Annotated in this window: 92 protein-coding genes, 3 rRNA genes and 7 pseudogenes (1 of these 102 running past the window's edge); 62 read left to right on the top strand and 40 right to left on the bottom strand. The window is 65.6% G+C overall.

The window, feature by feature from the left end; genetic code table 11:
• Positions 1-281, bottom strand: partial view of a VIT1/CCC1 transporter family protein gene (locus ACX5I6_RS00510; protein WP_461839092.1) — the 5' end (the start) only. It extends 862 nt beyond the left edge of the window; the window shows 281 of its 1,143 coding nt (coding positions 1-281); it begins with the start codon at positions 279-281; its stop codon lies off the left edge, out of view.
• A gap of 266 nt (positions 282-547) precedes the next feature.
• Between ACX5I6_RS00510 and ACX5I6_RS00505 the strand changes: the two genes are divergently transcribed.
• Complete coding sequence (locus ACX5I6_RS00505) at positions 548-775, top strand: hypothetical protein (protein ID WP_285249128.1); 228 nt, start codon at positions 548-550, stop codon at positions 773-775.
• Between the two features lie 77 nt (positions 776-852).
• Here ACX5I6_RS00505 and ACX5I6_RS00500 read toward each other — a convergent pair whose 3' ends face one another.
• The gene (locus tag ACX5I6_RS00500; protein WP_461839091.1) at positions 853-2,373 is read right to left on the bottom strand and encodes a sodium:solute symporter family protein; all 1,521 of its coding nucleotides are present in this window, start codon (positions 2,371-2,373) and stop codon (positions 853-855) included.
• Between the two features lie 275 nt (positions 2,374-2,648).
• Here ACX5I6_RS00500 and ACX5I6_RS00495 point away from each other — a divergent pair, with 275 nt between their 5' ends.
• The 11 genes from ACX5I6_RS00495 to ACX5I6_RS00445 all read left to right on the top strand — a co-directional run bounded on the left by ACX5I6_RS00495 (position 2,649) and on the right by ACX5I6_RS00445 (position 17,272).
• Positions 2,649-3,224, top strand: coding sequence for a helix-turn-helix domain-containing protein (locus ACX5I6_RS00495; RefSeq protein ID WP_461839090.1), 576 nt, complete (start codon positions 2,649-2,651; stop codon positions 3,222-3,224).
• Positions 3,225-3,336: 112 nt separating this feature from the next.
• Entirely contained in the window at positions 3,337-4,401 is a 1,065-nt protein-coding gene (gene speB, locus ACX5I6_RS00490) for an agmatinase (RefSeq protein ID WP_461841637.1), read from the top strand.
• 4 nt (positions 4,402-4,405) lie between these two features.
• Positions 4,406-6,109, top strand: coding sequence for a thiamine pyrophosphate-binding protein (locus ACX5I6_RS00485; protein WP_461839089.1), 1,704 nt, complete (start codon positions 4,406-4,408; stop codon positions 6,107-6,109).
• Between the two features lie 156 nt (positions 6,110-6,265).
• Complete coding sequence (locus ACX5I6_RS00480; protein WP_461839088.1) at positions 6,266-6,748, top strand: MarR family winged helix-turn-helix transcriptional regulator; 483 nt, start codon at positions 6,266-6,268, stop codon at positions 6,746-6,748.
• Positions 6,748-8,955, top strand: a complete 2,208-nt coding sequence (locus ACX5I6_RS00475; RefSeq protein WP_461839087.1) for an MDR family MFS transporter — start codon at positions 6,748-6,750, stop codon at positions 8,953-8,955. Before ACX5I6_RS00480 ends, ACX5I6_RS00475 begins: the two co-directional genes overlap by 1 nt.
• Before the next feature lie 190 nt (positions 8,956-9,145).
• On the top strand, positions 9,146-10,879 hold the full coding sequence (locus ACX5I6_RS00470; RefSeq protein WP_285318482.1) for an ABC transporter ATP-binding protein: 1,734 nt from the start codon (positions 9,146-9,148) through the stop codon (positions 10,877-10,879).
• Positions 10,876-12,957, top strand: a complete 2,082-nt coding sequence (locus ACX5I6_RS00465) for an ABC transporter ATP-binding protein (protein WP_461839086.1) — start codon at positions 10,876-10,878, stop codon at positions 12,955-12,957. Before ACX5I6_RS00470 ends, ACX5I6_RS00465 begins: the two co-directional genes overlap by 4 nt.
• Positions 12,958-12,995: 38 nt before the next feature.
• Positions 12,996-13,412, top strand: a complete 417-nt coding sequence (locus ACX5I6_RS00460; RefSeq protein ID WP_461841636.1) for an acyl-CoA thioesterase — start codon at positions 12,996-12,998, stop codon at positions 13,410-13,412.
• A gap of 66 nt (positions 13,413-13,478) precedes the next feature.
• Entirely contained in the window at positions 13,479-13,736 is a 258-nt protein-coding gene (locus ACX5I6_RS00455) for a PLDc N-terminal domain-containing protein (RefSeq protein WP_461839085.1), read from the top strand.
• A 70-nt stretch (positions 13,737-13,806) separates the two neighbouring features.
• Complete coding sequence (locus ACX5I6_RS00450) at positions 13,807-16,038, top strand: McrB family protein (protein ID WP_461839084.1); 2,232 nt, start codon at positions 13,807-13,809, stop codon at positions 16,036-16,038.
• The gene (locus ACX5I6_RS00445) at positions 16,025-17,272 is read left to right on the top strand and encodes a 5-methylcytosine restriction system specificity protein McrC (RefSeq protein WP_461839083.1); all 1,248 of its coding nucleotides are present in this window, start codon (positions 16,025-16,027) and stop codon (positions 17,270-17,272) included. The genes ACX5I6_RS00450 and ACX5I6_RS00445 overlap by 14 nt, the downstream gene beginning before the upstream one ends.
• Before the next feature lie 11 nt (positions 17,273-17,283).
• On the opposite strand, the gene ACX5I6_RS00440 is transcribed toward ACX5I6_RS00445, so the two are convergent.
• Positions 17,284-18,939 carry a sensor histidine kinase gene (locus tag ACX5I6_RS00440; RefSeq protein ID WP_461839082.1) on the bottom strand — a complete coding sequence of 552 codons (1,656 nt, stop codon included), beginning with the start codon at positions 18,937-18,939 and terminating at the stop codon, positions 17,284-17,286.
• Positions 18,940-19,033: 94 nt separating this feature from the next.
• Between ACX5I6_RS00440 and ACX5I6_RS00435 the strand changes: the two are divergent.
• A pseudogene (locus tag ACX5I6_RS00435) lies at positions 19,034-19,799 on the top strand (response regulator transcription factor).
• Here the strand turns inward: ACX5I6_RS00435 and ACX5I6_RS00430 are convergent.
• On the bottom strand, positions 19,772-20,182 hold the full coding sequence (locus ACX5I6_RS00430; protein ID WP_018762219.1) for an Hpt domain-containing protein: 411 nt from the start codon (positions 20,180-20,182) through the stop codon (positions 19,772-19,774). The pseudogene ACX5I6_RS00435 and the gene ACX5I6_RS00430 sit on opposite strands and share 28 nt — an antisense overlap.
• A gap of 301 nt (positions 20,183-20,483) precedes the next feature.
• On the opposite strand from ACX5I6_RS00430, the gene ACX5I6_RS00425 reads away from it, so the two are divergent.
• Positions 20,484-21,653, top strand: coding sequence for a glycoside hydrolase family 26 protein (locus ACX5I6_RS00425; protein ID WP_461841635.1), 1,170 nt, complete (start codon positions 20,484-20,486; stop codon positions 21,651-21,653).
• A gap of 127 nt (positions 21,654-21,780) precedes the next feature.
• Here the strand turns inward: ACX5I6_RS00425 and ACX5I6_RS00420 are convergent, their stop codons facing one another.
• From ACX5I6_RS00420 to bioB, 4 genes are read right to left on the bottom strand one after another with little or no spacing between them, the layout of a single operon-like run.
• On the bottom strand, positions 21,781-22,239 hold the full coding sequence (locus ACX5I6_RS00420) for a very short patch repair endonuclease (RefSeq protein WP_461839081.1): 459 nt from the start codon (positions 22,237-22,239) through the stop codon (positions 21,781-21,783).
• A gap of 18 nt (positions 22,240-22,257) precedes the next feature.
• On the bottom strand, positions 22,258-22,692 hold the full coding sequence (locus tag ACX5I6_RS00415) for a pyridoxamine 5'-phosphate oxidase family protein (RefSeq protein ID WP_461839080.1): 435 nt from the start codon (positions 22,690-22,692) through the stop codon (positions 22,258-22,260).
• Between the two features lie 51 nt (positions 22,693-22,743).
• The gene (gene bsaP, locus ACX5I6_RS00410) at positions 22,744-23,037 is read right to left on the bottom strand and encodes a biotin synthase auxiliary protein BsaP (RefSeq protein WP_461839079.1); all 294 of its coding nucleotides are present in this window, start codon (positions 23,035-23,037) and stop codon (positions 22,744-22,746) included.
• Positions 23,034-24,053 (bottom strand): biotin synthase BioB, encoded by a 1,020-nt coding sequence (bioB, locus tag ACX5I6_RS00405; protein ID WP_461839078.1) that lies wholly within the window; start codon positions 24,051-24,053, stop codon positions 23,034-23,036. Before bioB ends, bsaP begins: the two co-directional genes overlap by 4 nt.
• Before the next feature lie 217 nt (positions 24,054-24,270).
• Between bioB and ACX5I6_RS00400 the strand changes: the two genes are divergently transcribed.
• From ACX5I6_RS00400 to ACX5I6_RS00385, 4 genes are all read left to right on the top strand, one after another.
• Entirely contained in the window at positions 24,271-25,998 is a 1,728-nt protein-coding gene (locus ACX5I6_RS00400) for a purine-cytosine permease family protein (protein WP_461839077.1), read from the top strand.
• Between the two features lie 344 nt (positions 25,999-26,342).
• Positions 26,343-26,873, top strand: coding sequence for a DUF6318 family protein (locus ACX5I6_RS00395; RefSeq protein ID WP_461839076.1), 531 nt, complete (start codon positions 26,343-26,345; stop codon positions 26,871-26,873).
• A 143-nt stretch (positions 26,874-27,016) separates the two neighbouring features.
• Positions 27,017-27,802 (top strand): hypothetical protein, encoded by a 786-nt coding sequence (locus ACX5I6_RS00390; RefSeq protein WP_461839075.1) that lies wholly within the window; start codon positions 27,017-27,019, stop codon positions 27,800-27,802.
• Positions 27,803-27,978: 176 nt separating this feature from the next.
• Positions 27,979-28,995: an alkene reductase gene (locus tag ACX5I6_RS00385; protein WP_461839074.1), complete on the top strand. Its 1,017-nt coding sequence runs from the start codon at positions 27,979-27,981 to the stop codon at positions 28,993-28,995.
• Positions 28,996-29,226: 231 nt separating this feature from the next.
• Here the strand turns inward: ACX5I6_RS00385 and ACX5I6_RS00380 are convergent, their stop codons facing one another.
• A complete protein-coding gene (locus ACX5I6_RS00380) occupies positions 29,227-29,544 on the bottom strand; it encodes a hypothetical protein (RefSeq protein ID WP_285249225.1) in 318 nt (105 codons plus the stop codon).
• Between the two features lie 142 nt (positions 29,545-29,686).
• Here ACX5I6_RS00380 and ACX5I6_RS00375 point away from each other — a divergent pair, with 142 nt between their 5' ends.
• Positions 29,687-32,119, top strand: a complete 2,433-nt coding sequence (locus ACX5I6_RS00375; RefSeq protein ID WP_461841634.1) for a Tex family protein — start codon at positions 29,687-29,689, stop codon at positions 32,117-32,119.
• Between the two features lie 28 nt (positions 32,120-32,147).
• On the opposite strand, the gene ACX5I6_RS00370 is transcribed toward ACX5I6_RS00375, so the two are convergent.
• From ACX5I6_RS00370 to ACX5I6_RS00350, 5 genes and pseudogenes are all read right to left on the bottom strand, one after another.
• Positions 32,148-32,951 (bottom strand): YqjF family protein, encoded by an 804-nt coding sequence (locus ACX5I6_RS00370; RefSeq protein ID WP_461839073.1) that lies wholly within the window; start codon positions 32,949-32,951, stop codon positions 32,148-32,150.
• A gap of 47 nt (positions 32,952-32,998) precedes the next feature.
• Entirely contained in the window at positions 32,999-33,778 is a 780-nt protein-coding gene (locus ACX5I6_RS00365; RefSeq protein WP_461839072.1) for an isocitrate lyase/PEP mutase family protein, read from the bottom strand.
• Positions 33,779-33,893: 115 nt separating this feature from the next.
• Positions 33,894-34,289, bottom strand: coding sequence for a DUF1622 domain-containing protein (locus ACX5I6_RS00360; RefSeq protein WP_461839071.1), 396 nt, complete (start codon positions 34,287-34,289; stop codon positions 33,894-33,896).
• Between the two features lie 66 nt (positions 34,290-34,355).
• Positions 34,356-35,212 (bottom strand): annotated as a pseudogene (locus ACX5I6_RS00355) (SDR family oxidoreductase).
• A gap of 2 nt (positions 35,213-35,214) precedes the next feature.
• Positions 35,215-36,129: an MSMEG_6728 family protein gene (locus ACX5I6_RS00350; protein WP_461839070.1), complete on the bottom strand. Its 915-nt coding sequence runs from the start codon at positions 36,127-36,129 to the stop codon at positions 35,215-35,217.
• Between the two features lie 182 nt (positions 36,130-36,311).
• Between ACX5I6_RS00350 and ACX5I6_RS00345 the strand changes: the two genes are divergently transcribed.
• Positions 36,312-36,899, top strand: a complete 588-nt coding sequence (locus tag ACX5I6_RS00345) for a hypothetical protein (protein WP_461839069.1) — start codon at positions 36,312-36,314, stop codon at positions 36,897-36,899.
• Positions 36,900-37,078: 179 nt separating this feature from the next.
• Here ACX5I6_RS00345 and ACX5I6_RS00340 read toward each other — a convergent pair whose 3' ends face one another.
• Positions 37,079-37,702 carry a transglycosylase family protein gene (locus tag ACX5I6_RS00340; RefSeq protein ID WP_461839068.1) on the bottom strand — a complete coding sequence of 208 codons (624 nt, stop codon included), beginning with the start codon at positions 37,700-37,702 and terminating at the stop codon, positions 37,079-37,081.
• A gap of 169 nt (positions 37,703-37,871) precedes the next feature.
• Positions 37,872-40,490, bottom strand: a complete 2,619-nt coding sequence (locus ACX5I6_RS00335; protein ID WP_461839067.1) for an excinuclease ABC subunit UvrA — start codon at positions 40,488-40,490, stop codon at positions 37,872-37,874.
• A 48-nt stretch (positions 40,491-40,538) separates the two neighbouring features.
• Here ACX5I6_RS00335 and ACX5I6_RS00330 point away from each other — a divergent pair, with 48 nt between their 5' ends.
• The 3 genes from ACX5I6_RS00330 (at position 40,539) to ACX5I6_RS00320 (ending at position 43,205) form a co-directional block, all read left to right on the top strand.
• Positions 40,539-41,600: an adenosine deaminase gene (locus ACX5I6_RS00330; protein WP_461839066.1), complete on the top strand. Its 1,062-nt coding sequence runs from the start codon at positions 40,539-40,541 to the stop codon at positions 41,598-41,600.
• A gap of 262 nt (positions 41,601-41,862) precedes the next feature.
• Positions 41,863-42,795, top strand: a complete 933-nt coding sequence (locus tag ACX5I6_RS00325) for a pullulanase X25 domain-containing protein (RefSeq protein ID WP_461839065.1) — start codon at positions 41,863-41,865, stop codon at positions 42,793-42,795.
• A 95-nt stretch (positions 42,796-42,890) separates the two neighbouring features.
• Positions 42,891-43,205 (top strand): acylphosphatase, encoded by a 315-nt coding sequence (locus ACX5I6_RS00320; RefSeq protein WP_461839064.1) that lies wholly within the window; start codon positions 42,891-42,893, stop codon positions 43,203-43,205.
• Positions 43,206-43,244: 39 nt separating this feature from the next.
• Here the strand turns inward: ACX5I6_RS00320 and ACX5I6_RS00315 are convergent.
• Together ACX5I6_RS00315 and ACX5I6_RS00310 are read right to left on the bottom strand one after the other, a co-directional pair.
• Positions 43,245-46,915: pseudogene (locus ACX5I6_RS00315) on the bottom strand (TM0106 family RecB-like putative nuclease).
• Positions 46,916-47,054: 139 nt separating this feature from the next.
• Positions 47,055-47,780, bottom strand: a complete 726-nt coding sequence (locus ACX5I6_RS00310; RefSeq protein WP_285249162.1) for a GntR family transcriptional regulator — start codon at positions 47,778-47,780, stop codon at positions 47,055-47,057.
• Positions 47,781-47,969: 189 nt separating this feature from the next.
• Here ACX5I6_RS00310 and ACX5I6_RS00305 point away from each other — a divergent pair, with 189 nt between their 5' ends.
• The 6 genes from ACX5I6_RS00305 to eda all read left to right on the top strand — a co-directional run bounded on the left by ACX5I6_RS00305 (position 47,970) and on the right by eda (position 54,746).
• Complete coding sequence (locus ACX5I6_RS00305) at positions 47,970-49,355, top strand: MFS transporter (protein ID WP_285249163.1); 1,386 nt, start codon at positions 47,970-47,972, stop codon at positions 49,353-49,355.
• Entirely contained in the window at positions 49,352-50,380 is a 1,029-nt protein-coding gene (locus ACX5I6_RS00300; RefSeq protein WP_461839063.1) for an L-idonate 5-dehydrogenase, read from the top strand. Before ACX5I6_RS00305 ends, ACX5I6_RS00300 begins: the two co-directional genes overlap by 4 nt.
• 98 nt (positions 50,381-50,478) lie before the next feature.
• Positions 50,479-51,690, top strand: coding sequence for a D-mannonate dehydratase ManD (gene manD, locus ACX5I6_RS00295; protein ID WP_461839062.1), 1,212 nt, complete (start codon positions 50,479-50,481; stop codon positions 51,688-51,690).
• The gene (locus ACX5I6_RS00290) at positions 51,687-52,673 is read left to right on the top strand and encodes a PfkB family carbohydrate kinase (RefSeq protein WP_461839061.1); all 987 of its coding nucleotides are present in this window, start codon (positions 51,687-51,689) and stop codon (positions 52,671-52,673) included. The genes manD and ACX5I6_RS00290 overlap by 4 nt, the downstream gene beginning before the upstream one ends.
• The gene (locus tag ACX5I6_RS00285) at positions 52,661-54,127 is read left to right on the top strand and encodes a mannitol dehydrogenase family protein (protein ID WP_461841633.1); all 1,467 of its coding nucleotides are present in this window, start codon (positions 52,661-52,663) and stop codon (positions 54,125-54,127) included. The genes ACX5I6_RS00290 and ACX5I6_RS00285 overlap by 13 nt, the downstream gene beginning before the upstream one ends.
• A complete protein-coding gene (gene eda, locus ACX5I6_RS00280) occupies positions 54,120-54,746 on the top strand; it encodes a bifunctional 4-hydroxy-2-oxoglutarate aldolase/2-dehydro-3-deoxy-phosphogluconate aldolase (protein ID WP_461839060.1) in 627 nt (208 codons plus the stop codon). The genes ACX5I6_RS00285 and eda overlap by 8 nt, the downstream gene beginning before the upstream one ends.
• 63 nt (positions 54,747-54,809) lie before the next feature.
• Here the strand turns inward: eda and ACX5I6_RS00275 are convergent, their stop codons facing one another.
• Both ACX5I6_RS00275 and ACX5I6_RS00270 read right to left on the bottom strand, forming a co-directional pair.
• Entirely contained in the window at positions 54,810-56,012 is a 1,203-nt protein-coding gene (locus ACX5I6_RS00275; protein WP_461839059.1) for a TerC family protein, read from the bottom strand.
• A gap of 36 nt (positions 56,013-56,048) precedes the next feature.
• Positions 56,049-57,731 (bottom strand): RecQ family ATP-dependent DNA helicase, encoded by a 1,683-nt coding sequence (locus ACX5I6_RS00270; RefSeq protein ID WP_461839058.1) that lies wholly within the window; start codon positions 57,729-57,731, stop codon positions 56,049-56,051.
• Between the two features lie 168 nt (positions 57,732-57,899).
• Between ACX5I6_RS00270 and ACX5I6_RS00265 the strand changes: the two genes are divergently transcribed.
• Positions 57,900-60,227: an FdhF/YdeP family oxidoreductase gene (locus ACX5I6_RS00265; RefSeq protein ID WP_461839057.1), complete on the top strand. Its 2,328-nt coding sequence runs from the start codon at positions 57,900-57,902 to the stop codon at positions 60,225-60,227.
• A gap of 121 nt (positions 60,228-60,348) precedes the next feature.
• On the opposite strand, the gene ACX5I6_RS00260 is transcribed toward ACX5I6_RS00265, so the two are convergent.
• Positions 60,349-60,678 carry a DUF6457 domain-containing protein gene (locus ACX5I6_RS00260; RefSeq protein WP_308931919.1) on the bottom strand — a complete coding sequence of 110 codons (330 nt, stop codon included), beginning with the start codon at positions 60,676-60,678 and terminating at the stop codon, positions 60,349-60,351.
• A 28-nt stretch (positions 60,679-60,706) separates the two neighbouring features.
• Positions 60,707-61,681 carry an aldo/keto reductase gene (locus tag ACX5I6_RS00255; RefSeq protein ID WP_461839056.1) on the bottom strand — a complete coding sequence of 325 codons (975 nt, stop codon included), beginning with the start codon at positions 61,679-61,681 and terminating at the stop codon, positions 60,707-60,709.
• 319 nt (positions 61,682-62,000) lie between these two features.
• Here ACX5I6_RS00255 and fdhA point away from each other — a divergent pair, with 319 nt between their 5' ends.
• The 4 genes from fdhA to ACX5I6_RS00235 all read left to right on the top strand — a co-directional run bounded on the left by fdhA (position 62,001) and on the right by ACX5I6_RS00235 (position 66,212).
• Positions 62,001-63,212, top strand: coding sequence for a formaldehyde dehydrogenase, glutathione-independent (gene fdhA / locus ACX5I6_RS00250; RefSeq protein ID WP_461839055.1), 1,212 nt, complete (start codon positions 62,001-62,003; stop codon positions 63,210-63,212).
• A 110-nt stretch (positions 63,213-63,322) separates the two neighbouring features.
• On the top strand, positions 63,323-63,676 hold the full coding sequence (locus ACX5I6_RS00245) for a GNAT family N-acetyltransferase (protein WP_461839054.1): 354 nt from the start codon (positions 63,323-63,325) through the stop codon (positions 63,674-63,676).
• A 170-nt stretch (positions 63,677-63,846) separates the two neighbouring features.
• Positions 63,847-64,782 (top strand): serine hydrolase, encoded by a 936-nt coding sequence (locus ACX5I6_RS00240; protein WP_461839053.1) that lies wholly within the window; start codon positions 63,847-63,849, stop codon positions 64,780-64,782.
• Positions 64,783-64,850: 68 nt separating this feature from the next.
• A complete protein-coding gene (locus tag ACX5I6_RS00235) occupies positions 64,851-66,212 on the top strand; it encodes an MFS transporter (protein ID WP_461839052.1) in 1,362 nt (453 codons plus the stop codon).
• A gap of 6 nt (positions 66,213-66,218) precedes the next feature.
• Here ACX5I6_RS00235 and ACX5I6_RS00230 read toward each other — a convergent pair whose 3' ends face one another.
• From ACX5I6_RS00230 to ACX5I6_RS00220, 3 genes are all read right to left on the bottom strand, one after another.
• Positions 66,219-67,523, bottom strand: a complete 1,305-nt coding sequence (locus ACX5I6_RS00230) for a hemolysin family protein (protein ID WP_461839051.1) — start codon at positions 67,521-67,523, stop codon at positions 66,219-66,221.
• A gap of 71 nt (positions 67,524-67,594) precedes the next feature.
• On the bottom strand, positions 67,595-68,347 hold the full coding sequence (locus ACX5I6_RS00225; RefSeq protein ID WP_285249177.1) for an ArsR/SmtB family transcription factor: 753 nt from the start codon (positions 68,345-68,347) through the stop codon (positions 67,595-67,597).
• Between the two features lie 125 nt (positions 68,348-68,472).
• Positions 68,473-68,880, bottom strand: a complete 408-nt coding sequence (locus ACX5I6_RS00220; protein WP_285249178.1) for a DUF1304 family protein — start codon at positions 68,878-68,880, stop codon at positions 68,473-68,475.
• An 87-nt stretch (positions 68,881-68,967) separates the two neighbouring features.
• Here ACX5I6_RS00220 and ACX5I6_RS00215 point away from each other — a divergent pair, with 87 nt between their 5' ends.
• Together ACX5I6_RS00215 and ACX5I6_RS00210 are read left to right on the top strand one after the other, a co-directional pair.
• On the top strand, positions 68,968-70,011 hold the full coding sequence (locus ACX5I6_RS00215) for a helix-turn-helix transcriptional regulator (RefSeq protein WP_285249179.1): 1,044 nt from the start codon (positions 68,968-68,970) through the stop codon (positions 70,009-70,011).
• Positions 70,012-70,021: 10 nt separating this feature from the next.
• Positions 70,022-70,357, top strand: coding sequence for a cupin domain-containing protein (locus ACX5I6_RS00210; protein WP_285249180.1), 336 nt, complete (start codon positions 70,022-70,024; stop codon positions 70,355-70,357).
• A gap of 71 nt (positions 70,358-70,428) precedes the next feature.
• Here the strand turns inward: ACX5I6_RS00210 and ACX5I6_RS00205 are convergent.
• The 9 genes and pseudogenes from ACX5I6_RS00205 to ACX5I6_RS00165 all read right to left on the bottom strand — a co-directional run bounded on the left by ACX5I6_RS00205 (position 70,429) and on the right by ACX5I6_RS00165 (position 80,278).
• Positions 70,429-71,669, bottom strand: a pseudogene (locus tag ACX5I6_RS00205) (MFS transporter).
• Positions 71,670-71,769: 100 nt separating this feature from the next.
• Positions 71,770-73,017 (bottom strand): AGE family epimerase/isomerase, encoded by a 1,248-nt coding sequence (locus tag ACX5I6_RS00200; RefSeq protein ID WP_285249182.1) that lies wholly within the window; start codon positions 73,015-73,017, stop codon positions 71,770-71,772.
• A 40-nt stretch (positions 73,018-73,057) separates the two neighbouring features.
• Entirely contained in the window at positions 73,058-73,801 is a 744-nt protein-coding gene (locus tag ACX5I6_RS00195; RefSeq protein ID WP_285249183.1) for a sulfite exporter TauE/SafE family protein, read from the bottom strand.
• Positions 73,802-75,241 (bottom strand): NAD-dependent succinate-semialdehyde dehydrogenase, encoded by a 1,440-nt coding sequence (locus ACX5I6_RS00190; protein WP_285249184.1) that lies wholly within the window; start codon positions 75,239-75,241, stop codon positions 73,802-73,804.
• A gap of 59 nt (positions 75,242-75,300) precedes the next feature.
• Positions 75,301-76,116, bottom strand: a complete 816-nt coding sequence (locus tag ACX5I6_RS00185; protein WP_285249185.1) for a carbohydrate ABC transporter permease — start codon at positions 76,114-76,116, stop codon at positions 75,301-75,303.
• Positions 76,117-76,120: 4 nt separating this feature from the next.
• Positions 76,121-77,077, bottom strand: a complete 957-nt coding sequence (locus ACX5I6_RS00180) for a carbohydrate ABC transporter permease (RefSeq protein WP_285249186.1) — start codon at positions 77,075-77,077, stop codon at positions 76,121-76,123.
• Positions 77,074-78,363: an ABC transporter substrate-binding protein gene (locus ACX5I6_RS00175; protein ID WP_285249187.1), complete on the bottom strand. Its 1,290-nt coding sequence runs from the start codon at positions 78,361-78,363 to the stop codon at positions 77,074-77,076. Before ACX5I6_RS00175 ends, ACX5I6_RS00180 begins: the two co-directional genes overlap by 4 nt.
• Before the next feature lie 93 nt (positions 78,364-78,456).
• A complete protein-coding gene (locus ACX5I6_RS00170; RefSeq protein WP_285249188.1) occupies positions 78,457-79,341 on the bottom strand; it encodes an aldolase in 885 nt (294 codons plus the stop codon).
• Between the two features lie 31 nt (positions 79,342-79,372).
• Positions 79,373-80,278, bottom strand: a complete 906-nt coding sequence (locus ACX5I6_RS00165) for a PfkB family carbohydrate kinase (protein WP_285249189.1) — start codon at positions 80,276-80,278, stop codon at positions 79,373-79,375.
• A 137-nt stretch (positions 80,279-80,415) separates the two neighbouring features.
• On the opposite strand from ACX5I6_RS00165, the gene ACX5I6_RS00160 reads away from it, so the two are divergent.
• The 7 genes from ACX5I6_RS00160 to ACX5I6_RS00130 all read left to right on the top strand — a co-directional run bounded on the left by ACX5I6_RS00160 (position 80,416) and on the right by ACX5I6_RS00130 (position 85,335).
• A complete protein-coding gene (locus ACX5I6_RS00160) occupies positions 80,416-81,558 on the top strand; it encodes a Gfo/Idh/MocA family protein (RefSeq protein ID WP_285249190.1) in 1,143 nt (380 codons plus the stop codon).
• 70 nt (positions 81,559-81,628) lie between these two features.
• The gene (locus ACX5I6_RS00155; RefSeq protein WP_285249191.1) at positions 81,629-82,411 is read left to right on the top strand and encodes a DeoR/GlpR family DNA-binding transcription regulator; all 783 of its coding nucleotides are present in this window, start codon (positions 81,629-81,631) and stop codon (positions 82,409-82,411) included.
• Positions 82,408-83,325 carry a 2-hydroxyacid dehydrogenase gene (locus ACX5I6_RS00150; RefSeq protein WP_461839050.1) on the top strand — a complete coding sequence of 306 codons (918 nt, stop codon included), beginning with the start codon at positions 82,408-82,410 and terminating at the stop codon, positions 83,323-83,325. The genes ACX5I6_RS00155 and ACX5I6_RS00150 overlap by 4 nt, the downstream gene beginning before the upstream one ends.
• A 31-nt stretch (positions 83,326-83,356) precedes the next feature.
• Positions 83,357-83,824, top strand: coding sequence for an SRPBCC family protein (locus tag ACX5I6_RS00145; RefSeq protein ID WP_285249193.1), 468 nt, complete (start codon positions 83,357-83,359; stop codon positions 83,822-83,824).
• A 7-nt stretch (positions 83,825-83,831) separates the two neighbouring features.
• A complete protein-coding gene (locus ACX5I6_RS00140; protein ID WP_285249194.1) occupies positions 83,832-84,176 on the top strand; it encodes an iron chaperone in 345 nt (114 codons plus the stop codon).
• 285 nt (positions 84,177-84,461) lie between these two features.
• Entirely contained in the window at positions 84,462-84,848 is a 387-nt protein-coding gene (locus tag ACX5I6_RS00135) for a VOC family protein (RefSeq protein ID WP_285249195.1), read from the top strand.
• Positions 84,849-84,984: 136 nt separating this feature from the next.
• Positions 84,985-85,335: a cupin domain-containing protein gene (locus tag ACX5I6_RS00130; protein ID WP_285249196.1), complete on the top strand. Its 351-nt coding sequence runs from the start codon at positions 84,985-84,987 to the stop codon at positions 85,333-85,335.
• Between the two features lie 47 nt (positions 85,336-85,382).
• Here ACX5I6_RS00130 and ACX5I6_RS00125 read toward each other — a convergent pair.
• A pseudogene (locus tag ACX5I6_RS00125) lies at positions 85,383-86,637 on the bottom strand (MFS transporter).
• Positions 86,634-87,095 carry a MarR family winged helix-turn-helix transcriptional regulator gene (locus ACX5I6_RS00120; protein ID WP_285249198.1) on the bottom strand — a complete coding sequence of 154 codons (462 nt, stop codon included), beginning with the start codon at positions 87,093-87,095 and terminating at the stop codon, positions 86,634-86,636. The pseudogene ACX5I6_RS00125 and the gene ACX5I6_RS00120 overlap by 4 nt, the downstream one beginning before the upstream one ends.
• Positions 87,096-87,228: 133 nt before the next feature.
• On the opposite strand from ACX5I6_RS00120, the gene ACX5I6_RS00115 reads away from it, so the two are divergent.
• The 7 genes and pseudogenes from ACX5I6_RS00115 (at position 87,229) to ACX5I6_RS00085 (ending at position 95,159) form a co-directional block, all read left to right on the top strand.
• The gene (locus tag ACX5I6_RS00115; protein WP_285249199.1) at positions 87,229-87,735 is read left to right on the top strand and encodes a DUF3592 domain-containing protein; all 507 of its coding nucleotides are present in this window, start codon (positions 87,229-87,231) and stop codon (positions 87,733-87,735) included.
• A 54-nt stretch (positions 87,736-87,789) separates the two neighbouring features.
• Positions 87,790-88,372 (top strand): annotated as a pseudogene (locus tag ACX5I6_RS00110) (SOUL family heme-binding protein).
• A 390-nt stretch (positions 88,373-88,762) separates the two neighbouring features.
• Positions 88,763-90,841 (top strand): beta-galactosidase, encoded by a 2,079-nt coding sequence (locus ACX5I6_RS00105; protein WP_285249201.1) that lies wholly within the window; start codon positions 88,763-88,765, stop codon positions 90,839-90,841.
• 8 nt (positions 90,842-90,849) lie between these two features.
• Positions 90,850-91,830 carry an ABC transporter permease gene (locus ACX5I6_RS00100; protein WP_285249202.1) on the top strand — a complete coding sequence of 327 codons (981 nt, stop codon included), beginning with the start codon at positions 90,850-90,852 and terminating at the stop codon, positions 91,828-91,830.
• A gap of 92 nt (positions 91,831-91,922) precedes the next feature.
• Positions 91,923-92,792, top strand: a complete 870-nt coding sequence (locus tag ACX5I6_RS00095; RefSeq protein ID WP_026264722.1) for a carbohydrate ABC transporter permease — start codon at positions 91,923-91,925, stop codon at positions 92,790-92,792.
• Positions 92,793-92,798: 6 nt separating this feature from the next.
• Positions 92,799-94,433 carry an ABC transporter substrate-binding protein gene (locus tag ACX5I6_RS00090; RefSeq protein ID WP_018762284.1) on the top strand — a complete coding sequence of 545 codons (1,635 nt, stop codon included), beginning with the start codon at positions 92,799-92,801 and terminating at the stop codon, positions 94,431-94,433.
• 48 nt (positions 94,434-94,481) lie between these two features.
• Complete coding sequence (locus ACX5I6_RS00085; protein WP_285249203.1) at positions 94,482-95,159, top strand: DUF624 domain-containing protein; 678 nt, start codon at positions 94,482-94,484, stop codon at positions 95,157-95,159.
• Between the two features lie 5 nt (positions 95,160-95,164).
• On the opposite strand, the pseudogene ACX5I6_RS00080 reads toward ACX5I6_RS00085, so the two are convergent.
• A pseudogene (locus ACX5I6_RS00080) lies at positions 95,165-95,903 on the bottom strand (alpha/beta fold hydrolase).
• A gap of 73 nt (positions 95,904-95,976) precedes the next feature.
• Between ACX5I6_RS00080 and ACX5I6_RS00075 the strand changes: the two are divergent.
• Complete coding sequence (locus ACX5I6_RS00075; RefSeq protein ID WP_285249205.1) at positions 95,977-96,672, top strand: helix-turn-helix transcriptional regulator; 696 nt, start codon at positions 95,977-95,979, stop codon at positions 96,670-96,672.
• Positions 96,673-96,690: 18 nt separating this feature from the next.
• Here the strand turns inward: ACX5I6_RS00075 and ACX5I6_RS00070 are convergent, their stop codons facing one another.
• Positions 96,691-99,069 carry a glycoside hydrolase family 3 N-terminal domain-containing protein gene (locus ACX5I6_RS00070; protein WP_461839049.1) on the bottom strand — a complete coding sequence of 793 codons (2,379 nt, stop codon included), beginning with the start codon at positions 99,067-99,069 and terminating at the stop codon, positions 96,691-96,693.
• Positions 99,070-99,354: 285 nt separating this feature from the next.
• On the opposite strand from ACX5I6_RS00070, the gene ACX5I6_RS00065 reads away from it, so the two are divergent.
• From ACX5I6_RS00065 to ACX5I6_RS00045, 5 genes are read left to right on the top strand one after another with little or no spacing between them, the layout of a single operon-like run.
• A complete protein-coding gene (locus ACX5I6_RS00065) occupies positions 99,355-100,488 on the top strand; it encodes a Gfo/Idh/MocA family protein (protein WP_461839048.1) in 1,134 nt (377 codons plus the stop codon).
• A gap of 29 nt (positions 100,489-100,517) precedes the next feature.
• Complete coding sequence (locus tag ACX5I6_RS00060; RefSeq protein WP_461839047.1) at positions 100,518-101,483, top strand: DUF6807 domain-containing protein; 966 nt, start codon at positions 100,518-100,520, stop codon at positions 101,481-101,483.
• Positions 101,484-101,485: 2 nt separating this feature from the next.
• Entirely contained in the window at positions 101,486-102,217 is a 732-nt protein-coding gene (locus tag ACX5I6_RS00055; RefSeq protein ID WP_461839046.1) for a cupin domain-containing protein, read from the top strand.
• A 35-nt stretch (positions 102,218-102,252) separates the two neighbouring features.
• Positions 102,253-103,278, top strand: coding sequence for a LacI family DNA-binding transcriptional regulator (locus ACX5I6_RS00050; RefSeq protein ID WP_461839045.1), 1,026 nt, complete (start codon positions 102,253-102,255; stop codon positions 103,276-103,278).
• A gap of 30 nt (positions 103,279-103,308) precedes the next feature.
• Positions 103,309-103,812: a GNAT family N-acetyltransferase gene (locus ACX5I6_RS00045; RefSeq protein ID WP_461839044.1), complete on the top strand. Its 504-nt coding sequence runs from the start codon at positions 103,309-103,311 to the stop codon at positions 103,810-103,812.
• Here the strand turns inward: ACX5I6_RS00045 and ACX5I6_RS00040 are convergent.
• Complete coding sequence (locus ACX5I6_RS00040; protein WP_109863989.1) at positions 103,809-104,204, bottom strand: VOC family protein; 396 nt, start codon at positions 104,202-104,204, stop codon at positions 103,809-103,811. The genes ACX5I6_RS00045 and ACX5I6_RS00040 overlap by 4 nt on opposite strands.
• A 269-nt stretch (positions 104,205-104,473) precedes the next feature.
• Between ACX5I6_RS00040 and ACX5I6_RS00035 the strand changes: the two genes are divergently transcribed.
• Positions 104,474-105,823 carry a GmrSD restriction endonuclease domain-containing protein gene (locus ACX5I6_RS00035; protein ID WP_461839043.1) on the top strand — a complete coding sequence of 450 codons (1,350 nt, stop codon included), beginning with the start codon at positions 104,474-104,476 and terminating at the stop codon, positions 105,821-105,823.
• A 68-nt stretch (positions 105,824-105,891) separates the two neighbouring features.
• Positions 105,892-106,632 carry an excalibur calcium-binding domain-containing protein gene (locus ACX5I6_RS00030; protein ID WP_461839042.1) on the top strand — a complete coding sequence of 247 codons (741 nt, stop codon included), beginning with the start codon at positions 105,892-105,894 and terminating at the stop codon, positions 106,630-106,632.
• Between the two features lie 120 nt (positions 106,633-106,752).
• Here the strand turns inward: ACX5I6_RS00030 and ACX5I6_RS00025 are convergent, their stop codons facing one another.
• Positions 106,753-107,676 (bottom strand): universal stress protein, encoded by a 924-nt coding sequence (locus ACX5I6_RS00025; protein WP_461839041.1) that lies wholly within the window; start codon positions 107,674-107,676, stop codon positions 106,753-106,755.
• A 344-nt stretch (positions 107,677-108,020) separates the two neighbouring features.
• On the opposite strand from ACX5I6_RS00025, the gene ACX5I6_RS00020 reads away from it, so the two are divergent.
• The 4 genes from ACX5I6_RS00020 to rrf all read left to right on the top strand — a co-directional run bounded on the left by ACX5I6_RS00020 (position 108,021) and on the right by rrf (position 115,157).
• Positions 108,021-109,103 (top strand): TerC family protein, encoded by a 1,083-nt coding sequence (locus ACX5I6_RS00020; RefSeq protein WP_461839040.1) that lies wholly within the window; start codon positions 108,021-108,023, stop codon positions 109,101-109,103.
• A 556-nt stretch (positions 109,104-109,659) separates the two neighbouring features.
• Positions 109,660-111,184: ribosomal RNA gene (locus ACX5I6_RS00015) — 16S ribosomal RNA — on the top strand.
• A 535-nt stretch (positions 111,185-111,719) separates the two neighbouring features.
• Positions 111,720-114,845: ribosomal RNA gene (locus ACX5I6_RS00010) — 23S ribosomal RNA — on the top strand.
• A 195-nt stretch (positions 114,846-115,040) separates the two neighbouring features.
• A 5S ribosomal RNA gene (gene rrf / locus ACX5I6_RS00005) occupies positions 115,041-115,157 on the top strand.
• The 16S, 23S and 5S rRNA genes sit together here, the layout of an rRNA operon.
• Positions 115,158-115,343: the final 186 nt, after the last annotated feature.

Here is a 115,343-nt window from a genome sequence, read left to right as displayed (position 1 = left end):
AACCGGCTTCGGGCGGATGCCCGTTTCGGCTTGCCCGCGTGCTCGCCGAGCAGGGCCAGCCAGTGCGCCTCGTGCCGGCCTTCGGCCTCGGCCAGGGCCAGCAGGATGGCCCGCTCTTCCCCTTCGCGGTTCTGCGCCAAGTCGCGGTAGACGGCGGCTTCGGCGCGCTCGTCGGCCAGGTACTGGCGCCACCGTTTGATGTTCGACGGCGAGGGCTGGCTCCGGGCGGTCGTGGCGGCCTCCTGGACGGCATGGGATTCGGACTGGGCGTGCTGCGACACTGGTACTCCTGGGTTTGGAAAGGGCATGGTTGCGGCGCCTTTGCCCTGCCAGCGTACTGCGAATTTCCGCGGTTTTTTGGCTGGCAAACCTCGCTGGGGAGTTTCGGTTGACCGTAAAAACGGACCCCGCTTTTCCTCAACTCCGCGGCCTCCAGTGGTGCCGCCGCGGCCCTTGACCCCCAGCCCGGCCGGTGCTGTGATGAAGGGGTGGCGCGGCCTTCGCCCGTCCCGAATGAGCACGCCAGGCGAAACACGGAGGTTGGATCATGGGCACCACCGGACAGCACCCGGACATGCCGCACCTGGACGCCGTAGAAGCGGACCCCGCCTACGACTACGCCGAGGATGCTCCGGTGGACGACGCCGGCTGGGACGCGGAGGATGAATTCCTGGACCAGGAAGAGCCCGTGGTCCAGGCCCCTCCGGTGGTCATCGACGCCGAGGACCGCGAGGTCCCGTTGGATGACGACGAGCTCCGCGGCGAGGGGGAGTAGGACCAACGACGACGGCGCCTCCCTTCGCCTGGAAGCGAAAGGAGGCGCCGTCGTCGTGCGTTGAATCCTGTGGCCGGTCAGTGGCCGGCGAGGATTTCCTCGGGAGCCTCCTCCGGCTCCTGCCCGGCCACGCGGCGCTGCCAGGCCTGCATGACCAGGGGATCGGTGGGGCGGGTGAGCAGCGAGGCGGCAACGTAGACAATGGCCGAGGCGATCAGGCCGTAGTAGATGGGCTCGTTTGCGTAGATGCCGTCCAGCGGCGCCTTGGCATTGACCTCCAGGATGATCATGGTGCCCAGGGTCACCACGGAGCCGACTGCCATGGATGCCGCTGCTGCCAGTCCGGTGCCGCGCTTCCAGACGAGGCCGCCCAGGATGGCCACCAGGAGGCCGCCCACCAGGATGTCGTAGGCGATGGTCAGTGCCGCAACAACGTCTTTGGTGATGATGGCGATGACGATGGCCACGATGCCCAGAGCCAGGACCCAGACGCGGTTGGCCTTGACGTCATGCTCCGGGTTCTCGGAGTCATCGGTGTTGACCGTCTTGCCGAACCAGCCGGCAACGAACGGCAGGACATCCGCCCTTGCCACGGTGGCGGCGGCGATCAGTGCGCCGGACGCGGTGGACATCATGGCGGCCACGGCGGCTGCGAGGACCAGCCCGCCGATGCCGATGGGCAGGATGTTCTGGGCCACCTCGGCGTAGACGTCGTCCTTGGCCGCGATCTTGATGCCGGACAAGGCAACGTTGGCGGCCATGCCGATCAGGGCGCCGGCCACGCCGTAGAGGATGCAATAGATGCCGGCCGTGGCGCCGCCCCAGCGGGCCACCGTGGGGGTCTTTGCGGTGAACACGCGCTGCCAGATGTCCTGGCCAATCAGCAGGCCCAGGGTGTACACCACGAAGTAGGTGATGATCGTCTGGACGCCGATGCCGTCCATCTGGAAGAAGCTGGCATCCACGCGGCTGCGGATGCCGTCGAGGCCGCCGGCGGCGTTGAGGGTGAAGGGGAGCATCAGGAAGAAGATGCCCACGGTCTTGATCACGAACTGGACCTGGTCCGCCAGGGTGATGGACCACATGCCGCCAATGGTGGAGTACACCAGCACAATGGCTCCGCCGATCGCGATGGCGAGGGCCCGGTCAAGCCCGAAGAGGACCACGAAGATGGTGGCGTAGGCGCCCGTGGAGGTGGCGCAGAGCATCAGGGTGTAGGCGAGCATGACGATGCCCGAGGCCTCGGTTGCCCGGCTCCCGTAGCGGAGGGTGAGCATCTGGGACACGGTGTAGATTTTCAGCTTTTGGATGGTGCCGGCGAAGAGCAGGCTTAGCAGCAGGACGCCGGCGCCGATGGCCACCACGAGCCACATCCCGGAGATGCCGAACTTGTAGCCAAGTCCCACGCCGCCCACGGTGGACGCTCCGCCCAGGACCACCGCGGCCATGGTGCCGGTGTACAGGAAGGGGCCCAGCCGGCGGCCGGCAACCAGGAAGTCGCTGTTGTTCCTGGTGCGGGACTTGCCCCACCAGCCGAAAGCCAGCATTGCGAGCAGGTACACCACCACGATGGCGATGTTGATGGCACTTGCATCCATGTGAAGGGCTCCTTGGAGCTGTTGGGTGCCGGGTGTGGGACCGGGGCGGGGCCGCGCCGGTCCCGCCGCGGACGAACGGAGGGGATTCCAGTTTTGGGGATTCCAGTATTGCCTCATAGGCAACAGGAGTTTTCAAAGCCTAGAATGTGACGGTCGCAACAGTCAAGAACAATCGCGCCGCGCGGCCGGCGTGTGGCATGCACGCGTCACAAAACCGCCGCGGATTAGGATGGCTCGAGAGTGGAGCCGGGCTGCCGGCCATGAAAGGTTCGTAGATGAAGGCACTGCCAGTTGAGCCCAGCAACGTCCCGGTCGCCATCGGTTCCAGGATCCGGGCCGCCCGGCAGTCCCAGCGGCTCACCATCGAGCAGGTTGCGGACGCCACCGGGCTGACCAAAGGGTTCCTCAGCCGGGTGGAGCGCGACCTGACCTCACCGTCCGTGGCCTCACTGGTGACGCTCTGCCAAGTACTCTCGATCTCTATTGGCGAGCTCTTCGCCGCGCCGGAAACCCACCTCACCAAGCGCAACGACGGGCCGCGGATCTCGCTCGGCGGCCAAGGCATCGTGGAGCGGCTGCTGACCGCCCGCTCGGAGCGCCGGGTCCAGGTCATCCAGGCCGTTATTGAGCCGCACGGACGGGGCGAGTCCGAGCTCTATGCCGTGGACTGTGACGTGGACGTGCTGCATGTGATTAAGGGGTCCATCAAGCTGATCCTCACCAATGAGGAGTATGACCTCAGTACCGGCGATACGGTGACGTTCCCGGGGCGGGAGCCGCACACCTGGATCAATCCTTCGGACAAGCCTGTCGAGGTGCTTTGGGTCTTGGTGCCGGCCGCCAGCCGCTGACTTCTCCCCAGGGGTCCGGGGCGGGTTTGGTAAACACCTGATGCTCCAAGGGAAACAGGGGTGTATGATGGCAGTCACACAGTCCCTCAACTCCTCGAAGGAGAGGCCTCCATTGGAAGAGCTGCGCATCGAAGCCAACGGCAACCTTGGCCCCATCGATTCATCCCGGATTCCGCGCTACGCAGGTGCCGCCACCTACGCCAGGCTGCCCCGCTTGGACCAGGTGGCCAAGGCTGACGTCACGGTAGTGGGTGTCCCTTTCGATTCCGGAGTGTCCTACCGGCCCGGCGCCCGCTTTGGCGCCAACCACGTCCGCGAAGCCAGCAGGCTGCTGCGCCCCTATAACCCGGCATGGGACGTCAGCCCGTTCGAGAACATCCAGGTGGCCGATGCCGGGGATATGGCGGTCAACCCGTTCAGCATCAACGAAGCCATCGAGACCATCCAGCAGAATGCACTGGACCTGACAGCGGCCGGGAGCAAGCTGCTGACCCTGGGCGGGGACCACACCATCGCGTTGCCACTGCTTCGGGCGGCCGCCGAACGTGCCGGCGGGCCCATCGCCATGCTGCACTTCGATGCCCACCTGGACACCTGGGACACCTACTTCGGCGCCGAATACACCCACGGCACGCCCTTCCGCCGGGCCGTGGAGGAGGGCATCCTGGACACCGAAGCCATCAGCCACATCGGCACCCGCGGCCCGCTCTACGGCAAGAAGGATCTCGACGACGACCACCGCTTTGGGTTCGGCATCGTCACTTCCGCCGACGTCTACTACCAAGGTGTCCTGGAAACCGTGGCCAAGGTCCGTGACCGGATCGGCAACCGCCCGCTCTACATCTCCGTGGACATTGACGTCCTGGACCCTGCCCACGCGCCCGGCACCGGAACCCCGGAAGCCGGCGGCATCACCAGCCGCGAACTCCTGGAAATCATCCGCGGCTTCCGCGGCATGAACCTGGTGGGCGCCGACGTCGTCGAAGTGTCCCCGGCCTACGACCATGCCGAAATCACCGGCGTCGCGGCCAGCCATGTCGCCTACGAGCTGGTGACCCTGATGGCGGACAACGCCGTTCCCGGGGACCGCTTCGGTGCGGCAAACGGCTACGAGGCCCAGGCGCTGGGCCGGGCAACCCACAGGCCCGCCGGCTTCGCTGCCGCCGCCAAGGAGTAGCGCCATGACCGAACCTGTACACCCCGTTCCTGCGGGCGCCTCCGGGGGAGGGGCCCGCAACGGCGGGGATCTCGTCGTCGAAACACTTGAAGCGCTGGGCGCCAAGACGGTGTTCGGCATCCCGGGGCAGCACGCGCTCGGCCTCTTTGACGCGATGGGCCGAGGCAACCTGCACTTCGTCTCCTCCAGGGTGGAGAACAACTCAGCCTTCGCCGCCGACGGCTACTCCCGCGCCACCGGCGAGGTCGGCGTCCTCTTCCTCTCCACCGGCCCCGGCGCGCTGACGTCCCTGGCCGGGCTGCAGGAGGCCTACGCCACCGGCGTCCCGATGGTGGTGGTGGCAAGCCAGATTCCGCTCGAAGGCCTCGGCGCCCGCCGCAAGGGCATGCTGCACCAGCTCGATGACCAGAAGGCCTCCGCCGCCAACGTCACCAAGAGCCAGCGGCTGATCCAGCACGCCTCCGGCATCCCCTCGGCCATCCAGGACGCCTGGACCGAAGCGATCTCCTCGCCGCAGGGCCCTGTGTGGCTCGAAATCCCGCAGAACGTCCTGCTGGATCCCATCATGGTGCCGCCGGTGGAGGATGCACTCGCCGAAGCCGCGGACAACCCGCCGCGCGTTGAACTGGTCCGCGAGGCCGTGACCTGGCTTTCGGAGGCGAAGCGGCCGGCGATCATTGCCGGCGGCGGAACCAGGCGCGGCAAGGCGGAGAAACCGCTGTTGTCGCTCGCGGAGAAGCTGCGCGCCCCGGTCATCTGCACGCCCGGCGGCAACGGCGCGTTCCCTTGGAACCATGAACTCTCGCTCCAGTCCTGGATCGAGGACCAGTACATGACGGAGCTGCTGGAAGACGCCGACGTGCTGATCGTCATCGGCTCCTCACTCGGCGAAGTCACGTCCAACTACTTCACCTTCGAGCCGCGCGGCAGGATCATCCAGATCGACGCCGAACCCCGGGTCCTGGAGTCCAACCGGCCCGGCCTGGGCATCCGTGCCGACGCCGGCCAGGCGCTGGCCGCCTTGGATGAGGCCCTGGTGGCGCCGCGCGGCGAACAGGCCGACTGGCACGGCACCCCGCCCGAGGACCTGGTCAAGGTCACCCTCGCCAAGGTAAAGGCCCGGCTCGAAGCGCAGGACCTGGCCAAGGAACTGCGCTTTATGGCCGACATTCGTGAGGCAGTCCCGGCGGACATGCAGACGTTCTGGGACATGACCATCAGCGCCTACTGGGGCTGGTCCTGCTGGGACGCCCGCCAGGGCCAGTTCCACTCGGCCCAGGGCGCCGGCGGACTCGGCTTCGGCTTCCCGGCGGCGATCGGCGGTGCGGTGGGCCTGGAAACCGCCGGCAAGGGCGCCAATGCCGCCCGGGTGCTGGCCGTGTCCGGGGACGGATCCGCGATGTACTCCATTGCCGAGCTTGCCACGGCAAAACAGCACAACGTCCCGGTCACTTGGCTGATCGTGGACGACGGCGGCTACGGCATCCTGCGCGAGTACATGGTGGGCGCTTTCGGCAAGGCCACGGCAACCGAACTGGCCCGCCCCGACTTCGTGAAGCTGGCCGAATCCTTCGGCGTGCCGGCAACCCGGGTGGCCCCGGAGGATGTGGGGGACGCGCTCAAGGCCGCGTTCGCCGCGGACGGCCCCAACGTCGTCGTGGTTGAAACACTCCTTAAGATGTTCGCGCCTACCCATCTGGACCGCTGAACCCAAGGCTTCCGCACATACGCTCCCTTACGCGCCGGCAACGGCTGCGTGGGGGAGCGTTGCCATTTAAGAGGCGCCCACCGTAATAACTTCGTTTCCCTAAGCAACCTTTTCCTGCTACAGTTGCTTGCAGCAACTAATTCTTTAGGGAGGATCATGTCTGTCGCACCGGCCACCGCAGCCGACCTCGTCAGCCATATCTATGACCTCCAGCGCGCGCTGCGCTGCGTCACCATGGTCAACGTCAAAGGTCAGGACACGGGCATCGCCCTCCAAGGCGTGCTGAAGTTCATTGGCGAAGGGGAAACCCGTGCCGCGCACCTCGCCGAACGGCTGGGGGTCAGCGCTCCGGTCCTCAGCCGGCACGTCGCGGAACTGGCGGACGCCGGCCTGGTGCTTCGCACTCCGGACCCGGACGATGGGAGGGCCCAGCTGTTGGCCCTCTCACCCAAGGGTAAGGAAAAGCTCGCCGAGCTGGTGCGCCACCGGGCAGAAACCCTGCAGGGCTACCTCGCCGACTGGAACGAGGACGACGCCGTTGCAACCGCCGCGATGCTGAACAAGCTCACGGCATCCCTGAAGAATTCCATCCGGGCAAGGGCGGCCGGAACCACCAACGAACACACAGGAGTCAACTAATGGCCAACGTCACCGCCGCCGCGGACCAGGAGCAGGAGCGCCAGCGCCAGCGCTCCACTAAACAGGAATCGCGGCAATCCAAGCGCCACGAACCCGGCGCACCCATGAACCACCGGCAGATCATGGAAGCCCTGACCGGCCTCCTTGCCGCCTTCTTCACCGCCATCCTCAGCAGCACCATCGTGGCAAACGCGCTGCCCACCATCATGTCCGAGCTCAAGGGCACCCAGACCGACTTCGCCTGGGTCATCACGGCGGCCCTGCTGGCCAACGCTGCCACCACCCCCATCTGGGGCAAGCTCGCGGACCTCTTCGACAAGAAGGTCCTGGTCCAGCTGAGCATCGTGATCTTCGTTGCCGGCTCGGTCATGGCAGGCTTCTCCGAAAACATCCCGTTCCTGCTCACCGCCCGCGTGATCCAGGGCATCGCCATGGGCGGCCTGACAGCCCTGGCACAGGCCATCATCGGCTCCATCATCCCGCCGCGCGAGCGCGGCAAGTACTCCGGCTACATGGGCGCCGTCATGGCTGTCGGCACGGCCGGCGGGCCGCTGCTCGGCGGCTTCATCGTGGACAGCCCGCTGGGCTGGCGCTGGACCTTCTTTGTCTGCGTGCCGCTCGCCGTCGTCGCCCTGATCCTGCTCCAGGTCACGCTCAAGGTTCCGCACATTAAGCGCCCCGCCAAGATCGACTGGCTCGGCGCCATCCTGCTCACGTCCGGCGTCAGCCTGCTCCTGGTCTGGGTTTCCTTCGCCGGCAACCCCGACTACTACGACTGGTGGTCCTGGCAGACCGCGGTCATGGTCGGCGGCGGCGTCCTCCTGCTCGCGCTGCTGGTCCTGGTGGAATCCAAGGTGTCCCAGCCGATCATCCCGCTCAAGATCATCTCCGAGCGCACCACCGCCCTGGCCATCGTTGCGTCCGTGGCCGTTGGCGTGGCCATGTTCGGTTCCTCCACCTTCCTCGGCCAGTACTACCAGGTGGCCCGCGGCGCCACGCCCACCGAGGCCGGCCTGCTGACCCTGCCCATGATCGCCGGCAACCTGATCGGTTCCGTCGTGTCCGGCCAGCTGATCAGCCGCTACGGCAAGTGGAAGCGCTTCCTGATCGGCGGCACCATCATGTTGATCGGCGGCCTGGCCCTTGCCGGGACCATGGACCACACCACCGAACTCTGGCTGACCGGCCTCTACACCGGCATCTTCGGCGTCGGACTGGGCATGCTCATGCAGAACCTCGTCCTCGCCGTGCAGAACACCGTCCAGGCCAAGGACATCGGTTCCGCCAGCGCGTCCGTCGCGTTCTTCCGCTCGGTGGGCGGCGCCATCGGCGTGTCCGTCCTGGGCGCCGTCATGGCCAACCACGTCAAGGAACTGGCCACCGACGGGCTCGCGAAAATCGGCATCCAAGCCGGCGGCGGCAGCGGCGCCACGCTGGACCTCAAGGACCTGCCCGCGCCGATTGCGGACATCATGCGCGCTGCCTACGGCGACGCCACGGCAGGCATCTTCATGATCACTGCCGTTGTCAGCGTGGTGGCCCTTATCGCCGTCCTCTTCATCAAGGAAAAGCCGCTGCGCAGGACCGTGGATATCACCCCCGAGGCCACCTTGCAGGCCAATGCCGCCGGTGAAGCGGGAATGTCCGCCATGACCGGCCAGCTGCCGGTGGTTGCTGCCGCCGTGAACGGGCCCGTCCCCGGCGGCCCGGGAACCGCGGCACGGAGTTCGGCGCATGCCGGTGCCGCAGCTGCCCCCGCCAAGACGTACGACGGCGGTGCCGCCGCCGCTGCGGCAGCGTCCGGAAGGGTTGCCACGGAGGACTTCGAGGAAGTCTTCGCCAGGAGTTTCCGGTCCGAGGGGCTGGACCTGCGGTCCGCCGACAGCGTCGACAAGGCCGCGGACGCCGTGGCCAGCGCCGCGGATACGCTCCGGAAACTGCAGGACACCCAACAGCTCCTGGCCCGCCAGCAGGTGGAACTGGGCGGACTGGTCCTGGATGTCCAGGAGCAGCTGCGTTCGCAGCGGGAGGTTGCAGCCAAGCAGGCGGCTACGGCCGCTGAGCTCAGCAGGGTCCAGCGGAAGCTCCTGAAGGAGCGCAAGCTGCAGGCTGCGGCCGCACTGTACCTGGCAGGCCACGGCAAGCACAGTGCCGCTGCCCCTTCGCAGTCTTCCGCCGACGGGCCGGAGTCCGTGCAGGGAAGCTAGCCCGCCCCGCGGCGGACCAGCCACAGACCCTTCTCGCGGACCCAGTGCCGCAGCCCAATGCCGCAGCCCGCGCCCGGAGCACCCTCCGGGCGCGGGCTGCGGCATTTCCAGCTGCTCCGTCGACGACTTTGCGGGCAGAAAAGCACTCCTGCCCGGCGTCAATGTCAGTGCGGATCGCTAGAGTGAAACCATGCTCCTGACCCTCATTCGGCGCTACTCCAAACCGTACGCGCCGTACATCCTTGCTGTCGTCGTTTTCCAGCTTGCATCCACCATCGCCGCGCTCTACCTTCCCAGCCTGAACGCGCAGATCATCGATGAAGGGGTGGCGCGCGGAGACACCGATTTCATTTGGCGTACAGGTGCCATGATGCTCCTGGTGGCCTTCGCCCAGGTGGGTGCGGCTATTGCCGGCGTGTACTTCGGCTCCCGCACGGCCATGGCGGTGGGCCGGGACCTGCGGCGCGCGGTGTTCCGTAAAGTCACCAGCTTCTCTGCCAAGGATGTCAACGGGTTCGGAGCCCCCACCTTGATCACCCGCGGCACCAACGATGTCCAGCAGGTGCAGATGCTCCTGCTCATGGGGCTGAACTTCATGGTTGCCACCCCCATCATGTGCGTCGGCGGCATCATCATGGCGCTGCGCGAGGACCTCAACCTGTCGTGGCTCGTCTGGGTATCGGTTCCGCTGCTGGCAGTCGTGGTGGGGTACCTGGTGGTCCGGCTCATGCCGTTGTTCCGCACCATGCAGCGGAAGATCGACCGGATCAACGCCGTGCTCCGGGAACAGATCATCGGCATCCGGGTGGTCCGGGCCTTCGTGCGTGAACCGTTCGAAACCGAACGTTTCGGCGGCGCCAACAAGGAACTTACGGACGTCTCGCTCCGGATTGGGGCACTGTTTGTCCTGATGTTTCCGGCCATCAGCATGATCCTGCACCTGTCCACCGCCGCGGTGCTCTGGTTCGGCGGCCAGAGGGTGGACGCCGGGGCCATGCAGGTGGGGTCGCTGACGGCGTTCCTGCAGTACCTGCTCCAGATCCTGATGGCCGTCATGATGGGCACCTTCATGGCCATGATGATTCCGCGCGCCTCCGTCTGCGCCGACCGCATCGGCGAGGTGCTCGGCGTGGAACCCTCCATCCACGATCCCCAGGACCCGCAGGCTCCGGCATCCCTGGCCGGCGTGGTGGAGTACCGCAACGTCACCTTCGCCTACCCGGGAGCTGAGTCACCGGTACTCAGCAACATCAGCTTCACGGCCCGGCCCGGACAGACCATTGCCATCATCGGTTCAACCGGTGCGGGCAAGACATCACTCCTGTCCCTCCTCCCCAGGCTGTACGACCCCGTCGAAGGCCAGGTACTGCTGGACGGCGTTCCGGTGGACCGCATGGACCGTGCCGAGATCACCAAACGCGTGGCCCTGGTACCGCAGCGTCCCTACCTGTTCTCAGGGACCATCGAGCACAACCTCCGCTTCGGCAAGACCGAAGCCACGGACCAGGAATTGTGGGAGGCACTCCGGGTAGCCCAGGGAGAGTCCTTCGTCCGTGAGAAGAAGAACGGGTTGGAATCGCGGATCGCGCAAGGTGGAACCAACGTATCCGGTGGCCAGCGGCAGCGCCTCTGCATTGCGCGTGCGCTGGTGACGAAGCCCAGGGTCTACCTCTTCGATGACTCCTTCTCGGCCCTGGACGTGGCCACGGACGCCCGGCTCCGGGCCGCACTCAAAGGCACAACCTCGGACGCCACCGTCATCATCGTGGCCCAGCGGATCTCCACCATTACCGACGCCGACCAGATCCTGGTGCTGGACAACGGCCGGATCGTGGACCGCGGAACCCACGAGGAACTGCTGGAAACTTCGCCTACTTACCAGGAAATCGTCGAATCCCAGCTGAGCGTGGAGGAAGTGGCATGAGCGCCCGCAAGAAGGACTCCAGCCCCATGGAAGAAACCCCGCTGCCCGCCCAGCCGGCAGCAGACGCCAGACAGGTCCCGGCCGCGCAGCCCGGTGACGACGACTTCGTCGAGGAGGAGTTCACGCCCACCGAAGCGGACGGCGGCATGTTTGGTGCCATGCCCGCCAAGAAGGCCGAACACTTCTGGCCATCGGCCAAACGCCTCATGGGCCTGCTGAAGCCCGAAGCCGTTGGCATCTACGCCGTGGTGGGCCTGGTGGTGGTCTCCGTGGTCCTCAACGTCATCGCCCCCAAGATCCTCGGCCAGGCCATGGATGTCATCTTCGCCGGAGTCGTCGGCAAGCAGTTGCCCGCCGGGGCGAGCAAGGAGCAGTTCGTCGCGGGCCTGCGCCAGCAGGGCCAGGACAACTTCGCGGACATGGTGTCGCGGATGGAACTGGTGCCCGGAACCGGCATCAACTTCGACAAGCTCACCACGCTGATCGCCGTGGTCCTGCTGATGTACTTCGTGGCCAACATCTTCATGTGGCTGCAGGGGTACGTGCTTAACCGCATTGTCATGAAGGTCATCCGGCGGCTGCGCGACGATACCGAGAGCAAGCTGAACCGCCTTCCGCTGAACTACTTCGACACCCGGCAGCGCGGCGACGTGCTGTCCCGGGTGACGAACGACGTCGACAACATCCAGCAGGCGCTCCAACAGGCCTTTGCCCAGCTGGTCAACTCCGTGCTGACCGTGGTGGGCATCGTGATCATGATGTTCATCGTGTCCTGGCAGCTGGCCTTGATCGCCCTGATCGCACTCCCGCTCTCCGGCGTGGCCGCGGGCATGATCGGGGTTCGAAGCCAGAAGCTTTTTGCGGCCCAGTGGAAGAACACCGGAACCCTGAACGGCCAAATCGAGGAATCGTTCTCCGGGCACGACCTCGTCCGCGTGTTTGGCCGGGATGCGGACATGCTGGCGCGGTTCGAGGAACGTAACGAAGCCCTCTACAAGGCAAGCTTCGGCGCGCAGTTCGTTTCCGGGATCATCTTCCCCGTCATGCAGTTCGTGTCCTACCTCAGTTACGTGGGCATCGCCGTGGTGGGCGGCCTGCGGGTGGCCTCCGGCGCCATGTCCCTGGGCGATGCGACGGCGTTCATCCAGTACTCCCGCGAGTTCACCCAGCCGCTGGGACAGATGGCCGGCATGGCCAACATGCTTCAGTCTGGCGTGGCGTCCTCCGAGCGCGTCTTCGAATTCCTTGACGCCGACGAAGAGGAAGCGGAAACCGCCACCGAACACCTGCCCGCCAAGACCGACGGGCACGTGGACTTCAAGAACGTCACCTTCAGCTACACCCCCGACAAGCCGCTCATCGAGGACCTGTCCTTCACGGCGGAGCCGGGAAACACCGTCGCGATCGTCGGTCCCACCGGTGCAGGCAAAACCACCCTGGTCAACCTGGTCATGCGTTTCTACGAGCTCAACTCCGGCTCGATCCTGCTCGATGGCGTGGACGTCACCCACCTCAGCCGCTCCGAGCTGCGCTCCAAGGTGGGCATGGTGCTCCAGGACGCCTGGTTGTTCGGCGGGTCCATTTACGACAACATCCGGTACGGCAATCTCGAAGCCTCCGAGGAACAGGTCATGGCAGCGGCGAAGGCGACCTTCGTGGACAGGTTCGTCCGTGCCCTCCCCGAGGGCTACGACACCGTGATCGATGAAGAGGGCAACAACGTCAGCGCCGGCGAGAAGCAGCTGATCACCATCGCACGCGCCTTCGTGGCCAACCCCTCGCTGCTGATCCTGGATGAGGCCACCAGTTCCGTGGACACCCGCACGGAACTGCTGGTGCAGAAAGCCATGGCGGCACTGCGCAGCGACCGGACCAGCTTCGTGATCGCGCACCGCCTCTCCACCATCCGTGACGCGGACACCATCCTGGTCATGGAGAACGGACGAATCGTCGAACAAGGCAACCACCAGGTGCTGCTCGCGGCCGGGGGTGCCTACCACCGCCTGTACATGTCCCAGTTCGCCGGTGCGGACGCAGGCGAGATGCCGGTGGATGATTCGACGGCGGTGCACAGCTGAGCGCGCACGGGGGCGGGCGGATCGAAGTCCTGGTGCCCATGCGCTGGGGCGACATGGACGCCTACGGCCACATCAACAACGTCCAGATCGTACGCATGCTGGAGGAGGCGAGGATCGCAGCCTTCGGCCCGCCCCGGGGCACCGGCCTGCCGGGCATCGAGCCGCACGTGTCCCTCTTCAATGACCTGCCGCCCGGAACCCTGGCCCTGGTGGTGGACCATAAAATCCGGTACGTCAGGACACTGGAGTACCGCAACGTCCCGGCCGTGGTCCAGGTATGGATCGGTGCCGTCAAAGGTGCCAGTTTCGACATCCACTACGTCCTCCAGGACCCCGTCAGCAGGGAGGACTGCGTGAAGGCCAGCAGCCACCTGGCGTTCGTGGACGAGGCCACCGGCCGGGTACTGAGGCTTACCCAGGAACAAAAGGACCGGATGGCCCCGTACAGGCACTAAGCCCCTGTACAAGTCCGGCCGGACCTACTGGACTGGACCTACGACGGACAGCGAAAGGAAACCCTGATGGCCAGGAACAAGAACCGTGCCGCGCGGAAGAAGAAGACATGGAAGGAGATGTCCCCTTCCGGCAAGGCGGGCACCATCCTGACGGCGATTGTGCAGGTGTCCCTGCTCATTGCCGCCCAGCGGGACATCTCGCGCCGGCCTGCGGAGCTCATCAACGGGCCGAAGGCCGCCTGGCGGGCGGCCTCGTTCGTCAACTTCATCGGACCCATGGGGTACTTCGTCTTCGGCCGGAAGCGGTCTGCCGGCGGGGCCTGAACCGGGAGCCGGGGACGGCAGCCCACCGGCGTGGAGCGGCCGTCCAGCTTGACCCTGTAAATTTGAGGGCATGACCCCAACCGCCACCGCTGCCATGACCCGCGCCCTCGGCATCTCCAAAGAGATCGAAGACGCAGCGTGGTTTGTCCTGGGCCCGGGCCTGCAGGGGAAGGCGTCGCCGCTGGACGGGCGGACCCGTACGTGGTCGGTCGCGGCGGCCTCGGAGCTGCTGGACCGCCTGGAACGGGGCATCCCGGACGCCAAGGCCCCGATGATGACCAACCTCCGCGGGAACCTGGACGGCGCCACCCGTGGAGCCAAGCAACTGGCGGTGGAGCTGCTCTTCCTGCAGTCCCTCCCGCTGGCCCACGAAGTGAAGTCCCTCAAGGTCAAGCGCGCCCGCGTGGCCGAGGCCGCCGGCTGGCTGGAGCCGCCGCTGGAGCTTCCCGAAGAGCTTTACGCGGGCATGACGGACCACGGCGTGATCCGCGACCGGACGGCTGAATTCAACTGGACCATCTGGGACCACCTCAAGTGGCTTTGCCGGTTCGTCCGGAACGTCGCACAGCGGCCGGCCGCCGTGGTGCAGGCCGCCATCAAGGATCCCCTGCAGTTCCACCGCCTTGCGGCCTCCACGCCGGATGACCAGCCTGCCATCCGCCGCAGCATCGAATTCCTGGCGTGGCCCAGCTACTTCGAGCCCGTGGTGGCGGATGTGGAGCGGCAGGAAATCCGTGACGCGTTCGCCTCGCTCGTGGGCGGGGCCAACGGCGACAGCGAAGAGGACATCACCGCGGACATCCACCGCATCCGCCTGCACCTGGACGAGCAGGCGGGCCAGCGCATCGACTGGTACTCCCGGCAACTGGTCAGCCAGTGGCGCAAAGTCGGGGACCCCGGACGGCGGGCCTGGCTGCTCCGGACCCACGGCGACCACCCCGAGCTCCTCACAGCCTGGCACGCGGAGGAGAAAGTGACCCTGGACGTCGAACATCTCCGCCCCCTGGAGCCGGGGGTCAGTGCAGGCGTGGTCCAACACGCCGTGGACGAGGACTACAAGCACCTTGGCTACGTGGAGCGTGAGGACACCAAAACCGCTGCCCTGGCGTTCCTCACCGTCATGAAGCCCGGGGACCTGGTGCTCTACCAGCACGCCGGTACGGTGCGGCTGGGTGGCGTGCTGGGGGAGCCGGAGTACAACGACGACAACCGCCGGCTGCGGCGCAAGGTGCGCTGGTTCGACGTCGGCCACGCCACCACCAGCCTGCCCCGCCACGTCCAGCGCCAGCTCAGCACGCCCGGCATCGTCGTGGACGCCACCAGGGTGGTGCAGGCGCTGCAGGCGCTCCTGCCCGCAGAAGCGGAGACCGAGCCAGACGCCGAAACCGAAGGCGCCGCCGTCGTACCCCCCGTCCAGGAGGGCTTCCGCGCACTGACGCCCGAGTTCGCCGCGTCCCTGCACATGGAGCTGGAACCGCTCCAGGAGATCGCCGAGCTGCTCGAGGAAAACCGCCAGGTGGTCCTCTACGGTCCGCCCGGCACCGGCAAGACCTACCTGGCCAAGCACCTCGCGGCGGAGCTGGCGGATGACACCACGGACGAACGCGTCAAACTGGTCCAGTTCCACCCGTCCTACGCCTACGAGGATTTCTTCGAGGGCTACCGGCCGGATAAAACGGATGACGGGCAGGTCTCCTTCAAGCTGGTGGCCGGCCCCCTGCGCCGGCTGGCGGAGGAAGCCGCTAAACCCGGGAACGAGAAGAAGCCGTACTTCCTCATCATTGACGAGATGAACCGCGCCAACCTGGCCAAGGTGTTCGGCGAGCTGTACTTCCTGCTGGAATACCGCGATGACCGGATCTACCTGCAGTACAGCCCCAACGAACCCTTCACGCTGCCGGACAACCTCTACATCATCGGCACCATGAACACCGCGGACCGGTCCATCGCCATGATGGACGCCGCCATCCGGCGCCGTTTCTCCTTCATTGAGCTGCACCCGCAGACGGAGCCGGTGAAGGGGTCCCTGCTCCGGTTCCTGGAGGCCCGGAAGTTGGACACCACGCCGGCGCTGTTGCTGGACGCGCTCAACGGTGCCATTGACGAGTGGGACCGGGACCTGATGATCGGGCCGTCCTACTTCATGAAACCGGCAGCCCAGACCCCGGCGGGGCTGCGCCGGATCTGGAAGTACGAGCTCATGCCGCTGCTCGAGGAGCACTACCACGGCCAGCTGACCAGGGCCCAGCTGGAGGAACGTTTCGGGCTGGACCAGTTGCTGGGACGTCTTGCAGCGCGCTGACCCCCGGGCGTCCGTCCGGCACCTGGTCCTGGACGAGCTGTCCGGCGGCATGGTGGAACGGCTGGACGCGCCAAGCGCTTCCTTCCTGAACGCCAGCGGCTTGGCCAAGGCCTCGCCCATGGGCATGGGGTTGTACCGGATCGAGCCGGTGGGCAAGGTGGGCTCCGTGCGGACCTCAACGGTGCAGCTCGACGTCCGCCCCAAGGACCGGCTGGGGCTGGACAGGCTCCTGTTCCTGCTCAGCTACGCGGGGGAACAGGGCTTCCGCGAGGACGCCGTGGCCGCCGACGAGGAACGCGAACTGTGGAGTTCGCTGGCGGAATCCCTGGCGCAATTGGCCGAACGCGCCTTGGGCCGCGGCGTCCTGCAGGGCTACCTCACGGTGGACGAATCCTTGCGGACCGTCAAGGGGAGGATCCGGATTTCTGACCAGATCTCACGCCGGCCGGGAATGCTGGTCCCGTTGGAGGTCTCCTACGACGAGTTCACGGAGGACATCGCGGAAAACCGGATCCTGCGGGCCGCGCTGGAGCGGATGGGGCAGGTGCCCGGCGTGCGGGCGGAGGTGCTTGGCAGGCTGCGCCAGCTGAAGGGAAAGCTCGACGCCGTCACGCGCCTTCCGCCCGGGGCGCCGGTTCCGCCGTGGAAGCCCACCAGGATGAACCTCCGCTACCACGCCGTGCTGCGCCTGGCCGAGCTGATCCTGCGCAACGCCTCCGCGGAATCAGGCGAGGGCAAGCAGCAGGCGGCCTCGTTCGTGGTGGACATGGCGCAGGTTTTCGAGGATTTTGTGGGCACCGCGCTGCGCTCCGCAATGGCCGCCCACCCGGGGGAGCTGCGGCTGCGCTACAACGCCCTGCTCAGCGAGGCCGTGCGCGATTCCGACCGTTTGTCCGTCCGTCCGGACGCCGTGCACCTGCTGGGTGGGCGCCCGGTGGTGGCCTACAACGCCAAATACCGGGCAGCTTCCGACGCCGGTGCTTCCCTGACCGCTGACCACTACCAGATGCTGGCTCACTGCACCGCCCTTGCGGTCCCTACCGCCTGGCTCGTCTATGCCGGCAAGGGCGAAATGAAACTCCGCCGGATCCTGAACACGGACATCGACATTGTGGAGTTCCCGCTGGACCTCGGCCAGCCGCCGTCGGACATCCTGGGCTCCATCCGGGACCTTGCCCGGCAGTCCTGGGGCGAGGTCGCCCGGGTTTCGGCAAGCGCAACCAGCGCTGGCTGAGCCGGGCGAAATCAGACCGGGACGCGGAACGTAAAGGTCGTCCCCTTGCCGAGCGTGCTGTCGACGCCGATGGTGCCGCCGTGGGCCTCGACGATCGCCTTGCTGATGGGCAGGCCCAGCCCCACACCGGGGATCGCGGTGCGCCGGACGTTGCTGGTGCGGAAGAATTTGGCGAAAACCTCGGACGCGTCTTCGGGGGTCATGCCCATGCCCGTGTCCGATACCCGGCAGGCCAGGTGTCCGTCCTCCTGCGCGAGCGAGACCACTACCTGGCCGCCGTCGGGAGAGTACTTGATGGCGTTGGACACCAGGTTGTCCAGCACCTGCGAAATCCGGGCGCTGTCCACGTGGGCCTCGAGCTGCGGCGGAGTTTCGGCACGCAGTTCCACCCCGGCCGCGGCAGCCCGCGGCATCGCCGAGGACACACTGCTTTGCACCAGTTCGGCAACGTCGACGGTGTGGGGTGTGACGATCAGCTGGCCGTTCCGGCTGGACAGCAGGTCCGAGACCAGGGTCAGGAGCCGCTCGGAATTGCGGTGGATGATCTCCAGCATCTCCCGCTGCGACTGGTCCGGTTCGTCGGCGAGCAGGATCTCGACGTACCCCAGGATGGACGTCAGCGGGGTGCGGAACTCGTGCGAGACGCTGGAGACGAAGTCGTCCTTGGCGGCAAGGGCGTTCACCAGGTCCGTGACGTCGCTGAAGACGATCACGGAACCGGCAAAGCGGCCGTCGGAATCCTTCATGGGCCGGGCCGTGGTCACCAGGGCCCGTTGTTGGCTTCCTTCACCCAGCCACACCAGGTAGTCGGTGAAGGTTTCCCCCAGGACGGCGCGGCGGACCGGACGTTCCGCCACGGGGACCAGGGTCTTCCGGTCCGGGCCGAAGACCAGGAGCTGCGACTCGTTGGGGTCCGCAATATCCTTTGGCCGGGCCAGCTCGTGGTTGGCCCGTTGCTTCCGGTTCATCAGCACGTCGTGGCCGTCGGCGTCCACCGCCAGGACACCCAGGTGCACGGTATCCAGGACCGTGTTCAGCAGCGACTCCTGCCGCTTGCTGGTGCGCAGGCTGGCGCGCAGTTGTTCGTCTTTGTCCTCCAGCTGGTTTTGCTGGCGCATCATGCTCAGGGTCAGGACGCTCACGGACACACCAATCCCCAGCATCATGACGGGCAGCAGGAGGGACCGGGCGAAGTCCTGCGGGGTGTAGTTGCCCTTCAGGAGCAGCGGCACCCAGATGATGGCCAGCGGACCCAGGAAGGAGAACCACAGGGCCGCCTTGGGGTAGTACCCGGAGGCGCAGAGCCAGATGACGGGGAACACGGCCAGCAGGCTGATTCCGGTAAGGCTTTCCTGGCCGCCCTCGCGGCCTGCCCCGATGGAGATGAAGTCCAGCACCGGGATGGCCAGGAAACTGGTGTACGGCAACCGGTCCCACGGGACGGCGTAGCAAAGCACCATGAGCGCCAGCTGGGAGATGAGGAAGGTGACGAACAGCGGATTGCCCATGGTGTCCGGGAAGAACGCCCACACCAGGAAGGCCGTGAGGAGCGTGGTGACGAACAACGGCATCTGGCTCAAAGCCACCCGGTCCGTCAGCCGGTATTCATGGAAGGGCCGCTTGAAAAACCGCAGTCGACCGGATGACCAGGCCGTCGGGGCGCTCATCGTTCGGTAGACGCGGAAGTCGGGGTGTTCGAGACCATACCAGCAGGATATCCGCAGCCAGCTATACTTCTGACGTTGGCACTGAGGGGGCTCTATGAGTGAGGCACGTGTGGGTCTGGTCATTGAAGATGACCACGACATTCGGGAACTGGTTCGCACTGTGCTGACCCAGGCTGGATTTGACGTTACCGTCGCCAGTGGCGGCGCGGAGGGCGTCTTGATGGCCAAGAGCCTGAATCCTGACGTTATTACGCTGGATTTGGGACTGCCGGACATTGACGGCTTTGAAGTTTCCCGGCAAATCCGGGAGTTTTCGGACGCCTATATCGTGATGCTGACGGCGCGTACCGAAGAGCTGGACACGTTGATCGGGCTCGAATCGGGTGCGGACGACTACCTCACCAAGCCGTTCCGGCCCCGGGAAGCTCCGTGCCCGGGTCGCGGCCATGATGCGGCGCCCACGGTCCGTTCCGGAACCCGGCGAGGTGGCGGTGGACCCGTCGTCGGACGGCGCCGCCCACCCGGAGCGTGGAAACTTCAGCCACAACGGCCTTGAGTTGAGCTACGCGTCCCGCACCGTAACCGTCGACGGCACGGAAATGAACCTGACCCGCACCGAATTCGAGCTGCTGTACGCGCTCCTTGAGGCGGGCCGCACGGTCCGGACCAAGTCGGACCTGGTGCGCCGGCTCCGGGACGAGGATTACGACGTCGGCAGCTACATCAGCGAGGCTGACGAACGTTCCGTCGAAGTCCACATGGGAAACCTTCGCAAGAAGCTGGGCGACTCGCCGCAGCAGCCGCGGTGGCTGCAGACGGTCCGCGGGGTCGGTTACCGGTTGGCGCCGGGACAACACTGAGCCTGTAACCGGTGGATGGTCTGCCGGCTGCACTGGGTGATGGGCCGCAGGAACGTCGCCGCCAGCCTCGGCAACGCCACCGACATGTCAGCGTGGCGGGCCTCGGCCCTGATTTCGGCTTCCAGGTCCTGGGCCATGCCCGCCAGCCGTTCAGCACCGACCATTTGGCTTGCCGTCTTCAGGCTGAGGACCGCGTCCATTGAACCTTCCAGGTCACCGGTGGTGAGGGCGAGCCTCAGCTTTTCCAGCCGCTCCGGGAGGTAGTCGATGAAGTTGGCCACGAAGACCCGGCCGTAGCCCTCTTCCTCCTCAAGCTCTTCCCGCAAACGGTCCAGGACCGATGGGTCCACCAGCGGTCTGGGTGCATCATCTGAGGTGCTCATGACACTCCTTTCGGCTGACATTGCGGACTCTGGAACCACGTGAAATTGCGGACTCTGGAACCACGCGGTTGCGCGTGGGAACCGGTGTTTGTTCAGGTTAGGACTGTTCCCGTACGGCATCCGGGGTTGGGAAATTAATTGCGGGTTTCTTGATGAGATTGCGGTTTTTGGCCCTATCATCAAGCCAGTGCTTTTCGCACTACCACATAAGCGGCCTGGCCGCCTTCAAATCTGGGGATAGATTGCCGTGTTTCGTTTACTGAAGACCTTTGTCCTTGCTTTGTTGGTGGCCTCCGGATTGGTGTTGTCCGTGGTCCAACCAGCCAGCGCGGCCGCCTCGCCGCAAATCACACTCAACCCGGCGTCCGGTCCGGCCGGTTCGGCAGTGACGGTGGCTGGAACCGGGTTCAAGGCCTCCACCACCGGGACGGTGATTGTGGGTTCGGCGACTTTCGCGTTCCAGACCAGCTCCACAGGTGCGTTCAATACCGGCATCACCATTCCTGCCGCGTCCACCGGAAGCATCACCATCACCGCCAAGACCTCGTCCGTCAAGGCATCCGCCACGTTCGTGGTGCAGTCGGCGCCTGCCCCGGCCCCTCCCACCGTCAGCAGTGCGGCCCTCCGCTTCGGTGTGGCCAACCCCGGAGGGCCGTTGGCCAGCAGCGAGTTGGACGAGGTAGCCACCCTTGCCGGGGAAAGTCCGTCCATCCTGATGATCTACAAGGATTTCCTCCAGGCGCCTCCGGTGGCTGAGATGGACGCCGCCCGCTCCCGGGGTGCCACCCCGTTGGTTACCTGGGAACCGTGGGCGTGGGGTGGTGGCGTGAACCAGCCTGCCTACGCTTTGGACCGGGTGGCCGCCGGCGATTTCGACGCGACAATCACCCAGTGGGGCCAGTCACTCGCCGCGTGGGGCAAACCGGTGATGTTGCGTTTCGCCCATGAAATGAACGGCAACTGGTACCCGTGGGCTGAGGGAGTCAACGGCAACCAGTCCGGCGACTACGTGGCCGCCTGGCGGCATGTGCACGACGTCGTCGCCGCCACGGGTGCCGTCAACGTCCAGTGGGTGTGGTCGCCCAACGTGCCCTACTGGGGGTCCACGGACCTGGCAGGTTTGTACCCGGGCGCGGGATACGCCGACATCGTGGCCCTGGACGGCTACAACTGGGGCACCTCGCAAACGTGGAGCAGCTGGGTTTCACCGGTGGACCTATTTGCCCCGGGCATCTCCCAGCTCCGTTCCCTCGCCCCGGGGAAACCGGTCCTGATTGCCGAGACCGCCTCCAGCGAGCTGGGCGGTTCCAAGGCGACGTGGAACACGGACCTGGTGTCCTACCTGGCCGCGCAGCCTGACGTCATGGGCTTCGTCTGGTTCCACATGCAGAAGGAAACCGACTGGCGCATCAACAGCAGCGCGTCGTCGGCCACCGCGTTCAAGTCAGCCTTGTTGGCCCGGAGAAGCTAGGGGATAGGGGGCACTGCTCCGGAACAACGGTTTGCGGGTTGCCGTGTCCCGGCAACCCAATGATCTTGTCCTGCCCGGATCAAGGACGGCGGCGGAAACCGCGAAAGATTGCCTCAAGATTGCGGTCTCAGGGGCGTGGATCGAGGAACTGCAGCAGGTGGGCTTCGAGGGCTGAACGGTCCTTCATTTCGCACTCCCAGACGGTCAACACCTTCCAACCGTCGCTTTCCAGTCGGCGGAGTTGATCGGCGTCGCGTTCACGGGTGCGGGTGCGTTTTGCCTCCCAGAAGTCGGCATTGGCCTTGGGTGCATGCTGACCCACCCGGCAGTCATGGAAATGCCAGAAGCAGCCATGGACAAAGATCACTTTGTGGCGCCCGGCGAAAACCAGGTCCGGATTGCCCGGGAGCTTGGTGCCGCGGGATGTGCCGTGCAGGCGGTACCTGTAGCCCTTGGCGTGCAGGAGCCGGCGCACCAGCAACTCCGGTTTGGTGTCCTTGCCGCGGATCCGGGACATGTTCCAGCTGCGCCGCTCTGGGGAGAGCTTGTCCGCGGTGGGTTCGGTTGCGCTGGAGGTGCCCGGCATCTTTCCAGTCTAGGAGTGCTAGATCTCGCGCTCCGGCTGTTCGCCAAAGACGAAGTGCCGCCCGCTAAGGGTGGAGGGGGTGATCTCCACATAGAAGTCCTTGAGTGTGGGGACCCAGGTTTTCAGGCCGAGTTCTTCAATGGCGGCCAGCTCGTCCGAGTTGCTCAGCACGCGCGCCGTGCCCCGCAGCACCACGGACCACGCCTCCGCGGACAGGATGCCATCGGTCTCAAAAAGGACCCGGGCATTGATGGTCAATTGCGCCAATTTGTTCCCTGGCGCCGTGCGGAGATAGACCTTCCGGTTCGACGTCACGTAATTCACCGGAAAAATATCGGGTTCGCCCGCAACGGAAACCACCAGCCGGCCATGTTGCGTGGCGGCCAGAAGCCGCCAGGACTGCTCATCGTCGAGTTCCAGGACGGGATTGCCGTCTGCATGTTCAAACATCATGCCGCCATTGTTCTCGTCCGGCTGGAAACGCACCAGAGTCCGGAGTCCCCTTTACGAAGCGTACAAACCGTGCCGGGAGCAGCTGGCCCACCAGCCCAGCGGGGAAACCTGGACCATGAGCCTGCGGCCGCAGGATGCACAGAACCGCGGGGGCTCCAGCTGGAGGAGGTCCGCGCACCTGGTGTGGTGGTACGACGGCGGTGCGTCGCCGCCGTCCTCCTTTTCCTCCTTGGGCGCGTTCTCCTCCTTGGGTGCGTCCCCCTGCAGGGAACGGGGCTGCAGTGGAAGTCCGCAGAGTTCGCAGTAGGGCGCCCCAGCCAAAGGGGCCAGGTCCGGGGTGCTCACAGGGTCTTCTGCAATTCCTTGATGGGCATGTTCAGGTCCACCAGGAGGTTCAGGTCGGCAGTGGCCGGGCGTCCCAGGGTGGTCAGGTAGTTGCCGACAATCACGGCGTTAATGCCGCCAAGGAGGCCTTCCCGGGTACCAAGGTCGCCGAGGGTGAGCTCGCGCCCGCCGGCGTAGCGCAGCACGGTACCGGGCATGGCCAGCCGGAAAGCCGCTATTGCGCGCAGGGCGTCTTTGCCGTTCATGAGCGGCTGGTCCTGGAGCGGTGTACCCGGCCTGGGGTTGAGGAAATTGAGCGGAACCTCATGCGGTTCAAGGGACGCCAGTTCCGCGGCGAGTTCGGCCCGTTGCTCCAGGGTTTCGCCCATCCCGATCAATGCCCCGCAGCACAGCTCCATGCCCGCATCCTTGACCATGGCGCAGGTTTCCAGCCGTTCCTCGTAGGTGTGGGTGGTGACCACCTGCGGGAAGAAGCTGCGGGCGGTTTCCAGGTTGTGGTTGTAGCGGTGGACGCCCCATCCGGCCAGCTGATCCACCTGCCGGCGGGTCAGCATGCCCAGGGAGCAGGCGATATTGATGTCCACTTCCTGCCTAATGCGGTCGATGGCGAACTTGACCTGGTTCATGAGTTTGATGTCGGGGCCTCGGACCGCGGCCACTATGCAGAATTCCGTAGCGCCGGTGGCTGCAGTTTCCTTGGCGGCCTTGACCAGTTCCGGTATGTCCAGCCACACGCCGCGGACCGGGGAATCGAACAGCCCGGATTGGCTGCAGAAATGGCAGTCCTCGGGGCAGCCTCCGGTCTTGATGGAGATGATGCCTTCCACTTCCACGTCTTCGCCGCAATGCCTTAACCGGACGTGGTGGGCCAGTTCCAGGAGTACCGGGAGTGCCTCGTCAGGAAGGCGGAGGACTTCCAGCAGTTGTTCCCGGGCGAGGCCGGTGCCCTGTTCAAGGACCTGCCGCCTGGCCGTTTCCAGAATGGAGTGGTCCTGGAAGGGAGGGGAATTCGTCATTGCTGTCCTTCGGTTCGACGTCAGGTCCTTTCCTTTCCGACGCTAGTTCGGTGCGCGGCGCCCGTTTTTGTGGACCGCATACAACGCGGGATCACGGACTTTGTTGACACCTGCAGTCAATACTTAACGCCGCTGAAACAGTTCCGTGACCGCCCTGTCGTTTCGTCTGGATAGCGTCGCTTCGAGACGTTCCCCTCCCACCGAAAGAGACAGGTATATGAGCCAGGACCTGGATACCCAGCAGTTGCTGGAACCCGCGGCACCCGCCGGGGCCGCCGTCGTCGGACATCCTCCGGCGACCACGACGGCGGGCAACACCGCCGCCCTCAACGCCACCAAGGAAAGCCTGGAAGACTACACGCTGCGGTTCGCGCCGCGCTCCTACCGCAAGTGGAGCGCCGGCGTGGTGGCCACCAGTGCGCTGGGCGGCATCGCGTATCTTGCAGACTTCTCGATCGGCGCCAACATCGGCATTTCCTATGGAACGGTCAACGCGCTCCTGGGGATTCTGGTGGCCGCCGTCGTCATCTTCGCCACTGGATTCCCGCTGGCCTACTACGCTGCCCGCTACAACATCGACCTGGACCTGATCACCCGTGGCTCCGGTTTCGGCTATTACGGGTCCGTGGTCACCAACGTCATCTTCGCGACGTTCACCTTCATTTTCTTTGCGCTGGAAGGCTCCATCATGGCCCAAGGCCTGGAGCTGGGGCTCGGAATTCCGCAGTGGATGGGCTACGCCGCGTCCACCATCATCATCATTCCGCTGGTCATTTACGGGATGAACACCCTTGCCAAGCTGCAGGTGTGGACCACGCCGCTCTGGCTGCTCCTGATGGTGGTGCCGGTGGGGTACCTGCTCTTCTCCCACCCCGAGAGCATCGACAGCTTCTTTGCGTACACCGGAGCGTCCGGAGACGGCGGCCCCAACCTGGCGTCCGTCATGCTTGCCGCGGGCGTGTGCCTGTCGCTGATGGCGCAGATCGCTGAACAGATCGACTACCTCCGGTTCATGCCGCCGCGTACGGACGCCAACAGGGGAGCCTGGTGGCGGGCTGTCATCCTGGCCGGTCCGGGCTGGGTGATTTTCGGTGCCATCAAGCAAATCGTGGGGCTGTTCATTGCCATCTACCTGATCGCCACGCTGGACCCTGCCGCTTCGGCCACGGCCAACGAGCCGGTTCACCAGTTCCTGGGCGTCTACCAGGAAATGATGCCGGCCTGGCTGGCCATGACCCTGGCGGTGGTGCTGGTGGTCATCTCCCAGATCAAGATCAACGTGACCAACGCCTACTCGGGCTCGCTGGCGTGGACCAACTCCTTCACCCGGATCACCAAGACCTACCCGGGCCGGATGGTGTTCGTGGTGGTGAACCTGCTGATCGCCCTGGTCCTGATGGAAGCGAACATGTTCGACTTCCTGAACACCATCCTCGGGTTCTACGCCAACTGCGCCATGGCCTGGGTGGTCACGGTGGCCTCCGACATTGCCATCAACAAGTACCTACTCAAAATCTCGCCCAAGGTGCCTGAGTTCCGCCGCGGCATGCTGTACGCCGTGAACCCGGTTGGATTCGTGTCCATGCTGGTGTCAGCCGGTGTTTCGATCGCGGTGTTCTTCGGGGCGTTCGGTGCCGCCATCCAGCCGTACTCGCCGATCTTTGCGGTGGGGTTGGCGCTGGTCCTTCCTCCGGTCCTCGCGGTGCTCACCCGGGGGAGGTACTACCTGCGGCGCACGGATGACGGCATTGAGCTCCCCATGTTCGACGCCGACGGCAACCCCAGCGACGCCAAGCTCCTGTGCCACGTGACCGGGATGGAATTCGAACGGCCGGACATGGTGCGCTCGGCGCAGGACGCCCCCGACGGCGGCCCGCAGTATGTTTCGTCGCTCGCCTTGTCCACCGACAGGACAGGCGAACTGGTGCTGCCGGCCACGAAATAGCGGGGTTCATTCATTTCTTGGGAAGGAAGCCGGTGCCTGATGGCGCCGGCTTCCTTTGTGACTTTTCTGTGCTGCCGGCTGGTGGTAAAACCGAGGACGTTGGCCTGTGGATAAGTCTTAGCGCCATATTGTGACCTGGGCTACCCTTAAGTCACTGTTCGGAGCAAGCCGTCTTGAAACTACTGGGGGAATAGCGGCCCATGACACTACAGAAGCTCTTTACGTCGCGCGCTTTCTGGTCCCGTAGGCAGCGGTCCAGCGCGGGAGTCCTCCTGATTGCGGGCTCGCTCCTGCTGGCCGGCTGCGCGGGCTCATCACCTGCAGATCCAGGCACAGCCTCGCCGGTGGCATCGGAGAGCGGAACGCCAAGCGCCCCGGCCACCCCAACCCCGACGCCGAGCGCCGTCTACAAGCCGGCCGACGCATCCGGTCCCGCCCAGAACGTCCCGGTGCCCGTGCTTCCTGACGTGGCGAAGACGGAGACGAAGGAAGGGCTCGAGGCGTTTGCTAAGTACTGGTTCGATCTGCTGAATTCCGCCTATCAGACCGGGGACGTTTCCGGATTGCAGTCAGTCACGGACCGAAACTGCGAATACTGCTCGAAACTCACCGCTTCTCTAACCACCAACTATCAAGGCGGTCGATGGTTGGCTGGCGGAAAAATCACTACTCCGGCCATCACTACATCTTTTGAGAGGTCTAGCGATGGCAACTTCCAGGTCATATTGCAGGTGTTGCAGTCTCCAATTAGCTACTACGAGACTGGCGGCAAGGAATTCAGAGCCGCGAGCAATGGGTCGAATACCGGCAACGTACTATTAGCCAATTACGTGGATGGCGCTTGGCGCGTCAACGACCTGCACCCGATACGCTGATGCTCAAGTCAGGGCCGCGAAGTCTTGTAGTTTTATTGGCAATTTTGTTTTGCGCCATCTGCGCGCCGGTCTCTCCCGTATTTGCGGACGATGGTCTTGAAGCTGACTTTGGTGAAGTAGGCATTGATATTGACGGTTGGACTATGGATCCAGCAACAGGTCACATGGTTCCGCCTGAACCCGGCGCCGTTGTTTCTGACCCCAACGAGTACAAATACGAGTTGCAGTGCCACCTTGGCGGCGGGGACTTCGACACGCCCTGCCTTGGCCGACAGCTCGACTGCAAGGACAGGGAAGACGGCGCCAAGGGTATTCCGGTCATGTGGCTGTCTCGGCCACGCGGTGTTCCTGGTGCGGTCTGGGCACACCACTCAGGCCCCACCTGCCTTTACGACGCCAAACCCGAGGACCTCCTTCCACGGATCGCTGCGGACATCCAGCGGCAATTCCAGAACTTGCCTGTGAATGCGGGCAGCGTCGTGGCCCAGCCCAGCCCCAACACTTTGCGTGGCGCCGAAACCAATTTTTACGCGGAAGCCGTCGAGCAGCAGTTCGACATCACCATGTTCGGCCAGCAGGTCCATGTCGTGGCAACACCCGTCCAGTACACCTGGAACTACGGTGACGGGACTGTGTTCGGCCCTCAGCCGTCTATGGGCGGTCCCCTCCCGCAGGACCGGTGGGGAGAAAAGACGCGGACCAGCCACGCCTACGCCACAACCGGTGATTTCCAGGTGGTGCTGACAACGTCCTTCCAAGGCACGTACTCGGTGAATTCCGGTCCACCACTGCCCATCCCCGGCCAGGGCCAGTTCAACGCCCCGCCGCAAGGCATCAGCGTCTGGCGTTCGCTCACCCGCAACTACGCCGACGACTGCAACGCCAACCCCCAAGGCCAAGGTTGCCCAGGAGCCCTGACACCGCGCTGAGCCCGCGCCCGGACCCGAATGTCCAAAGTCCAAGGAATGTGATCCCCGTCTCAGAAGGAATAGTTGCACGCGCCCCACAGTTGGCATGGACAGTACGTCTCCAGCCTTCGAAAGGAACTGCGCATGCTGTTTTCCCCCTCACCCTCGGCGAACTCGAACTTCCCAACCGCCTGGTGATGGCGCCCCTGACCCGCCTCCGTGCAGGCGAAAAGGGCGTCCCGGGCCCGCTCCTGGCGGAACACTACCGGCAGCGCGCTTCCCTGGGCCTCATCGTCAGCGAGGGCACCTACCCCACTCCCGCCGGCCAGGCATACCCCGGCCAGCCCGGAATCGTCACCGAGGAACAGGTTGCCGGCTGGAAGAAGGTAACGGATGCCGTCCACGCCGAGGGCGGCCACATGTTCGCCCAGATCATGCACGGCGGACGGGTATCCCATTCGGACATCACCGGTGGCCTGGAAATTGTCGCCCCCAGCGCGGTGGCCATTGACGGCGTCGTCCGCACTCCCGAAGGCAAGAAGCCATACCCCGTGCCGCACGCGCTGACCACCGACGAACTCCCCATGGTCATCCAGGAATTCGTCAACGCCTCACTGAACGCCATCGAGGCAGGCTTCGACGGCGTGGAACTGCACTCGGCCAACGGCTACCTCCTGCACGAATTCCTGGCCCCCAACTCCAACGTCCGCACTGACAGCTATGGCGGATCACCGGAGAACCGTGCCCGCTTCGTCATCGAAACCGTCAACGCCGTGGTGGCAGCCCTCGGCGCCAACCGGGTGGGCCTCCGCATTTCCCCCGAGCACAACGTCCAGGGCATCTCCGAAACGGATGCAGCGGATGTCCGTGACACCTATGAGGTCCTTGTGGACAGCCTCGCGCCGCTCAACCTGGCGTACCTGAGCATCCTGCACCACGAGCCCACCGGAGAACTGGTCCAGGACCTCCGCGAACGCTTCGGCGGCCCCTTCCTGGTCAACACCGGCTTCGGCGTGATCACCACGAAGGAAGAAGCCGTGACCCTGGTGGCCGACGGCCACGCGGACGCCGTGGTGGTGGGACGCCCGGCCATCGCCAACCCGGACCTGGCCCGCCGCTGGAAGGAAAGCCTTCCGCTGAACGAGCCGGACCCGTCCACCTTCTACGCAGAAGGCGCCACCGGCTACACGGATTACCCGGTGTACCAAGGCTAGGCATTTCTTCGGCCAACCCGAATCAAACGACGACGGCGGCACCCAGCGTGGGTGCCGCCGTCGTTGGCTGTCAGGGGTGCTGGTCCCGGGCAGCAGTGCCGCGAGGCCATCCGACGGCCTCCGGCTGAGAATTTATGTGGCCCGCCGGACTCCCTCGGAAGCCGGCGGTGATCAGATGATACTCCAACGAATGGACTCCTACCAGAGCCACTTTGTGAGCCGGTATCCGGCTCACAACACGGCCTCCCGGCCGGTGCCTTCCCGCATCAGCAGCTTTCCGTCCTCAATGGAAACCAGCACGCTTTTGGGCCTGCCGCTGACCTTCGTGATGGCCTTGAGCCCGCGGTTGGTGACCTCAACTCCCACCTGGGCGCCCTTGGCCGGAAGCTCCACCGAAACTTCAGAGGCGATGCCCAGCAACGGATTGGTGGAAACATCCAAATCCCTGCGCACAACTTTGCCGTTGACCGTCACGGTGATGTTGGCTTCCTCAAACCCCTCCTGAAACACGACAAGCAGTTCCCGCATGGTGGCCTCTTCCTCGAGCATGGGTGCCAGTGACTGCAAGACCACTACAGCACTTTGCGGGCCCGAGTGGAATACTCGCTTCCCCGGCGCCTGAGGGTCAGTGCCGGCCGCGGTGGAGCCATGCGGGCCGGTAGGGCAAGATGTTCTGGTGACCCAACAGCCTGTGCCTTCCCCCGCTTCCACCTCCTCAAGCGTGACCGCCGAAGACCCCCTCTACGGCCAGATCGCCGATGAACTGGGGGTCAAGGCCTGGCAGGTGAAGGCGGCGGTAGGACTGCTCGACGCCGGGTCGACAGTCCCCTTCATCGCCAGGTACCGCAAGGAAGCCACGGGGACGCTCGACGACACCCAACTTCGCGACCTCGACGAACGCCTCCGCTACCTCCGCGAACTCGAGGACCGGCGTCGAACGGTGCTTGAAGCGGTTGAGGCGCAAGGCCAGTTGACGCCGGAACTCCGCAGGGCGATCCTGGCGGCGGACACCAAGTCCCGGCTTGAGGACATCTACCTGCCGTTCAAGTCCAAGCGCCGGACCAAGGCCCAGATTGCCCGGGAAGCCGGACTGGAACCGCTCGCGGACGCGCTGCTGAAGCGCCCGGACCTGCATCCTGAACGGGAGGCCGCTAAGTACCTGAACAGTGAGCACTCCATTGGCGATACCGCCGCGGCGCTCACCGGTGCCAGGGCAATCCTGGTGGAGCGGGTGGCCCAGGACCCAGACCTTGCCGCCACCCTGAGGGACCGGCTGTGGAGCCAGGGCCGGATGGTGTCCCGCGTCAAAAAGGGCAAGGAAACCGAGGGCCAGAAGTTCGCTGACTACTTCGAATTTGCGCAGGCCCCGGACCGGATGCCGTCCCACCGGGTGCTGGCGCTGCTTCGCGGCGAGAAAGACGGCATCCTGGACCTGGATCTCGCCGAAGCCGACCCCTCCGACGACGCCGCACTGGCCGCCGCCAGGGCACGCTACGAGTCCGCGGTGGCCAGGTTCCTCGGCGTCGCCGACCGCGGCCGTCCCGCCGACGCCTGGTTGCTGCAAACCGCCCAGGTGGCATGGCGGTCGCGTGTCCTTGCCCGGCTCACCGCCGACCTGCGGGGCCGGATGTTCGCCGCTGCGGAGGACGAAGCCGTGCGGGTGTTCGCCGCCAACCTGCGCGACGTCTTGCTGGCCGCGCCCGCCGGGAACCGTGCCACCCTGGGACTCGACCCCGGGCTGCGGACCGGAGTGAAAGTCGCCGTGGTGGACGGTACCGGCAAAGTGGTCGCCACGGACACGGTGTACCCGCACGCGCCGGCGCGAAAATGGGACGAAGCCCTAACCACCCTGGTGCACTTGGCCCGCCGGCACTCGGTCGAACTCGTGGCGATCGGCAACGGGACCGCGTCGCGCGAGACGGACAAGCTCGCCGCGGAACTGATCAAGCTGCTGCCGGACGTGGACCGAAAGCCACAAAAGCTCGTCGTGTCGGAAGCCGGCGCCTCGGTCTACTCAGCGTCGGCGCTCGCAGCCGCCGAACTCCCGGGGATGGACGTTTCGCTCCGCGGCGCCGTGTCCATTGCCCGGCGCCTGCAGGATCCACTCGCCGAACTCGTCAAGATCGATCCCAAGTCCATCGGCGTGGGCCAGTACCAGCATGACGTGACAGCGTCCAAGCTGGACCGTAGCCTTGACGCCGTGGTGGAGGACTGCGTGAACGCCGTGGGCGTGGACGTTAACACAGCTTCACCCGCGCTGTTGAGCCGGGTGGCCGGCGTCGGACCATTGCTGAGTGAAAACATCGTGGCGTACCGCAATGAATACGGGCCCTTCTCCAAGCGGACCGACCTGAAGAAAGTCCCGCGGCTGGGCGCCAAGGCGTTCGAGCAATGCGCCGGCTTCCTCCGGATCACCGGGGGAGCGGAACCGCTCGACGCCTCAAGCGTGCACCCGGAATCGTACGCCGTGGCGAGGAAGATTCTGGTGGCCGCCGGGTCGGCGCCCGCGTCATCCCTGGACCCCCGGAACTTCGTCGACGATACCTTCGGGCTCCCCACGGTCAAGGACATCCTGGCCGAGCTGGATAAACCCGGCCGGGACCCACGCCCCGCCTTCGCCGCAGCCACCTTCTCGGAGGGGATCGAGAAGATCTCGGACCTCAAGCCCGGCATGGTCCTGGAAGGGACGGTGACCAACGTTGCGGCGTTCGGGGCGTTCGTGGACGTGGGAGTGCACCAGGACGGACTGGTTCACGTTTCGGCCTTGGCCAACCGGTTCGTCTCCGACCCCCGCGAGGTGGTCAAGTCCGGGCAAGTGGTGCGCGTCAAAGTCTTGGAGGCTGATCCGGAACGGAAGCGGATTTCGCTGACCCTAAGGCTCGACGACGAACCGGCCGGCGGCGGGGCAGCTTCGGGGCGGGGCCCGGGCGCCGGTAAGACGGAGCGGACCGGAAAGCCTGAGCGCGGCGGAAAACCTGACCGCGGCGAGCGTGGTGACCGCCCCGACCGCCAACAGCCAAAGCAAGCGGCCGGAGCGCCCGGCTCTGTCCGGTCGGCTCCCAAACCCCAGCCCGGCAGCAATACGGCCATGGCCGAGGCGCTCCGGAAAGCCGGCCTGGCTTAGCAGCCTTGCGGTGAGCCCGGACACGCTGTTATCCGGGCCCACCGATCATGCGCGGCCGTCCGAACCTGGTCCGGACTCCCGGCGAATAGAGCACTGAATCCGGCGGCCCGTCAACAGTGATCCCGGCAGCTCCAATCAGTCCATCGGTTAGCTGCCGCACCTCCGCGTGGAAGAGCGGCCACGCCTGGTGGGTGTTCGGCACGTAGGCGGTGCGGCCCAGAAAGCGGCCGTGCATCCCGAACCTCGCGGTCAGGAAGACAGACAGGGAATCAGAGGCCGGCTCCCGGAGCTTGGGGACGACCACGAAGTCGCTCCGTGCTCCCGTGCTGCCAAACCGGCGCACGGTGTAGCCGACTGGAAATTCATCAGTGGACCCGGCAGCGTCTCCGCCGGGATGCTGTGTTCGGCTCCTGGCGTCCGGAAAGGGCGGACGTTGCCGGATACGCGACCAGACGTAGGGGATGCCAGCCGCCCGTGTGGCCAGGACCACCGGCAGCCGGTTCGCATCCAAGCTCAGGAACACCACTCCGCGGGTCCCGTCCGGCTCTCGGGAGTACAGCCGGACGTTCACCTCGTTGAAGCTGCCCAAGTACGGAATGCCGGGGCCGCGCCCAAGCGCCGCCTGCTCCATGCGAAAGCCGATCAAGCCCACCCATGAACTGCCGTCGAACACGTCCGGCCGGATTCCCGCAGGCATGAACGCGGCTGCGTCCGCCTCCGGGATGCGCCAGTGAAGGAAGACGGCCTCAAGCCAGCGTTGGTCGGAGAACACCGGTGCGGGCAGTTCCGGCGGCCGAGGCCACACCCCTGCCGCACTTGCACTTCCGGTCACAGTCAATCGACTCCTTCGCTGGGCACGGCCGCGGACACTCGACGCTGCTAGTTCAAGGGACGAGTGCCCTCCGGAAGCTGTCCGCCGGCGAGCAACGCGGCCGCGGCGTCAGCCAGTGCGGTCAGTGCCACGCGCTGTGTCCACGGACCGTAGGAGATGCGGGCGACCCCCAGTTCCTGCAGCCGGGCCGGGGGAAGGGATCCGGGAACGTTGATGACTGAGACCTTGTTCCAGCCAATGCCCTCCACCAGCGCGGTGACCGTCGGCTCATCCAGCAGCCCGGGTACGAAGACCATGGTGGCACCCACGTCCAGGAAGGCCCTGCCGCGGGCGATGGCGTCCGCCAGCACCTCGCCGGCATCCCGGTCCTTGCCCTTGAGGAAGGCGTCGGTCCGGGCGTTGAGGACGAAATCGATGCCTTCCGTCGATGCCGCGTGCACCACCTCCGACATTTGGTTGACCGCATCGGCCAGCGGCCGCATCTGGTCCTCGATGTTTGCTCCGACGATGCCGACGCCAATGGCTTTGCGGGTGGTCTCCCCGGGGTTGCCGTAGCCGGACTCCAGATCGGCACTGACGGGAAGGTGCGTGGCGGCGGCGATGCGGCCAACGGCGGCGATCATCTCGTCGACGGGAATGTTCTCGCCGTCTTCATAGCCCAGCGAGGCCGCGATGGAGTGGCTTGCCGTGGCGAGGGCGGTGGTGCCCGGGACATCCGTGATGACTTTGGCAGTGATGGCATCCCACACGTTGACCACTTGAAGGATCTCAGGGGCTTGATGGAGTCGGAGCAGTTCGGACGCTTTGGTGCGAAGAGTTTCAGCCATGGCTGAAGCCTAACGGACGTTGCAAGGGTAACGGCGGGGCGTAGCGCAAACCTGTATTCTATGCGCGGATTAGCGCCTGCCATGGATGGGCCCGACGGCGCGGTCCCAGGCGCCCTTATTCGGCAGGGGCGGAGGCTCCGGGGTGGGCTGCCGCCGGGTCCTTTTGCCAAGGCCAGCGACCCGTGATCTCAAGTTCCAGGGAAAAGCTGAGGAACGTCCTGATCAGCACAATGACGGCCAACACTCCGACGCTTTCGAACGTCGGAGTGACCGCAACAGTGCGGATGATGTCCGCAGCGACCAGTAACTCAAGGCCCAGGAGGATCGAACGGCCCAGCGACTGGCGGTATGAGCGGTAGAAGCTCAGCCTCTTCGCCCCGGCAGGGACCTGCCGCGGCTGGTATCCGCGGATCGCCAGCGGGAGGGACACCAAGGCCCCAATCACCATGACCGCAACCCCTGCAAAATCGACCAGCTGGCCGGTGGCTTCAATGACCTGCCTGAATTCCATTCCCTGCCTTACTTAGAGCCAGGCATGTGCCGCCCGACGTGGAACCGACTGGGGTGCGGGGCCGGGCTACGGATGGCGGCTGCCGTTCCCTGCGATGACGTCCCTGTACCCTTCCCTGAAGGTGGGAAACGTGAACTTGAACCCGGTACTTCGCAGCAAGTCATTCCGGCAGCGCTTGTTCCCGCCGCGGGCGGGACCTGCATCGCCCACCTGGGGTTCGGGAAGCCCCAGTTCGGATGCCAGGAAACGCAGTACGGCACCAAGATCGGCCGGTTCGTCGTCCACGCCGACGTAAACCGGGGCAAGGGCATCCGCCATGGTAGCCAGGTGCACGATCGCCGCCGCGGCGTCATCCCGGTGGATCCTGTTGGTGTAGCGCGCGTCTTCCGGAATGACGGCGGAGCCGCTCCGCACCTGGTCGATCAGCCTGGTCCGCCCCGGTCCGTAGATGCCACCCAGCCTGAGGGCCGTGGTGGCGCTTGTGCCGGAAAGCCGGCTGTGCAGGAGCTCCTCAGCCTCAAGCAGCACCTTCCCGGAAAAACCGCCCGGGTTCGGCTCCGTTGCCTCATCCACCCAGCCGCCCGCCGCGTCACCGTACACCGCCGTGGAAGACACAAAGAGGACGCGTTCCGGGGTTACGCCGTCCTGCTCCAGCGCATCCAGCACATGTGCCACGCCGCGTACATACGCAGTACGGTATGCCTCCTCTGAGGGGGCATCAGCCGCAACAGCTATGACGACGGCGGTGGTGTCCGCCGGGATCGGCGGCAGGTTGGCGGATCCGAGGTCAGCCGTGGCGCCCTCGATGGCGGCCGGCAGTTTTTCGGGGACCGCCGCCACCCGACGACCCTGTGGCCCAGGGCGGCGAACCGCAGGCCTGCTTCGGTGCCCAGGTCGCCGCACCCCGCCAGCAGAACAGTCATGGCTACGGGGCCTCGACCGGAAAGAACACCCGGGGGTCCTGCAGCAGGGCGGGGTAGGCGAAGGCTGAACGGTCGATGATCTCCAAAACCTCGAAAGTCCTGCCGAAGCGGCCGTCATCGAGGGTGATGGGACGGCCTACCACCTGGCCGAGCGCGAACTTTGCCCCGTGTTCCAGCGGGACAGCAACGGGCGTCTTCCCCGGAAGGGTGCGGAATGCCTCCTCCTGCGCCTGCCGCTTTCGGGTGGGCTTCTTCACCTGGGGCTTGGGCGGCGCCTTCTTCGGGGCCCGGGACGGACGCCGGGAACCGTCGTCAACATAGACCGGGGCGTAACCGTCGTCCCCGGCTGACGCCGCTGCCGAAGCGTTCCGGTTCACCGCCGGAAGTGCCACCGTGGTGAGCGACTGCGGGTCGACGTCCTCATGGGGGTCCCGGAGGATCCACAACAGGTCCCCTTCCGGCTCCTGCGGCAGGAACTCGTGCCGCGGCTCCGGCCAGACGTAGTCCATTGCCGGAATGGCATCGGGGAAAACGGAGGCGTAGAACTTGGGTTCCTTGTGCACCAGCTTGGACCGGTGGCTCAGGTGGAAGTCGGGCTCCCCGAGCCACGGCGGCATGATGATCCTGGCGGCGTAGTCCGGATGGGCTGCCTGCGGCGCGAACTCGGCGATGTTGGCCCGTGTGTTATCCGGGTGGCCCCGTTCCATCCACTCGTCCACCATCGCGAGCCCGTACATCGTGAGGGCAGGAACGTGGCCCATCCACATCCGGATCGCCGGGTGGGTCTGCCAGCCGTATTCGGGGATCACCAGGGCACGGAGGGTTTGCAGCGCTTCAACCCGCTGCTTGCCCAGCCGCGCGGTGTCCAGGGCTGCGGCACTTTGGCGGAAGTCAGGGTACGGGAGGAAAGTTTGCATCCATTCAGTCTGACGGCAGCCGGCGGAAGTGCCAATTGCTGTGCCGGCGGCCACATTCCCTGGCCGGCCCGCGGGCGCGGTCTGCGCCACCAAGCCTGTCCAGATAATGGACGCATACATACGGCTCCCAGGTTAAACCACTACGATCTCGGCAACCACCCCAGCGTTTTGGAAGCTCACTCATGACATCTACACCTGAAAAGTCCACAGCCGCCGCCCGCCCGGCGCTGCCCCGCTACGGACAGATGCTCGGCCCCGAAGCCCAGGGCATCCTGGTCCTCGACGAGTTCACCATCGATCCCGCAGCCGCCCGGAAGGACCAACACCGTTTCCGCGACGGCATGGCCGCCGTCGCCCGGACCGTCCGCCGGATAGCCGCCCTGCGCGTGGTGATCGCGCTGGTCGCCATCGGAAACCTGCCCCTGTTCCTGCTCTCAAGCGGATGGTGGATCTACGGCGTCTCGCTCGCCCTCGTCGTCGCGGTACACAGCGCCGTGACACTGCTGAACCGGCACGAGCCCCGGCTCAAGCAGCGCTCCGCGCTTGAACTGCACATGCATCGCGAACGCAGCGCCAACTATCGCAAGGTTCGCGACGCCGTGAAGTACATGATCGACACCCCCAGCCGCATGAACGAGCACCTCTACCTGGAACTGCTGGCCGTCAAGCGGGTGGCACTGAACCTTGCGCACGGCACGGTGGCTCTCCTGGATACCAGCGACGAGTCCGCCTGGAAGGTGCGGATCGTCCGCGAACTGCCCGTCGCCTGACTGCCCGTCGCCTGGCTGTCCGGCGCGTCCCCGCCGCGGCAGCGGACACCGGTTTAAAGAACGACGCCGGCACACCCCTTGTGGGGGCGTGCCGGCGTCGTCTTTTTGGTCAACGGAATTTGTCTATCGCCGACCTGTCTTTGGCGCCTTGGGAGGCGGTGCGGCCGAGGCCGCTGCCGTTACGCGGGGAGCTGGATGACCTGTCCTTCGAACACCAGGTTCGGATCGGAAATGGTATCCAGGTTGGCGTCGGCAAGGTGCTGCCAGCCGCCCTGGATCCCCAGCTTCTGGGCAACGATGCTCAGGGTGTCGCCGGCCTGCAGGGTGTAGGTTTCACCGCTGAGCGGAACGGACGTTGCATGCCGCGGAGCCTGCTGCACGGGTGCGCTCTGCACCTGGGTGGCCTGCTTGACCGGGGTGCTCTGGACGGGCGCGCTCTGCACCGGCGCACCGCCCCCGCCGCTCAGGCCCAGCTGCGACGCGCAGGAGGGCCAGGCTCCCCAGCCCTGGGAAGCCTGGACCCGTTCGGCCACCGCGATCTGCTGTTCGCGGCTGGCGTCCGCCGGGGAGCCGGTGCCGCCGTAGGCAGCCCACGTGCTTGGGGTGAACTGCAAACCGCCGGAGAAGCCGTTGCCGGTGTTGGTGGACCAGTTGCCACCGCTCTCGCACTGGGCCAAGGAGTCCCAGGTGGAAGCGGGGGTTGCCGCGTTTGCGGCGGTGGCTGAGAGGGCCAGGCCTGCCGCTGAGACGGCGGCAAGGGTGATTCCACGGCGTGCGGCAGTACGGATTTTGGTGTTGTTCATGATGTGATGCTCCCGAGGGCCACCAGCGCTGGTTCCGTCCCCGGAGATCGTCGCGCTACTGCCCACCCCTGACAAATAGAGGTCAACGTCGGTGGCTGCCGCTGGGCAGTTCTGGTGGAGGCAGCACCGGGCAATCAAGAAAGCCCGCCAAACGGGCATGCATTTCACGCTAGGACATAGCCTTGGCGTTATCAAATCGGGACTGCGCCGGGTGTTGGCTGGCAGTTTCCTGGCCGAGTGCGGCCGCCAGGTAGGGGGCCGTCCGGCTTTCCGCGGAGTGCGCGACAGCCGCGGGTGTGCCCGCGGCCATGATGCTGCCGCCTTTGTCCCCTCCGGACGGCCCAAGATCAATGACCCAGTCAGCACCGGCCACAACGGCCATATCGTGTTCAACCACCACCACGGAGTTTCCGGCGTCCACCAGGCCGTGGAGCTGTGCCATCAGCAGCTGCACGTCCGCAGGGTGCAGCCCGGTGGTGGGCTCATCGAGCAGGTAGAGTGTGTGTCCGCGCTGCGCCCGCTGCAGTTCTGTGGCGAGCTTGATCCGCTGGGCCTCGCCGCCGGAAAGCTCCGTGGCGGGCTGTCCCAGCCGCAGGTAGCCCAAGCCGACGTCGCGCAGGCTCGTAAGGCTCCTCGCCGCGGCGGGAACGTCCGCCAGGAATTGGGAGGCGGCGTCCACGGTCATGGCCAGGACCTGGGCCACGTTCAGGCCGTGATATTCCACTTCAAGGGTTTCGGGGTTGTAGCGGGACCCGCCGCACTCCGGGCACGGGCCGTAGCTGCCGGGCAGGAACAGCAGTTCCACTGCCACGAACCCCTCGCCTTGGCAGGTCTCGCAGCGTCCGCCGGCCACGTTGAAGGAGAACCGCCCGGCGCCGTAGCCGCGGGCCTTGGCTTCATCCGTGGCGGCGAAGACTTTCCGGACCGCGTCGAAGAGCCCGGTGTAGGTGGCCAGGTTGGAACGCGGCGTCCGTCCGATCGGTTTCTGGTCAACCTTTACCAGCCGGTCGATCCGTTCCAGTCCGGACACCGGGCCGACGCTGAGCGGGGCGCTGAGCTCCCCTTGGTCCACTCCGTCGTCGGCTGCGTCCGTGGATGTCGCGGCCCCCGGTCCGTCGGGACGCAGCCAGCCGCCTGCCACCTCGGCCAGGACCTGGCTGACAAGCGTGGACTTCCCGGACCCGGAGACACCCGTGACAGCGGTCAGGACACCCAGGGGGAATTCAGCGTCGAGGTTTTGCAGGTTGTGGCGGCTGATGTCCCGCAGCTCCAGCCACCCAGCCGGTTCTCGGTCACGGGCCGGGGCGTCGTCGTCCGCTTCCCGACCGGAGAGATCCGGGAACAGGTACGGCCTGGTGACCGAATCCTCCACCCCGGCCAGCCCGTCCACCGGACCGCTGTAGAGCACCTCACCGCCGCCCTCGCCGGCGCGCGGACCCACGTCCACCAGCCAATCGGCGTGGCGGACAACGTCCATGTTGTGCTCCACCACGAACACCGAATTGCCGGAAGATTTCAGTTGCTCCAGCACCTCCAAAAGGGGCTCTGCATCGGCAGGATGGAGCCCTGCAGAGGGCTCATCGAGCACGTAGACCACGCCGAACAGCCCGGAGCGCAGCTGGGTGGCGATCCGCAGCCGCTGCATCTCGCCGGGGGAGAGCGTGGGCGTGGAGCGGCCCAGGGCCAGGTAGCCCAGCCCCAGGTCCAGCAAAACGGTGACGCGCTGGAGCAGGTCGCGGGTGATGGCGACGGCCACCTCGTTGGCTTCGCCGGAAGACTGCTTCCTGGACGCCGTCCCGGCTGAGGCCAGCTCGGTGGTGGGGCGGATGATGCCCGCCAGCTCTGTCAGTGGTACCGCGTTGAGCTCGGCGATCGTCCGCCCCGCGAACGTCACTGCCAAGGCCTCAGGCCGCAGGCCGCTGCCACCGCACAGGGGGCACGGACCGGATTCCATGTATGCAAGCACGCGTTCGCGCATGGACGCGCTCTGCGAATCGGCCAGGGTGTGGAGGACGTAGCTCCTGGCGCTCCAGAACCGGCCCTTGTACGGTTTGGCCACGCGGTCGCGCTGCGGAGTGACTTCCACCACCGGCTGCTCCTCCGTAAAGAGGATCCAGTCCCGGTGCTTCTTGGGCAGCTTCCGCCAGGGGATGTCGACGTCGTAGCCCAGGTGGGTGAGGATATCCCGCAGGTTCTTTCCCTGCCAGGCGCCGGGCCACGCGGCGATGGCACCCTCGCGGATGCTCAGCGACGGGTCCGGGACCAGCGAGGCTTCGGTGACGGTGTGCGCCACACCCAGGCCGTGGCACTCCCTGCAGGCACCCGCGGCCGTATTGGGGGAGAAGGCATCCGAGTCCAGCTGTGGGCTGCCCTCCGGGTAGGTACCGGCGCGCGAGAAGAGCATCCGCACCGAGTTGGAGAGCGTAGTGACGGTCCCCACCGTGGACCTGCTGCTGGGGACGCCGCGGCGTTGCTGGAGTGCGACGGCGGGAGGCAGGCCGCTGATCAGCTCCACCTTGGGGTTGTGGCCCTGCTGGATGAGGCGCCGGGCGTACGGGGCGACGGACTCGAAGTAGCGCCGCTGCGCCTCGGCGTAGATGGTGCCGAACGCCAGGGACGACTTGCCCGAGCCCGAGACGCCGGTGAACGCCACGATCGCGTCACGGGGGACATCCACGTCCACGTTCCGGAGATTGTTCTCGCGCGCTCCGCGGACCCGGACAAACCCGTCCGCTGCGGGGCTGGGAGCCGGGTGCTGCAGGTCATCAGTGTGCTTGGCGTTCTGCATTGGTTCGACTCTAGTGGTGATTCGGCCGCCGGGCATTATCCTGTCCGGATGGAAACCTACGCCGGCGGCAGCACCATGCCCGAATCCGAAACGGTCCCCGCGGAACCCGCGGTCCCCGCCAAGCCCCTCCCGGTGGCCGAACTGCACCTGCATATCGAAGGTACGCTTCAGCCTGAGCTCATCTTTGCCCTGGCCGAACGCAACGGCATTGTCCTGCCCTACTCCGGGTTGGAGGAACTCCGCGAAAAGTACGAGTTCACGGACCTGCAGTCCTTCCTGGACCTCTACTACGCCAACATGGCCGTACTGCGTACCGAGCAGGACTTCGCGGACATGACCCGTGCCTACCTTGAGCGGGCTGCCGCCGCTGGTGTCCGGCACGCCGAAATCATGATGGATCCCCAGGCGCACCTTTCCCGCGGCGTCCCGCTGGAAGCATGCGTCAACGGCGTGGCCTCGGTCCTGGCCACGTCCCGGGAGGACTACGGCATCTCCACCATGCTCATTGCTGCCTTCCTCCGGGACCTTCCGGAAGACTCGGCGCTGGAAGTCCTGGACGGCCTGCTGGCCATGGACGCGCCCATCGGAGCCATCGGCTTGGACTCGGCCGAGGTCGGGAACCCGCCTTCAAAGTTCGAGCGGCTCTATGCAAAGGCCCGCGCGGCGGGCCTCCGGCTGACGGCGCACGCAGGGGAGGAGGGCCCGGCGTCGTACATCATTGAGGCACTGGACCTCCTGGGCGTGGAACGCATCGACCACGGGATCCGCTGCATGGATGACGCCGACCTGGTAGAGCGCCTGGTTGATGCCCGGATTCCCCTCACCGTTTGCCCGCTGTCGAACGTGCGCTTGAGGGCAGTGGACACCCTCGCGGACCATCCGTTGCCCGCCATGCTGGCCGCGGGCCTGAACGTCTCGGTCAATTCGGACGATCCTGCGTACTTCGGCGGTTACGTGGATGACAACTTCGCCCAACTGACCGCGGTGTTTGAGCTGTCCGACTTTGACAGGGCCCGCCTGGCAGCGAATTCCATCCACTCTTCCTTCGCCTCGGAGGAGCGGAAAGCTGAGCTGCTGGAGGAATTGAACAGCCGGGAAGCCACCGCCTGAGCACCCACTGTGCCGCGGGCAACAGTGCGGCTCCCGGGCCGGTAAACTGGGAGCCGCAGGCGTGTCTGGGGAGTGCAAGGCAGCACCCATGTCAGCGCTTGAGGGTTATGCAGCCGGCCCTTACCCGAGACCTCCGCCTCACTTGCGGGACTATCCGCTTCATAGTCGGTCACGACACGCAGAGTTAACCAATTAAAGTCGCGCGATTTAATAGGCAGTTGGCAAGATGCCTAAGACCGATCGCTTTTATATAAGGGGAATCATGGCCAAGTCCACCGCAGAAAACACCTATCTTCGTCTCAAGACCGTCCTGGATGTCCTGACCGAAGGCGTGTGGTCCGGCGATGCACTGAATGCTGGCCAGGTCTTGGCGGAAGCAACGGCCCGCGTGCCTTTCAATGAGCACGAAGCCGAACTCCTCAGCGGCGGAATTCCCCGCGGCCACAAGACCCTTACCTCGGCGACCGCCAAGCTGGTCAAGGCCGGCTGGCTGGTCAAGGGCCGTACCGGCTGGACCATCACCGAGGACGGGATGCGCGCCACGGTTGCCTTCCCCGACGCGGTTACTTTCGCCTCAGCGCTCGACGCCGGCACCCCCGTCCCTGCCGACACCCCGGTCCCCACCGCTCCCGAAGGCTTTGTCCGCCCGGTCTCCGCAGCTGCTTCCGTCCTGGAAGTTCCGGCCAAGGATGACGCTAAAGCGGCGAAGAAGGCTCCCGCCAGGAAAGCACCGGCCAAGAAGGCGGCCGCCGCCGTGGGCAAGGCCGCCAAGGCCATCGAAGACGCCGTCGAACCTGTGGTGAAGGCTGTCCGGAAGAAGGCGCCGGCGAAGGCCAAGGCCGAAACCGCGGTGCCGGCAACCGAACCGTTCGAGGGTCCGGATGTCGAAACCCACCCGCAGCCGGAGGCCGTGGCACTGGCCGGCGACTTCAACACCATCCTGGGCGCACCGGAGAACTGGGCGCCGCAGTACGACGAAGCGCAGATGGAGTTCGACTTCCTGGACCAGCTCTGGAAGAAGAGCGCCGAGCTTCCTGCCGGTTACTACACCTTCAAGATCGCCCTGAACCGCTCTTGGGACGAAAACTACGGTGCTTTCGGTGCGTTTGACGGCCCCAACCATGAACTGCACCACGCCGGCGGCACGGTGACCATCCGCTACAACCACGCCACCCGCGACATCACCATCAACTAGCCGGTATCTCCTCCCGGCCCTGGCAGGAAGCCGCGCCTTCAGTGCGTTAGGTGCCGCGGCCGGGAGGAAGTTGGCCGGTCCTGAGGAGGAACACCATGGGCAGGCACGCAGGGACACCGAAGGACGATTCGGCTGGGGGTGCCGTGCGGCTGGATGCCCGGGTGCTCGGCATTGTCCAAGGTGTGGGCTTCCGGTACTGGACCATGGCCAAAGCGGAGGAACTGGGATTGTCCGGTGAGGTGGCCAACCTCGACGACGGATCGGTGTCAGTCGTGGCCGAAGGACCCGAGCCCAAGGTCCGGCAGCTCCTGGAGTGGCTCAACTCCGGCAGCACCCCCGGCCGGGTGGAACGGGTGGACGGGTCAACGTCCCCAGCCGGGGGAGGCTTCCGCGGTTTCCGGGCATACTGACCGTGAGGTCCCAAGCTTGCGTCCCTACACCCCCAGGAACTACTCCCGCGGGCTGAGGCCGATGAAGGCGCCGAGTTCCTCCAGGGCCGACGGCTTATGCGGCATGTAGCTGGTGAGCTCGGGAGAGCGGATGATGACGGCCCGCCACTGCCCGCGCGACACTGCCACGTTGATGCGGTTCCGGTTAAGCAGGAATTCCGCGCCGCGCGGAGCCTCCGCTACCGCCGAACAGGCCATGGAGACGAACACCACCGGGGCTTCCTGGCCCTGGAACTTGTCCACCGTGCCCACCCTTACCTCCGGCAGCCCGGCTTCGGCCAACACCCTCCGGACCAAATGCACCTGGGCGTTGTAGGCGGCCACCACCATCAGATCCTGCTGCCCCAGCGGCCGTGACCCCGCGTCCGGGCCGCAGGTCCACTTCAGGCCGAGGTGGCGGCGCGCCTGCCGCACCACCTCCTCCGCCTCTTCCCTGGACGCCGTGGCATTGCCGCTGTGGTTGACGAACACCGTCTCCACCCCGGGCGGCAGCCCATCGAGTTCGCGCTGGCCCGCGGCCGGCGCGGACTGCAGCTTGCCGTCGTAGCTGAGGTTCGAAACTGCCCTGCACAGCTCCGGGTGCATCCGCCATGTGTCGGCGAGGAAGTAGCCCAGGTTCGTGGGAAGGGTTGCATGCCCCGCGGCGAGCCAGCCCAGGGCTGATTCGTCCACAGGTTCCGGATGTGCCCCTTGGGTGACCTGGGGAGCTGCTGCGGATCGCCCAACAAGAGCAGGCGATTCGCCGCGCGGGAGACCGCCAGGGTGTTGGCCAGCGAGAACTGGCCGGCTTCGTCGATCACCAGCAGGTCCAGGGACCCGGCGGGGACTTCCTTGCCGGTCATGGTCCACGCGGTGCCGCCCACCAGGCAGCCGCCGGGCGCGGCCAGCAGGCGTCCCACATCACGATCATCCGTTGCCGTCCACGGGACAGCGTGGGGCGCGGCGAGCTTTTTGGCCACAACGGAAGGGTCCACGCGGCCGGCCTCGACGGCACGGCAGAGGAGGTGTTCCACCACATTGTGCGACTGCGCAACCACCCCCACCTTCCAGCCCGCCCGCACCAGCTCGCCGATCACGTGCGCGCCGATGTGGGTCTTGCCAGTTCCCGGGGGGCCTTGAATGGCCAGGTACGAGGTATCGAGGTCCCGCAGGGACGCGGCAATGGCTCCGGCGTAGTCGACGGTGCCGTCCTGCAGGTGCCGGACCTCGGCCGGGGCGTCCAGGCTGTGGAACCGCGGGGGCACCTTGCGCAGGATGTCCAGGCCCGGCTGTGCGGGCAGTCCGGGCACGGTGGAGCCGACAGACCTGGCAAGTTCCGCGATGGCGGCCTCAATGTTGTCTGTGGGTATGGGGGTGTCCTCGGTCAGCGCCATCGGCAGGTGCGGGTAAGCGCCGACCCTTCCGGATTCCCGCTCCGAGATGGTGATGATGGTGTGCTCCGGGTTGTCCGGCGCCGCCGCGAGGTCGTGGATGCGGGTCTTGAAGGCATAGGCCCTGGCCTGTGGTGTTGCATTCGGAGCAGCCATGCCCTCGGGCCCTGGGGCCTCATACAGCCGGCACCAGCTCGAATCCACCCGGAAATCGGAACCTTCCGTCATGGTTCCGCGGAGCTGCACGACCCTGGTCCGCAGCCGTTCCCGTGGTTTGGCGATGGCCCAGTCCGAAATGACCTCCGCCGATGACACGGTGAACACGTTCCGCTGGTCCGTCCAGTTCTCCAGGGGCGCTTCGACGCGGTCGAAATGCTGCCACCAAAACTGTTTCCGCTCGCGCCGGTGGTAGCCGGTGGCCGCTGCCACCATGGCGACGGCCCGCTCATCGTTGGTCCAGGGCCGGTCATCGGGAAGGGCCGACAAGTACTCGCGCAGCCGCAGTTCCTCGGGGGTTTCGTCCGGCGCGTCCCGGGGCTCGTCGGGCGCGGCACTCCCGATTGGCGTGGCGGACGTTTGGCCATCGGCCCGTGCCGGTTCTGCGGTGTCCGGCGGCAGCCGGGCGGACCGGTTGTCCTGGACCGCCTGCGGGGCGATTTCCAAGAGCCAGTCCCGGAGCCGCAGGGTGGAAAGGCAGTCGTACCTGTTGTAGTCCGAAATGGAGGCCAGGACGGCATCGGCTTCGTCCCGGCGGCCGGCCTCCCGGGCGGCACAGTAAGCGGCATATGCCACCACGGAGGCGCCGGCATCCTTGACGTCCCCGGACCGCAGGTTGTCTCCCATGTACAGCGGTTCCAGCTTCTTGATGGAATACGAGGCCTCGGAGATCCGGATGGAATGCTTGACCGTGGCGTAGAGGTCCACCAGCAGTCCTTGCCGAAGCCAGTCGTCCACCGTGTCCTCGCCTGCCTGGTGCACCAGGGACAGATTCCGCAGGGCTGTCTTTTCATAGGCGGCGTAGTGATAGACGTGCATGTCCGGGTACGTCGCGCGCCGCTTCTCCACGTAGTCAAGGAACTCCAGGAAGGCGCGGCGTTCACCGGAGCGGGAATGCGCCCAGAACGGACGGAATGCGGGCTCCTTGCCGGCGTCCGTCCCGGGGGCCTCGATGACCCCGAAAAGGTATTCGATTCCCCAGGCACCGGTGGCTGGATCCTGCCAGAGCGGATCGCCTTCGAAGTCGAAGAAGATGTCTCCTGCGCTCGGAGCGGGAAGGGAACCGATCGCGTGGTCCGGGAGGACGGTGTAGGAGACCGTGTGAGGCTGCCCGTCTTTCATGAACGTGCGGGAGCCTGCGGCCGTGTCGAGGCCCAACTGCATCCGGGCTTGCGCGCGGAGGCGGGCCAGTGACCCCTGTGCATCCGTGACGGGCATGGCCGCGAGCTGGTCAATGGTGGTAACTCCGGCGGCATGAAGCTTCCGCCGTTGGACGACGGACATCCCGGCGACCATCAGGAGGTCCCGGTGGCGGGTCACCTGCTCGGCGCAGTAGTCGCAGCGGCCGCAATGCACGATGCCGGGCTGTTGCCACTGCACGGGGGCGTCTGAGGCCCGGTGGCCGGCTGTCAGGTACCGGAAACGCCGGCGCCGTTCCCGGAATACCGGAAGCAGGTCCGGCAGGGAATGGCTGCTTCGGAGCCAGTCGTCGCCGACACGGGTCCCCAGGACCAGCGTGACTACGGGGGAGGGATCCAGCCCCATCCCGAGAAGCTGGTCGCCGTAGGCAGCCAGTTGCAGCAGGGCCTCCACTTTGGCGTGCCGGGCAAGCTTGGTGTCCCAGACCTCGTACCGGCCCGGGTTTCCGGTGCCTGCGGCCTCGTTGACCAGGAAGTCGGCGTAGCCCAGGAACTCGCCGTCAAAGAAGGTTGCCTGGAACACCACGTCGGCGCCGGAGCGAAGGGCAAGTTCGGTTTCGGCGTGTTTTGCCTGCAGGTCACCGCGCAGGTTCAGGCCGCGCTCCAGGGAGTAGACGCCCGAGCCCCGGCTGGCATCCCACGGGCCATACCTGGCCACCAGGCTGCCGAGCACGGTCTGCTCATGCCGGTCGCCCAGTTCGCCGGCCCGCTTCTGCATCTCGTCCACCGGAAACTCCGCCTTGGGGGCACGACCCAGTTTTTCGTCCAGGATCCGGAGCGTGCGGTACTCACATTCGGAGGCCGCCACAAGGTCGCTGGCGGAGAAGACCAGGTCCGGCGGCGCGTCGGATCCGGCATGATGACCGGCAGCGTCCAGCAGAAACACGGGGCCTCCCCAACTGTTTGCGGGCCCGGAGTCGGTTCCCCGGGCCTGGAATCAAACCTAGCAAGAGGGGCTGACAATCAGATGCCGGGCCACCGGAACAGGTCTTCTGATCCGCCATTTAGAACGGGTGGGATGCGCTCTAGGCGAGGCGGGCAACACTCCGCCGTGAGGGACGCCGGGCGGCGGCGTCGGAGAACAATTCGGGGGTGGATTCCTGGATGCGCTGGACGTCCTCGAAAACGGCGCGAAGGTGCAGGCGCAGGCTGCTGTCCGCGTTGGAGAGGTCGTTGGCTTCCAGGGCGTCCACCACGGCCGTGTGCTGCTCGATCAGGGTGGAAATGGGCCGGGTGTCCAGCAGGCTCATCCGGCGCGCACGGTCCAGGTGCGCTTTGGCGGAGTTGACCGCACTCCAGGCTGATTCGTGTCCGGCCAGGCGCAGGAGTTCCCGGTGGAAGTCTTCGTCCAGCCGGAAGAATTCCTCCACGTCGCCGCCGGCGTCAGCATCCGACTGCGCCTTGAGGATTCCGCGCAGGACGGCGATGCCCTCCGTGTCCACGGCAAGGTCCCGCAGTGACGCGCACTCAATGGCTTCGCGGATGAACTGCGCTTCGGAGACGCGGGCCAAGTCCACCAGCGAGACGAACGAGCCGATCTGGGGAAAAACCTGGACCAGTCCTTCCTCCCGGAGCAGGATGAGGCTCTCGCGCACGGGTGTACGGCTGACGCCGAGTTCCTGCGCCAACTCGTTCTCGGACAGGGGCTCACCCGGTGGCAGTTGCAGCGAAATGATCCTGCCGCGGAGCGTCTCAAGGGTTTGGTCGCGTACCGAAAGCCGGGGGGTAGCGCCTCTTTTGTCCGTTGCCATGCCATCAGTCTAGCCCGTTGACACACTAGAATGGTAGTGCTTGTATGGTAGTAGAAATCGAAGTGCTGCCGGTCACTGATGCCCACCCCGTCCCAAGGGCCAGGCCGGGCAGTCCACAGCTTTCCGCTGTTCATACCCCCTCAACGCTCTTCCTCCCCTGAGACAGCATCACCTGCAAAGGAGCAACTGATGACCGAAAGCATTGCACCGCCCACCGGCAGCAAGGTTGAAGCCCGGAACACCCGCGACCTGGCAAAGGTGGCCGTTTCCGGCTGGCTTGGCACGGCGATGGAATTCATGGACTTCCAGCTCTACTCGCTGGCGGCCGCCATCGTCTTCAACAAGATCTTCTTCCCGGATGTCAGCCCCGTCATCGGCCTGATCGCCGCCATGGCCACCTACGGCGTGGGGTATGTTGCCCGCCTCTTCGGTGCCGTCTACTTTGGCCGCATGGGCGACCGGATCGGCCGCAAGAAGGTCCTGTACATCACCATCGCCCTGATGGGTGCCTCCACCACCCTGATCGGCGTGCTTCCCACGTACGCCATGGTGGGCATTTGGGCACCCATCCTCCTGGTGGCCCTGCGCCTTATCCAGGGCTTCGGAGCCGGCGCGGAAATCGCGGGCGCCACGGTCATGCTGGCGGAATTCGCCTCGGCACGCCGCCGCGGCATCATCTCCTCCCTGGTCTGCCTGGGCACCAACTCCGGAACCCTTGGCGCCTCGGCATTGTGGGCCATCCTGGTCAGCTCCCTTTCGCAGGAAGACCTGCTGAGCTGGGGCTGGCGCATCCCGTTCCTGGCCAGCTTCGTCATCATGCTGTTCGCCATCTGGATCCGCCGCTCCATCAAGGAAAGCCCGGTCTTCGAAGAGCGCGCTGACGTGGTGGACGGCGTTGCACTGTCCAAGCGCGAAATCGCCGCGGCCGAGGAGCTCGCAAAGACAAGCACCATCGAAGCGGCCCTGCACCAGAAGAAGGGCAAGGCATTCCTGATCGCTTTGGGCCTGCGCTTTGGCCAGGCCGGCAACTCCGGACTGGTGCAGACCTTTCTGGTGGGCTACCTTGCCACGGTCCTGATGACTGACAAGAGCGTGGGCACCAACGCGATCATGTATGGCTCGATCCTCGGCTTCGTCACGATTCCGTTGATCGGCCTCCTCGGGGACCGCTTTGGCCGCCGCCCCTTGTACCTGGCCCTGAGCGCCCTGACCGCCGTCTACGCGATCCCGATGATGCTCATGATCACCAGCGGCAACCCGACGGTCATCACCATCGCCATGGTCATCGGACTGAACCTCGGCGTGCTGAGCCTGTTCGCCATGGAAAGCGTCACCATGGCCGAATTCTTCGGAGCCCGCACCCGCTTCACCCAGCTGGCCCTCGCCAAGGAAATCGGCGGCATCCTGGCCACGGCCATCGGTCCGCTGCTGGCAGCCACCCTCACCGCTATCACCGGTCACTGGTGGCCGCTCGCCGCCATGGTCATTGGCTACTCGTTGATCACCCTGGTTTCCGCCGCTGTTGGCCCCGAGGTCCGCGGCCGCGACATGGTGCGCCTCGAGGACGCCGTATGAAGGCCGTCGTCGTGCACGGTGCCAACGACCTCCGCATCGATGAGCGGCCCGAGCCCGTCGCCGGGCCGGGAGAAGTAGTGCTCGACGTCGAATGGGGCGGTATTTGCGGCAGCGACCTTTCATACTGGCGCCACGGAGCGTCGGGAACCGCGGCGCTGAAGTCACCGCTCGTCTTGGGGCACGAGGTGGCGGGCCGGATCGCCAAGCTGGGCGCCGGCGTCGAACATCTCGAAGTGGGCCAGCCCGTCACGGTGCACCCGGCCGAACTGGTGGGGGAAGGCACCATGCCTGAGCGGCTCCGGGACAGGACCAACCTCTACCCGCAGATCCGCTACTTCGGCTCGGCGGCGTTCGACCCCCACACCGACGGTGGTTTCAGCGAACGGAAACTCGCCAAGGCATTCCAGGTCCGGCCCCTTCCGGACGGGGTGGACACCCTCCGGGGGGCACTCGCGGAGCCCCTCGCTGTCGCCATGCATGCCGTCGGCCGCGCCGGCAGCCTTCGAGGCCGCGACGTGCTGGTCAACGGTGCCGGGCCCATCGGGTCGCTGGTCACCGCGGCCGCAAAGTACGCCGGAGCCCGGACGGTGATCGCCACCGACATCAGTGACGCGTCGTTGCGGATTGCCAACGCCATGGGCGCCGACGAGGTACTGAACGTCTCGGACAAGGCACTTCCCACGGACATGGAACTCGTCTTCGAGGCCACCGGCATCCCCGCAGTCCTGGGCGGAGTCCTGCGCGCCACGGCCCGCGGCGGCACCATCATCCAGGTGGGCAACCTGCCCGGCACTCCCGCGGCTTCCGCGCTGGGGGACCTGGTCACCCGGGAAATCACCTGGATCGGTTCCTACCGGTTCGTGGACGAGATCACCGATGCCCTGCAGGCCATGAAAGAAGGCTTGGACGTTTCGCCGATCATCACCCACAAGTTCGGTATCGGCGACGCGGAGCAAGCAATGCAAATTGCCGCGGACCCGGCCGCGGGCAGCAGCAAGGTCATGCTCCGCCTCAGCATGGACTGACACCTACCTACCAAAACAGCGGTAAGTGCCCGTTGTGAGCTTTCACAGCGGGCACTTAAGCCCCCGAACATTGCATACCACCATGAGAAGGACTCCCAGTGAAGATCACCGACGCACGGGTTGTGGTTTCGTCGCCCGGACGGAACTACGTCACGCTCGTAATTGAAACCGAGGACGGCATCACCGGCATCGGCGATGCCACCCTGAACGGTCGCGAGTTGGCTGTAGCCTCCTACCTTTCCGAGCACCTCTGCCCGCTGCTCATCGGCCGCGATGCCCGCCGCATCGAGGATGCCTGGCAGTACTTCTACAAGGGTGCCTACTGGCGCCGCGGCCCGGTGACCATGACGGCCATCGCTGCCATCGACGTCGCGCTCTGGGACATCAAGGGCAAGGCGGCCGGCATGCCGGTCTATGAACTCCTTGGCGGCGCGGCCCGCGAGGGCGTGATGGTCTACGGACACGCCAGCGGCACCACCCTTGATGACCTCAGCGCGGACTTCCAGCACCACCTGGACCTTGGCTACAAGGCCATCCGCGCCCAAGCTGCCGTGCCCGGCCTGGACAAGACCTACGGGATCGCGCCCGTGGACGGAAAGCTGTACGAACCGGCCAGCGGAAACGTACCCCAGGAAGACACCTGGGAGACCACCGCCTACCTGGACTTCGCCCCGAAAATGATGGCCCACGTCCGTGCGGAGTTCGGCTACGGCGTCCACGTCCTGCACGATGTCCATCACCGGCTGACGCCCATCGAAGCAGGCCGGCTTGGCGCCTCCCTTGAGCAGTACCGGCCGTTCTGGATCGAGGATCCAACCCCGGCCGAGGACCAGTCAGCATTCCGGCTGATCCGCCAGCACACCACCACCCCCGTTGCGGTCGGGGAGGTGTTCAACTCGATCTGGGACTGCCAGCAGCTCATCACCGAACGCCTGATCGACTACATCCGCACCTCCGTCTCGCACGCCGGCGGCATCACGCACCTGCGCCGCATCTTCTCCCTCGCAGACCTTTACGGCGTGCGCTCGGGCTCGCACGGCGCAGGGGACCTGTCGCCCGCCTCGTTCGCTGCCGCCCTCCATGTGGATCTGAGCATCCCCAACTTCGGCATCCAGGAATACATGGGCCACCGCGAGCCGGCGAACGAGGTGTTCACCACGTCCTACACATTCAACGACGGCTACATGCACCCCGGAGACGCGCCCGGCATCGGCGTAGAGTTCAACGAGGAAGCCGCCGCGCGCTTCCCCTTCGACCCCAAGTACCTGCCGGTGAACCGGCGCCTGGACGGATCGGTGCACGACTGGTGAACACTGCAGCCCACCAACCCTTTGACGTGGTGGTGATGGGCGAGATCCTCGTCGAAGTCGCCACCGACCTGCCCTTTGCCCACGGCGTTCCCGCACAGCTTGGCATCTCCGGCGACGCCCTCAACGTCGCAGCCGCCGCAGCAGCAGCAGGCGCCACCGTAGGCCTGTTGTCCGTGCTGACCGACGATGAACTGGGCCAAGCCATTGCCTCCCGCATCGCCGAGCTGGGCATTTCCACTGACCTCCTGAAGTTCCGGCGCGGCCAGCAGGGCGTTTACCTGGTCCACAGCGATCCCGCCGGCGAACGCGAGTTCTCCTACGCCCGCAGCGGCAGCGTGGGTTCCACCCTGGGCCCGGACGACGTCGACCCCGACGTTGTGAAGGCGGCCGGCGCCGTGGTGGCGGGCGGCATCGCCTGCGCCATTTCACCAACGTCCCGCGCCGCCGTCGTCAAAGCTGCCGGCCTTGCCACGCGCTTTGTCTACGATCCCAATTTCCGCCCCCGCCTCACCACAGCGGAAGACGCGACGGCGGCACTCACCGCCCTGGCGCCGCAGGCCTTCCTGGTAACACCGTCTTTTCCCGGCGAGACGGGTGCGCTGCTCGGCGCGGCGTCCCCGCAGGACGCTGCGGCCAGGCTGCGCTCGCTGGGGACCGCCAACGTCGCCGTCACCTGCGGGGCGGAAGGGGTCCAGCTCGAATGGAGCGGCGACGCCGCCCCGGGGACCGGCTCTGCGTGGGTGCCTGCGATTCCCGCCCCCGCCGTGGTGGACCAGACCGGCGCCGGGGACGCGTTCGTTGGAACACTGGCCGCACGCCTGGTGCTGGGCGACGACTTCCCGACGGCGGCACGCTACGGGGCCGCCGCATCGTCGCTGGTGGTGGGCGGCAAGGGCGGCACCGGGTTCATCCCCACGTTCGCGCAGACCAAGGCCCACGCCTCCGGGAACTTCGCCGAAGGAGCCCAGCCATCGCACGCCTGACAACATCTTCGCTGGCAACCAGCGGACACCAGGCCGGCATCGGGCGGGACAAACTGCAGCCCGGCATCGTCCACCTGGGCCTGGGCGCCTTCGCGCGTGCCCACACCGCCGTCTTTACGGAAGACGCCATGCTTGCCGCCGGCGACTTCGGGTGGGGAATCGTGGGGGTTACCCAGCGTTCCGACACGGTGGCCCGGCAACTGGCACCGCAGGAGGGCTTGTTCACCGTGTCAGAACGGGGAGGTGCCGCCGCTCCTCTGCGTGTGGTCTCCAGCATCGTTGAGGCCATATCAGGGCGGGACAACCCCGAAGGTGTGGTGGCGCGAATCGCCGCACCGGCCACGAAAATCGTCACCCTCACCATCACGGAAAAGGGATACCGTTTCGATCCGCAAACGCGGACCCTTGACCTGCACGACCCGGACGTCCAGGCCGACCTCACCGGCCGGCCGCCGGTGACCGCCATCGGACAAATCGTCCGCGGCCTCCAGCAGCGGGCAACGGCCGGCGCCGGGCCCGTCACGGTGCTCTCCTGCGACAATCTCCCGGCCAACGGGATACTGACGGGGACCTTGGTCCGGAACTTCGCCGCGGCCCTGCCCGCGACCGAAAGCGGGCCCCTGGTGGCATGGATGCGGGGAAATGTGACGTTCCCTTCCACCATGGTGGACCGGATGGTGCCGGCCACCACGCCAGGTGACCTGGCCGCCGTCGAACATGAACTCGGTGTACAGGACGAGGCGGCCGTGGTGGCTGAACCCTTCAAGCAATGGGTCATGGAGGACAACTTCGCCGCCGGCAGGCCGCGCTGGGAGGACGCCGGCGCCGTATTCAGCGACGACGTCGCGGCCTGGGAATCAGCCAAACTGCGGCTGCTCAACGCCAGCCATTCGATGCTGGCCTATCTCGGCCTCCTCGCCGGCAAGGAAACCATCAGTGATGCCGTGGCCGTGCAGCCGTTCCGTAGCGCCTGCCGGCGCATGATGCTGGAGGAAGCGCTGCCCAGCATCACCCTCCCGGCCGGGCTGGACGGGGAGCAGTACTGCGACCAGGTTCTCCGCCGGTTCGCCAACCCGACGCTGGGCCACACCACGGCCAAGGTGGGAAGCGACGGCTCTCAGAAAGTCGGGCTGCGGCTGCTCACCACAGTCCGGAGAACGCTCGACGCCGGCCGGGCACCACGGTGGGCGGCGCTAGCCGTTGCCGCGTGGATGCACCACGTGGCGGGCACCCTGGAAACCGACCTCAACGATCCGCTGGCAGCGGAGCTGAACGCAGCCCTGCCGGCTGCAGGGGACGCCCACAGCATGGTTCCGGCGCTGCTGGGATTCCGGCCCATTTTCGACCAGGACCTGGCGGGGAACAAAGCCTTCCGGGATCTGCTCCTTCACTGGTACCGCATCATCGAAACCAACGGGCCGGACGGCCTGGGAAATGAGATCAACCATGGCTGACGCATCAGGCGTCCTCCGCGTGTCACCTGTCATCCCGGTGGTCACCATCGACGACCCCCAGGATGCGGTGCCCCTGGCCCGTGCCCTGGTGGACGGCGGCGTGAAGATCATTGAGCTGACGCTGCGCACCGACTCCGCGCTGACCTCGCTGAAGCTGATCGCCGAGGAGGTGCCGGACATCCTGGTGGGCGCCGGCACCATCCTCACGCCGGAACAGGCCGACGCCGCCGTCCAGGCGGGTGCCGCCTTCCTGGTCAGCCCCGGCGTAACCCCCGCGCTGCTCACCCACATGCTGTCCCTGAACGTCCCGGTGCTGCCCGGCGTCGCCACCGTGGGCGAGGTAATGGCAGTCCTGGAAGCCGGATTGGATGCGATGAAGTTCTTCCCCGCCGGGCCTGCAGGCGGGCCGTCATACCTGGCCGCCATCGGGGCGCCCATCCCGCACGTCCAGTTCTGCCCCACCGGCGGCATCAGCCTGTCCACCGCCCCGGACTACCTCAAGCTGCCCAACGTGGCCTGCGTAGGCGGCAGCTGGCTCACCCCGGCAGACGCCGTCGAGGCCAAGGACTGGGACCGGATCACCAGCCTGGCCGGCGGCGCGGCCGCGCTCGGCCGGTAACCCGCCCCGGCGCGGCGCCCCTCACCCGTCAGCCCCTCACCCGTCAGACCCTTACCCCGGCAGTCAGCCCTCGGCCGCGGCCGCCCTGACCTGGGCCTTGTCGTGCTCCTCATGGGCGCTGCGCAGCAGTTCCAGGAACTCCGTTTCGTGCCGGACAAGCCGCTTGTACTTCTCCGGAAGCTTTCGGATCTGGTCTTCTTCGCGGCACATCTTGGCGAAGATCTTGTCCCGTTCCGCCATGTCCGTCTCGTAGTTAAGGTCAAGGTACTCGACTGCGTGCCGCCTGGCCCCGGAGACGGCGTTCTTGGCCTTGCCCTTGGGGCTGAAGACCGACGCCAGGATCGTCACCAGCAGCACGCCAAGGATGACGCCCAGGGAAACCCCGGTGCTGACTTCCAGCACATTGACGTGTTCGCCGTCGTTGATGAACGGCAGGGTGTTCTCGTGCAGCGCGTGCAGGACCAGCTTCACGCCGATGAATCCGAGGATGACGGCCAGCCCGTACGAGAGGAAGATCAGCCGGTCCAGCAGGCCGTCGATGAGGAAGAACAGCTGGCGCAGGCCCATCAGCGAGAACGCCGTGGCGGTGAAGACGATGAACACGTTCTGGGTCAGGCCGAAGATCGCCGGGATGGAGTCCAGGGCGAACAGGATGTCAGTGCCGCCGATCGCCACCATCACCAGCAGCATGGGGGTCAGCACCCGCTTGCCGTTCTCCACGGTGAACAGCTTGTCGCCGTCGTAGTGTTCGGACGCCGGCAGGAATTTCTTGGCGAGCCGCACCACAACGCCGTCGGAGTCGTCGTCGTGGTCATCCGGTTTCAGCAGATGGCCGGCGGTGACCAACAGGATCAGGCCGAAAATGTAGAAGACCCAGGCGAAACTGTTGATCAGCGCGGCGCCCAGGAAGATGAACGCGGTGCGGGCGACCAGGGAGAAAATGATGCCGAACAGAAGCACCTTCTGCTGGTCCGCGCGCGGCACCTTGAAGCTGGCCATGATGATCAGGAACACGAAGAGGTTGTCCACGGACAAAGCCTTTTCCGTGACATAGCCCGCGAAGTATTCGGTGCCCATGTCCGGCCCGCCGAAGACCAGGACAGCCAGCCCGAACAGCACCGCAATGCTCACATAGATGGCGGACCAGATGGCCGATTCCTTCAGGGACGGGGTGTGGGCCTTCCGGACATGGAAGAAGTAATCGAAGGCCAACAGCCCCGCGATAACCACGATGGTCAGGATCCAGGCGTAAGCAGGGGTTTCCACGCGGCGGGCCTTTCGTCGGAGGTTTCCCCAGCCTACCTAAGCGGGCTTCAGGAGTTGGTGCTCCACGACGGCGGACCGCGACAACGTCTTGTACCCCTCCTGCTCGAACAGCACCGTGATCACGTCCCCCTCCTGCCGCATCACCAGGCCCTGGCCCCACTCCTTGTGCACCACTGCGGACTGTGGCGGGAACGGTGCGCCGGTACTGTGCGCCGGACCGCCGTCGTCGTCCATGTCCTTGCCGGCCGCAGGCGCGGCTGCTCGGTGGACTGCAGCCGTGCACGCGTCGCAGTTACCGCACGGTTCAGGCATGTCCTCACCGAAGTAGCCCAGCAGGAACTGCCGCCGGCAGCCGTCCGCCTCGGCGTAGGCGCGCATCATGCCCAGCCGGGACTGGTCCACGCGTTGCCGGGCTTCGGCGAGCTCCATGGCGTCCTGCACCAGCGCAGCCGGTTTGGCCTTTGAGGTCAGCCGGATTCCCCGCTTCCCGCTGCTGGCGGCACCGATCTCTTCCAGCAGGTTGACCAGCGCCGTGATGCGCCGGGCCGGGAGGCCCGTCAGTTCGGCCAGGGATGACTTCGGCGCGGGAGCCTTGGCGGCTTTGAGGACCTTCAGGACCGCCAGCAGCGAACCGGGATCGGGCGAGTGGCTGCTGAAGAATTTGCGCAGCCCCAGGTCCTCCGAGCGGTAATGCAGCACGGCGGCCGCGGGACTTCCGTCCCGGCCGGCCCGGCCTATCTCCTGGTAGTAGGCGTCGAGCGATTCCGGAATGTCGGCATGGACGACGAAGCGGACATTCGGCGTGTCAATGCCCATGCCAAAGGCAGTGGTGGCCACCACCACATCCACTTGGTCATGCAGGAACAGCTCGTGGATGCGTTCCCGGTCCGCGGCGCGGCGGCCGGCGTGGTAAGCCTCGGCGCGCAGCCCTTTGGCCGCCAGCCGCGCCGCGTACTCTTCGGTGTCTTTCCGGGTGGCGGCATACAGGAGGCCCTTTCCCGACCGGGCCAGGTCCGCCACCTGCCCCAGCACCGCCTTGCGTTTGTCCTTGTCCTTGTGGTGCCGGACCACAGCCAGGCTGATGTTGGGCCGGTCGAAGCCGTGGACCAGGACCAGGGGGTCCTTCATGGCCAGCCGCTCCACGATCTCATCGCGCACCGGCGGGGAAGCGGTGGCGGTCAGCGCGGCCACGGGCGGGTTGCCCAGTTGCTCCCGAACCGCGCCCAGGCCAAGGTAGTCCGGGCGGAAGTCGTGGCCCCAGGAGGAGACGCAGTGGGCCTCATCCACCACGAACAGGGACACATCCAAGGCCTTGAGCCGGTCCACCGTTGACTGCCGCGCGAGCTGCTCCGGGGCCAGGAACACGAACACGGCCGTACCGTCTTCAACCGACTGCCACGCGGCGTGGACTTCGGCGTCGCTGTGTGAGGAATTGATGGCCACCGCGGCATGCGGCCCCAGGTCCGCAACCAGCCATTCACGCTGGTCCTCCTGCAAAGCGATCAGCGGAGACACCACGACGGCGGGACGCCCGGTGAGGGTGTGGAGGTGCAGGGCTGCGACCTGGTAGATGGCGGACTTTCCGTACCCCGTGGGCATGACGGCCAGGACGTCGCGGCCTTTGGTGAGGGCGGCCATGCCGGCCAGTTGGCCCTCCCGAAGGTCGTCCAGGGAGAAGGACGAGGCCGCAAGGGCGCGAAGGGCAGGTTCGTCGGACATGAAAAAGGGCTCCGCACGGAAGGAACAATGGCCGCCTGCTTCAGCCGTGGGAACCAGCCTACGCCAGGGTCATGGTGCTTGACTTCACGGGAATGCTCAACAACTGTGGAGTGACATATCCGCCAATCCAGCCGGTCCCTCCGGGAGCCGGCGAACAAGGAGCACGTTGTGGCGCGCGAAAACCCGAAGGTCGAAGAACCAGAAGAGTCCGATCTCGAGGTGACCGGCCACCCCAAGACCTGGGCCGCGGGAGTTCCCGGCGTCTACCACTCGATGCAGCCGGCGGTCCAGCACATGGGCGTGGAACGGTCGCGGAAGACCCTGTTGGCCCTCAACCAGAAGGACGGCTTCGACTGCATGAGCTGCGCGTGGCCTGATCCCGGCCACCGCAAGACGTTCGAGTTCTGCGAAAACGGGGCCAAAGCCGTCACCTGGGAGGCAACCCCGGTGGTGGTGGGCAGCGAATTCTGGGCGGAGCATCCGGTCAGCGAACTGCGGAAGCGGTCCGAATACTGGTTGGGCATGCAGGGCCGGCTCACCGAGCCCGTCTTCAAGGCTGCGGGAGAGGACCACTACCGGCCGGTGACGTGGGAGCGCGCCTTCCAGATCATGGCTGACAAGCTCAAGTCCCTCCCGGACCCCAACCAGGCGACGTTCTACACCAGCGGCCGCACCTCGAATGAAGCAGCCTTCCTGTACCAGCTGTTCATCCGCGCCTACGGCACCAACAACCTCCCCGACTGCTCCAACATGTGCCACGAATCCTCGGGGTGGGGCATGGGGCAGACCATCGGTGTGGGCAAGGCCACCGTGTCCTACGATGACTTCGGCAAGGCGGATTTGATCATCGTCATGGGCCAGAACCCAGGCACCAACCACCCGCGCATGCTGACGGCGTTGGAAGAGGCCAAGGAAGCCGGCGGCCACATCGTCGCCGTCAACCCGCTGCCCGAGGCCGGACTCCTGCGGTATAAGAACCCGCAGAAGGTCAAGGGCATCATCGGCCACGGCACCCAAATCGCCGACCAGTTCCTGCAGGTGCGCATCGGTGGTGACATGGCTCTGCTCCAGGCAGTGTCCAAGCGCGTGCTCGACGCCGAGGCCGCCAACCCGGGCAAAGTCCTGGACCACGCATTCCTTGCCGAACACTGCGACGGCTTGGAGGAGCTGCGGGCGCACCTGGCCCACCTGGACGAGGCCGCGGTGCTGGAAGCCACCGGCCTGCGGTCTGAGGAAATCGACGAACTGGCGGCCCGCTACCTGGCCGCGGACAAGGTGATCATCACCTGGGCCATGGGCATCACCCAGCAGAAAAAGGGCGTTGCCACCATCAAGGAGATCATCAACCTGCTCCTGCTGCGCGGCAACATCGGCAAGCCCGGTGCCGGCGCCTCGCCCATCCGCGGCCACAGCAACGTCCAGGGCGACCGGACCATGGGTATCTGGGAACAGATGCCGCCGGCCTTCCTGGACGCCCTTGGCCGGGAGTTCCAGTTTGAGCCGCCGCGCGACCACGGCCTGGACGCGGTCCAGACCGTCCGTGGAATGCGCGACGGCGGCGTCAAGGTTTTCGTCGGGCTTGGCGGTAACTTCGTGGGCGCCATTTCAGATACCGCGGCCGCCGAAGCGGCCATGGAGAACACCGAACTTTCCGTCCAGATCTCCACCAAGCTCAACCACTCCCACGCCGTGACCGGGGCCGAGGCCCTGATCCTGCCCACGCTGGGCCGGACCGAGATCGACCGGCAGGACTCCGGCCCACAGTTCGTCTCGGTGGAGGACACCGTCTGCGCCGTCCACGCCAGCCATGGCGTCGTGGAGCCGGTGGCGCCCGGGCTGCTCTCGGAAGTTGCCATCGTATGCCGGCTTGCCGCCGCCACGGTGGGGGACCGGACGTCCGCTGACTGGGCCGGGTTCGAAAAGAACTACGACCTCATCCGGGACCACATCTCCCGCGTGGTGGTTGGCTGTGAGGACTACAACACCAAAGTCAGGCAAAAGGGCGGGTTCGTGCTGCCCAACGGTCCGCGGGATTCCCGTACCTTCAATACCCCCACCGGGAAGGCCATGCTCACTGTCAACGAACTCGAACACGTTGACCGGCCGGCCGGGACCCTCATCCTGCAGACCATGCGCTCGCACGACCAGTTCAACACCACCATCTACGGCAACAACGACCGCTACCGGGGCATCAAGAAAGGCCGCGAGGTGGTGTTCGTCAACCCCGCGGACCTTGCCGAGCTGGGCCTCGCCGACGGGCAGCACGTGGACATCCACGGCGTCTACAAGGACAACGTGGCACGGGTCCTGCGCAACTACCGGGTGGTGTCCTACCCGTCCGCCAAGGGCTGCGCCGCGGCGTATTACCCCGAGGCCAACGTCCTGGTCCCGTTGGAGAGCGTCGCGGAGGGAAGCCAGACCCCGGCGTCCAAGGCCGTCATCGTCCGCCTTGAGCCTGTGAAAGTCCTGGAAGAGGAGCCCGCCGCCGCAGGCTGACAGGTTGTGGGCACGTCGAAACCGACACGCGAACGAGCGGCTCCCCCGCCTTATGGACTTTTCCCCGCGTCATGCGAAGGGGAGTTATCCATATGGCGGGGAGCCTGCGGGCCCTTGCCGGCTATTGCCCTGTGTCCGCCCAGCCACGCCCGGCTGGCCCGCCGTGCGCACCGTCGTCGACCAGGCCCAAGGCGACCCTGGCTGCCTTGGCCACGGCAGCCGACGCCGCCTCACGGCTCCCGGCGCTGCCCGTCCCCGCGTCCAGCGCCGCCGCGTACCCCACCAGGAACGTGGTGATGGGCGCGGCCGCATGGATCACGTTGTCGGCGGATTTGCGGGCGAGGTCCAGCAAAAGCTCCTGGTCCACGTCGAGGTCCAGGATCTGCAGAGCCTGCGCCAGCCGCTGGGTCCACTGGTCCAGCACCTGGGCTTCGTCGTCGTTGACTGTCATGGTTTCTCCTTTGCAAACGCCGGAGGTCTCAGGTGTCGATAGTGGACATGTTCGGGTAGCGGGCGCCTGCTGTCGACCCCGCCGGGGCCAATTCGTCCAGCAGCCGCAGCTCATCCGCGCTGAGCTCCACGTCCACCGCTCCCAGGTTCTCGCGCAGCCGCTCGCGCTTCTTGGTGCCCGGGATCGGGACAATGTGTTCGCCCCGTGCCAGCAGCCAGGCGAGTGCCAGCTGGCCGGGAGTGCACTGCTTGTGGTCGGCCAGCTCCTTCACCCGGTCCACGAGCTCAAGATTCCGGGTGAAGTTTTCGCCCTGGAACCGCGGCGAATGCCTGCGGAAGTCGTCATCGGCGAAGTCGTCCACGCTGCGGATCTGACCCGTCAGGAACCCGCGGCCCAGCGGACTGTACGGCACGAACCCGATTCCCAGCTCGTCGAGCACGGGGAACACCTTGGTTTCCGGCTCCCGCTCCCACAGTGAATATTCGGTCTGCAGCGCCGTGATCGGGTGCACCGCGTGGGCCCGGCGGATGGTGTCCGCTGACGCCTCGGACAAACCGAGGTGCCGGACCTTTCCGGCCTGGACCAGCTCCGCCATGGCGCCCACGGTGTCCTCGATGGGCACCGTCTTATCCACCCTGTGCTGGTAGTAGAGGTCGATGTGGTCCACGCCCAGCCGCTGGAGGCTGGCGTCGCAGGCCGACCTGACGTACTCGGGGCGGCCGTTGATGCCCACCCAGGAACCGTCCTCGCGGCGTTCGTTGCCGAACTTGGTGGCGAGCACCACGTCATCGCGCCGGCCCGCTATTGCGCGGCCCACCAACTCTTCGTTGGTGAAGGGCCCGTACATGTCCGCCGTGTCCAGCAGCGATCCGCCGGCGTCCAGGAACTCGTGGATCGTGGCAATCGATTCCTGCTCGTCGCCGTCGCCGTAGAACTCGCTCATGCCCATGCAGCCAAGGCCCAGGGCGGAAACAGTCAGTTGTCCAATAGTGCGTGTCTTCATGCCGTTCTCCTCAACGGTAGAACTTGCCGGGGGACCGGCCCGCCTGCGTGCGCGGAAGCCGGTGGGTGCAGCGTACGCCACTATAGGCGCTTCCCCTTGGGGATGCCTTGATAAACATTTGCCCTGATAAACATGGGGCGCCTACCCCTAGACCGCCCTCGGGTGCCTGCCTAGACTGGGCGGACCCCCAAGCCGGGAACCTGCACCTGATATTCATCAGGAATCGCCAGTGGAGCAGGGCGGGTCCCATATCCGGGGTTTCTCAACCTACCCAGATCACTGCCGTCCCACCGGACGGACCTGACTACAGGAGCGATAGATGACAGGGAACAAAGCCGTTGCCTACAAGGAAGCCGGCAAGGTCGAAGTAATTGATATTGACTACCCCACGTTCGAACTCAAGGACGGGCCGGGGGTCAACCCCGCCAATGTGGGGCGCCCCGTCCACCACGGGGTCATCCTCAAGACAGTCGCCACCAACATTTGTGGTTCAGACCAGCACATGGTCCGCGGCCGTACCACGGCTCCGCCGAACCTTGTCCTGGGCCACGAAATTACCGGTGAAGTGGTGGAGGTAGGCCGCGACGTCGAATTCATCAAGGTGGGCGACCTCTGCTCGGTACCGTTCAACATCGCCTGCGGCCGCTGCCGGAACTGCAAGGAGCGCAAGACCGGCATCTGCCTGAACGTGAACCCGGACCGTCCCGGCAGCGCCTACGGCTACGTGGACATGGGCGGCTGGGTGGGCGGCCAGGCAAACTACGTGCTGGTGCCGTACGCCGACTGGAACCTGTTGAAGTTCCCGGACAAGGACAAAGCCATGGAGAAGATCCTGGACCTGGCCATGCTTTCGGATATTTTCCCCACCGGGTTCCACGGCGCGGTCACGGCCGGGGTGGGTGTTGGATCCACGGTGTATGTTGCGGGTGCCGGCCCGGTGGGCCTCGCAGCCGCCACCAGCGCGCACCTGCTGGGTGCCGCCGTCGTCATTGTGGGCGATATGAACGAGGGCCGGCTGTCCCAGGCGCGCAGCTTCGGCTGTGAGACGGTGGACCTGTCCAAGGGTGATCCGAAGGACCAGATCGAGCAGATCCTCGGCATCCCCGAGGTGGACTGCGGTGTGGACGCCGTCGGCTTCGAGGCGAAGGGGCACGGCCACGACGCCCAGGAGGCGCCGGCGACGGTCCTGAACTCGCTGATGGAGCTCACGGCGGCCGGCGGGGCCCTGGGCATCCCCGGCCTGTACGTCACCGGCGATCCGGGCGGCGTGGACGAGGCCGCCAAGAAGGGTGCCTTGTCGCTGAGCCTGGGTACCGGCTGGGCCAAGTCGTTGAGCTTCACCACGGGCCAGTGCCCGGTGATGAAGTACAACCGGCAGCTGATGATGGCCATCCTGAACGACCGGGTGCACATCGCCAAGAACGTCAACGCCAAGGCGATCCCGCTGGAAGAAGCTCCGAAGGGCTATGCCGAGTTCGACGCCGGTGCAGCCACCAAGTACGTCCTGAATCCGAATGGCTACCTGAGCTGAGCCGGGGGCGGACGGTGATGCCACCAGGGACTCCCCTTCAACGGAAATAAGTGCTGCCCGGGCCGGGTTAGGCTTTGCACGGGCAGCACGACCGCAACGAAGGAGTTCCCTTGAGTGACATCACCGTCCGCCACAACGCCGAGCGCAGCCGCTTCGAGATCCTCGACCGCGGGAACGTGATCGGCAAAGCCGCCTACCAGGATTACGACGGCGGCGCGTCGCCACAGCGGATTTTCTACCACACGGTGATCAACGAGGAATACGGCGGGCAGGGCCTGGCCGGGAAGCTCGCCGCGGTCGCCTTGGATGCGACGGTGGATGCCGGGACGGGCATTGTCCCGGTGTGCCCGTTCATCAAGAAGTTCGTGGCCAAGCACCCGGAGTACTCGGAGAGTGTGGTGTCGGTGGCTCCGGCGCACCTGGAATTCCTCGAAACCTCCCTCTCGGCCAGGGCCCGGGCGTAGCCCAGGGATCGCCGCGAACATTGATTTCGGGCCGCCCGGGCGGTCCGGTGGAACACACCGCAAGTCTTCAGGAAGCTCCCAAACTCCGGTGATTTAATCGCATCTGTCAGCGCGGCTCAACGCCGCGCTGACGTTGTTTGTCATTGCCGAGGCGGGACAGGAGCCCTTGTATGTCCGAGCACCCCCAGGTGCCCACCCCAGGCCCTGCCGCTCCGCCGCCACGGCCCGCCCGGCCGGCCCCCCGGAGTAGCCGGGGCGTCCGGACGCTGGTCATTCTGGCACTTGCCGTGGTGCTGGTCATCGCGGGAACCATCGCCCTGGCCGTCGCCCGGTCCGAGCCGCCGACCGGTTCCGTGGCCCCCACCCAGCCTGTGGCGCAGCCGGCACCCGTCGCGGCAGCCCCGGAGTCCCTGCAGGACAGCGTGGACACCATCCTCAGCGAGGCGGACCAGTACCGGATCGGGCTGGCGCTCGCGGACGTGTCCGGCGGCGCGGAACGCACGTTCGGCGATGCGGACGCCTTCACTGCGGCCAGCACGGCGAAGATCCTGACGGCCGCTGCCTACTATCACCTGGTGGAAAAGGGGGAGGCAGCCCTGGATGAGCCCATGGGCGACTACGACGCCGCTTTCCAGCTCAAAGCCATGGTCAACGACAGCAACAACGATTCCTGGCAGCTGCTGATGGACGCCGTCGGGTACCCCCAGTTGATTGCCTACGCCGCCTCCATCGGTGTTACCTACGACCCCGAAAAGAACCTGTTAACCGCGGCAGACATGGCCCTTATCCTGAAAAAGCTGTACGCGGGGGAACTGCTCAACGCCGACAACACCGCCCAACTGCTCAGCTATATGCAGGACACCAACAACGAAGACCTCATCCCCGCCGGCTCCAGGGCGGGAATTGACGTCCACCACAAATACGGTGAGCTCTCCGGTGAACTGCATGACGCCGCACTGCTGAGCTGCCGCGGCTCGACCTTCGCCCTGGTGATCTACACGGAAAACCGGGAGGGCGTGGCCGATGACGGGCAGGCCGAGGTGATCCGGGACCTGACCCGGGCCGTTGAGGATGCGTTGTTCCCGGTTGGGGTGGCGGGCAGGTAGCCAACGCCACGTCCGCGCAGCGGTCCGCCGACTCGCCCTCGGTGAGCGCTTTGGGCCAGACTGTTACCGTGAGCAACAACCCACGGACTGCCTTGGCCGTCGCAGGCCTCAGCCTGGGCACGGCACTGAACCCGCTGAACTCTTCCATGATCGCCGTGGCCCTGGTGGTGCTGCGCGCCGATTTCGGGCTCGACGTTGCGGCCGTCACCTGGGTGGTCACCTCCTTCTACCTTGCTTCTGCGGCCGGCCAGCCGGTGATGGGCAGGTTGGCGGACCGATTTGGGCCACGAAGGATGTTCATGCTGGGCATGGGCCTGGTTGCCATCAGCTGCGCCTTGGCGCCGCTGGCCCCGAACTTTGCCCTGCTCTGCGTGGCCCGGGCGGTCATGGCACTGGGCACCGCCACCGCGTACCCCAGTGCCGTGGTGATGGTGGGGGCGATTGCGCACCGGGCAAAGGTCGACTCGGCCCGGCCGCTGGGCCGGCTCCAAATGGCGAACACGTCGGCTGCTGCCGTGGGTCCCGTCGTCGGCGGTTTGCTCGTGGGCTTCGTGGGCTGGCAGTCCCTGTTCCTGATCAACGTTCCGCTGGCGGTGGCGGCGCTGCTGATAGTGCGGCAGGCCGCACCGGCGGACCAGGTCCGCGAGCGCGGCAGCGTGGCGCAGCTTGTGCGGGACTCGGACGTTCCGGGCATCGCCGGGTTCATCGGTGCCCTGCTGTTGGTCATGATGGCCGCTCTGAACGTGGCGCCTGACTACCGCTGGTGGATGCTGGCCGCCGGAATGGTTGTGGCAGCCCTCTTCGCCTGGCGGAGCTTGCGGTTCGCCAAGCCCTTCCTGGACCTGCGGCTGCTGGGCCGGAACAGGCCCCTCATGCTCGTGTACCTGGCGTTCGCGGTGTTCAGCAGCGTTTATTACTTCGTCTTCTTCGGCCTGCCGCAGCTCTTGCAGGAGGCGGGCGGCTATGATCCCGGCGTCGTGGGCCTGTTGATGCTGCCCCTTGCCGGGATGTCGGTGGTGGCCACCCCGTGGGCAGTCTCCGCGATGGGAAGGTTCGGTGTGCGACGGGTGCTGCTCGCCGGCGTCGTCCTCCTGACGCTTGTGGCGGCACTGATGTGGCTGCTGACCGGGACGCTGGCAATCCCGCTCGTCGTGGTGCTCACTGCGCTGATGGGGATTCCCTACGGAACCGTCAGCATCGCCTCCAACCAGGGCATGTTCGTCTCCACCCGGCCGCAGGACCGCGGCGTCGCGGCCGGGATCTACCAGACGTGCCGCTACGTGGGCGCGATCACCGCAACTGTGATGATCGGTGTGTTCGCCTCCGGTGGCGTGCACCAGGACAGCTGGATGCGGATGGTGGTGGCCATGCTGGTGCTCTGCGCCGTGACGTTCGGGATCTCGGTGCTCTGGCGACAGCAAAAGGCGTAGCCTCCATTACCCGCCCACACCCGACGATGGCGTCACCGGGGTGACCCGGACCCGCGCAATCCGCAACTTGTCCATGCTGAGGACCGTCAGCACGTACCCCGGGACCTGCACCCGGTCACCGGCCTGCGCCAGGCGCCCCAAGCGGGACATCATGAAGCCTGCCACCGTCTCGTAGCGTCCCTCGGGCAGCTCGATTCCAGATGCTGACGTGAACTCCTGCAGGATCAGGCCGCCGTCCACCTCGATGGAGCCGTTGGCAACGGTGACGCGGTCCTCGTGTTCGGCGCCGGTGTCGTACTCGTCGTAGATCTCGCCCACGAGTTCTTCCACGAGGTCTTCGAGCGTGACCACACCGTCGGTGCCGCCGTATTCGTCCACCACCAAGACAATGTGCTGGTTTGTCTTGCGCATCCGGGACAGCGACGGAAGGACCCTGTTGGTTCCCGGCATGGCCAGCATGGTCCGGGCAATATCCCTCACCGGCGCCTGGTCCTGCGCCTCGCCCCGGGGCATCAGGTCGCGGATATGGACGAAGCCCAGGACGTCGTCGGGGGTCCTGCCAATCACCGGAAACCGGGAGTAGGGGCCGTCCCTGACCATTTCGCGGGCGGCAGCGACCGTTGTGGTCCCGTTGATGAAGGTCACTTCCGTGCGGGGACGCATGACCTCCTGCAGGGTCCGGTCGCCGGCGCCGAACACATCGGCCAGGATGTGGCGGTTGGTTTCCTCGAGCGCCTCGCTTTCCGCCACCATGTCCCACAGCTCCTCCGACGTGACGCTTGCCCGCTTGGCGCGCGGGTCGCCGCCGAACAGACGCACCACCGCGTCGGTGGAGACGGAGAGCAGCCAGATGACCGGCCGCATGACCCTGGAAAGGGTGATCAGCGGCGGGGCCAGGATCCTGGTCAGGGCGACGGGATTTTGCAGGGCCAGCCTCTTGGGTGCCAGCTCGCCCAGGACCAGGGACAGGTAGGCCACCAGCAGCGTCATCCCGACGAACGACGCCGGCCCGGCGGCGGCCCCCAGCCCAAGGGCCTGCAGGAGCGGCACGACGACGGGTGCGATCGCCGAGGCGCCGTACGCCGCCGAGAAGAACCCGGCCAGGGTCACCCCTATTTGGACCGTGGCGAGGAACCGGTTGGGGTTCCGCGCCAGGGCGGCGGTCCGGACCCCGGAGTCGCCGGACTTTTCGATGCGGCGGATCTGGCCCTCGTGCAGGGACACCAAGGCCATTTCCGCCGCGGCAAAGACTCCGCCCAACAAAACGAAACAGAGAACCAAAGCGATGTTGACCAGGGTGCCGCTGTCCATGAGATGACCTTAGACCCGCGGGTGGGCCGGGGCGACGCGGTGCTGCAGTGCTGGGCAGCCGTCCGGCGGCCCTAGGTGTACATCAGCGAACCGGGGGTGGTGAGCGTCTCGCCTGTTTCCAGCCAGGTCTTCAGGCCCGAGAGGATCATCGGCCAGCCGCCGTAGAGCTGTTCGTTGGCCCCTTCGCGCAGGTCGCTGTGCGTGACGGTCAGGTGGCATGAATCGCCCACCGGTTCGATCTCCCAGGTGACCTTTGATGTGCCCTCGGCCTTGACGTCGTCGCCCCATAGTGCCCGCATGGTCTGGACCAGGCGGCGCGGCGGATCCACCTCCAGGTTCTCGCCTTCGCCCAGGGCCTCCCCGGCCTTGGGATTGCCCATCACGAACTTGCCGCCGGGCGTCCAGTCGGACTCCATGGTGTTTCCGAATTGGTACTTGCCGCGGATGTCACTGTCGGTGATGGCTTCCCAGAGCCGCTCCGGCGTGGTCTTGATGTAAATCTCGAAGATCTTTTCCATGGGACTTTCCAATCTGGATTTGAGGTCGCTGAGGGCAGCGGCCCATGGTTCTGCGTATTTGCTGACCCAGCGGTCGTGGACCAGGCGGATGGGCACCGGGTTGAGGAAGTGCAGCTTTTCCCGGCCCCGACGGCGGGTGGCCACCAGGCCTGCGTCCTCCAGGATGCGCAGGTGCTTGGCGATGCCGAAGCGGGTCATGCTGAACCGCGCCTCAAGCGCACTCAGGGTCTGGCCGTCCTCGCGGAACAGCTCATCGAGCAGGTCCCGGCGGGTGGGGTCGGAGAGTGCTTTGAACACGTCGTCCATACCGCCAATGATAGGTGACTAAATGGTCACCTATCAAGGTGTTTCAGGCAGTTGGTTTCGAGCCGGGAGCCGCGTTGGCGGTTTCGCGCCGTAAGCCGCGCATGCGGACCCGGCGGCCGGGGCAACTAGGGCCCCAGGGGGAGGAAGAGCAAGGAGAGCAGGGCGGGAAGGGTGGCGGCCAGGGTCCCCGGGACGCTCTCCCATCGCTTCGGGTAGTGGCCCTGCAGGTCGGCCACCAGCATGGTGGGGGCGGTGAGGACCATGTTCAGGCAGCAATACACAACCAACGTGTACCCCACCACAGTTTCGCCGGTGTTGACCGCCACCAGCCCGGCCGCTACGCCCAGGGCGATCACCAGGTTCTTGTACCCGGTGGGGATGGCCCACATCATCACGGCGGGCACATTCTCCGGCGGTGTGCTGAGGAACTTTTGCGCCCACCTGCTGCGCGGGAGCAGGAAACTCTCCACCGGGAAGACGCCCACGTATACGGCCACCGCCACCACCGCAAAGATCTGGGACATGATGTTCATGCCGGAAGGGTAGGGCCGCCGCACTGGGGCACACCATCCCCGGAATGGGGGATTCCACGGGAGCCCGGTGAGCCGGATACTGGACCTATGTGGGAGGAACGCGCTGCGCGTGCCCGGCGGGAGATCGCCGCGCTGGCCACAGACGGACTGGACTTGTCCGCCCTCTATGCCGCCGCCCTGGCACTGGTGCGGCAGTCGGTGCCGTTCGACCAGGCCTGCTGGGCCGGCGTCGACCCAGACACCATGGTGATGAATTCGGTGACCAACTGGCGGCCCTGGCCCGTCACCGCCGAGTACGCAGTCCGGTTTGCCCAATCCGAGTATCAAGGGAACGAGCCGAACACCTTTGTCCAGTTGATGCGGCGTCCGCAGCCGGTAGCGCGGATTTCGGATGCGCCTGGCCCCGCGGTGGCCGGCAGCATCCGGATCAACGACCTCCTGCGCCCGCTGGGACTGGTGCATGAACTGCGCGGCGCGTTCCGCGTGGACCAGTCGTGCTGGGGAGTGGGCAGCCTGTTCCGTAATGGGGCGCGAGACTTCAGCGACCGGGAAGTGGAATTCCTGGCAGCGGTTACTGACGCGCTCGCCGCCGCAACCCGTATCGCCGCCCGCGCCCACCACTCGGTCTGGCACCAGCATGAGGGCCCGATCATCGTCCTCGCCGGCGATCGTGGTGAGTTGCGGGCCGCCACCCCGGCCGCAACCACGTGGCTCCAGGCACTCGAAGACGCGGCTCCGGGCCGGTTCAGCATGGTGCTGTACTCCGTGGTGGCACAGGCAAGGGCGTCACGCACCGGGACGGCGCGGACGCGGATGCGGGACCTCGACGCCGGCTGGGTGGTCCTTCAGGCCAGCAGGCTCCTCACGGGGGACGATCCCGTGCAGATGGTGGTCACGGTGGAGCCGCCCACCACCGGCCAGTTGCTGACCCTGCTCCTGGCTGCCTATGGCCTCACCCCGAGGGAACAGGAAGTCTGCCTGGAACTCATGGCAGGCAGCCCGGACGCGGACATCTCCCGGCACCTCTTCATCTCGCCGCACACCGTCCACGACCACCTCAAATCCATCTTCGACAAAGTGGGGGTGGGCAGCCGCGGGGAACTGGTCGCCAGGTTGACGGCCACTGGGTAGCCTTGGGCGCATGCAGAAGATATCGGTCGACGCCCTGGCGCGCCAGCAGCTCGAAGCAGCGCTCGCATCCCCCAACGGCCGTGCCGCCGACACCGTTTACGGCGGCCACGAGAAAGTCCTCCGGCAGTCCGTGATGGCCCTGGCCGCCGGAACCCGGCTGAGCGAACACAAGAACCCTGGCGACGCCACGGTGTTCGTGATCCGCGGCTGCGTCCGGCTGATCGCAGGCGGGGACTCCTGGCAGGGTAAGGCGGGGGACCTGCTGATCGTCCCGCCCGGCCTGCACAGCCTGACGGCCGAAGAGGACTCCACCTTCCTGTTCACCGTGGCCAAGCACCGCGACTGACCCACCGACTGCTCCGTAGTGGTCGTTCCAGGTGCTGAAACGACCGGTACGGAGCACTCGATGCAGGCTTGTCAGGTCCGGTCCGTGACGCTTTCCTTCACCGGCCTGGGTTCCAGCCAGATCCGCTCCCGCGGGCCCGGCGGATAGGCGTACTTCTTCCCGGCAAAGGTGATCACCAGCGCGGCAACCACCGGGATCGCCGCCGCGGCGGGAACCAGCAGCGGTCCGCCCATCACCAGCGCCCCGGAGCCGTAGAGTGCGCCGACGGTGATACCCAGCTGGATGGTCAGCACGGTCAGCCCGTTGGCGGCCTCGCTGTATTCACCGCCGGCCCGCAGGATCGCCGACTGGTTGTAGATGCCGATCGCCCCGAGACCTGCGCCCCACACCGTCATCAGCACCAGGGTGACCGGGAGGTTTCCCACCGCCAAGGGGAGAAGGAACATCGAAGCGGCGATGGCCGCCGTCGTCACTATCAGGGAACGGCGCGGGCGCGAATCCACGGTCAGCCCGGCAATCCAGATGCCCAGCAGGCCCGAGCCGCCCAGCACGGTCAGGGAGAGGCTGGTGGCGTAGTCCGGCAGCTGCGCCTCGCGGATGAAGGGTGCGATGTACGTGAAGAGAGCGAAGTGGGCCAAGACCAGCAGCGGCCAGGCGACGGCCACGGACTTAACTCCGGGCTGGCCAATAGCCTTGCGAAGCGACGGACGGGCAGCGTCGGTAATGCGGCGGACCCGGGGAGCAGCCAGAATGCGAGGACGGTGAGGACCACCCCGAAGCCGGCCAGGACCAGGAATGCCGTCCGCCACCCCAGGAACCCGCCCAAGGCGGTGCCCACCGGGGCCCCGATGGCCAACCCCAGGCTGTTGCCGCTGAACACGATGGCCAGGGCCTTGCCCACCTTGTCTGCCGGGACAACCCGGGCCACGAACGGCGCCATGGTGGTCCAGAGCAGCCCGTGCGCCAGTCCGCCCACCAACCTGGCGATCATCGCCGAGGTGAAGTCCGGCGCCATTCCCACCATGGCGTTGCTGAGCGCGAACGTCAAGACCAACCCGACGAGGAGCGCATGCCGTGGAATCTTCCCCAGGAGCCGGGCCGCCGGAACCACGGTGACAACAATGACGGCGGCGTACGCGGCGGCGAGGTAGCCGGCCACGGGCTCGGACACGCCAAGGCCGGCGCTGATCTGCGGCAGGAGCCCTGACGGCAGCAACTCCGTGGTGATGGCCGTAAAGGCTATCGTGGCCAGCACCGCCATGGCGGCATAGGGAAAACGGGCAGGGGACGGCGCGGAAATCGCGGAAGGCATGGGAGTGCGTCCATTCAAGGGGTGGGGTTGGAAAGCGGCTCGCTGGCCGGACAAATTCCTCCCTTAAATTTACAGGATCGAACCCCCTGCTCCGCGCCGGTTACGGCGTGTTCAGGCGTGCGTCCAGCAAGCCGGCCGCGACCGCTGGAGCCAGCCCCGGCGCCAGCGGGAGGCGGGGGACCACCAGGCAGTGCCACAAGTGGTAAATGTCCGCCTTGCCGGACCACACCGTTGAGGTGACATTGCCGTTCTCATCGAGTTCCTGCTTCCAGGAACCGTGCTCGTAGTCGATGAACCAGTCGCGGGCGTGGTCCCAGATCCGCTCATACCAGTCCGCGTACTGTTGCTCGCCCGTGGCAATGTACAGGGCAGCCGCACCGCCGATCGCTTCCGCGGGTACCCACCTGATGCGGGTGGTGACAACGGGCTTGCCTTCCCAGTCGACCGTGTAGACAAATCCCGGATGGCCGTCCGGTTGCCAGGCATCCCGGATGGCGGCATCGAACAAGCCACGTGCATCCTCGAGGAGCCACTCAGGGACGTCCAGGCCGCGGGCCTCGAGCCCGGCACGGAGGTGGAGGAGCAGCCGCGCCCACTCCACCCAATGGCCAGGGGTTCCGCCATAGGCGCGGAACTGGCTGGCGCGGTCATCGGTGTTGTACTCGGGCATGGGGTTCCAGTCCGGGTCGAAGTGCTCGAACACCCGGTAATTGTTGTTGCGCGCAAACCGGTGGATGAGCACCTCGGCGATGTGCAGGGCCCGTTCGAGCCACCTGTTCTCTCCGGTCACATCGGCCACGATGAGGTAGGCCTCCACCGAGTGCATGCTGGCGTTGCCGCCGCGGTATGCCTCCGTTTCCGTGAAGTCCCGGTTCCATGAGTCGAAGCACATGTTGGCCTCGTGGTCCCAGAACTTCGTGTCGGCGACCCGCAGCGCCTCATCCAGCAGCTCCCGTGCTCCGGGGCGCCCGGCCGCGACGGCGCTGGCAGCAGCCAGGAGTACGAAGGAGTGCTGGTAGCCGGACTTGGTGTCGTTCACCGGACCATCCTGGTCCACCTCGGCGTACCAACCGCCAAACTCGTCATCGTGCAGGACGCCGTTGAGGGCGGCAATTCCGTGGTCCACGAGCGTGGCCGCTCCCGGCCGTCCCATCAGGGCGGCGACGGCGAAACTGTGGGTCATGCGTGCTGTGATCCACAGGTGGGTTGGCTTGTCGGCGAACACCTTGCCGTAGTTGTCGAGCCAGCCGAATCCGGTGGCGACCTTGGAGGCCTCGGCGAAACGGACCAACCGGTCGGTTTCCGCCTCAAGCCATCGTGCGTGGGCGGGGCTGTTCAGCCACGTCATGTCATGTCCTCTCAGTTGCGTGGTCAGTAGAAATATTGCGTCAGCCGGCGGCTTCAAGCACGCCGCGGACAATCGTGGCAGCCGCTCCCAGGTAGGCCAGGACCACCAGGAGTTTTTGTGCTGCCCGGGCCGGAACGAATTTCGAGGCGACGTCGCCGAGCACCAGCCCGGCCAGGCAGGAGACGGCAACGGCACCCCACATGCCCAATGGCATCACAGGGAAAGTTGCGGGGGCAGTGATGGCCTTGGAGATGAGCGAGAACGTACCGATGGTGAAGAAGTACGGCTGCATGGTGGCAGCGAACGACTTGTGCTGCCACTTGGTGGCGATCGAGTACATGCTGACCGCGGGCCCGCCCACCCCGGCCGCCGTGTTCATGAATCCGCTGAGGCCGCCGGCGGCCAACAGGTAGCGCCGGCGCGCCGGCAGCGTGGCGGACTTCAGTGCCAGCAGGACGGTCAGCCCGGCCGCGAGGAGCACCCCGATGGAGATCTCCAGCACCGGCGCCGGAATCAGGCGGATCAGGAAGGCCGCCGGAATGATGCCCAGCAGGGCAGCGGCCGCAAGAAACACGTAGCGTTTCCAGTCGATGTCGCGCAGCACCCGGAAGATAATGGCTCCTGCCGTCACCGCCCCGCATACATTTACCAGCACCACGCCTTCCACCGGGCCCAAGAGCAGGACCAGGAACGGGGCGGCCACCAGTGCGAAGCCCATCCCCGTGATCCGCTGCATCCCGGCACCCATGACGACGGCCCCGAGGACCAGCCCGGTGGTCAGCATTTACGGTCTCCAGGCCACGTACTGGACCTCTTCGAACTCTTCGAGGCCCAAGCTCGATCCTTCCCGTCCCAGGCCTGACTGTTTGGCGCCGCCCATCGGGGCGAAGGCAACGGACGGAAGGGGGTCGTTCACGCCGACGATGCCGGCCTCAAGCTGCTCCGGGATCTCCCAGCCGCGCTTCGTGCTGCCGCTCCACACGTAGGCGGCCAGGCCCATCTCGGTGGCGTTCGCCTTCCGGATGGCCTCCTCCTCCGAGGAGAAGGTGACGATGCCGGCGGCCGGGCCGAACACCTCTTCGGTCACCAACAGTGCGTCGTCCGGGACATCGGCCAGCAGGGTGGGCGCCATGAACGCACCCCCGCCGGGGACCGCCGTGCGCTCGGTGACGCGGCGGGCGCCCCGGTCCAGGGCGTCGTCCACCAGTGCCTGTACCGCGGACACCCTGTCGGCATCGATGACCGGGCCAAGGTCCGGGACCTGCGCGCCGTCGTCGGGTACGCCGTGACCGATGGTCATCGCGTCAAAGCGGGCGCCCAGCCTCCGGGCGAACTCGTCGGCGACGCTGTCCTGGACCAGGAACCGGTTGGCGGCCACGCAGGACTGGCCGGTGTTGCGGAGCCTGCCCAGGACGGCGCCGTCAACGGCGGCGTCAAGGTCCGCGTCCTCGAAGACGATGAACGGTGCGTTGCCGCCGAGTTCCAGCAGGGGCCGGACCACGCGCTCGGAGGCTGATGCCATGATCTGCCGGCCCACACCCGTGGACCCGGTGAAACTGACGGCACGGACCGCCGGGTGGGCCATCAACGCCGCGGTGATTTCGCGGGATGGGCCATGGACCAGATTCACCACGCCGGCGGGAAAACCGGCGTCATGCAGGACTTCGAACAGGCCGGTCGCAGCCAGCGGGGCCTTCTCCGAAACCCTGCCCACCACGGTGCACCCGGCGGCGAGCATCGCGGCGAGCTTGCGGGCCTGGATGGAGACGGGGAAGTTCCACGGGGTGAGGCTGAGGGCCACGCCGACGGGCTTGCGCAGGCTCAGGTGGCGGCGGCCCTGAAGTTCAGGTGGGCTGATGGTGCCGGTGGCGCGGCGGACCTCCTCGGCGAACCAGCGGAAGTACTCCACCGAGAAGTCCACCTCGCCCTGCGCTTCGGGAAGCCTTTTGCCTGCCTCGAGTGCCAGCGTGTGCGCGATTTCGTCGCGGCGCTCCGCCAGCAGCGCCGCCGCGTTGCGGAGCAGGTCCGCCCGCTGGCGGGCGGTGGTGCGGGACCAGGTCCCGAACGCTTCGGCGGCGGCGTCGGCGGCCCTGGTGGCGTCCCCGGCCGAGCCCCAGGCGACCTCCCCCACGGTGGTGCCGTTGCCCGGATCAGTCACGTCCTTGGCGGTTCCGGCAGTGTGCCAGGTGCCGTCGACAAGGTGCCGGGCTGATGTGAGGTTCATGGAAGGAGCCTTTCGTTGGGCCGTGAGGGCACCGCCGGTGCCGCGCGTCGTCGTCGTACTCATCCCTTGCTTGCTCCTGCCGTGATGCCGGCAACGAAGTAGCGCTGCAGGAAGACGTAGGCCACCACCACCGGCAGGGACGCCAGGATCACGCCGGCGAACAGCAGCGGGTAGTTGGTCTGGAACTCGCCCTGGAAGCTGAGCAATGCCAGCGGCAGGGTCCGGTTGCCGGGGGACTGGATGAACAGCAGCGGGTAGAGGAGCTCGTTCCAGTGGATGACGAACAGGAAGATGGCGGCCGCGGCGATCGACGGTGCGGAGAGCGGCAGGGCGATGGAAGCGTAGGTCTTCCACGGCCCGCTGCCATCGATGGAGGAAGCTTCATAGAGCTCCTTGGGCAGGGTCCGCATGAACCCGCCCAGGATGAAGACGGCAATGGGCAGCGTGGACACGACGTTGGCCAGGATCAGGCCGGCCAGGTTGTCCAGCAGGCCCAGCCTGCCGAAGAGGACGTACAGCGGCACCATGTTGGCCTGTGCCGGGATGGCCATGCCCAGGACCAGGAACCCGAAGATGGCCCAGGACATGAACCCCTTCAACCGGGACACGGCGTACCCGGCCAGGCTGGCCACGAACAAGGTCAGCGGCACCGAAATGCCGGTAACGATCACGCTGTTCATGAAGGACGAACCCAGGTTCTGGCCGCCCACCACCTCGACGAAATTGTCCGGGGCGAGTGAATGCGGAAGGCTGAACGGGCCGGCGAACAGTTCCTGGGTGGACTTGAAACTGCCGAACGCCACCACTGTCAACGGAATGATGATGATGACCGCGTAGATGGCCAGGATGGCGCGGCGGCTTAGTGTTGCGAGCATGCTGCTAGTCCCCCTTCGGGGTGAGCCGGAGCAACCGGCGCTGCAGCCAGGTGACCAGGGCGATCATCGCCATGAAGATGATCGACTGGGCGGCGGCGTAGCCGAACTCCGAGTTGGCAAAGGTGCTGTAAATGCGGGTGGAGAGGATGTCCAGGGCTGCCTTGGGCGGGTTGCCGGCAATGCCCAGGATCAGGTCGAAGGCCTTGAAGGACTGCACCGTGGTGTAGGCCACCACGATGGAGGTGGCCGGTGCCACGAACGGCCAGGTGATGGATTTGAACTGCTGCCATTTGTTGGCGCCGTCCATCTCCGCCGCTTCGTAGAGTTCCTTGGGGATGGCCTGCAGCCCGGCGATGTAGACCACCATCATCTGGCCCGAATGGAACCAGACCTGGGTAACGGCCACCCAGTACAAAGCCTGGGCGTCGTTGCCGAGGTAGGCGCCACCGTCCACCCCGACGGTTCGGAGGACCGAGTTGGCCAGGCCGAAGTTGGGGTCGTAGATGAACTTCCAGATGAAGGCCACCGAGACGGAGGACAGGATGGTGGGGAAGAAGAACAGTGCCCTCAGCAGGATGCTGCCCCGCGAGTTCTTGGTCAGCAGCAGGGCCAGGACCAGCGAGAACGCTGTCTGGGCGATCACCACCAGCAGCACGAACTTCAGGTTGTTCGTCAGCGCGTTCGTAAACAGGGAGTCCTTGGTGAACGCGCGGACGAAGTTGTCCACACCGACGTAATTGAACGCTGCGGAGAATCCGTTCCAGTCCGTGATGGCGTACTGGAACGCCTGCAGCGTGGGCATCACCAGGAAGAAGGCGACGACGGCGACTGCGGGCAGCGGGAAAAGGTACAGGGCCGGATTCACCCGTGTGGGAGAGCGGCGACGCACCTTGGCAGGGTTTTCGGGGGTGTGGCTGTCCGGGGCCTTCCGCCGGGCAGCCGTTCCGGGATGGATACTCATAGCCGTTCGTCAACAATCTTCTGGGCGGCAGCGGCTGCCTGCTCCGGGCTGGTGCCGGAAATGACGGCCGTGGCGCTGGCCTCCACCGCGTTGCGGACATCGAGGTTATTGAACTGGAAGCGGGCGGCGAGTGCCGTCTTCTTCTGCAGCCAGGGACTCAGGCGCTTCAGGTCCGGGTTGGTGTATTCCACCTTGTCCACGGAGACGTGCTGCGCGGTCTGGTTGGCGTAGTAGCCGGCGTTCTCGGGCTCGGAGAGGAAATCGATCCATGCCGCCGCGGCCGCCTGGTTCTTGCTGGCGGAGTTGACGCCCAGGATGAAGGTGGCGTTGTAGGCGCCCTCGTATTTGCCGTTGCCGTCGGAGGTGGTGTTGGGGAACACCAGGTCGATCGGGAACTTGGCACCGAGTCCGCGGACTGCTGCGAGGTGGTAGGAGCCGGTGGCGAGCATGGCGGCCTTGCCCTGGGAGAACAGGTTCTGGGCCGGTTCAACGGCGGTGCCGGTGGCGTTGGGCTGCACGAAGGGCTTCAGGTCCTTGTACTGGCCCAGCATCTTGATGAACCAGTCGTCCGTGCACTTGAGCTTGCCCTGCTCGATCTGGGCGCACATGTCGTCCACGGGCGCATTGTTGGCAATCATGCAGTTGAACAGCTGGCCGCCGTTTCCAACATCGCCGCCCGGCCAGGAGATGGGGATGACGCCGGCAGCGGCGAGTTTTTCGCACATGCCCAGGAAGGCGTCCCAGTTCTTGGGGGAGGTTTCGGCGCCGGCCTTGTCGAAGAGGTCCAGGTTGGCCATGGGCATGGGGAACACCACCTGGTAGGGCAGGCCCAGCTGGTTGTCGCCGCTCTGCCCGGCGGACAGGAGTCCCTTTTGGTAGTTGCCTACGGCTTTGCTGCCCTTGAGGTCGGTGTACACCCCGGCCTCGGTGAAGTTCTTGAACTGTGAGCCGCGGAAGGTGGCAAACGCGTCGCCGATGGAGCCGCCGCGGAGCTTCTGCAGTGCCTGGGCGTTGTAGTCGTTGGAGGTGGAGATGTCCTGGGCGACTTCCACGCCGTCGTGTTGTGCCACGAAGCGCTTGATGAGTTCGTCGAACACGGCCTTGTCCTCGCCGCGCCAGTGGGCGAAGGACACCTTGCCGGTGACAGCTCCGGTGGCGGGTGCCGACGGCCCGCTTGCCCCTCCCGGCTTGGTGGAACCGCCGGGCCCGGCGCACGCTGCCGCAGCGGCGCCGAAGCCCAGGGCCCCGAGAAGGGCGACTGCCTGCCGGCGTGAAATCTGACTCACAATAATCTCCTCGTTGAGTGTTTGCTGTGCCTTGTTTGCTTGCTGCTGAGAGGGGCCGGGCCCCGTGACGGTGCTGTGGTGCGGGTGAACCGCCTAGGCGTTGGTCCTCTGGGCGGACACGACGTCGTCCACCACGGCGCAGAGGCGCTGCAGCCTTCGGACGGCGTCGGTGGAGAGGGATTCGACGACGTCGGAGGCGCCGATGCAGGAAGCCCAGACTGCGCGTCCGGAGAGGAAGCCGCTGGCACCTTCGAGGCAGGCCCACCGGACGGCGTCCGGGAAGATGTCCTCGGGAACGCCGGAGGAGAGGACCACCCAGGGGCCGTCGATGGCTTTGGTGAGCTCGGCGCAGGCGTCGCGGACGTCAGCTTCCGAAGCCTGGCCGTGGAACGGGACCTCTGCTTTGTACAGGTCGGCGCCCAGGCTGCCCAGTTCCTTGGCGGCGGCCAGGATGCCGGCGTTCCAGTCAAAGTCGCCGCCGGCCAGGGGCTTGCGGGAGACGGGTTCGATGATGCTGATCAGCCCGGCGGAGCGGCAGCTGTCCACGAACTCGCGGACCATGGCCACGCGTCCCTCGGCGGGTTCGTCCGGGCGGTAGAGCACCAGCAGCTTCAGGGCCTTGACGCCCAGGGCGGCGTACTTGTGCGGATCCACCAGGCGGTCGATGGTCACCTCGCCCACCAGTTCACCGTGGGCGGGTTCAAAGTGGTCGGCGGAGGCGATCAGCCCGCAGCCGGGGTCCACCACGCCGGCCTCGATGGCCTGGTCCAGGGCGAACTGGCGGTCGATGAGGACGCCGGAGGCATAGGGGGTCAGGATCCGGGCCGCCTCGAGCTTGAAGTCGCGGAGGTCCTGGTCTGTGACGGGCTGGTCGGTGTGCTCGGCGAACATGTTGCGCATGGCTTCGCGCTGGTCAACGGCGAGCATTGCGAAGGCGCCTGAGGGCCGTTGGAGCGGGGAGAGGTCTGCATGGTTCATGGGCTGGCTACTTTCAGCTGGGCGGGTTGGGTCAGGAATGGTGGTTGGAGGCGAATTCGGCGGTGATGGCCTGGCGGGGGATGGCAGAGCGGCCGTCCAGCCCGGCACAGGATGCGGCAGCGGTGCGGCCGGCGAATGCGGCGGCGTTAACCAACGGCAGGCCTGCGGCGACGGCGGCGAGAAGAGCGCCGTGGTAGACATCGCCGGCGCCGAGGGTGGAAACGATGTCCGCGGGCGTGGCCGGCACGTGGACGGGATCCCCGCCGCGTTCCAGGACCCAGGCGCCGTCCGAGCCGGCGGTGGCGACGACGGCCGCGGCGCCGTCGTCGAGCGCTTTGCGCAGGAGGGCCTCGGGCGAGTGCCCAGCGCCGTACTCTGCCTGGAGCCTTTCCATGGTGGGCACGTAGAGCGCGATGCCGCCGGGGCTGAAGGATGGGATGGGATTGCCGGCGTCCACGCTGATGTTCAGCGCTGCGGGGCGGGCACCTGCCACTGCATTCCATCCCAGGTGGTCGGTATGGACCCAGGCGGCGGCTGCCAGCAGGTCGAAGAAGCGGCTGCCCGCAGGGAAGCTGACCGGCGGCACGGGCCGGGTGACGATGGCCCGGCTCTCGGCTGCCTTGCTGACGATGATCACGCTGGCGCCGGTCTTGACGCCGGGATCGCGGATCACGGCGGAGGTGTCCACGCCTTCGGCTTCCAGCCCGGCAATGATGCGGTCGCCTTCTTCGTCGGTGCCGAGGACGCCGGCGAAGGCAGTGTCGGCCCCCGCCCGTGCCGCTGCGACGGCTGCCGTGGCTGCAGGGCCGCCGCCCGCCGTCGCGAAATCCGTGGCGACGGTCCGGCTGTCCGCGGCGGGGTAATCCTGCACCAGGGCAATGGAGTCAAGAGTGGCGCAGCCTACGAAGAGCAGGGGTCCAGTTGACGGTTGGGGCACGTTCCACCTCGTTGTAGTTCCGGCTGGTATTGAAGAAATATACACACGCTATGTTGGAAAAACAACACTTTCTGTATAGTTGTGTTTGGGATGCAACGCCGCAGCCCCCCACTCAACGTAGAGAAACGGAGCAGCTCATGTCATTGCCTACTGCGGAATCTGTCCGGACCATCCGGTACGGACTCATCGGGGCAGGCCACATGGCCCGCGAACATGTCAGGAACCTCGCCTTGATCCCCGGGAGCCGGATCACCGCAGTGTCCGACCCCACGCCGCCATCCCTCGAGGAGACTGCCAAGGAGATCGGCTACGACGTAAAACTCTTCGCATCCCACCAGGAACTGCTGGCCTCGGGGCTGGTGGACGCGCTGGTGATCGCCAGCCCCAACGACACCCACTTGGGCATCCTGAAGGACATCTTCGCCAGCGGCACCAACCTCCCGGTCCTGGTCGAAAAGCCCGTATGCACCAGCGCAGAACAGGCGGACGAGCTCGAAGTGCTCGCCGCGGCCTACCAGGCACCGGTGTGGGTGGCCATGGAGTACCGGTACATGCCGCCGGTCCAGGAGGTCATCCAGGCGGCCCATACCGGAAAACTCGGCAATATCTACATGCTGTCCATCGTGGAACACCGCTTCCCGTTCCTGCACAAGGTGGACGCCTGGAACCGCTTCGCCGAGCGGACGGGCGGCACCCTGGTGGAGAAGTGCTGCCACTTCTTCGACCTGATGCGCCTGATCCTGCAGGACGAGCCCGTCCGGGTCTACGCCAGCGGCGGCCACGACGTCAACCATATGGACGAGGTGTACGACGGCCGGGTCTCGGACATGGTGGACAACGCCTACGTCATCGTCGACTTCAAGGGTGGACGCCGGGCCATGCTGGAGCTGTCCATGTTCGCCGAAGGGTCCAAATTCCAGGAGCGGATCTCCATCGTGGGCGACGCCGCCAAGATCGAAACCCTGATCCCGGTGGCGGCCAACCACTGGATCCCCGGCGACGAGGCCGAGGCAACCGTGGAGTTCAGCCCGCGGTCCCCGCTGGGCCCCCGGAAGCATGACGTGCCGGTGGATGAGGCCGTCCTTGCAGCCGGCGCCCATCACGGTTCCACCTACTACGAGCACCTCGGATTCCGGAAGGCCATCCTGGGCGAAGGCCCTGTGGAGGTGACTGTTGCCGATGGCCTGCAGTCCGTGCGGATGGGCCTGGCGGCGGAACGTTCTATTACGGAAGGACGCCCCGTGGAGCTTGCGAATGCGGTTTCCGGGGTACGTTCATAAGAAGATTTGTGTTGGAAGTCCAACACGCCGCCAGGCTCTGCCCGGCGCATTGGGGAGGGATAAGCAGCTTATGAGCACAGCACATGGAGAGGCGCCGCTGACGCCGCGCCAGCGCACCATCCTCGATGAGTTGGGACGGAAAGGCTTCATTTCCACGAACGACCTCGCGGGGACGTTCGCAGTCTCCGACATGACCGTGCGGCGGGACACCCGGGTGCTGGCCAAGCGGGGCCTTGCCCGGGTGGTCCACGGCGGGGTCAGCGCCGTGGAGGGGCACGGCCAGAACGCCGACTTCGCCGCCCGGGTCCGGGAGGACGCCGACGCCAAGCTCAGGGTGGCACGGGCCTGTGTGTCGATGATCAGCGAACGGGACGCCATCATCCTTGATGCCGGTACCACCACCTACCAGATCGCCCAGGAACTGCCCACGTCCTTCAGGGGGACCATCATCACGCACTCGGCCCCGGCCATCCAGCGCTGCCTGCAGCTGACCGAGGCGCGCACCATCTGCCTCGGCGGGGAACTGTTGCTGGACAGCCAGGCGTTCAACGGTCCCATGACCGTGAGCGCGGCTGCGGGCCTGCGCGCCAAGACGGCGTTCATCGGGGTGACCGGTATCCACGATGAGGCCTTCTACATCGAACGCGACGTGGAGCGCGCCACTAAGATCGCCCTTATGAATGCGGCGGAACAGGTGGTGGTGGTGGCAACGCACCAGAAGATGCTCAGGTATGCGCTGGCGCGGCTGGCAGCATTTGATGCGGTGGACATCCTGGTGACGGATGCCCCGCCGCCGCAGGAAATCGAGGATGCCCTCGGCGCCGCCAACGTCAAGCTGATGGTCGCCGCATGAGCTCCCGCCTGCGCGTCTGCCTGCCCGCCCAAAACCTGCTGGACGCACTCGCCCCGGTGGACGGCGTCGAGTTCGTGCTCTGGGACCTCACCGGCCCCGCCCCCGAGGGCCGCCTGGACCTCCTGGTGCCGCCCTACATGGGTAAGCCGTCCGCGCTCGCCGCGCTGGCAGGTGTGGACGTGGGCCTGGTGCAGAGCCAGTCCATCGGGTACGACGGCGTAGCGGGCATCCTGCCCGGCGGTGTCACTTTTGCCAACGCGGCCGGAGTCCATGAGACCTCGACGGCGGAGCTTGCCGTGGGAATGATGGTCGCCTCCCAGCGCGGCATCCCGGACTTTGTCCGGAACCAGGACAACGGTACGTGGGACAACAGCCAGCGCCCCAGCCTGGCGGACCGGCGCGTCCTGCTGGTGGGCTACGGGGGAGTCGGCAAGGCCATCGAGGCCCGGCTCCTTCCCTTTGAGGCCGAGGTCACCCGGATGGCCAGCCGTTCACGCGAGGACGGTCGCGGAACCATCCACGGGATCGACTCGCTCTATGAACAGCTGCCGCTGCACGAGATCGTAGTGGTCAGTGTTCCGCTCAACGGGCAGACGGAGCAACTCGTGGACGCCAAGTTCCTCGCCGCGATGCCGGACGGCGCCCTGCTGGTGAACGTGGCCCGCGGCCCCGTGGCCAACACGGACGCGCTGCTGGCCGAGACCGGAACCGGCAGGCTGCGCGCTGCCCTGGACGTCACCGATCCGGAACCGCTGCCCGCCGGCCACCCGCTGTGGACCACCCCGGGAGTGCTCATCACGCCGCACGTGGGCGGCGCCAGTTCGGCCATGTTCCCCCGCATGGTGCGCCTGGTCAGGAAGCAGATCGGACTGCTGCTCGAGGGCGGCGAACCCGTCAACGTGGTCCTCCCTTAACGCCGGCGGCCTGCGGCCCTATGCTTGGCCCATGTCTACTTTCGAAGTCCGCCGCAGCGCGGTCATCCCTGCCCCCGCCGAGGAGATCTTTCCACTGGTGGACAACTTCCACGAATGGACCGCCTGGTCCCCCTGGGAGGCGGTCGATCCGGGCATGAGCCGCCGCTACTTCGGCAGCGAATCAGGGGCCGGCGCAGGCTATGAGTGGAACGGGAACCGCAAGGCGGGCAGCGGAACCATGGAGATCGTGGAGTCGGTACCTTCGAGCCGCATCGGGATCAGGCTGCAATTCACCAAGCCGTTCAAGGCCCTGAACCCCACGACGTTCACGTTCAGCCCGGCTCCTGGGGGCACCGAGGTGACGTGGCTGATGACCGGGGAGAACAAGGGGCTCGGTAGGGTCTTTGCCCTGTTCATGAACATGGACAAGCTGGTGGGCGGCGACTTTGAGCGCGGCCTCGCGGCGCTCGCAGCCACGGTCGCCGCCCGGAAGGGCTGATCCCTCCATGGGCGTCGTGGATGATGCCCTGGCCGCCACGGATGAACCGGACCGCGGCTGCCTCCAGCATGTGGTGGAGATTGCCCGGTCGGTGGCCCCGGACGCCACCGAGGGCATGAGCTACGGGATGCCGGCCCTCAAGGTCGACGGCAAGCCGCTGCTGGCCGCCGTGGCCGCAGCCAAGCACCTTTCGATCTTTCCGTTCTCCTCGGCCGTGGTGGAGGCGGTGGACGGACGCCTCAAGGGCTACTCGCTGTCCAAGGGAACCATCCGCTTCAGCGCAGCCAGGCCGGTGCCGGACGACGTCGTAGCGGACATCGTCAGGCTGCGGCTGGCGGAAATCCGGCGCTAAGGCCGTGGCCGGCAAGGCCATCTCGGCGGCCCGGGAATAGCCGCACTGTCGCTGCCCTACCCGCCATAAAAACCCCTATTCCATGCGGGGACGAACAGTTCCATAATGGCCTCGTAGACTTCGGGAACCCCGTGCCCATGGCTTTCGCCACCGCGGATCAGGGAGCTCCAGGCGGCCGCCCCGGCATTCGGCGGGAAGGACGGCCACGAGGCCCGGCGGGGGACGGCCGGACCGATTCGGGGGAGAGCATCGCCATCAGGAAATGTGGCAAGGAGAGTTGTTGTCATGCTCAAAGATCTGGAAGTCATGGCTATATTGCCGGCAAAGGACATTGACCGGGCACGGGAGTTCTACCGGGACAAGTTGGGATTGGAGCCCGAGCGGACCATGAGTGACGGCGGGCTTGTGTACCGGTGCGGGAAGGGTACTGCGTTCCTGATTTACCAAACGGACAACGCCGGCTCGGCCAAGAACACGCAGATAGGGTGGGGAACCGATGACGTACGGCGCGACGTCGAGGAGCTGCGCGGCCGGGGCGTCGTTTTCGAGGAGTACGACATGCCCGGACTGAAGACAGAGAACGGCATCGCTTCGATGGAGGGAATGGGCGACGCCGCCTGGTTCCTGGACAGTGAGGGCAACATCCTTAACATTTCATCGCTGCCCCGTTGAACGCCGGGGCCTGCGGTTGCGGGCCCGGCACAAAAAGGACGACGCCGGCACTTGCCGCCGGAAGCACCTTCACCCGGGTGCCCCGGCAGCGGCAGGGCCGGCGCCGCCGCAGATTGAGGTTGTGGGAAGGGGCGCGATGAGCGTCGAGGAGGTGGCACCGAAGACCACTGGCGTCTCGGTGGAGTTGCTGGCTGCGGTCGACCTTGCCGGCGAGATCGACGGGATGGAAGGGCGCCAGTTGCGGATGCGGATGGTGACCATCGAGCCCGGTGGAGTGTTCGGCCCCCTCCATGACCATGCGGGCCGCCCTGGCACCGTCTATGTCCTTTCGGGGATCATCACCGACCACCGGGACGGGGTTGCCACGGAGTATGGGCCGGGCGTTGGCTGGCCGGAGGACCGGAATACCATGCACTGGCTGGAGAACCGGGGAGCGGTGCCGGCGGTCGAAATTTCGGTGGATATCGTCGGCGGGCCCATGCCGTAAAGCTTTGCCGCGGGTGCCGTCGTCGGCCGTACCTGCCAGAGCCTCACTCAGACGGCCGGCTCCCGCCTGCCCAGCGCCATGCGGAGCGCACCGCGGAAAGTAATCCGGTTCCGCCTGCTCACCGCCACCACGGCTGCGATTCCGGCAAGGAGCACCACGATGCCGCCGGAAGCGACGGACCAGCGGGCTCCGAACTGGCTGCCGATCCAGCCCACCAGGGGCGAACCCAGCGCGGTCCCGCCTTGCAGCACGGCCAGGTACAAGGCCAGGACGCGGCCGCGGAACGGGGCTTCCACGGAGAAGCTGGATGCTGGTGTTGCAGCTGTTCAGGAAAGTGATGGACGCCAGGCCCACCGGAACCAGGACGGCTGCGTAGGTCCAGAAGGATGGCGCCAGGCTGCCGAGGATCGTAAAGAAGCCCAATCCCAAGGCGCCGCCCAGCAGGAAGCGCAGCCGGGGCCCGGACCGGCGCGCGGCGAGGAGGGCGCCGGCCAGGGTACCCACCGCCATGATCGAGCCGAGGAGCCCGAATTCGCTGGGTCCCATGCTGAACTCGGTGGTGGCCATCAGCGAGTTGATGACCGGGAAGTTCATCCCGAACGCGCCCAGGATGCCCACCAGGACCATGATCAACATCAGATCCGGGCGGCGGCGCACATACCGGATACCCTCCACCACCTGGTGCTTGTTGCGTGTGCCTGCCACCGGGGCGGCCTGGGTGATGCGGATCCGGAACAGCGAGACCAGGACGGCGGCGAAGCTGGCAGCGTTGATCAGGAACACCGGGCCGGTGCCCACCCACGCGATGAGGACGCCGGCGATTGCGGGGCCGGTGAGCCGGGCGGTATTGAAGGACGCCGAGTTCAAGGCCACCGCATTGGAGATGTTGTCCTGGCCAACCAGTTCGGACACGAATGCCTGGCGGGCGGGGGCATCCACGGCGCTGGCAACTCCCAGGCAGAACGCGGCCACGTAGGCGTGCCACAACTGGGCGGTGCCGGTGACCACCAGCAGGCCGATAGCCAATCCGGTGAGGCCCATGGCCAGCTGCGTCCACATCAGGATGATGCGTTTTCGATACCGGTCCGCCAGCACTCCGCCGTACGGGCCAAACAGCAGCATGGGCAGGAACTGCAGCCCGGTGGTGAGGCCCACCGCGGCCCCGGAGTGGTCGGTCAGGACGGTCAGGACCAGCCAGTCCTGCGCCACCCGCTGCATCCAGGTGCCGATGTTGGACACGATCGCGCCGCCGGCCCAGATGCGGTAGTTGGGGTTTTCGAGGGCCCGGAACATGGCGCTCATTTGGCGCTCATTTCCTGCATGATGCGGGCCGCCCGGCTCAGTGTGAGCCGGTCGTCCTCGCTGAGCCCTGCCACGCGCCGGGCCAGCCAGGCTGTCCGCTGCCGGCGTGCTTCCTCGAGGACCGTTCTTCCCGCGTCGGTGATGTCCACGCGGACCTGGCGGCCGTCGTCGGGATGGGCGGACCTGGTGACGAAGCCTTGGTCGGCGAGGGCGTTGACGATCCTGGTCATGGACGGGGCCTGGACGTGTTCGCTCTCGGCCAGTGCTCGCAGCGTGCTGGGACCGCTGCCGTTGAGCAGGGCCAGGACGGTGTACTGGCCGGGGGTGATGATGTCGCCGGTGGCTTCGACGCGGAGCCGGCGGGACGTGCGCATCACGGCGGTGCGCAGGTCGATGGCGAGGGTGTCCGGGGCGGTGGGGTCTGCGGCTGACTGGGGCTTGGTGCGGGCGGATGACATAAAAGCGGGTGCGCCTCCTGCTGGGATTATTAGCAGTGCTAATTAGTTCTGCTAACTATTATGCCGCGCATGGTTGCCCATGGCAACGGTCCAGCTCGTGGCATTGCTGACAGGCTCGGGCAGAATGGGAGCCGTGACTGGGCGCAGAACCGACAAGAACCGCGATCCCGCGCGGCCGTGGAAGATAAGGCTGAACCTGGCGGTAACCGTCCTGGTCCTTTGCCTGGGGCCCATCCTGATCGGTGTGGGCAGCTTCATGATCAACGCGGACGAAGAACTCGCGCGCACCGGAGCGCGGGCGACCGGGACGATCGTCCATTTTGACGATGTCACCAAGGCCTCCGAGCGCAGGATCCGGGTGGACTTCACGACGCCGGACGGGTCAGCCCACAGGACGTTCGCGGCCGTGGACCACGACCAGCACCCCGTGGTGGGAACTGATGTTCCCGTGATCTATGCCGAAGATGATCCCGGCCGGGCGATCGTTCCGGGCTATGAAAGTGACGGCGAGTGGTTCCGTGGTGCCGGCGTGGTCCTGACCGTGATCTTCGGCGGGATTGGCGTCCTGGCCGTCGTCCTGAGGAGAATTGGGGGCCTGCGCGGCTTCTTCCGGAGGCGCGGCACGCAGCGCGTGGAGTAAGCCGGGGTGCGGGTCTGGCCGCCTACGCGCCACGGGCGTAGGCTCTGACGCACCATGACTGAACAGCAGCCCTATGAACTGATCCGCCGGTATCCACACTTCGAGCTTCCGGTGGTATCCGGCTTACGCCGTGGCTGAGGTCAAGGTCAGTGCGGACTTCGACCGCGCCGGAAACGCGGCGTTCCGTTACCTGTTCAATTACATCAGCGGCAACAACTCCGCCCGCCGCAAGCTGGCCATGACCGCGCCCGTCATCCAGGAGCCTGGTTCCCCGCAAAAGCTGGCCATGACGGCTCCCGTGCTGCAGCAGGGGCCGTTGCCGGGAGCCCGTGGGTCGGCGGAGTTCGTGGTGGGATTCGTGCTCCCGGCCGGCGTCACGGCCGACACAGCCCCGACTCCCGCCGACCCCAGGGTGACGGTGCGCGCCGTTCCGGCCTCCCTTTCCGCTGCCCTCAGCTTCACGGGCGGCGGCTCCGCTTCTTCCTTCGAGCGGCATACCGCGGGGCTCCAAGCGGCACTGAAAGTTGCCGGGCTGACGCCGGTCGGCGCTCCGCGATACGCTCGCTTCGACCCGCCCTTCAAGCCCTGGTTCCTGCGACGCAATGAAGTGCTGCAGGACATCAAAGAGCCAGGATAGCGGGCGCGGGACCACTGCCTGCCGCTAACGGAGGAGGGCGTCCGCGCCCACCGGGGGTGGTCTACCTGGATCGTGCGGTCCCAGGTTGGCTGTTGATACTGGCATTGGCGCTGCGAAACCTGCCACGCCGATACCGCAGTCAGTTCCGATAGTTTCTTTCCCGCCGTGAAAAACACGTAACGCGGCCTGCGCCTGTATCGATACTTTCCGGCCGTGGTCCCCTCGTGCGCACGTTGTTAGCGTTCGCATCTACGGTCAGTGTGGAGAAATAAGTGCGCTCCGACTGTGACGTACCTGTTGTTATTGCTGAAAGTTTACGATAGTTTCTTTGTGTGATGCAGGTCGCACTGGTGGGGAGCCCGCGGCCAACATGCCAACCAAAGGACAATGATGACCAGCGAGCAACGCACCCATACCCCCGAACACCGGCTCAAGCGCCTGCATGACCGGCTTGGCGGCATCGCCTACGGCGGGGATTACAACCCGGAACAGTGGCCGCGCGAGGTGTGGGACGAGGATGTCCGCCTCATGAAGGAAGCCGGGGTCAACCTGGTCACCCTGGCCGTTTTCTCCTGGAGCCGGCTTGAAACGGCGGATGGCGTCTACGATTTCGGCTGGCTGGACGAGATCATGGACCTGCTGCACGCGAACGGGATCGGCGTGGACCTGGCCACTCCGGACGCCGTCCCGCCGGCCTGGCTGGTCGCCCGGCACCCGGACATCCTTCCGGTCCTGGCTGATGGCAGCACCTTCGGCTTTGGCTCCCGCCAGCACTTCGACGTTTCCCACCCCGCCTACCGGGCAAAGTCCCTGGCGATGGCGGAAAAGATGGGGGAGCGGTACGCCGCCCACCCCGCCCTGTGCATGTGGCACGTCAACAACGAGTACGGCCCCGTCTCCTACGGCCCGCACGCCGACCGCGCCTTCCGGGAATGGCTCCAGGCCAAGTACGGCAGCCTGGAGGAATTGAACCGGGCCTGGAGCACCGACGTGTGGGGCCAGGTCTACTCCGACTGGGCCCAGGTCAATGCACCTGCCCAGCCCCGCACCTGGTCCAACCCGTCCCGCCGGCTCGACTACCACCGGTTCACCTCGGACAGCATGCTGGCGCATTACAAGGCCGAACGGGACATCCTGCGCAGGCACACGCCGGAACTGCCCGTTGTCACCAACTTCATGCGCTTCTACAAGAACAACGATTACTGGGCCTGGGCCGCCGAGGAAGACGCCGCCGCACTGGACATCTACCCGGACCCTCGCGAAGCTGACGCCCACGTTGCCGCTGCCCTCAACTTCGACCTCATGCGCTCACTGCGGAAAGGCCAGCCCTGGTTGGTCATGGAACAAGCCACCGCAGCCGTCAGCCAATGGTCCGTCAACGTCTCAAAACTCCCCGGCAAGATGCGTCTGGGTTCCTACCAGGCGATTGCCCAGGGCGCCGATTCCATCCTGTTCTTCCAGTGGCGCCAGGCCAGGGGAGGGACGGAACGCTTCCACTCAGGCATGGTCAACCACGCCGGCCCCGACACCCGGGTGTTCCGTGAAGTCTGTGAACTGGGCCGGGAACTTAAGAACCTGTCCGGAATCACCGGCACCCGCTCCACCGCCAAGGTGGCACTGGTCTTCGACTGGGACTGCTGGTGGGCCCTGGAACTGGGCAACTCGCCCCGCTCGGACCTGAACTACGCGCAGGAAGTCCTCCGCCTCTACCGGCCCTTCTTCGACGCCAACATCACCGTGGACTTCGTGGACACCACCAGCGACCTCCACCAGTACAGCCTGGTGGTCCTTCCCGCCACCTACCTGCTCACCGACGACGCCGCACAGCGCTACGAGGACTACGTTGCCGGCGGCGGCCGGCTGGTGGCCAGCTACCTCTCCGGCATCGTGGACCAGGACAACACCATCCGGCTCGGCGGCTACCCGGGCGCCCTCCGCAACGTCCTGGGCGCGTGGAGCGAGGAGATGCACCCGCTCGCCGGGGAGGGTGAGGCCGTCAAGCTTTCAACGGCCGACGGCGGCACGGCCTCAGCGGATTACTGGACCGAACACCTGCACACCACCTCGGCGGAGGTGCTTGCCAGCTACGCCTCGGGCAGGCTGGCCGGGTCGCCGGCCGTCACCCGCAATGGTTACGGCCGCGGCACCGCCGTCTACCTCTCGGCGAGGGTGGACGGCACCTTCCTGGAGGAACTGCTCGACGCCGAACGGACCGCTGCGGGGATCCGCCCCGAACTGGACGCACCGCTGGGAGTGCAGGTCCGCCGTCGCGCCGGCAACGGACGCAGCTACCTGCTGGTCCTCAACCACAACGACGCACCCTCCCGGGTGGAGGTTGGGGCAGGCGGCACGGACGTGCTCACCGGCACCCGCATCACGGGCGCGGTGGAACTTTCCGCCAACGGGGTCCTGGTCCTGGAAGAGGCGGCTGGAGAACACGCCCGCACACACGCAGAAAACGGCCGGTAGGAGGCAACATGGCCACGCAATTGGAAGTACCTCCCGGAACGGTCACCACACAGCCGCCCGGCAGCAAGGACAAACCACGGAACAAGCCCGGCGGCTGGAAGCTCGCCATCAAGCGGGACTGGCGGCTCTACACGCTGGTGCTGCTGCCGCTGGCCTACTTCGCCATCTTCCGCTACCTGCCCATGGCCGGCAATGTCATCGCGTTCCGGCAGTTCCAGCCCGGCGGCAGCATCTTCGGCGAAAAATGGGTGGGGCTGAAGTACGTCACCCTGTTCATCAACGATCCCAGCTTCTGGCAGGCTTTCCAGAACACCATCATCCTGGGCGTGCTGACGCTTCTCTTCTGCTTCCCCATGCCCATCATCTTCGCGCTGATGCTGAACGAGCTGCGCTCGCAGAAGTTCAAGAAGTTCGTCCAGACCGTGGCCTACCTGCCGCACTTCATGTCCGTGGTGATCATCGCCGGCATGATCCTGCAGAACTTCTCCATGACCGGCACGGTGAACCAGATCGCCGGTACGGTCTTCGGCAGCACGGTGAACTTCACGCAGGATGCCGCCTGGTTCCGGCCCATGTACATCAGCTCCGAGGTGTGGCAAACCATGGGCTGGGGCGCCATCCTCTACCTTGCCGCCCTCACCAGGGTGGACGAGTCGCTGTATGAAGCCGCCCGGATCGATGGCGCCAACCGGTGGCAGCAGACCTGGCACGTGACCCTCCCGGCCATCCGGCCCACCATCATCACGCTGCTGATCCTGAACATCGGCACCTTCATGGCAGTGGGCTTCGAAAAGATCCTGCTGATCTACAACCCGCTCAATTACCAAACCTCGGATGTCATCTCCACCTACCTGTACCGGGTGGGCCTGGAATCCTCCAACTTCAGCTACGCGGCCGCGATCGGCATGTTCGAATCCGTCATCGGCCTCACACTGATCCTCTCCGCGAACGCCATCTCCAAACGGCTTGCCGGAACGAGCCTGTGGTGAAAGGGGCCACCGTGAAAGGGACAACAGTGAAGGAAACCGCAGTGCCAGGGGCCAAGGCGCCCACGGCGGACACCGGTGTGCTGGTCAAGGACATGAAGGTCTCCCGCAGCATGCGGGTGTTCCGCGTGGCCAACCTGGTGTTCCTGCTGGTGGTGGTCTTCCTGACCATGTACCCGTTCCTGAACATCCTGGCGCAGAGCTTCTCCAGCGAAGGGTTCATCAACGCCGGGCAGGTCAACCTTTTCCCGCTGGGGTTCAACACCCAGACCTACCAGCTGATCCTGGCGGACTCGGTGTTCTGGCGGAATTACGGCAACACCGTCTTGTACACGGTGGTGGCCACCGCGATCTCGATGGTCCTGACCACCAGCTTCGCGTACGCGATCGCCAAGAAGGACCTCAAGGGACGCAGCGTGTTCATCGGCATCGCCGTGTTCACCATGTTCTTCAACGGCGGCCTGATCCCCAACTACGTGCTCATCACGTCGCTGGGCATGCGGGACACCCTGTGGGCCGTGGTCCTGCCCAACGCCATCAGTGTCTTCAACCTGCTGATCATGAAGTCGTTCTTCGAAAACATGCCCCGGGAACTGGAGGAGGCGGCCGCCATCGACGGCCTCACCCAGTACGGCGTCCTGTTCAAGGTGGTGCTGCCGCTGAGTAAGGCCATCGTGGCCACCATGGTGCTCTTCTACGCCGTGGCCAACTGGAACTCCTGGTTCCAGGCGTTCCTCTACCTGGACAACCCGGACCTGTTCCCGGTGACCATCTACCTCCGCAACATGATTGCCGGCGTCACCACCGCGGGATCCGCCGGCGGCACGGCAGAGAACGTGGGCCAGATCGCCGCCAACATCCAGTCGGTAACCATCGTGCTCACCATCATCCCCATCCTGTGCGTCTACCCGTTCGTCCAGAAGTACTTCTTTTCGGGCGTCATGCTCGGCTCCGTCAAGGAATAACCCGTTATGAAAGGAAAACCCATGATCCGCAGACGAGACTTCCTCGGCCTGTCCGCGCTCGCAGCCTTCGGCCTGGTGATGGCCGGGTGCGACTCGGATTCCGGCAGCAAGGTGGACACCTCCAAGGCCCGCAACGGTGCGATGGACAGCTTCGGGGTGGGGGACACGTTCAAGGCGACGACGCCGCTGAGCTTCACGTTCCTCTTCAGCGACCAGCCCACCTACCCGTACAAGAAGGACTGGCTGCTCTTCACCAAGATGGCCAGCGACAACAACGTCACGCTGCAGCCCACCATCGTCCCCAGCAGCGACTACGAGCAAAAGCGCAGCCTTCTGATCAGCTCCGGCAGCGCGCCCGAGATCATCGCCAAGACCTACCCGGGCCAGGAGAGCGCGTATGTGTCCTCCGGCGCGGTCCTCCCGGTCAGCGACTACGTGGACCTCATGCCGCACTACCAGGACAAAATCAAGAAGTGGAAGCTGGAACCTGAAATCGCAGGACTCACCCAGGAGGACGGGAAGTACTACGTCCTGCCCGGCCTGCACGAGGAACTCTGGCCGGACTACACGCTCGCGTTCCGCACCGACGTGCTGGAAAAGGAAGGCATTGCCGAGCCCAAGAGCTGGGACGAGTTCCGCGAGGTGCTGCGCAAGCTGAAGAAGTCCCACCCCGACGTCGTGCCCTTCTCCGACCGGTTCAACGGCAACAGCGTGCTGAACATTGCCGGCACCGCGTTCGGCACGGTGGCAGGCTGGGGCCTGGTGGACGGCCTGACGTTCGACGACGGCAAGAAGCAATTCGCCTTCGGCTCGGCCAGCAGCCAGTTCAAGGACCTGGTCACCTACTTCAACTCCCTGGTGTCCGAAGGCCTGATGGACCCGGAAAGCTTCACCCAGACCGACGATTCCGCCATCCAGAAGTTCACGTCCGGCAAGTCGTTCGTGATCAGCGCCAACTCGCAGAACATCATCACCTACCGCACGTCCATGGAGCAGTCCCTGGGCAAAGGCAACTTCGCGGTCCGCAAGATCACCGTCCCCGGGGGCCCGGCCGGTGACCTGATAGGTGGTTCGCGGCTGGAGAACGGCATCATGCTGAACTCTTCGGTGAAGGACAAGGACAGCTTCGTGGCGCTGATGCAGTACATCGACTGGCTCTTCTACAGTGACGCCGGCCAGGAATTCTCCAAGTGGGGCGTGCAGGGCACCACCTACACCAAGGAGGGCAGCAAGCGCGTCCTGGCCAAGGACATCAACTTCCAGGGCCTGAACCCGGCAGGCACCAAGGACCTCCGCGTGGACTATGGCTTCTCCGGGGGCAATTTCTCCTACGGCGGCACCACGGACCTGCTGCAGTCAACCTTCAACGACGAGGAGCTGGCGTTCCAAAAGGCCATGAAGAGCAAGACGCCCAAGCCGGTGGCGCCGCCCGTGCCGTTCAGCGACACGGACCGCGAACAGGCCACGCTGGTACTCACCCCGCTCAAGGACCACGTCAAGCAGAACACCCTGAAGTTCATTACCGGCCAGCGGCCTCTCTCCGAGTTTGACGCCTACGTCAAGGAGCTGGACAGCAAGGGCATGGGCAAGTATGTAGATTTGGCCAACAAGGCGTACAAGGCCTACGCGGACAAGAAGTAGACGGACGACGGCGGCAGCGTGCCTGCCGCGGTAACCGAAAGGCAGTTGGTGGTTCAGAAGAAAGCGGAGTACGGTGCCGGCCCCCTGTTCAGGGCGGCCGGCACCGTGGCGGGCGTGATGATGGGTTCGGCCCTGCTGGTGCTGGCCAACGCACTGCTGCTGGCAGCACTGGTGGCGGCCCCGTTCTCAGGGGCCTGGCTGGTCCTGCCGGCGCTCATTCCGGCCGGTCCGGCGCTGGTGGCGTGCATCTATGCGTTCAACCGGATGCTCGCGGGGCAGGAGGGCCAGGTGTACCAGGACTTCATCCGCGGCTACCGGATGAATGCCGGCCAGGCCCTGCAGGTGTGGCTGCCGTACCTGCTGGTCCTGGCCGTCATCGCGGTCAACCTCGCCGGCCTGCCGTCGCTCGGACCCGCAGCACCGGCGCTCCGGCCGGCGTTGCTGGTCCTCGCGCTGCTCGTGGCCACCGCGGGCTTGAACGCGCTGCTGATCTTGTCCCGGTTCTCGTTCCGCACCCGGGACGTGTACCGGCTATCGCTGTACAGCTTCAGCGCCCGGAAGTGGGTCACGTCGGGCAACGCCGGCATCCTGTTCGTCACCGCCACCCTCCTGCTGATGACCAGCACGTACCTGCTGCCGCTGCTCGCCGGGACCGTGGTGTTCCTGGTGTGCCTGAATTCCCGACCCCTGCTGGCGCTGGTTGAGGAGAAATTCACTATCGCCTGACCTCGTCAGTTTGTGCGGGAAGCGGCCGACTGAATAACTTTGGCGAGGTCTCGGGGACGGCTCCACATGGGCCAATGCCCCGTTGGGAGGTCGATGACGTCGAGGTGTTCGATGTGCGCGACTTCGGCAAACATGGCATGCCCGGCGTGGGCGAGCTCCAGCACCTGCGCGCTCGGGATGGAGCAGCACACCAGGGTGGTCCGGACCTTGTGGCGGTCTTCGTTCGAGAAGCTCGACGGGCTGACGAAGCACGGGGCCTGGTTCAGGGACGGCCTTGGCCCGAAAACGCTCGAGGACGTCCGGGCTCAAGCCCTCGAGGCTCGCCTGCTGTCCGAGGACATCGAAGGGCGGCAGCGGAAGCTCCGCCAACTCTCCCGGGATGCCCGCGCCGAAGGCGCTTCCCGGTGCCACAGGGCCGGAGTCGACCCACACCACTCGATGGACAAGTTCCGGGTGTCGGTCAAGGACGAGGCTGACGGGGGCGTTTGCCCCGCTGTGGGCGACGAGGATGGCGGGCTGGTGCGCAGAGGCCCCGAGCTGGCCGATCACGTCCAGGACCGCTGCGGCCTGGTCGTCGAGGGTTTTTGCCGCACGCCCGGGATCGTCCGCGTCGAGACCGGGCAGCGTCATCGCGACTGCGCGGGAGTGGTCGGTTGCCATGTGTTCCAACACTTCGTCCCACGCCCAGGCGCCCAGCCAGTGGCCGGCGATGAGAACGATGGGACGGCTTGATGCAGTTGTCATGCCAATAGCCTCGCAGGCGTACCGGACAAGGGTGTGTCACTATTTATGTCATGAATTTGCCAGGGGCTGAACGGTGAAGCGGGCCGAACGGCTCCATGCCCTCTCCGAGATGTTGCGCCGCAGCGGCAGGCGGGGGATTTCCGCCGAACGGCTGGCTGCAGAGTTTGAGGTATCCGTTCGCACCATCAAGCGGGACCTCGATGCGTTGGAGAACAGCGGCGCGCCGGTATGGTCCCGGCCGGGTCCGGGCGGTGGCTACGGTTTGGCTGGAGGTGCGTCCCTGCCTCCCGTCAGCCTGTCACCGGCCCAGGCCGTGGCGCTCATGGCAGCGGTGTCCGCTGCGCCTGATGCCCCCTACGCCGATCTGGCAGCAGCAGGTGTCCGAAAGATCATGGATGTCCTCGATCCCAAAACCCGGGCACAAGCGGACGGGCTGGCCCACCGCGTCTGGGTCAACGCGCTTCCCGCCTCGTCCCGCGCCATCAAATCCGCGCTGGAGGAGGCGATGGCCGAGCAGCGCGTGATCCGCCTCCGCTACACAGCGGGGGACGGGACCGCCACCACCCGCGACGTCGAGCCGGTGCTGTTTGCCGCCACCAACGGCCAGTGGTACCTGGTTGGGTGGTGCCGGCTGCGCGACGCAATGCGGTGGTTCACCGTCTCGCGCATCGAGCGGGCCGTCGTCACCAAGACGGCCTGCAGCGGCCATGGCATCCAGGAGGTTGGGGAACCCCCGGCTAACGCCAGGCCGGTGCACGGCCGGGGATGACATGTCCGGTCGGCACGGCTAAAGCGGGGTTACCGTTACCGGTGTCAGCATCTCCCGGTCAAAGCCCACCTCGCGGCGGCCGCCGTGCAGGATGAGTTCGTGGGTGTGGAGGTCCCGGCTGCTGGAGGTCGAAACATGCAGCTTCACCAAGCCCGGGGTCACCACCCGCTTCAGGTCCACCCCGGTAAAGGACGTCCGGTCCGCGTGCACCGTGAACTCCACCCGGGCCGCGGCGCCGGCCGCAAGGTCAACCCGGGCATAGCCAATCAGTTCGCGGACCGGCCGGACCACCTCGCCCACCGGGTCCTCGAGGTACAGCTGCACCACTTCCGCCCCGTCAACCGGGCCGGTATTGGCCACCATGCATCCCACGGTGACGGAGCCCGACGTCGTCATCGTGGGCCCGCTGGCGGTGTGGCAGGAAAAGTCGAAGGTCGTGTAGGACAGGCCGTGCCCGAACCCAAACAGCGGTGAGGGGTCCAGTGCGCTGACGCCGGACGGCCCGGCCAGGCGGCTGTGCAGGTAGGTGCCCGGCTGTCCGCCGGAGGTCCGCGGCACGGAAACCGGCAGCTTGCCGGACGGAGTCACGGCTCCGGTCAGGACGTCCCACAGCGCCTCGGCACCCTCCTCGCCCGGGAAGAACCCCTGCACGATCGCTCCGGCCCTGGCCGCGAAGTCGCCCAGCGCGTAAGGCCGGCCGCTGAGGACCACCACGATGGTGCGGGTGCCGGCGGCCTCGGCAGCCGTGAGGACCTGGTCCAGCATGCGGTGCTGGTCACCGGGGAGCCGCAGGTCGGCAGCGTCGTTGCCTTCGCCGGAGGTGCCGCGGCCAAAGAGGCCCGCATTGTCACCCACCACGATCACGCAGGTGTCCACCGCTGAGGCAATCCGGCAGGCTTCCAGGACCTGCGTGTCGCTGATGGCCTCGCACGTTCCCGTGGCGGCGGTCCGGATCCGGCCAAACCGCTCGGCGGCTGCACCGGCCACAGTCGGAACCCGGATGCCCATGGGCACCTCGGGATGCGATGCGCCGACGTGGGCGTCAAAGGAGTAGCAGCCCAGCATGGCGAACGGGTCCTGCGCCAGCGGCCCCACGACGCCCAGCGATGCCAAAGCCGCCGCCGGCAGCGGCAGGCTTGGCCCGTCGTCGTGCGTCCTGTTGGTCAGCAGCACCAGGGACTGGGCGGCCATCTCCCGCGCAAGCTCCCGGTGGGCCGGCGGGTCAAGGTCGATGGCGCCTGCACCCAGGGCCGGGGGCGCGGGGTCGAAGTCCGGCGAGAGCAGCCCGGCTTCCTGCTTTTGCCGGAGCACCCGCAGGAGCGCGGTGTCCACCAGGGATTCGGGGAGCTCGCCGGAGCGCACGCGCTCCAGCAGGGGCGTGCCATAGCAGTTCACAGTGGGCAGTTCCACGTCGACTCCCGCTGCCAACGCCAGGCCTGCAGCTTCTCCCGGATCGGCGGCGATGCCGTGCGTGGCGTTGAGGAAGGCGATGCCGAAGTAGTCCGCCACCACGGTCCCGGCAAAGCCCCACTCGTCCCGGAGCAGGGACGTCAGCAGGGCGCGGTTGGCCGCGGCGGGAACACCGTCGGTGTCCGTGTAGGCGTGCATTACTGAACGGGCGCCGCCGTCCTTGATGGCCAGTTCGAACGGTGGCAGCATGACGTCCGCGAGTTCCCGGGGACCCATGGAGACGGGCGCGTGGTTCCGCCCGGCGCGTGAGGCGGAGTAGCCTACGAAGTGCTTGAGGGTGGCAACGATCCCTTCCGCTTCCAGCCCTTTGACGTAGGAGCTTGCCACGGTGCCCACGAGGTAGGGGTCCTCGCCAATGGTTTCTTCCACCCTGCCCCAGCGGAGGTCCCGCACCACATCCAGTACCGGCGCGAGGCCCTGGTGGACGCCCAGTTGCCGCATCTGGCCGCCGATCAAGCCGGCCATCCGGCGCACCAGCACCGGGTTGAAGGTGGCGCCCCAGGCCAGCGGCACAGGGAAGGCGGTCGCTTTCCAGGCGGCCAGCCCGGCGAGGCATTCCTCGTGCACCTGCGCGGGGATACGGAACCGTGAGGCGGCCATGATCTGCTCCTGCGCGGCGGCCAGCCGGCGCGCCCCCTCGAGCGGTTCCAGCGGAACCGTGCCGTACATCCGGGTGATCTGGCCGAGTCCCGCAGAAATCACGTCCTCCCAGGAACGGGCGTCGCCTGCCATCTCGTTCTGCAACGGGGCAACAGAGTCGCCTTCAGTGGAAGCGTTCACCCACACGCCCACCAGCTGGGCCAGTTTTTCCTCAAGGGTCATCTGCCGCACCAGCTCCTCAAGGGACAGGTGCCCGACGGCGGAAGGCGGCTCGGTGCCCGCCGCGGGGGAGGGGAGGGCTTGCTTTTCGGCGGCACCGCTGGTCACGGACGTCTCCTAGGATCGGACGATGTTTCTAAGAAAGTATCAGAAACTTATGTTTAGTTTCTAGATCAAAACCCCTTGACTCTGGAATGCAAATCTTCCTACGGTTGAAACCACGCCTTTGGTCTGCTGCTGTAGCGACCATCCGAAACTTCGAAGAGACCATAGAAAGTTTCTTGGGATCGTATGGAAAGCAAGGCCACCCCTGGCTGGTGCAATGCCGGGTGGTCCGGCACCATCACGGCAACCGCTTCAGGGCAACTACTTCACTGCAACGACGGAGAGAACATGCGGACGTACAAAGTGGCCATCGTGGGCACCGGCGGGATCGCCGCGGTCCACGCGGACAACCTGGCACGGACAGGCGGGCGCGCCGAGCTCGTGGCAGCCTGCGACGTGGACCAAGGCCGGCTGGACTCCTTTGCGGAGAAGCACGGCATTCCCGGCACCTACCTCACGGTGGCCGAACTGCTCGCGGGGGCCCAGCCGGACATCGTGCACCTGTGCACGCCGCCCATGCTGCACATCGACCAAGCCATCGAATGCCTCGAGGCCGGGGTGCACGTGCTCTCGGAGAAGCCCCCGGCACTGAGCCTGGCGGACTTTGACCGGCTGGAGAAAGCCCAGGCCAAAGGCGGCGCCCAGTTCTCCTGCGTGTTCCAGCACCGGTTTGGGGATGCCGCCGCGGCCGCCCGGGAACTGATCGGGGGCGCCGGGTTCGGCCGCCCGCTGGTGGCCCGCTGCGATACCCTCTGGTACCGGCCGGACAGCTACTGGGACCTGCCCTGGCGCGGCACGTGGAACGCCGAGGGCGGCGGCCCCACCATGGGCCACGGCATCCACCAATTCGATCTCCTCCTGCACCTGCTGGGACCGTGGGAGGAAGTCACCGCGATAGCAGGCCGGCAGGCACGTGCCACGTCCACCGAAGACCTGTCCGCCGCGCTGGTTCGGTTCCGCAACGGCGCCGTGGCCACCATCGTCAACTCCCTGCTCTCGCCCAGGGAAACCTCGGACATCCGGATCGACTGCGAGTTCGCCACCGTGGAACTGGGCCACCTTTACGGCTACGCCACGGACAACTGGACCGTTACCGGCGCGCCAGGCCACGAAGACCAGGTCCGCACCGAATGGCACAGCCGGCCGCTGGAACGCGGCAGCGGACACTCCGCCCAGTTCCTGGCCATGTACCAAGCGCTCGACGCCGGGCTTCCGCTGCCCGCCGGCGCGGACTCCGCCCGGCAGACCCTTGAGCTCGCTGCCGCGATCTACGCTTCCGCCTTTACCGGCAGGGCCGTCCGCCGCGGCGAGATTGTCCCCGGCCACCCCTTCTACGGCGGGATGGACGGAGACGGGCTGGGCACCGCCGTCCTGGATGCCACAGCCCTCAACGAAACAGCTTTCGACGCCGCCCGCGCCTGACACCCCATACCCCCAAGGAGCCTCCCGCCATGCCCACCACCCCTTCAGCCGTTCACACTGCCCGGCTGGATGTCACCGACGACGGCGCAGCCCTCACATTCACCGCCGACGGCAAGCCCATCGCCACCTACACCTACCGGCCCACCGACCTCCAATACGAGAGCCCCCGCCCGTTCTTCCACCCGCTGACCACCCTCGGCGGAGACGACGTGACCATCTCCCGGCCCTGGGACCACGTCTGGCACAAGGGCCTTTCCTGGGCGCTCCCGAACGTGGGCAGCCACAACTTCTGGGGCGGCGCAACCTACACACGCGCCACCGAGTACGCCAATTTGGACAACAACGGCGCCATGACCCACACCTCCTTCACCGGGATCGAGCACTCCGGCGCAGGGATCACCGCAGCGGAATCCCTCACCTGGACCTCGCAGGACGGTGACCCGGTCATAGCGGAAGACCGCCGGTTCAGCGTCCAGTTGCTGGCGGACAGCAGTGCCGGTGACGAATCCGGGGGTGCCTACGCCATCCTCTTCGAAACCCGGATGGACAACATCTCCGGGGAAGAGATCCGGATCGGCAGTCCCACCACGGAAGGCCGCCACAACGCCGGCTACGGAGGTCTCTTCTGGCGCGGCCCACGGTCCTTTACCGGCGGCGAATTCCGCAACCAGGACGGCGCCGGAACCGATGAATTCATGGGCACCCGCTCGCCGTGGCTCGCCTTTACCGGCAAGCACGACGTCAGTTGCCGGTCCTCCACCGTTGCTTTCGTGGAAGACGGTTCGAACCCCGGCGCACCGAACCAGTGGTTCGCGCGGTCCTCCATGTTCGCCTGCCTGGGTTCAGCACCCTTCTTCAGCGAAGAGGTCCCCCTCCGGGCAGGCGAACCGCTGACCTACCGCTATGCGGTGGTAATCGCCGACGGCGGGGTGGACCACGGCCGTGCCGCGGCGCTGGCGGCAGCCGCGCAAACCGCCCTCGGCAACTGGGCCTGAGTATGGGCTCAACGTTCCCGGGTGCTACCGGCCTGTCCGAGATCAGCATTTACGACTGGCCGGGGGCGGACGGCGCCGCCGGCGGATCGCCGCACGTGCACACCGCCTCCACCGAGGCGTATGTGGTGTTGGCGGGAGCAGGCCGGCTGGAGACCCTTGATTCGCGAGGGTTCACCACCACTGAGCTGGTGCCCGGGGTGGTTCTTTGGTTCACCCCCGGCACGGTCCACCGCGCCATCAACGATTCGGGGGACCTGAAGATCCTGGTGGTCATGCAAAACGCAGGGCTGCCCGAACACGGGGATGCCGTAATGACCTTTCCGCCGGAGCACCTCACCGACCCGGCCGCGTACCGCCGCGCCGCGGCCCTGAAACACACGGACGCCGACGCGGGACTGGCCGCAGCGGAGGAAGCCGCGCGCCGTCGTCGTGACCTGGCGCTGGAAGGCTACCTGGCGCTCAAGGACGCTGTCCTCGAATCCGGGCCGGCGGCGCTGGCCGGTTTCCACGCCGCGGCCGCCCGGCTGGCGTCCACCAGAGCCGGAGCCTGGGCAGGACTTCTGGCCGCCGGCGCAGCCCGGCAGGCCGAAGTCACGCGGCAGCAACTGGTTTCCCTGGACACGGCGGAAAGTATCTATCTTGCGAACGCGCGAACTACGATGGGAAAACGGGAAAACCCCAGGATTTACGGCATGTGCGGCCGGATTCAGGCGTGGGAACTTTCCGATAACTAACCCCGGGCGCGTGACCCGGGTGAAAGGTGGTTTCCGTGGTGAGCAAACAGGACACCGGGCGAGCGACGATCAGCGAGATTGCCCGCGAGGCCGGCGTATCCGTTCCCACCGTGTCCAAGGTGCTGAACGGGCATGCCCACGTCGCCGCGGAGACCCGGGCGCGGGTGGAGGAAATCATCGCGCGCCGCGATTATGCGCGCCGCCCGGCCAAACGACGGCAGAAGGCCGGCCTGGTGGACCTCGTGTTTCCCGGTCTGGGCTCGGAATGGGCTCTGGAGATCATCGAAGGCGTGGAGCGGGTGGCGCAGGACGCCGGATACGGAACCGTGGTGAGCAGCCTGAGCCTGGACGGGTCCCGGATCCGGCCCTGGCTGGCAAACCTCGCTGAGCGTAAATCGGACGGCCTGCTGATGGCCGTATACCAGCTGGACGCCAAACAGATCCAGCGGGTGAAGTCGCTGGGGATCCCGGTGGTCCTGATCGACCCCGTGGGCCAGCCCGGACCGGACCTGATGACAGTGGGCGCGGCCAACTGGGAGGGCGGCTACTCAGCCACGGAACACCTGCTCAAGCTGGGGCACAAACGGATCGCCATGATTGGCGGACGCGAGGACCTGCAATGCAGCAGCGCCCGCGAAGACGGCTACATTTCCGCGCTGCGCCGGGCTGGCATTGCGCTGGACCCGGCCCTGATGGCGCCGGGCAACTTTTCCATCGAGGCCGGCGAGGCGGCCACGCGCAAGCTCCTGGAACTGCCGGACAGGCCGACGGCGATCTTCACCGGAAACGACGACCAGGCACTGGGCGCCTACCGTGCGGCGCGCTCTGCCGGGCTGCACATCCCGGATGACCTGTCCATCATTGGATTCGACGACATCCCGGCCGCCGAGTGGGTTGAGCCGGGCCTCACGACCATCCGGCAGCCGGTGGTGCAGATGGCGGAGACCGCCATGCGTGCCCTGCTCCGGCACCTGGACGGCGACGAGGAACTGCCGCAAAGGATCGAGCTGGGCACCGAACTGGTGGTCCGCGGATCCACGGCGGCCCCGCCAACACACTGATCCGGTGCCGGCCTTGATTAGGCTGGAGCGATGGATTATGTACTTCGCCGGGCCACCCCGGAGGATGCCGAGGCCATCGTCTTGATGCATACTGCCGCGCACGAGGAAAGCTACGGACACCTGCTCTCGCCCGGATTCTTTGCTGAACGGCGGCGCTCCATCCCGGAACGCGTGGCCCGGCGCCGGCCGTATCTTGACGTTCCCCACCCGCGGATCGTCGCCGAAGAAGCCAGCGGTGAGATTGTGGGCCTTGCCGACGCCGGCCCGCCGCGCCAGGAGGACAGCCCGTTCGCGCTGGAGCTGTACTCGATTTTCATCCTGGCCCGGGCACAGGGGAGCGGACTGGGGAAGGCGCTGCTGGAGGCCGCCCTGGGCGATTCGCCCGCCTATTTGTGGGTGCTGGAGGAGAACGTCAAAGCCCAGTCCTTCTACCTCCGCCAAGGATTTACGTTCGACGGCGGCCGCGGCAACCTGCCCCCAGAGTGGGAAAGCGTGCCGGAACTGCGGATGGTCCGGGACCGGCCGCGCAGTTAGCCGGCTTTGTGGGCGTCGCGGACGGCCGGCGGGGTTTGTCCCTGCATGACCCAGCGGTTGCCGTCCGGGTCGCTGAAGTAGGCGAACAGAACGCCACCCAGGTCCTGGATTTCGCTGATCTCCGCCCCGCGCTGTACCAATTCATCGCGGACGGCCGGGAGGTCCGGAACCACCAGTTGCAGACCTTCCAGGCTGCCGGGCGCCATGGCGGTCATGCCGGTTCCGATCACTACCGAAGCGGCAGAACCTGGCGGCGTCAGCTGGACAACGCGCATGCCGGGAATGTGCTCCACGTCGTGGTCCAGCACAAAGCCCAGCTGTTCGGTGTAAAACGCCTTTGATTTCTCGACGTCGGAAACCGGGACCTGGACAACCTCGAGGCGCATCTGCATGCGGGCAACTCTACCTTTGCCCCTGCCAGCGGGGAACGGGTGTTCGGCGCGGGTTCAGTCGCCTTGCAGGTGGCATTGTGACGCGCGGAAGGGCCGCTTCCTCAAGGTTCCCTCAAGACTGGCTGAATGTTGGCCGAGTATTCACGGAGCCGACAAATCCGCACGTCACAGGGCCGTATGCTCAGCGGCATCGAGCTTTGCAGGGCTTAGCAGAAGGCCCGGCAAAAAGGGGTGCCGAATTGCTCGGCCTCCTCATCATTTGGGGAAGAATGTCCGATTACGAGACCCTCTTGGGGGCTGCCCAGTCCGCGCCGGCGCCGAAGCTGCCGCGGAATCCACGCGCTTCGACGTTTGTCGTCGGAGTTATGACCGCGATTTTCATGCTGTTGGGCGCACTCAGCGGCGGTCTCGGAGGCGCCCTCATTTTCCTGGGCATCTCCGTCGCCCTGACTGGTCTTTATGTCGTGGTCACGGGGCGGCGCTCCTGGGCCTGGTTGCCGGCGAAGCGCAAGGCCGGCGGCGTCGCGATCGCGGCATCCCTCGCCCTCCTCATCGGAGGTGCCGTGGCGCTGCCGCGCGTCACCTCCGCGGACCTTGAGGCCGCCTCCGCGGAAAGCAGGGCTACGGGCACGGCCGCGACAGCGAGCCTGGCTGCGCCAGCCGTGGCGGCGCCGTCGTCCACTCCCATTCCTGCGCCCACGACTGTGGAAACCGGCGAGCCGCTGGATCCGGATATTCCCAATGCTGTGGCGGCAGGCGTCTCCGTGGCAGCACCCAACACGCAGCCCGCCTACGCCACCAAGGCGATAGACCTGCTCGCAACGCTTGCCATCAAGGGCCGCGCGCCAAAGACGGGCTATGACCGGGCCCAATTCGGGCACACATGGGCGGACGTGGACCGGAACGGTTGCGATACCCGCAATGACATCCTCAAACGGGACCTCATCGGTATCACGTTCACCAACAACGTGCCCTGCAAGGTGCAGTCAGGCACCCTCGCCGATCCGTACACCGGCACCACCATCAGTTTCCTGCGCGGCGCCGCGACGAGCACCGCCGTGCAGATCGACCATGTGGTGGCACTGAGCGATGCCTGGCAGAAGGGGGCCCAGCAGCTGACTGCCGGGCAGCGGACGGCATTCGCGAATGACCCGCTGAACCTGCAGGCGACCGACGGGCCCACCAACCAGCAAAAGGGCGACGGCGACGCCGCCACCTGGCTGCCACCCAACAAAGAGTTCCGGTGCGAGTATGTGGCCCGGCAAATCTCCGTTAAGGCCACGTACGGGTTATGGGTGACCCAGGCCGAGCACGACGCGATGGCACGGATCCTGGGCGACTGCACCGGGCAGTTGGCGCCGACCAACCAGCAGGCGCCGTCGCCCGCCGCTGCCGAGCCGGCACCTGCTGTCGCTGCGCCGGCCCCGGCTCCTGCTCCGGGTGCCCCGGCTCCGGTTGCCCCCGCTCCTGCTCCTGCTGCGCCCGCTCCAGCTCCTGCTGCTGTTTATTACGCCAACTGCACTGCGGCGAGGGCCGCAGGAGCGGCGCCGATCTACGCGGGCCAGGCCGGATACCGGCCGGCGCTGGACCGCGACTCCGACGGCATCGCCTGCGAGTAGGGCTCTTGCCCGGGATTCGCCGGGCCCTCTTTCCACCATCACCATCACACGCATTCCTAGGGGGAATCATGAAAGAAAACATCGGGCCTGCCGCCGGCAGGTTGAAGAAGACGCTGGCCTTGGCCGTGCTGACCGGGCTTATGTTGACCGGCTGCGGCGGCGGCAAGCAGGCGGCGGTGGAGCCGGCCTCGGCGGCATCGGCGACTGCCACGGTGGAAGCATCCGTCACGGTCCCGGGAGTTGTAGGGCTCACCCTGGACAAGGCGACGGACCAACTGGAACAGCTTGGCTTCAAGGTTGACGCGAAAGACACCATCGATGGCAAAGCCCTCGGCACGACGAAGAACTGGCAGGTGCTGACCCAGGACCCTTCCAACGGAGCCCAGGCAGCAAAGGGTTCCACGGTGCACCTTGGCGTGAAATCCCTGGAAAAGATCGCCGCTGAAAAGGCTGCGGCCGAGAAGGCTGCAGCTGACAAGGCAGCTGCCGACGCCGCCGCGAAGGCCGCTGCCGACAAAGCCGCGGCTGACCAAGCAGCTGCTGCCAAAGCGGCAGCGGACAAGGCGGCGGCTGATCAAGCTGCTGCTGTCAAAGCGGCAGCAGACCAAGCTGCCGCTGCCGCAGCTCAGCAGGCAGCCCAGGTGCCGGCGCCTGCTCCTGCTGCCGTTCCTGCTGCGCCGGCGCCGGCGGCGTACTACGCGAACTGCACAGCCGCGAAAGCCGCCGGTGCGGCCCCGCTGTACAGGGGGCAGGCAGGTTACAGGTCGGCTCTGGACCGCGACGGCGACGGAGTTGCCTGCGAGCGATAGAACCGCGGGCAGGACTGGGCGAGCCGTGGAAACTTCCTCGCGGAGGTTTCCACGGCATTCCTTTTTTCGGTCAGGGACTGGCCACCTGCCACCTCCGGATAGCCCGCGACGTGGATGCCGTTAAGCGCCGGCGTCCAAGTTGCGCGACCGGGCACCAACCTCCGCCCCGGATTGGGACTCGTGCGCTGCCTTGGCGGCGGGCGGGCGCCGGGAAACGAGCACCGGACCCTTGGCATGGTGGAGGACGGCATGCGCCGTCGAACCGATGCTTCCCTCGATCACTCCATGGCCTTTGGTCCCGACGACGGCGAGGCGCGCGCCCTGGGCTGCGTGCAGGATGGCGCGGGGTACTGAGGTGTCGGTCAGGAGTTGCTGCTCGACCGTAAGGCCCGGTGCCAACGCCCGCGCCTTGGTGACAACCGAGACCAGCAAGGCCTCGGCGGCGGCACCGGGGTCGACAGGGTCCCGGACAAGCCGGTAGCCGGCCGGAACCGTCCGGACGTGGACGATGACCAGCCGTGCTCCCGCCGAGGCGGCCGCGGTGCAGGCATCCTCAAGTGCAGCAGGGGACCCGGAGTCATCAACGGCCACCACCACTGGGCCGTCAGGGTCTCCTCCGGGTTTGATCACAGCCACCGGACACGATGCGACGGCCGCCATCTCAAGGCTGACGGAGCCGATGAGCAGGCCCATGAATCCTCCGAGTCCGCGGCTACCGAGGACCAGCATGTCCTGGCCGGCGGAAATCCTGGGCAGATTGGCGTTGGGGCTCCCGGACAACAGACTTGTCAGGACTTCCACGTCAGGGGCGGCCTGGCGCGCGTGATCCGCGCCCTCCTGCAGTGTCTTTTCCGCCGCGTGCTGGAGCCCGCTGTCCTTGATGCCGGGGACTGGACCCAGATTCTTCGTCAGCAGTGGCCACAGGGTGCAATGCACCAGATGCAGCGGAACCCTGCGCCGGGACGCCTCCCTCGCAGCCCACCGGACAGCCAGTGCAGCCGGCTCCGAGCCGTCGTAGCCCACCACGATGGCTTTGGTTTTCACAATGCCCCATCCTCCGGTCCCGGCAGCCACGGCGTCGTGGAATGCCCGGTTCAATTTTCGTCCGCCGAGTCTGGGGCAAGCCAGGGGCCAATGTCCCTCGACGGACAGCATTATTTGCGCTGGCGGCCCTGCACGAACCCCACTGCCGGCGGCCAGGTGCGGGAAACAGCCGTGGATGCCTACCGCCGGTTTACGTTAGAATTGACCTATCAAGGGGAGTACTCCCGTCTGTGATTGGCCCGTCAATACGGATGCAGCGAAGCATCCCGGGCCGTCGGCTCCGGATCCGTCCGGGCGGAGGAGACCTTGGCGTATCAGTCAACGCCAACCCTTGGAGTACCCAAATGCAGGTAACACCACTGATCTGGATCATCACCCTTGCTGTGACAGTCCTCTTCTTCGTTTACGAGTTCTTCGCGCACGTGCGCAAACCCCATGAGCCTTCCATCGGCGAATCGGCGCGTTGGTCGGCCTTCTATATCGGGCTGGCCCTGATGTTCGGAGTTGGCGTCGGAATGGTGTCCGGTTGGTCCTACGGCGGCGAGTACTTCGCCGGGTACCTCACCGAAAAGGCACTCTCGATCGACAACTTGTTCGTCTTCCTGATTGTGATGAGCGGGTTCGCTGTCCCGAAGAAGTACCAGCAGAAAGTGCTGATGATCGGCATCGTTATCGCGCTGATTCTTCGGGGCGGTTTCATCGCCATCGGCGCCGGCCTGATCGAGAACTTCTCTTGGATTTTCTACATCTTCGGTGCGCTGCTGCTCTTCCTCGCCTACAAGCAGGCTTTCGGCAGCCACGAATCCAACCCTGCTGACGGCAAGTTCATGCAACTGGTGCGCCGCGTCCTGCCTGTCGCTGACGAGTACCACGGCGACAAGCTCACGGTGAAGCAAGGCGGCAAACGGTTCTATACCCCCATGATGCTGACCATCATTGCCATTGGCTTTGTGGACCTGATCTTTGCCGTTGACTCCATCCCGGCCATTTACGGGCTCACCAACGAGGCGTACATCGTCTTCACCGCCAACGCCTTCGCCCTGATGGGCCTGCGCCAGCTGTTCTTCCTGATCGGGGGACTGCTGGAACGCCTCGTCTACCTGGCCCAGGGCCTGGCCGTCATCCTCTCCTTCATCGGCGTGAAGCTTGTCTTCCACGCACTGCACGTGAACGAACTGGCTTTCATCAACGGCGGGCAGCCGCTCTTGTGGGTCCCTGAAATCCCCATCTGGTTCTCGCTGCTGTTCATCGGTGCCACCATCGCAGTTGCCACGGTGGCCAGCCTCCTGAAGACCCGGGGTGATGGGGAAAAGAACGACCGCCACACGGTGGAAGGCGGCACCGTTGCTGCTGCCTCCGGGGACCAGCGGGAAACGGATCAGCAGTCCGACGACGACCTTAGCCCCACCGCCCGGGCACCAAAGTAACCACTGTGAGCCACTGCATAGCGGGCAGTTCCGGCCGGTAGAGAGGCTGGGGAGTGCCGACGGCCCCTGGAATCCTTGTATTTGCAAGGTTTTTGGGGGCCGTTGGCCTTCCTTGAGGGTGGATTTGCGGTGGGGTTGGTGGGCGTGTATTGTTTTCTGAGTCGCCGCCGCTGATGCGGAAAGATAGCGGCGAAAACCCCCTTCTGAACGGCCTGGAAAATGGTTCGCTTTGTGGCGAGCCTGGCGGGTGGGGGCGGTCTTCATTTCGATTCGGATCCTGGAAGTTGGATTTGTGTTGGGGTGGGGGATCGGGTAAGTTTGGAAAGTTGCTCCGGAGCGATCTGCGACTGTTTGTTTGGTTGTGGTGGTGCCGGGTGTGTCTGTTGTTTGAGAACTCAATAGTGTGCCAAGTTTGTTGATACCAATTGTTTTATGGATTGGTTGAATTGACTGGATCCGCCACCCCGTGGTGTGGTCTGGTTTTTACAGCTGGTTTCAAATTTTGTGCAGCCGGGTGTGGTGTTATTTCCACCTGCTTGGTTGTGTCTGTTTTTCTTCAACGGAGAGTTTGATCCTGGCTCAGGATGAACGCTGGCGGCGTGCTTAACACATGCAAGTCGAACGATGATCCCTAGCTTGCTGGGGGGATTAGTGGCGAACGGGTGAGTAACACGTGAGTAACCTGCCCTTGACTCTGGGATAAGCCTGGGAAACTGGGTCTAATACCGGATATGACCTTCCATCGCATGGTGGTTGGTGGAAAGCTTTTGTGGTTTTGGATGGACTCGCGGCCTATCAGCTTGTTGGTGGGGTAATGGCCTACCAAGGCGACGACGGGTAGCCGGCCTGAGAGGGTGACCGGCCACACTGGGACTGAGACACGGCCCAGACTCCTACGGGAGGCAGCAGTGGGGAATATTGCACAATGGGCGGAAGCCTGATGCAGCGACGCCGCGTGAGGGATGACGGCCTTCGGGTTGTAAACCTCTTTCAGTAGGGAAGAAGCGAAAGTGACGGTACCTGCAGAAGAAGCGCCGGCTAACTACGTGCCAGCAGCCGCGGTAATACGTAGGGCGCAAGCGTTATCCGGAATTATTGGGCGTAAAGAGCTCGTAGGCGGTTTGTCGCGTCTGCCGTGAAAGTCCGGGGCTCAACTCCGGATCTGCGGTGGGTACGGGCAGACTAGAGTGATGTAGGGGAGACTGGAATTCCTGGTGTAGCGGTGAAATGCGCAGATATCAGGAGGAACACCGATGGCGAAGGCAGGTCTCTGGGCATTAACTGACGCTGAGGAGCGAAAGCATGGGGAGCGAACAGGATTAGATACCCTGGTAGTCCATGCCGTAAACGTTGGGCACTAGGTGTGGGGGACATTCCACGTTTTCCGCGCCGTAGCTAACGCATTAAGTGCCCCGCCTGGGGAGTACGGCCGCAAGGCTAAAACTCAAAGGAATTGACGGGGGCCCGCACAAGCGGCGGAGCATGCGGATTAATTCGATGCAACGCGAAGAACCTTACCAAGGCTTGACATGAACCGGATCGCCGCAGAAATGTGGTTTCCCCTTTGGGGCTGGTTTACAGGTGGTGCATGGTTGTCGTCAGCTCGTGTCGTGAGATGTTGGGTTAAGTCCCGCAACGAGCGCAACCCTCGTTCTATGTTGCCAGCACGTGATGGTGGGGACTCATAGGAGACTGCCGGGGTCAACTCGGAGGAAGGTGGGGACGACGTCAAATCATCATGCCCCTTATGTCTTGGGCTTCACGCATGCTACAATGGCCGGTACAAAGGGTTGCGATACTGTGAGGTGGAGCTAATCCCAAAAAGCCGGTCTCAGTTCGGATTGGGGTCTGCAACTCGACCCCATGAAGTCGGAGTCGCTAGTAATCGCAGATCAGCAACGCTGCGGTGAATACGTTCCCGGGCCTTGTACACACCGCCCGTCAAGTCACGAAAGTTGGTAACACCCGAAGCCGGTGGCCTAACCCCTTGTGGGAGGGAGCTGTCGAAGGTGGGACTGGCGATTGGGACTAAGTCGTAACAAGGTAGCCGTACCGGAAGGTGCGGCTGGATCACCTCCTTTCTAAGGAGCACCTACAGCAGTTGCTGTCCCGTGTATGCGGGGTGGTGGTGTTGTCAGGAGTAAAGGCCCGTTTCACGGACGAGTGTTTCGTGGCGGGTGCTCAAGGGTGGAATATCAGCAAATAGCGGTCGTGGTGTTTTTTGCTTGTCTTAGTACGAGCCAGTGATGGTTCTGGAACGGTGGGTGGGTGATGGCGCGGTTTAGTGTTTGGCACACTGTTGGGTCCTGAGGCAACAGGGCCATGGTCTGTTGGTTGTCCCTTTCGGGGGAGGGCTGGCGGGGTGTGGGTTTGTTTGTTTCTGGTTTCCTGGCTGCATCGATCATGCATGGGTGCGTCTGCTGTTGTGGGCGTGGTGTGTGGGGTGTGTGGTTTGGGGTTGTTGTTTGAGAACTACATAGTGGACGCGAGCATCTTGTATAAGAAGCAATTTCCAAGAATATGAACCTGGATCTGGCTGCGCTGTTGATGCCCTTCGTGGGTGTTGGGGTGTGGTTGGTTTCTGTGGTTCTCTCGAGAAATTTTTTTGATCTTTGTGGTCAAGCTTTTAAGAGCACACGGTGGATGCCTTGGCATTAGGAGCCGAAGAAGGACGTAGGAATCTGCGATAAGCCTGGGGGAGTCGATAACCGGACTGTGATCCCAGGGTGTCCGAATGGGGAAACCCCGCTGAGCGCGCGAGTGACTTGGTGACCCGTACCTGAACACATAGGGTGCGTGGGGGGAACGCGGGGAAGTGAAACATCTCAGTACCCGCAGGAAGAGAAAACAATAGTGATTCCGTTAGTAGTGGCGAGCGAACGCGGATCAGGCTAAACCGTTCCATGTGTGATAGCCGGCGGGCGTTGCATGGTCGGGGTTGTGGGACTTTCCATACCAGTTCTGCCGGGCTGGTGGGGTGTGATGTGCGCGCATAGGTGAACGGTTTTGAAAGGCCGGCCAGAGAGGGTGTTAGTCCCGTAACCGTAATGTGTTTGTGCCGCCTGTGAGAGTATCCCAAGTAGTACGGGGCCCGAGAAATCCCGTGCGAATCTGTCAGGACCACCTGATAAGCCTAAATACTCCCTAATGACCGATAGCGGACCAGTACCGTGAGGGAAAGGTGAAAAGTACCCGGGAGGGGAGTGAAACAGTACCTGAAACCGTGTGCTTACAATCCGTCGGAGCAGCCTTGTAGTTGTGACGGCGTGCCTTTTGAAGAATGAGCCTGCGAGTTAGTGTTACGTCGCGAGGTTAACCCGTGTGGGGCAGCCGTAGCGAAAGCGAGTCTGAATAGGGCGTTGCAGTGGCGTGATCTAGACCCGAAGCGAAGTGATCTACCCATGGCCAGGTTGAAGCGACGGTAAGACGTCGTGGAGGACCGAACCCACTTCAGTTGAAAATGGAGGGGATGAGCTGTGGGTAGGGGTGAAAGGCCAATCAAACTTCGTGATAGCTGGTTCTCCCCGAAATGCATTTAGGTGCAGCGTTGCGTGTTTCTTGCTGGAGGTAGAGCTACTGGATGGCTAATGGGCCCTACAAGGTTACTGACGTCAGCCAAACTCCGAATGCCGGTAAGTGAGAGCGCAGCAGTGAGACTGTGGGGGATAAGCTTCATAGTCGAGAGGGAAACAGCCCAGACCACCAACTAAGGCCCCTAAGCGTGTGCTAAGTGGGAAAGGATGTGGAGTTGCCCAGACAACCAGGAGGTTGGCTTAGAAGCAGCCACCCTTAAAGAGTGCGTAATAGCTCACTGGTCAAGTGATTCCGCGCCGACAATGTAGCGGGGCTCAAGTACACCGCCGAAGTTGTGGCATTCAAGCATTGGCTAAGCCTTCGTGGTTCAGGTGTTTGGATGGGTAGGGGAGCGTCGTGTGGGCGGTGAAGTCGCGGTGTAAACCAGCGGTGGAGCCTACACGAGTGAGAATGCAGGCATGAGTAGCGAAAGACGGGTGAGAAACCCGTCCGCCGAATGATCAAGGGTTCCAGGGTCAAGCTAATCTGCCCTGGGTAAGTCGGGACCTAAGGCGAGGCCGACAGGCGTAGTCGATGGACAACGGGTTGATATTCCCGTACCGGCGAAAAACCGTCCATGTTGAACAGGGGATACTAACCGCCCGAGACCTGCCTGACACCCCTTGTGGGTGAAGGGTTTTGGTGGAGCGCGGGACCTGATCCTGGGAGGCAAGCGTATTAACAGGTGTGACGCAGGAAGGTAGCCGAGCCGGGCGATGGTTGTCCCGGTCTAAGGATGTAGGGCGAGTGGTAGGCAAATCCGCCACTCATGGTGCCTGAGATCTGATGGGACCCCCGTTTGGGGGGATTTGGTGATCCTATGCTGCCGAGAAAAGCATCGACGCGAGGTTTTAGCCGCCCGTACCCCAAACCGACACAGGTGATCAGGTAGAGAATACTAAGGCGATCGAGAGAATTATGGTTAAGGAACTCGGCAAAATGCCCCCGTAACTTCGGGAGAAGGGGGGCCCCAACCTTGATACACCTTCGCGGTGTGGAGGGGATCGGGGCCGCAGAGACCAGGGGGAAGCGACTGTTTACTAAAAACACAGGTCCGTGCGAAGTCGCAAGACGATGTATACGGACTGACTCCTGCCCGGTGCTGGAAGGTTAAGAGGACCGGTTAGCCTCACGGCGAAGCTGAGAATTTAAGCCCCAGTAAACGGCGGTGGTAACTATAACCATCCTAAGGTAGCGAAATTCCTTGTCGGGTAAGTTCCGACCTGCACGAATGGAGTAACGACTTCCCCGCTGTCTCAACCATAAACTCGGCGAAATTGCAGTACGAGTAAAGATGCTCGTTACGCGCAGCAGGACGGAAAGACCCCGAGACCTTTACTATAGTTTGGTATTGGTGTTCGGAGTGGCTTGTGTAGGATAGGTGGGAGACGTTGAAGCCCGGACGCCAGTTCGGGTGGAGTCATCGTTGAAATACCACTCTGGTCACTTTGGACATCTAACTTCGGCCCGTAATCCGGGTCAGGGACAGTGCCTGATGGGTAGTTTAACTGGGGCGGTTGCCTCCTAAAAAGTAACGGAGGCGCCCAAAGGTTCCCTCAGCCTGGTTGGCAATCAGGTGTCGAGTGTAAGTGCACAAGGGAGCTTGACTGTGAGAGAGACATCTCGAGCAGGGACGAAAGTCGGGACTAGTGATCCGGCGGTACATTGTGGAATGGCCGTCGCTCAACGGATAAAAGGTACCTCGGGGATAACAGGCTGATCTTGCCCAAGAGTCCATATCGACGGCATGGTTTGGCACCTCGATGTCGGCTCGTCGCATCCTGGGGCTGGAGTAGGTCCCAAGGGTTGGGCTGTTCGCCCATTAAAGCGGTACGCGAGCTGGGTTTAGAACGTCGTGAGACAGTTCGGTCCCTATCCGCTGCGCGCGCAGGAAATTTGAGAAGGGCTGTCCTTAGTACGAGAGGACCGGGACGGACGAACCTCTGGTGTGTCAGTTGTACTGCCAAGTGCACCGCTGATTAGCTACGTTCGGATGGGATAACCGCTGAAAGCATCTAAGCGGGAAGCTCGCTTCAAGATGAGATTTCCATACACATTTATGTGTGAGAGGCCCCCAGCCAGACCACTGGGTTGATAGGCCGGATGTGGAAGCGAGGACTAACGACTCGTGAAGCTGACCGGTACTAATAGGCCAACAACTTACACCACACAGATACATACAAATTCTGCTTGCGTCCACTATGTGGTTCCCAACCAACAACCCCCAACACCCGGGGTTTGATACGGCACGGAACCAACAACTGAATACAGCAACACCACAACCACCCCAACAAAAAGGGATGGTAGATGTTGTAACCACAAACTTCCCACCAACCCCCACAGGGTTGGGACGGGTAACAAGGTTACGGCGGTCATAGCGTGGGGGAAACGCCCGGTCCCATTCCGAACCCGGAAGCTAAGACCCACAGCGCCGATGGTACTGCACCCGGGAGGGTGTGGGAGAGTAGGACACCGCCGGACACACACCACTGGTCGAGGCCCCAACCAACATGGTTGGGGCCTCCCACACTTAACACCACCACCACAACCCCACCACCCCCGCTCACACCCGACAGGCAAAACCGCAACCCCCGCTCACATCCGACACGCCACCCACCAACCCCCGCTCACATCTTGCGCGTCCTCAGGCAACGCCAGCTCACATCC

It is taken from the genome of Arthrobacter sp. MMS24-T111, assembly GCF_054888995.1.
This window is presented reverse-complemented; position numbering and strand designations above follow the sequence as displayed.

Excerpts from the sequence above, each read along its gene's own strand:
- ACX5I6_RS00230 (WP_461839051.1), bottom strand. The coding sequence starts at position 67,523 with ATGGACAGCGGCACCCTGGTCAACATCGCTTTGGTTCTCTGTTTCGTT.
- ACX5I6_RS00455 (WP_461839085.1), top strand. The coding sequence starts at position 13,479 with ATGGCCAGGAACAAGAACCGTGCCGCGCGGAAGAAGAAGACATGGAAG.
- ACX5I6_RS00155 (WP_285249191.1), top strand. The coding sequence starts at position 81,629 with ATGAGCACAGCACATGGAGAGGCGCCGCTGACGCCGCGCCAGCGCACC.
- ACX5I6_RS00345 (WP_461839069.1), top strand. The coding sequence starts at position 36,312 with ATGACATCTACACCTGAAAAGTCCACAGCCGCCGCCCGCCCGGCGCTG.
- ACX5I6_RS00465 (WP_461839086.1), top strand. The coding sequence starts at position 10,876 with ATGAGCGCCCGCAAGAAGGACTCCAGCCCCATGGAAGAAACCCCGCTG.
- ACX5I6_RS00470 (WP_285318482.1), top strand. The coding sequence starts at position 9,146 with ATGCTCCTGACCCTCATTCGGCGCTACTCCAAACCGTACGCGCCGTAC.
- ACX5I6_RS00330 (WP_461839066.1), top strand. The coding sequence starts at position 40,539 with ATGGAAACCTACGCCGGCGGCAGCACCATGCCCGAATCCGAAACGGTC.
- ACX5I6_RS00180 (WP_285249186.1), bottom strand. The coding sequence starts at position 77,077 with ATGAGTATCCATCCCGGAACGGCTGCCCGGCGGAAGGCCCCGGACAGC.
- ACX5I6_RS00090 (WP_018762284.1), top strand. The coding sequence starts at position 92,799 with ATGAAAGGAAAACCCATGATCCGCAGACGAGACTTCCTCGGCCTGTCC.
- ACX5I6_RS00305 (WP_285249163.1), top strand. The coding sequence starts at position 47,970 with ATGACCGAAAGCATTGCACCGCCCACCGGCAGCAAGGTTGAAGCCCGG.
- ACX5I6_RS00440 (WP_461839082.1), bottom strand. The coding sequence starts at position 18,939 with ATGAGCGCCCCGACGGCCTGGTCATCCGGTCGACTGCGGTTTTTCAAG.
- eda (WP_461839060.1), top strand. The coding sequence starts at position 54,120 with ATGGCTGACGCATCAGGCGTCCTCCGCGTGTCACCTGTCATCCCGGTG.
- ACX5I6_RS00450 (WP_461839084.1), top strand. The coding sequence starts at position 13,807 with ATGACCCCAACCGCCACCGCTGCCATGACCCGCGCCCTCGGCATCTCC.
- ACX5I6_RS00190 (WP_285249184.1), bottom strand. The coding sequence starts at position 75,241 with ATGAACCTCACATCAGCCCGGCACCTTGTCGACGGCACCTGGCACACT.
- ACX5I6_RS00325 (WP_461839065.1), top strand. The coding sequence starts at position 41,863 with ATGGCCAAGTCCACCGCAGAAAACACCTATCTTCGTCTCAAGACCGTC.
- ACX5I6_RS00420 (WP_461839081.1), bottom strand. The coding sequence starts at position 22,239 with ATGCCGGGCACCTCCAGCGCAACCGAACCCACCGCGGACAAGCTCTCC.
- ACX5I6_RS00035 (WP_461839043.1), top strand. The coding sequence starts at position 104,474 with ATGTCCGATTACGAGACCCTCTTGGGGGCTGCCCAGTCCGCGCCGGCG.
- bioB (WP_461839078.1), bottom strand. The coding sequence starts at position 24,053 with ATGACGAATTCCCCTCCCTTCCAGGACCACTCCATTCTGGAAACGGCC.
- ACX5I6_RS00055 (WP_461839046.1), top strand. The coding sequence starts at position 101,486 with ATGGGCTCAACGTTCCCGGGTGCTACCGGCCTGTCCGAGATCAGCATT.
- ACX5I6_RS00145 (WP_285249193.1), top strand. The coding sequence starts at position 83,357 with ATGTCTACTTTCGAAGTCCGCCGCAGCGCGGTCATCCCTGCCCCCGCC.
- ACX5I6_RS00170 (WP_285249188.1), bottom strand. The coding sequence starts at position 79,341 with ATGAACCATGCAGACCTCTCCCCGCTCCAACGGCCCTCAGGCGCCTTC.
- ACX5I6_RS00220 (WP_285249178.1), bottom strand. The coding sequence starts at position 68,880 with ATGAACATCATGTCCCAGATCTTTGCGGTGGTGGCGGTGGCCGTATAC.
- ACX5I6_RS00150 (WP_461839050.1), top strand. The coding sequence starts at position 82,408 with ATGAGCTCCCGCCTGCGCGTCTGCCTGCCCGCCCAAAACCTGCTGGAC.
- ACX5I6_RS00380 (WP_285249225.1), bottom strand. The coding sequence starts at position 29,544 with ATGCTCGAGGAAGAGGCCACCATGCGGGAACTGCTTGTCGTGTTTCAG.
- ACX5I6_RS00320 (WP_461839064.1), top strand. The coding sequence starts at position 42,891 with ATGGGCAGGCACGCAGGGACACCGAAGGACGATTCGGCTGGGGGTGCC.
- ACX5I6_RS00210 (WP_285249180.1), top strand. The coding sequence starts at position 70,022 with ATGCAGAAGATATCGGTCGACGCCCTGGCGCGCCAGCAGCTCGAAGCA.
- ACX5I6_RS00365 (WP_461839072.1), bottom strand. The coding sequence starts at position 33,778 with ATGGCTGAAACTCTTCGCACCAAAGCGTCCGAACTGCTCCGACTCCAT.
- ACX5I6_RS00160 (WP_285249190.1), top strand. The coding sequence starts at position 80,416 with ATGTCATTGCCTACTGCGGAATCTGTCCGGACCATCCGGTACGGACTC.
- ACX5I6_RS00120 (WP_285249198.1), bottom strand. The coding sequence starts at position 87,095 with ATGTCATCCGCCCGCACCAAGCCCCAGTCAGCCGCAGACCCCACCGCC.
- ACX5I6_RS00185 (WP_285249185.1), bottom strand. The coding sequence starts at position 76,116 with ATGCTCGCAACACTAAGCCGCCGCGCCATCCTGGCCATCTACGCGGTC.
- ACX5I6_RS00310 (WP_285249162.1), bottom strand. The coding sequence starts at position 47,780 with ATGGCAACGGACAAAAGAGGCGCTACCCCCCGGCTTTCGGTACGCGAC.
- ACX5I6_RS00335 (WP_461839067.1), bottom strand. The coding sequence starts at position 40,490 with ATGCAGAACGCCAAGCACACTGATGACCTGCAGCACCCGGCTCCCAGC.
- ACX5I6_RS00495 (WP_461839090.1), top strand. The coding sequence starts at position 2,649 with ATGAAGGCACTGCCAGTTGAGCCCAGCAACGTCCCGGTCGCCATCGGT.
- ACX5I6_RS00390 (WP_461839075.1), top strand. The coding sequence starts at position 27,017 with ATGGATCCAGCAACAGGTCACATGGTTCCGCCTGAACCCGGCGCCGTT.
- ACX5I6_RS00065 (WP_461839048.1), top strand. The coding sequence starts at position 99,355 with ATGCGGACGTACAAAGTGGCCATCGTGGGCACCGGCGGGATCGCCGCG.
- ACX5I6_RS00130 (WP_285249196.1), top strand. The coding sequence starts at position 84,985 with ATGAGCGTCGAGGAGGTGGCACCGAAGACCACTGGCGTCTCGGTGGAG.
- ACX5I6_RS00385 (WP_461839074.1), top strand. The coding sequence starts at position 27,979 with ATGGCGCCCCTGACCCGCCTCCGTGCAGGCGAAAAGGGCGTCCCGGGC.
- ACX5I6_RS00350 (WP_461839070.1), bottom strand. The coding sequence starts at position 36,129 with ATGCAAACTTTCCTCCCGTACCCTGACTTCCGCCAAAGTGCCGCAGCC.
- ACX5I6_RS00195 (WP_285249183.1), bottom strand. The coding sequence starts at position 73,801 with ATGCTGACCACCGGGCTGGTCCTCGGGGCCGTCGTCATGGGTGCCGGG.
- ACX5I6_RS00105 (WP_285249201.1), top strand. The coding sequence starts at position 88,763 with ATGACCAGCGAGCAACGCACCCATACCCCCGAACACCGGCTCAAGCGC.
- ACX5I6_RS00040 (WP_109863989.1), bottom strand. The coding sequence starts at position 104,204 with ATGCAGATGCGCCTCGAGGTTGTCCAGGTCCCGGTTTCCGACGTCGAG.
- ACX5I6_RS00045 (WP_461839044.1), top strand. The coding sequence starts at position 103,309 with ATGGATTATGTACTTCGCCGGGCCACCCCGGAGGATGCCGAGGCCATC.
- ACX5I6_RS00060 (WP_461839047.1), top strand. The coding sequence starts at position 100,518 with ATGCCCACCACCCCTTCAGCCGTTCACACTGCCCGGCTGGATGTCACC.
- ACX5I6_RS00240 (WP_461839053.1), top strand. The coding sequence starts at position 63,847 with ATGTCCGAGCACCCCCAGGTGCCCACCCCAGGCCCTGCCGCTCCGCCG.
- ACX5I6_RS00360 (WP_461839071.1), bottom strand. The coding sequence starts at position 34,289 with ATGGAATTCAGGCAGGTCATTGAAGCCACCGGCCAGCTGGTCGATTTT.
- ACX5I6_RS00475 (WP_461839087.1), top strand. The coding sequence starts at position 6,748 with ATGGCCAACGTCACCGCCGCCGCGGACCAGGAGCAGGAGCGCCAGCGC.
- ACX5I6_RS00400 (WP_461839077.1), top strand. The coding sequence starts at position 24,271 with ATGAGCCAGGACCTGGATACCCAGCAGTTGCTGGAACCCGCGGCACCC.
- ACX5I6_RS00300 (WP_461839063.1), top strand. The coding sequence starts at position 49,352 with ATGAAGGCCGTCGTCGTGCACGGTGCCAACGACCTCCGCATCGATGAG.
- ACX5I6_RS00095 (WP_026264722.1), top strand. The coding sequence starts at position 91,923 with ATGAAGGTCTCCCGCAGCATGCGGGTGTTCCGCGTGGCCAACCTGGTG.
- ACX5I6_RS00215 (WP_285249179.1), top strand. The coding sequence starts at position 68,968 with ATGTGGGAGGAACGCGCTGCGCGTGCCCGGCGGGAGATCGCCGCGCTG.
- ACX5I6_RS00270 (WP_461839058.1), bottom strand. The coding sequence starts at position 57,731 with ATGTCCGACGAACCTGCCCTTCGCGCCCTTGCGGCCTCGTCCTTCTCC.
- ACX5I6_RS00505 (WP_285249128.1), top strand. The coding sequence starts at position 548 with ATGGGCACCACCGGACAGCACCCGGACATGCCGCACCTGGACGCCGTA.
- ACX5I6_RS00100 (WP_285249202.1), top strand. The coding sequence starts at position 90,850 with ATGGCCACGCAATTGGAAGTACCTCCCGGAACGGTCACCACACAGCCG.
- fdhA (WP_461839055.1), top strand. The coding sequence starts at position 62,001 with ATGACAGGGAACAAAGCCGTTGCCTACAAGGAAGCCGGCAAGGTCGAA.
- ACX5I6_RS00460 (WP_461841636.1), top strand. The coding sequence starts at position 12,996 with ATGCGCTGGGGCGACATGGACGCCTACGGCCACATCAACAACGTCCAG.
- ACX5I6_RS00415 (WP_461839080.1), bottom strand. The coding sequence starts at position 22,692 with ATGATGTTTGAACATGCAGACGGCAATCCCGTCCTGGAACTCGACGAT.
- ACX5I6_RS00135 (WP_285249195.1), top strand. The coding sequence starts at position 84,462 with ATGCTCAAAGATCTGGAAGTCATGGCTATATTGCCGGCAAAGGACATT.
- ACX5I6_RS00200 (WP_285249182.1), bottom strand. The coding sequence starts at position 73,017 with ATGACGTGGCTGAACAGCCCCGCCCACGCACGATGGCTTGAGGCGGAA.
- ACX5I6_RS00500 (WP_461839091.1), bottom strand. The coding sequence starts at position 2,373 with ATGGATGCAAGTGCCATCAACATCGCCATCGTGGTGGTGTACCTGCTC.
- ACX5I6_RS00340 (WP_461839068.1), bottom strand. The coding sequence starts at position 37,702 with ATGAACAACACCAAAATCCGTACTGCCGCACGCCGTGGAATCACCCTT.
- ACX5I6_RS00140 (WP_285249194.1), top strand. The coding sequence starts at position 83,832 with ATGGGCGTCGTGGATGATGCCCTGGCCGCCACGGATGAACCGGACCGC.
- ACX5I6_RS00430 (WP_018762219.1), bottom strand. The coding sequence starts at position 20,182 with ATGAGCACCTCAGATGATGCACCCAGACCGCTGGTGGACCCATCGGTC.
- ACX5I6_RS00260 (WP_308931919.1), bottom strand. The coding sequence starts at position 60,678 with ATGACAGTCAACGACGACGAAGCCCAGGTGCTGGACCAGTGGACCCAG.
- ACX5I6_RS00030 (WP_461839042.1), top strand. The coding sequence starts at position 105,892 with ATGAAAGAAAACATCGGGCCTGCCGCCGGCAGGTTGAAGAAGACGCTG.
- ACX5I6_RS00020 (WP_461839040.1), top strand. The coding sequence starts at position 108,021 with ATGCAGGTAACACCACTGATCTGGATCATCACCCTTGCTGTGACAGTC.
- ACX5I6_RS00485 (WP_461839089.1), top strand. The coding sequence starts at position 4,406 with ATGACCGAACCTGTACACCCCGTTCCTGCGGGCGCCTCCGGGGGAGGG.
- ACX5I6_RS00225 (WP_285249177.1), bottom strand. The coding sequence starts at position 68,347 with ATGGACGACGTGTTCAAAGCACTCTCCGACCCCACCCGCCGGGACCTG.
- ACX5I6_RS00480 (WP_461839088.1), top strand. The coding sequence starts at position 6,266 with ATGTCTGTCGCACCGGCCACCGCAGCCGACCTCGTCAGCCATATCTAT.
- ACX5I6_RS00255 (WP_461839056.1), bottom strand. The coding sequence starts at position 61,681 with ATGAAGACACGCACTATTGGACAACTGACTGTTTCCGCCCTGGGCCTT.